This window comes from Shewanella sp. AS1 (genome assembly GCF_021412565.1).
GTDB lineage: Bacteria > Pseudomonadota > Gammaproteobacteria > Enterobacterales > Shewanellaceae > Shewanella.
Map to the genome: position 1 here is coordinate 1 of NZ_JAKCLJ010000003.1, position 115,343 is coordinate 115,343.

Consider the following 115,343-nt stretch of genomic DNA (forward strand, 5'->3'; position numbering starts at 1 on the left):
GATATGTGACGGGGTATTACAGTCAGCTGAGACCACATCAATATAACGGTGGGCTGACACCCAATGAGTCAGAGCGAAGATATTGGCTTGAATACAAAACCGTGGCCAATTTTAGTTGACCACTACACGTATAAGACTCTTCTCATAAGACAGTCTTCATCTTCACTTTTTATTAGCCTGTTTTGTATTGGCCAGAATGTATCTGCCACTTAATTTCTCATTCCTGTGAGCTATCTATATTAAGTGGGAATTTCCACTTAAATTGAGATTCTTGTTCACGGCTTGATTCGAGTCACTTGATTGCCAATGATTAGCTCACAGAGAGATTAGCAAGCAGATAACTCTGCTCGTAAAAAGTCTATCTTTGTTTTCATGAGCACAATAGCGTTTCCCCAGCACATACAAGTTTTCTCTTATACAACACTGGCATTGCGACATTAAAAACGGTTTACTAGTACGTGATTGAACTATGTGACTTATTAGCTATAACTTATTCGAAAGCTATGGAGATATAGATGACTAACAGCCATAACTTAGGAAATCCCCTTAAGCTGTTTTTACTGATATTTACCACATTATTAATAAGTTGCAGCAATAATGACTGGCGCACTGCAAGCCGTGCTCCCGCCGGTCTTGCACCCGATCCCCAAGATAACAAACAGGCTGTAATAGAGTTTTATGCGGCAGATGCCTATAGCTGGCGTGGCTGGTTTGCTGTGCATACCTGGGTGGCCGTTAAACCGCAGGATGCCGAGGAGTATACGGTTTATGAGGTCCTTGGCTGGCGAGTCGATCGCGGCGAACCCGCACTGTATCAATATAAAACCCGCACACCGGATCGCTACTGGTATGGCGCTAAGCCTGAGAAACTCCTTTCGATACAAGGTGAGCAAGCACAACAACTTATCCCAAAAATAGAAACTCTTGTCGCTCAATATCCTTGGGCCAATGAATACACCCTGTTTCCGGGGCCAAACAGTAACACCTTCCCTGCTTGGCTTGGAAAACAACTGCCTGAACTAAACCTAGAACTGCCCTTCAGTGCTATTGGTAGTGGTTATGCCGATTAAATAGTATTAAAGATGTGATAAATTGAGCAATTGAGTCCTTGCTAAGTACAAAGTCTATCGAAATAATTATTCAGGCTCCTGCTTACGCAATTGACACATCTTGGTTTCCATCTCAGGAAATAAAGTGTCACGCATCTCTATAATACGTCGTACATAAGCCTCATTTTCATGGACTGGCACACCTATCCGATAGGCATCTGCCACAGCAACCATGGAGTTTCTGTCATATTCATTAAACAGATCTTTCATCTGCTCGGCTTTTTCTCTCGGAATGCCTAATGCCTCAAAGGCTGAGCGGCCGATCCGCAGGCTGCTGTCAAAGGTTTCACGTATGATATCGCGGCACCCATAAGCATATAAATCATATACATGGTGGCGATCCACCGCTCTGGCAATCACATGAACATGGGAGTGATTTTGATTAACGTATTGCACTATCTTTGAGATTTGCTCGGCATCATCAATTGCAATCACCAGTAACTTGGCATCATCAATCCCTGCCGCATGTAACATGTCGGGACGGGTGGCATCGCCAAAATAGGTGGTGACTCGAAAACGCTCCAGCGCCTCAAGGCGTTCGACACTAAAATCGATCACTGTTGTTGCAAAGCCTGCACTGCGCAGCATTCTGTCGACTATCCCACCTACTCTTCCTGAGCCGGCAATAATGACCTTGGCATCACTGGGCGGGATAGTCGATGGCTGAGTCGTTTCCTGCTGCTGTGTATACCGCTTAGCGATAACGCGTTCATAGACAATAAATATCGCCGGCGAAACTAGCATAGAGAGCGCAACGACCAGCATTAAGGTATCGGTTAACGACGAGGGTAAAACATGATTGGCAAGGGTAAAGGACAAGAGCACGAAGGCAAACTCCCCAGCCTGAGAAGCCCCCAGCGCTAAGAGCCATCTATCGCCATCTTTGACACCGAAGAGTGCGGCCATCAGCCATAGCACAGCTATCTTGATAATGTACAAACCGAGTGTCAGCGCGACTATGTTTACAAACTGCTCCCTAAGCAGGCTGAAATCGATGCTGGCACCGACTGTGATAAAAAACAGACCTAATAACAAACCTTTAACTGGCTCTAAATTGGATTCTAATTCATGTTTATAGGAGGAATTCGCCAGCACTACACCAGCCAGAAAAGTGCCGAGTGCCGGCGATAACCCAACTAACGACATGAGCAAACCGATACCGACAACAAACATCAACGCTGTGGCAGTGAATAGCTCTCTTAGCCTCGCGATGGATACGAAACGAAATATCGGCGCAGTTAAATAGCTGCCGCCAAATATCACCAGCAAAATGGCGACAACAGTGACGGCCGCCGTTTGCCAACTATTTAACTCTGCCACCAGACTAAATCCATGGGTTTGAGTGATTGCACTGCTCGATTGCACCAATTCGGGCGATGCTAGGAGCGGCAACAGAACTAACATGGGAATGACGGCAATATCTTGTGTTAGCAGTACAGCAAAGGATGCCTTACCACCGTCACACTTCATCAGCCCTTTTTCTCCCAGGGTCTGTAATACAATCGCGGTGGAAGATAATGAAAACAGCAAACCTATCGCCACAGCCGCAGACCAGGAAAGTCCAAACAGATGCCCTGCCAGGGCGATTAATGTGGCTGAGAATATGATCTGACCCCCACCAAGTCCCATCAGCCGAAATTTCATCTCCCATAGCTGCTTTGGCTGCAGCTCCATCCCTACCAGAAATAACATCATCACCACGCCAAACTCGGCCACGTGCTGAACCGCGTTCACATCCACATTTAAGAGTGAGAGCAGTGGACCGATAACAATTCCCGCCAGCAGATAGCCCAGCACAGAACCCAAAGCGAATCGTGAAGCGATAGGAACGGCAATCACGCCAGCGACTAGAAATACAAAGGTGATCAGCAAAATATCAGTCATTTCATTTCCTTATGGCAAGGGAGATACGCCTTATTTCTAAGATGAAAGAATAGCCAATTTATTTGAGGTTAGGAACTTACCGCCGCCCTTTCACGTTAAGCCAATCTCGTTATTAAAAGTTAGTTATTAAAAATTCAGGTATTAAAAAGCCCCGCGATTACGAGGCTCTGAATTAAAGCTTATGGAAATGTATTAAAACTTATGACCGTGTAAAGCTTAAAGACATATGATTCAATCAATAAAGCTCGAACATGGGTTTGCCATCGGCATCGAATTTCACTTCTAACATACGCGCATGACGATTTGGGTCGTACAGTGGATCTTTAACTATCTCCGCTAAAGGTCGGGTATCAGTCTTAGGAACCACAGCTGGATCCCCTACCGCCGCTTCATAGTCACGGGCATGGTAGATACACATAGGTGTGATCCCATCATCAGCCAGGGTAAAACTATTATGGCCTGGGCCGTAGATCTTCTTATCAAAGTCAGTTTCGAGTACGGGATAACGGGTTTTCTTCCATGAATTGCGATCCAGCAGATCCGCATTCTCATCGGCTTCCATGTAGCCCATACAATAACAGGCGCCGGTTGCACTGGCTGAAAAAGTGATAAAAATTTTACCCTCATGTTTCAGTACAGCCGGTCCTTCATTGACCCAAAAATCGACCCGCTCCCAATCATAATCAGGCGTAGTTAACATAAACTGAGGCGTTTTCAGCTTAATGGGTGATGCCATTTCCGCCAGATACAGGTTGGATGCGGCAAATTGACCACCGGTTTTCTCTGCCCAACAGAAATAACGCTTACCCTGAGATTCAAAAATTGTCGCATCAAGAGAAAAGTCGATAAAGGATTTGTTATCGCCATCGGCGGCCTGCATCATGCCCAGCTCAATCCACTCATCGTTAAGTGGGTCCTGCCCCTGGCACTCAAGCACGTATGGCCGAAGCGCCCAAATATCTTCCTCTTCGCTAGCCGCAAAATAGATATACCACTTGCCGTCGAGATAATGGATTTCTGGAGCCCAAATATGACGACTCATGGGGCCGCTTTCATGTTTAAACCAAATATCAACGGTTTCGGCATCTTTTAAGCCTGCCAAACTTGTTGATTTTCGAAGTTCGATACGATCATAGGTAGGTACAGAGCCGGTGAAATAGTAGTAGCCATCGCTGTGTTTGTAGGCGAAAGGATCGGCGCGCTGCTCTACTAACGGCTTATTTGTTGCTATTGTCATGGTTCAACCTGCATTTTGATATTATTGTATGATTATATTGTGTTTGAAATGTAACTCAAAGCAAAAGGTCCTGCATTTGATTAAATTTAATGCTAATAACTTATCCATATAAAGAGATTCGATACACGCTGAGATCTTACTCACTCAGTCCTCGTATCTGTATTTGAAAGCATTGACTCCTATAGCTTCCCTTCATTCAGGTTTACCAATTGATACTCAGCATTTGTTACTCACGGTTCAGGGTGTTAACCCGCTCAAAATCAATCACATTAAAACTCTTGAAGAAGGTTAAGGGTGAACCTATTATTCCTAAAAATCGATTCTTATATAGGCCATGATCGGGCCTGATACTCAGTAAGGTCCCCAGATAAACAAGCTGTGAACGCGGGTTGTCTATCCCAGCCTCTGAAAGATCGCCTCTGAGTAAACATGCACCGCCACTGGAACCCGAAAATGAAACAGTGCGAATACTAAAATCATGGCCGTTAATGGTTTCATCAGTAAAACTGCTGCTGGTTATCCGGTTATCATAGGCCAGTATGTGTTTGTCATCCATTCTATCGATATATGTGCTAAACCCAGCGGCTATAACGGTATTATTGGAGTTTGCGTTAATCATGTAAATCACCTGATCTCTACCACTACCCGGGCGATTGAGATTAACCAATATTGCAGGTTTAACGATCCTAAATGGAATTTTTTCTTTAAATGACAATAGCGCGAGATCTTCCTCTAAGACTAAGTATTCCAGGGTTAGGTGTTTTAGGATGCGCACCCCAGGCTTAGTCGTTACTTCCCATTTTATTTTGCGAATTTGATATCGTTTGCCGGTAACAGTACTACCAAAACAGTGCCCTGCCGATTTAACTACCCTACTCGCCTGCCCTGGCATGGCAGAAATAAGCGTGCCAGAGCAGTGTAAAACCTCATTGTTGTTGGTAAGGTAAACAGTGATCTTACCGACTGAATCTAGGTAGGCGGGAGATTTCTTCGTCTTAGGTTTTCTTCTATCTAGGTCTTTAATGTCAGAGAGTGTGAGACTGGTTTGATTGCTAGATTGGCTTTGCTCCAGATCTGACGCCAGCGCCATCTCCAGACCCATTGACGCTGAGACTGGCGCGGGCATAGCCAAGCTTACGAATTGAAAGCTTGCAATCATCAATCCCAGTGTGATGACGATTCGTTTAAGTTGGCTAATCTTCATATGGAGATCTCCACATGCGCTTAGCTGATACCGTCTTTCATTGGTTAAAGCAGCGGCTAAACCATTTGCTAATCTGTGCCTAATCTAGGGCCTAAACCAGTGAGCTTATGATTCAGATAGCGTAACTGTTTAGCACTCTCGCTGTGAGTCTTAACATCGATTCTTACAGGTAGAAGACTCGAAACTGGTACTTAAGTATCGGCTAAAGCATATAAGCTTTAATTATAGTGCAGGGAGCATTTTCAAGCTGTTTAAGCCTGGTTGAAATGAGCATCTTGAAAGAATAGATTTGTGGTCAAATTTGCGGTTAAGAGATTAAATTTAAAGTTGAGCAGGCAATTCACCGATCCTGATGTATCGAGAAAATGGAGTTAGCTGGGGACGAAGTTGTGATAGCTGGGTTAGTTGGATAGCGAGAGCAGAAATCGTCTAAAACAACAAAGGGGAGCAGCATTCACTGATCCCCTTCATATAAATGTGGCGGTGAGAGAGGGAGTCGAACCCTCGATACGTTTCCGTATACACACTTTCCAGGCGTGCTCCTTCGGCCACTCGGACATCTCACCGAATCGTCAACGCGAATAATCTCGCGGTAACGGGGCGCTACTTTACGCAAATCACTAAACTGGGTCAAGCGAAAAAACCTAAGAGTCAGGCATTTGCATAATAGATAGACAACTCTCTTCGCCAGCGGAATCAATGAGAAAAAAAACGACACAAAAAAGCGTCCAGAGGACGCTTTTAGATTAACTTTGTTATCAAGCTATTTATCGAGATGCTTATCCGGCTTTTTTCCCGCAGACTAAATATTAGAAACTAAGCATTACCCTTCACTTGCATGTTAAGCGTCTTAGCGAAGTTAAGCATTCTATCCAATGGTACAAGCGCATCTTCTCTTAGGGTATCATCAACGAAAATTTCATGCTGCTGCTCACCATTATTAAGCAGCGCCTGCTCAATGGCTTTAAGGCCATTCATTGCCATCCAAGGACAGTGAGCACAGCTGCGACATGTGGCGCCATTCCCTCCTGTTGGGGCTTCAATCAGCTCTTTTTCAGGCACTAGCTGCTGCATCTTAAAGAAGATCCCCTTATCGGTCGCCACTATGAGTTGCTTATTAGGCAGCTCTTTAGCCGCTTTAATCAGCTGACTGGTGGAGCCCACCGCATCGGCCAGTTCAACGACACTGGCGGGTGATTCAGGGTGAACCAAAATGGCCGCATCAGGATACACAGCCTTCATATCTTTGAGCGCTTTGGCCGAGAACTCATCGTGCACAATACACTCGCCCTGCCACATCAGCATATCGGCGCCAGTCTGTTTCGCAATATAGCTGCCAAGGTGACGATCGGGACCCCAGATGATCTTCTTCCCTTCGCTATCTAGATGCTCAACGATTTCCAGTGCAATACTTGAAGTCACCACCCAGTCGGCACGGGCTTTTACTGCCGCCGAGGTATTAGCATAAACCACGACTGTATGATCCGGATGAGCATCGCAAAATGCGCTGAAGGTCTCGATAGGACAACCGACATCCAAGGAGCAGGTCGCTTCCAGCGTTGGCATCAATACGGTTTTTTCCGGGCTTAAAATTTTTGAAGTTTCCCCCATAAATTTCACCCCAGCTACAATCAAGGTTTTAGCAGGATGATCCCGTCCAAAACGCGCCATCTCCAATGAGTCAGATACGCAGCCGCCAGTTTCCTCGGCCAAGGCCTGAATCTCAGGATCGGTATAATAATGCGCCACCAACACGGCTTCTTTCTCGATAAGCAGTTGTTTAATGCGCGCCTTATAGGCTTGTTTTTCTACATCACTTAACGGGATAGGTTTGGCTGGAAATGGATATTGAATATTTTCGATGCTGGGGGCAACTTGACTCATGCTAAAACCATTAAATACGACTGATACAGCGCATTATACTTAAATCCGGCAACAAGGTTAACCACTGATAAAAAAAAGAGCGCTAAGCGCTCTTTTTTATTATCTTCATTCACGCATTAGCAATTAATGCATTGCCAGCAACATCTCTTGTGGCTGCTCAAGGTACTGTTTCCACAGGTTACAGAACTTGGCAATTGTGCCGCCGTCTATCACTCTGTGATCGCCAGACCAGCTCACCTGCATTATCTTACGCGCTTCAACCTCACCCTGAGCATTGAATCTTGGTAAGACTTGCAGCTTACCCAAGGCAACAATGGCCACTTCAGGCTTGTTGATAATAGGTGTAGCAACTGTGCCACCCAAGGCGCCGATATTGGAGATGGAGATAGAACCACCCTTAAGATCCTGCGGGCTGACACGACCACTACGGGCATCTTTGGTCAGACGGGTGATCTCGGCTGCAACTTCAAGAATAGATTTCGCCTGTACATCCTTAACATTCGGCACCAGTAGACCCACTTTAGAGTCTACCGCCATGCCTATGTTATGGGATGCGAGGAAAGTCTGTTCAGTGCAGTCGTCATTAACCCGGCTGTTTAGATCCGGGAACTTAGTCAGGGCCAGAGACATCGCCTTCATGAAAAACGGCATCATGGTCAGCTTGAGATCGTCGCTCGAATAACGCTGCTTCATCGATTCACGCAGCGCCACCAACTCGGTCAGATCCAGCTCTTCACAGTAAGTGAAGTGTGGAATGCTAGAGACAGATTCGGTCATCATCTTGGCCATCACAGCACGCACACCGCGAATTGGCTCGACGCGATCGCCTGCAGTCACAACCGCTGGAGCCTGAGTCGCCTTAACAGGTTCAGAGGCTGCAGTCGCCGCGCTGCTCACGCTAGCACCACTGCGGAATTTCTCCACATCCTCTTTATACACCCTACCGTTTTTACCTGAACCAGGCACTAAGGCAAGGTTAATGTCATAGCTGCGCGCAAGACGACGTACTGCAGGGCTGGCTAGAGCCTTGCCATTTTTAGCCACTTGTGGCTCAGATGCACTAACCTGGGCAGGCGTATCAACCGCGGCAGCTGCTTGCACTGGGGCTGCAGTTACTGGGGTATCAGAATCCACTTCGATGGCAAACAGTGGGCTGTGCACCTGAGCCAGCTGGCCCTTACGGTAGTGCAGTTTTACAACTCTGCCGTTTTTAATGGCTGGGATCTGAACCAGCGCCTTATCTGTCATCACATCGGCGATAGGTTGATCTTCAACCACCATATCGCCCTCTTCGATAAGCCATTCAACCAGTTCACACTCGACGATACCTTCACCGATATCGGGCAGTAAGAACTCTTCAATCACTTTACCGCTAGCAGCAGGAGTGGCTTGACTCGCAGCCTGTGAATTATTTTCACTCACACTAGCCTGAGCTGCTGATTGATTAGATGAGCCATCATCGTCACCATCAATTTCAACACTATAAAGCGGTGCATGCACCTTGGCTATCTCACCTTTTTTATAGTGAAGTTTTTTGATGACACCTGGGTGTGGCGCCGGGATCTGCACTAGGGCTTTATCTGTCATTACATCGGCGATAGGCTGATCTTCAACGACAGTATCCCCTTCACTCACCAGCCATTCGACCAGCTCACACTCAATGACACCTTCACCGATATCCGGCAAAATAAACTCTTTAATCATGCCGTAAACTCCTAATAATTCATCGATGCTTTAATGGCTTCAAAGGTCTTAAGCGCATCAGGCATATATTCTTTTTCATGTACCAGTGGATAAGGTGTATCCAAGCCACACACTCGGCTAATGGGTGATTCAAGGTAGAGGAAACACTCTTCCTGAACGGTTGCGGCGATCTCGCCAGCAAAGCCGCCAGTTAATGGTGCTTCATGGTTGATCAGTAAACGACCGGTTTTCTTCACAGAGGCAACCACGGTTTCCACATCCCAGGGGGCTAAGGTACGCAGGTCGATCACCTCACAAGAGATCCCCTCTTTCTCGGCGCGATTGGCCGCATCTTCGATGATCTCCATCTGAGCGCCCCAAGCCAGCAGAGTAATATCCGTGCCCTCTTTCACTACTTCCGCCTTGCCAAGTTCAATCTCATAGGCCTCTTCAGGCACTTCGCCAACACTGGCACGGTAAAGACGCTTAGGCTCGAAGAAGACCACTGGGTTTTCATCACGGATAGAGGCTAACAGTAAACCTTTTGCCTGATAGGCGTTACGTGGCACAACCACTTTAAGACCCGCAGTCTGAGTAAAGTATGCTTCTGGAGACTGAGAATGGTAATGGCCACCAGCAATGCCGCCGCCATAAGGGGTACGGTAAGTAATGCCACCAACATTAAATTCGTTACCACTGCGGTATCTGAATTTGGCTGACTCGTTCACTATCTGGTCAATTGCCGGGAAAATATAATCGGCAAACTGAATTTCGGCGATAGCCGTCATGCCATTTGAGGCTAAACCATTGGCAAAACCGGCAATGCCTTGTTCGGTCAGGGGGGTGTTAAAACAACGCTCACGACCAAACTTTTGTTGTAATCCTGATGTCGCGCGGAATACACCACCAAAATGTCCCACATCTTCGCCAAATACCACAGCCTTTTCGTCGGTTTCCATTGCGATAGTCAAGGCATCATTAATGGCTTGTAACATATTGATCTTGGCCACGTTTATATTCTCCCTGCGCTTTTTGGATAGGACTCTGGATACTTTTTGATGTGCTGTTTTAGTTCTGCCAGCTGTTTTTGCAGGCGAGGCGTTGGTTGATCATAAACATCGCTGATGATCTCATCGACATGACAAACATCCAGCTTCTCTGCCACTTTTACCGCCGCTAACACTTCCTGACGGTACTTCTCATACAGGGCCTGATCGTCACTCTCAGACAACCAGCCTTTGTTGATCATCCACAGTTTGAAGCGTTGAACTGGATCGTGCTGCTTCCACTTGGCCTCTTCCTCTTTTGAGCGGTAGCCAGATGGATCGTCCGATGAAGAGTGAGCGCCCAGACGGTAGGTCATAGCTTCAATCAAGACGGGTGCATTGTGCTCTAGCGCATAGGCGCGAGCCTGCTGAGTTGCGGCCAGTACAGCCAACATATCGTTGCCGTCGACACGGATAGTGTGCATACCATAACCCACACCACGGCTAGCAATACCGTTACCGGCAAACTGCTCTGTAGTCGGGGTTGAGATAGCATAACCGTTGTTGCGGCAGAAGAAGATGGTGGGTGATTTGAGCACGGCAGCCATATTCATACCGGCATGGAAATCCCCTTCCGAGGCGGCGCCTTCACCAAAGTAACACACAGCTATGTTGCGTTTACCTTGCATCTTCAGGCTGTAACCTACACCAGCGGCTTGAGGGATCTGAGTGGCCAACGGCGATGAGATGGTTTGATAGTGCAATGCGCTAGAACCGTAGTGGATTGGCATCTGGCGACCTTTGCCTAAATCCTTTTCATTACTGAACATCTGGTTCATAAACTGTTCGGTGGTAAAACCACGGTAACGCAGTGCCGCATGTTCACGGTATTGCGCAAGGATAACGTCTTCGTCATCAAATGCAGCAACACTGCCCACAACGGCCGCTTCTTCACCGATACAGGTCATGTAAAAGCTGATGCGTCCTTGACGCTGCGCGCCTAGCATCCGCTCATCGAGCACTCGCGTAAATACGCAAGCATCATAAATTTTTTCGGCTAACGCCTTATCGATCGCAGGTAACACCGCCTTGTCGTAAGTGGTGCCATCGGCTTGTAACACTTTCAAGATTGGGATCGATAATGAATCTTTATCGAGAAAACTGACACGATGGACAGTCTCTGTCGTACTTGTTGCGTTGCTCATACTATTCTCTTATCAGCTGAGTTTTCTTGTTATCTATGATAATCGAACAAAATCGATCATCTCTTTTCACTAAGCGCCATAAAATTACGTTAAGGTAAACTCAGTCGCAACCTTAAGGTGCCTTAGCCCCATAAGTAGCCTGATTGCTTGATGTATATTTTGCTTTACAAACTGACGCATAAGTCAGCTTATGCTGTATCCTTTTGCAGGCACTAAACATAGCACAGTCCGCTGTCCCACGGGCACATTCGCGTTGGGAAAGACGATCGCCTCCACACTTGTGTCGACCTTTATCTCCTCCCCCCCATCTATGGCCAACACGTGGCCGTGGGAAAACTCGGTAAAATTCTCGACATCCTTGCTAAAGGTAAAGGCAAAATCATCGCTGCGTTTATTAATTGAGCGATGTACTTGAAACAGCTCCAACTCCTCAGCATCAAAATCAGGCAATTCTATAGTGGGATGGCTAATAAGTGCTGTTAGCGTCTGCTTTAAGGCGGTAAAACGTGTCATGTCGTTCTCTCCCATCGGCATCACCTTACCTAATTCGATGGTGAAAGCGTCTGCCTGATAATAATGGGATGAAAAATAACTGAAGGTGGTTGTCGGCTCATGATGGAACAGCACCGTATTGATGCCGCAAGCGGCTAAAAACATCAATTGCTCACCGCTGTATGCCTTCCCTTCACGATAGGGGTAGATAGCGAATTTCTCATGTTTAGAGCCACGTATCGCTGTATGCAGATCGTAATGCAATCTCGGTGAGCCAGGATAGGCTTGCTCAAAAAAGCGCGCCACATGCCTCTCCAGCGATTTTGCCCGGCGCCGCTCATAGTTAACCAGCCCCTCGCCTTTTGAATGCGCACCGCTAAACAGTCGATTTAAATTTTCTTCCACGAAGCGGGTGTTTTCGATAATTGCCATGGGATTACCAAACAGAAACAGTAGCCTGTGCTGAGTGACTAACTTACCGGCCAATAAGTCACTGATAAAGGTATTACACAGCTCAATGGGCGCGGTTTCATTGCCATGGACAGCCGATGACAGTATGAGGTTTTTCACCGCCTGGCTTGGGGGCATTGTTCGCGGCTCGAACATTATCACCCCGGTATCCCAAACCTCGACATGAGTATGATGGCCAATAGAAAAAGAGAAAGGCTCGGGGATAAACTGCGGATTAGCCAGTGTATATTGTAAAAAATCCTTCAATGGATTTGACTTCGATGACACGAAAGTACTCCCTATACTCAACAAATGATGGCTGGCAATGACGCCACACAAATTAAGCGCTCATTCCTTAACACCATTAAAGACTTAATAAGCTAGCTTATTGCTCTATTTAAACTGCTGGGGATACTAACACTTCTGCTTAAAGACATCTATTGAGTCCCGAATCTGAGGCATTTTTTCCCCTTGCATTCACATCAACGAAAGGACACAATACGGACATCTAGCCGTCTACTTGAAAAATATTGAAACCAAGAGACTGGCGAGCAACTATCACTTATCTTGAGTCATGGAGAGGTAAAAATGGCTTTAGCGACCTTTGGTGCGGGATGTTTTTGGGGCGTTGAATATTTCTTTAAACAAATCGAGGGAGTCACCAAAGCCACCTCGGGTTATATGGGTGGCGATGCCAAAACCGCCGTCTATGAGCAGGTCAAGAAAGGCGCTACCGGCCATGCCGAGGTAGTACAGGTTGAATATGATGAAACCAGAGTCGATTATGAGCAGTTACTTGCGGTTTTCTGGACTAATCACAATCCCACTATGCTTAATATGCAAGGGGGCGATATTGGCCATCAATACCGTAGTTGCATCTTCTTTCACGATAAAGATCAGAAAGCCATTGCCGAACAATCTAAACTCAAGCTTGCCCGCAGTGGTCGCTGGGGAATACGTCAGATAGTCACAGAGGTGGTGCCTGCCATGCCCTTTTATCCAGCCGAAGAGTATCACCAGAACTATCTGGAGAAGAATAACCTGCCCAGCTGTCATCTGACCTATTAGGGATCACTATCGCATTGCGCCAAGAAAAGAGCCGGTTATTTGCCGGCTCTTTGCTTTTGTGGATCCCTTTTTAGCATTCGCGTTTTTGTATCCGTTCCCGTTTGTTAAGCTTTGGCCTACGACTCAATCACTATCTCTGTCTTGACTGAATTGGCGATAAAGCAGTTTTCGTGAGCTATGTGATGCATCTTCTCAAGCTGAGCCTCTGTCGGTGCTCTGTCATCGGCAAAGCGGATTTGCGGACGCAGCGTCACCTTGCTGACCCAGAAACGCCCCTGCTCATCCTGAGACATGACACCAAGGGCCTCATCAATATAACCGTCGATCACATACTGTTTCTTGGCCGCGATAGAGAGAAAGGTCAACATATGACAGCTCGAAAGTGCGGCAACCAGAGCCTCTTCTGGATCGACATTTTCCGCGACCGAATAAGGCAGCGCCACCACCTGAGGCGATGCCGATGCAGGCACCTCGACACCACCATCAAATTGCCACACATGAGCGCGGCTATAACGGTTGTCGCTAAATGGCTCATCGGCCTGACGCTGCCATTTCACCACAGCTTGATAGTCAGACATGGTTTCTCCTAATCTCATTAGCTAAAACATACACAAATACAAAAATCAAAATGCCCAAAAACAGCTAGATGGCACGTGGCGAATATTATAACAATGCCTCACATTCTGGCTCATTGATAAAAGACTCGACCAGCTGTGAAATCTTGCTCCTAAGCCAAGCAGGCCCGAGATCCGACATATCATTATGTCTGGCATCATTGAGTGTTACCACGCAGATAGGAAAGTCTTCCCGCTCTTTCTGTGTGGGCAGCACACCATTATCCGCAGGAAAATCTCCGGCGCGGATCGACAACACCTTTATCTGACTGTCTCGAGGCAATGGCACACGGCGATTGTCCAGAGTGATGATCTGCTTAACATAATCTACGCCCTCAGCAGCAAGCCAGACAGAAATATCACCACCATTGGAATGCCCTACAAGCAGCAGATGATTAAAATCGAAATTTGGGTAAGTTGATGACAAATTCTGCTGCACAAATGCCAAGGTCTGTGCACCGCGCTGCCAATTTTCGCTGCGATTAACAAAGAGATCGCCGCTTACTGCCAATGGCGGATCCTGCGGCAGTTCATGGCCGATGGCAATAACCAGATACCCCAGGCGACTGAGGGTCGCTGTCATAAATCCATATTGAGTATGAGCCATGCCATAACCTGCACTGACAAATGCCACAGGACAGGGCTTGGCTGCGCTGCAGTTATGCCCGCTAGGCTGAGTTATCTCGATGGGAATAGATCTGTCCCTGGCCTCGTCAAACAATGTCTCGGCCTGTAGCTTGGTGCAAACAGCCAAAAGGATAAACAGTCCATGTAAAAGCTTCATTGTGCTCCTGCTTATGCTGAAATTAACCACGATAGAAATAAGAATATGGGTTTAAGGCCCAAAACGAGGTCATCATCAAAGGCCTTAAAAAATCAGAATACAGCGTAAAAATGGAAGTATGAAGACGAGTCTAAAACTTACCAATCTGACTAAGCGAGCAGATTCTCTATCATGGTTTGCGCATCATTTAACACCTGCTCAAGATGCTGCTCGCTGACAAAACTTTCGCCATAGAGTTTGAACAGCGCCTCAGTGCCCGATGGCCGCGCCGCAAACCAGGCGTTAGCCGTACTGACCTTAATACCCCCAATAGCGGCTAGATTGCCGGGCGCCTGGGTTAGCACAGCATCGACCGCATCACCGGCCAGTTGCGTTAGCCCAAGCTGTGAGAGATTTATCTCATTGGCTACTAGCTGATTGAATTTAGCCTTACGCTTAGGTTTGACCGGACTGTCGATACGGCGATAAAAACTCTCACCATGGCGCTCAACCATCTCCTGATAAAGCACAGCAGGGCTTTTGCCTGTCACGGCCAAGATCTCGGCGGCGAGCAGTGCCAAAATAAAGCCATCCTTATCTGTACACCAGGTTTGGCCGTCACGCTGCAGGAAAGCCGCACCTGCGCTCTCTTCACCGCCAAAGGCAAAGCTAGCATCTGCCAACCCATCAACAAACCACTTAAAGCCGACGGGTACTTCGCACATCGTACGCCCCTGCTCCTGACAGACTCTGTCTATCATGGCGCTGGAGACCAAGGTTTTACCTATGATGAGATCCTTTGACCATAGGGGTCTGTGACTAAGCAGATATTCGATGGCCACCGCCAGATAATGATTGGGGTTCATCAAACCAAAACCTGGGCAGACGATGCCATGGCGATCGTAATCGGGATCGTTACCCACACAGAGGTCAAAGTCATCCTGGCGCTCAAGCAGGCCAGCCATGGCATAGGGCGATGAACAATCCATACGGATCTTGCCGTCTTTATCTAAGGTCATAAAACTGAAGGTAGGATCGACCCTGTCATTAACCAGTTCAATATTGAGATTATATCGACTGGCTATCTTCTCCCAGTAATGGATCCCCGAGCCGCCTAGAGGATCGACACCGATACGTATGTCAGCCTTGCTGATCGCCTGCATATCAATGACATCGCCGAGGGAATCAATATAAGTCGACATCAGATCCGTTGGCACTATCAAGCTGGTATTTTGCGCAACGCCGAAATTGAGGCGCTTTACCCCTTCTAACTGCCTGGCAAGGTAGTCGTTAGCGCGGTTCTCGATCCACTTGGTGATCTCCCCTTCGGCAGGTCCGCCGTGGGGTGGATTATATTTTATGCCGCCATCCTGAGGGGGATTGTGAGAAGGAGTGATGATCAACCCATCGGTCAGTCCTGAAACTTGACTTACATTCGCTGGACGATTAGCACGTACGATCGCCTGAGATACCACAGGCGTTGGAGTGAACTCATCATTATCGGCGACTAAAACAGTGATCCCATTGGCTGTCAGCACCTCTAAAGCCGTTACATAAGCAGCCTGAGACAGCGCATGGGTATCCAAGCCCACTATCATGGGGCCCGTAATAGCGGCGCCCTGACGATAGTCGACCACAGCCTGAACGATCGCCAGTATGTGTTTCTCATTAAAACTTTTATTATAGGCGCAGCCACGGTGACCCGAAGTACCGAAACTCACCCTTTGATCTTCTTGAGTGACATCCGGCGAGAGCCTGTAATAGTGACTCATGAGTTTGGGAATATTGGTCAAATCCTTTTGTTGGGCCACTTGCCCTGCTCGTTTATCAAGCGCCAAAGCTAACTCCTTTTATTGTTTTCTCTTATTTTTTCTATTTGTGTTTTTCTATTAGCGTTTTCTATTCATTTAGCCCTTAACAATAGGGATTAGATGCTTGCAACCACTTTTTCAATCTGCTCGGCATCGACGCCAAACTGGCTTAACACCTCGCCGAAAATGGTGCGTTTCTTAGCCGTGTTATTGTTGGTGGTGACCCAGAAACCGCTGTTTCCTATTTCTTTTGGATTGGCCGACTGGCTCGCCTTTAACAAGGACTCTTTCGAAGTGGCGAAATAAAGTCTGTCGCGCCCCTGTACCTGTAGCACCTGGTCGAACTGATGAGGCAAGGCCTGATAAACCGCTTCTAAACAGTAGAGGAAACGGCCAACCGCCCCTTTTTGTTGTGCCAGTAATTCAGGATTGATCAGCGTCTCGATAGATGAAGCCAATGAGACCTTTACTGCGCTAGCACTTACTCTGGCATTCGCCTGATCAACACTGACATTTTCACTGCCTGGCTGGCTGATATGGGATGGTGTTGCGACTGGTTGAGTTTCAACATCTAAGCCAAGTAAACGACGCAAAATATCTGAAGCACTCTCTCCGATGTGCTCGGTTTTACTTGCAATATGGCGGTATAGTTCTTCATCGACCTCAATATATTTCATGGCGAGATGCTTCCTTAGGCAGTGAAAATCAACTTGTTATTATTCGATCCCTCAATGGTAAAGCTAATCTTAAGGATCAGTTGCAATCTTGCCAGTGTATGCCAATTTACAGCCATGAATAAAGAGCGATCGCTCGATATTTGTGTCAGATCGCCACAAGATCAACAAATTAATTACCGTTTGGACAAAATCCGCTCAGACAGGAAAAGACTCCGGCTTTTACCTGTTATTTTTCGCCACTTACAGGCACAATTTAACCAAACTCATTATTTGCAAATCTCATGTCACTCCTCAATTATCAGCTCTCAACGCCCAACTGCGAAGCAAAAACCTGTGTGGTGCTGATCCACGGTCTGTTTGGCGATCTGGATAATCTAAAGGCATTAGCTAACACCTTAGAAGAGCATCAGGTATTGCGTCTCGATGTGCCCAATCACGGCAATAGTCCCCACTGGGCAGAGATGGATTATCCCAGTCTGGCCAAGGCTGTGGTTGACCTGCTAGGGCGCCTGAAGATAGCGCAGGCGCATTTTGTCGGTCACTCCATGGGCGGTAAAATTGCCATGGCAACGGCCCTGCTCTATCCCCAATATGTCAAGAGTCTGGTGGTGGCCGATATCGCCCCGGTTGCCTATCCTCCCAGGCATCACATTGTATTTGCAGCATTAAACCAGTTAGACCCCGCGCAATTAAGCAATCGAGCGCAGGCCCTATCCCAGCTGCTCGATGCCGGCATAGATGAAGGAACGGCGCAGTTTCTGCTCAAAAACCTCAAAAGAGAGCAAACCGGCTTTAGCTGGCGCATGAATATAAAGGCGCTTGAGGCCAGTTACGACAAATTAATTGGCTGGGAATTGGGGGGATCGGGAAAATCCTATGGGGGTCCGAGTCTCTGCATTCGCGGCGCAGACTCAGACTATGTTCAGGCTGCCCACACCCAGGCGTTTGTCAGTCAGTTTCCCGCGATTCAGGCCAAGAGTCTCGCGGGTGCCGGACACTGGCTGCACGCGCAGAAACCCGCCGTCTTTAATCGTCTGGTCGGCGAATTTATCGCAAATCACCAATAAGCATTTATGCTATTAAAGATAAAGATTAAATCGACGACGATAGAATAAAATTTGTGCCAATTCGCCTGGGGAATTTTGTCGCATTCTGGGTGTAAATCGTATAGCAGGCAAAGGGTAACTGTGATATATTCGCGCCTCATTTTTTACCTGAGGAAACGCGGGAATGTTATCTCAGCATATAGAGCTGATAGAATCGATCGGTCTGGATCTCTTCTATGCATCGCTCTTTTTCTTTATTGGTATGGCGATACATGATGTACTAAAACAGGGAAATGTGCCTAAGTTTGGTCGTTATATTGTATGGTTAGTACTGTTTCTAGGCTGCGCTGGGTTTGTCGCCAAGGGATTGATACAGATCTCCTGGGAAGGTTCAGGCATAGGTTAAAATAGTATTTCAATGGCAAAAGAATCATCAGATAGAACAACAATAGACCTGTTTGCTACTGAAAAACGTCGAGGTCGCCCTCGCAGCAATCCGCTACCCAGAGAGCAACAACTTAAGGTCAACAAACGTAATCAGATCCAACGCGACAGAGCCAACGGTTTGAGACGAATTGAGTTAAAGGTGTCACAAGATTTATATGACGCCTTGAATGAAAAGGCTTTGGCCAGTAACATCAGCCGCAGCCAATTAATCGAATCGATTTTGCAACAAGAAGTCACCAGCTGAAAACCTTGTAAAATTGAGCAATAGTGAATGAATTAAATAAAGGAAAGACAATGGCAACTGTAGGTCTTTTTTTCGGTAGTGATACGGGTAACACTGAAGCTGTCGCCAAGATGATCCAGAAAAAACTGGGTAAAAAGATGGTCGATGTGAAAGATATCGCCAAAAGCACCAAAGAGGAGATCGCAGAATACGATCTACTGCTATTTGGGATCCCGACCTGGTATTACGGCGAAGCCCAGTGTGACTGGGATGACTTCTTCCCTGAGCTAGAACAGATCGACTTTGACGGCAAACTCGTTGCCATTTTCGGTTGTGGTGATCAGGAAGACTATGCTGAGTACTTCCTCGATGCCATGGGCATGGTCAATGAAATTGTCGAAGCGCGCGGCGCGGTCGTCATTGGTCACTGGCCAACAGAAGGCTACGATTTCGAAGCCTCCAAAGGCATGGCCGGTGACAAACACTTCGTTGGCTTAGGTATTGATGAAGATCGTCAACCAGAACTGACCGAAGAGCGCGTCGATGCTTGGGTAAAGCAGATCTATGAAGAGATGTGTTTAGCCGAGCTTGAAGACTAATCCCAGCCTAACAAGAGGCAGGGAGAATAAAAAAGCGGCAATCAGCCGCTTTTTTTAGGCAAGTATCTAGATGATAAAATCACGCAGCACACAGCAGCACTGGGATATTTTTTGCACCGTCGTCGATAACTACGGCGATATAGGCGTGACCTGGCGTTTAGCCAAACAGCTGGCGATTGAATACCAGATTCAGGTGAATCTTTGGGTCGATGATCTGCACAGCTTCTCCCATATTCTGCCTGAGCTTAATCCTAAGCAAACAATCCAGTGTTTCTATGATGTCACTATCAAACAGTGGAACACCCCTTTAGATCTTGATTATCTCCCCGGTGCAGTGCTGATCGAAGCCTTTGCATGCCAGTTGCCCGATATAGTGCTTGAAACCATCAACAGTATGCACAGACAAAATCGCAGCGTGCCTGTGTGGCTCAATCTTGAATACTTAAGCGCTGAGGATTGGGTCGATGGCTGTCATGGTTTGCTCTCAATGCAACCCAGCGGGATCAAGAAATATTTTTATTTTCCTGGCTTTACCGCTAAAACCGGCGGAGTTATCTGTGAAAAAGCACTGTTCAAGCAGCGCGATGCCTGGCAAAAAAATCCTGACAACCGCAGGCAACTGTTTGACCGCTTAGGCTTACAGGGGATTGATGATGAAGACACAGTGATCAGCATCTTCAGTTATGAATCACCCGCTTTGGATGCACTGTGCCGGCACTGGCAAGACTCAGGCTCACACATAGATACAAACTCAAAGTCAGGCAATAAAATCCATGCCCTTCTCCCCATGGGACGAAGCTTGAACAGCCTTAAGGCTTGGCTGCCAGAGCTCGACAGTGTTAAGCCAGGCGATAGCTATCGCCATAACAAACTTACCCTGCACATACTGCCCATGACAGATCAACAAGGGTTCGATCGGCTGTTATGGAGCTGTGATTTCAATATTGTTCGTGGTGAAGACTCGTTTTTGCGCGCTCAATGGGCGGCAAAACCCTTCATCTGGCATATTTATCCTCAGGAAGATGACTACCACCTGATAAAATTACGAGCCTTTATCGCACTTTATTGTCATAATCTAGCCCCTGACGTTGCAGCTAGTTGGGCAACACTGAATTTCGCGTTCAACCAGGATGGAACTGACACAATCATCCCTGCTTGGAAGCAAGTTGGCATTGCCAACAAATCACTGCTGGAACATGCAAAGCAGTGGTCAATTTTTGCATTAAATGACGCAGATCTTGCATCTCGACTAGTCCAATTCGTCGAAAATAGCTAAGATACTGCGTTGATATAAAAACCTCATATAGGAATAGTAAAATGAAAACTGCTCATGAAATCCGTCCAGGAAACGTGATCATGTTAGATGGCAGCCCATGGGTTGTTCAAAAAACTGAAACAACTCGCTCTGGCCGTAATGCGGCTATCGTTAAGATGAAACTGAAAAACCTACTTCAAGAATCTTCTACTGAAACCACCTTCAAGGGTGATGACAAGATGGAAGATATCATTCTTGATCGCTTGGATTGTACCTATTCTTACTTTGCCGATCCTATGTATGTTTTCATGGATGCTGATTACAACCAATATGATGTTGAAGCGGACAACCTAGGTGATGCAGCAGCTTATATCGTTGACGGTATGGAAGAGCAGTGCCAAGTGACTTTCTACGAAGGTAAGGCTATCTCTGTTGAATTACCAACGACTGTAGTACGTGAAGTGACCTACACCGAGCCTTCTGCTCGTGGCGATACTTCAGGCAAAGTGATGAAGCCAGCCACTATCGCTGGTGGCGCGACCTTAAGCGTTGCCGACTTCGTTAAAACTGGCGATCTGATTGAGATCGATACCCGTACTCACGAATTCAAAAAACGCGCTTAATCCCTCATTTCGCGATAAAAAAAGCCAGCCGTGTTGCTGGCTTTTTTATTTGCTCCACACAAAATAAAAAGAGTAAAACCCTAAAACTAACATAAAAAGCAAACAAACACGCCAAGCAAGGCTATCCTCAAGTTATATAATCAGTATTTTATTCTGTTTTTACACCTTTTTTATCATGATAGTGCTTTTAAAACCCCTGAATTTTCGATATTGTTCCCTCTCTTAAGCACCCCTGCATTGATGAGGTAAAGATGCGCCCTATTATCAAGTCCAATAAACTCGATACCGTTTGTTATGACATTCGAGGCCCTGTACACAAAGAAGCCAGACGCCTCGAAGATGAAGGCCATCGCATCCTCAAGCTCAATATCGGCAATCCAGCCCCCTTTGGTTTTGAGGCGCCGGAAGAGATAGTCAGAGACGTGATCTTAAACCTTCCCAGTGCCCAGGGTTATTGCGAATCCAAGGGCTTGTTCTCTGCCCGTAAGGCGATCGTGCAGCATTATCAGAGCCAGGGATTATTTGGGGTGGATATTGAAGATATCTACATAGGTAACGGTGTGTCTGAACTCATCGTCATGGCGATGCAGGGGCTGCTCAACAGCGATGATGAAGTACTTGTGCCCTCACCCGATTACCCCCTCTGGACCGCAGCCGTGCACCTCTCTGGTGGCAAGGCGCAGCATTATCGCTGTGATGAAGAGTCGGACTGGTTTCCAGATATTGATGATATCAAATCAAAAATTACTAGTCGTACCCGAGGTATTGTGCTGATCAACCCCAATAACCCAACGGGGGCTGTGTATTCAAAAGAGCTCCTGCTGGAGATCATCGAACTGTGCCGTCAGCACGATCTCATCCTGTTTAGCGACGAGATCTACGATAAAATTCTCTACGATGATGCCGTGCATATCCCCTCTGCGACCCTGTCCGATGATATTCTCACTGTGACCTTCAATGGCCTGTCGAAGTCCTATCGCGCCGCAGGGTTTCGTGTCGGCTGGATGATGCTCTCGGGTAATCTCAAAGCCGCTAAGAGTTACATCGAGGGATTGGACATGCTGGCTTCCATGCGTCTGTGTGCCAACGTGCCTAATCAACACGCCATTCAGACAGCCCTGGGTGGATACCAGAGCATTAAGACACTGGTTGCCTCTGAAGGACGATTAAAGATCCAGCGTGATACCTGTTATGAGCTATTAAATCAGATCCCTGGGGTTTCCTGTAAGAAACCTAAAGGCGCCCTGTACGCCTTCCCTAAACTGGATATGAAGAAATTCAATCTGCGTGACGATGAGCGTCTTGTGCTGGACTTGCTCAAGGAGAAGAAGATCCTCTTAGTTCAGGGCACAGCCTTTAACTGGCCAGAGCCGGATCATCTACGAGTGGTTTTCTTACCTTATAAGGAAGATTTAGAGAAGGCGTTACACGAATTTGGCGACTTTTTATCGACATACAGCCAGTAGCATCCCCAATAAAATCTGAATTCACCACAATTTAGCCCAATAAAAGAGCGATCATCAGGATCGCTTTTTTATTTTCATCAGCCTATTTCATCGCTTCGAGGCTATGTTAATCTAATCTCACCACTTGCCATTACTGATGAGATCATGAGCCATTTATTTGCCCATCTAGCCCGTATGAAACTGATCCAACGCTGGCCGCTAATGTATAATGTGCGCCGCGAAAACGTGCAGGAACACTCACTGCAGGTCGCCATGGTAGCCCATGTGTTAGTGGTGATCGGGAACCGAAAGTTTGCTGGCCAACTCAATGCCGAGCGCGCTGCTACAATCGCCATTTTTCACGATGCCAGCGAAGTCCTCACAGGCGATCTCCCTACCCCGGTCAAATATTTCAATAAAGAGATAGAGGCTGAGTACAAAAAAATTGAATCCATAGCGGAAAATCGTTTACTCGAAATGGTGCCCGATGAGTTTAAACACGATTATCAGAGCCTTTTGATCAGCGACCATATAGATAATGATTATAAACAGGTAGTTAAGTCGGCTGATACCATAGCCGCCTATCTCAAGTGTTTAGAGGAAGAGAGTGCTGGCAATCTGGAGTTTAAGACGGCTAAGAAACGACTCCTCGATTCTCTCCATAAAAACCCCGATCCTGCTGTGAAATATTTTATGGACAATTTTGTTCCCAGTTTCGAACTCAACCTAGACGATATCAATCGGCTGCTCTAGCCAATGATACAGCTGAGGCTTAAGAGGGTATCTAAGCGTTATAAGGAGTGTAAATGACGGATAATCCATGGCATGAAAGGCAGCTGAGCGAACAGGATAAACAGCGCCGTAACGATCACCGCAGCCCCTATCAGAGAGACAGGGCAAGAATTCTGCACTCGGCAGCCTTCAGACGCTTACAGGCCAAGACTCAGGTGCTGGGGGTCGGTATGAACGATTTCTACCGCACCCGTTTAACTCACTCCCTCGAGGTGTCGCAAATTGGTACCGGGATCTGCGCTCAACTAAAACAGAAATACCCAGCGCAGCAGCCACTGCTAGACTCGATGAGCCTGATAGAATCCCTCTGTCTGGCACACGATATTGGTCACCCCCCCTTCGGCCACGGCGGCGAAGTCGCACTCAACTATATGATGCGAAGTGATGGCGGATTTGAAGGCAATGGCCAAACCTTCAGAATCTTAACCGCGCTGGAACCTTATACCCAGAATCACGGCATGAACCTTTGTCGGCGCACCCTACTTGGGATCTTAAAATACCCAGCATGCCACTCTCGGCTGTATCAATCCCCGCCACGGCCAGAGGTGGACAGTTACCGCCAGCTAAAACCGGCCCAATGGCAACCGGTAAAAGGGATCTATGATGAAGACAATGCCATCTTAGATTGGGTGCTTGCCCCACTCCAGGCTGCGGACAAAACCCGTTTTATCTCGGCCCACAGCCTAGAGTCCAATCAACATAAGCGTACCCAGCACAAGTCATTAGACTGCTCCATTATGGAGCTTGCCGATGATATCGCCTACGCGATACACGATCTCGAAGATGCAATTGTGATGGGTATAGTCACTGAGAGTATGTGGCAGCAAGATGTGGCCCATCTGCTTAAGGACAATAGCGATCCCTGGATAGCGGCGGAATGCGCCACTATCGGCACTAAACTGTTTTCCTGTGAGCATCACCAGCGCAAAGATGCCATAGGCACCTTAGTCAATGGCTTTGTCACCGCCATCATTATTGAAGAAGACAGTGAATTTAATGAGCCACTTCTGCGTTATAACGCCGTCTTAGAACCTGGCTTTAAAGATGCGCTCAACACACTGAAGCAATTTGTCTATAAGCGGGTGATCCGTAAACCTGAGATCCAGATGCTCGAATATAAGGGGCAACAGATAGTGATGGAGCTGTTTGAGGCCTTTGCCTCCGATCCACAGCGTTTGTTACCACTCAACACCCAGGAGCGTTGGCTGGCAGCACAGCAAAACGGCTGCAATGAACTCAGAGTCATAGCCGATTATATTTCCGGGATGACAGATGAATTTGCCGCCAGGTTACATCAACATCTTTTTAGTGCCCGCACCAATTCACTTATCGAGTTGCAATAAGGCACAACTACAAAATGCTGTAAATAAGCTAACTGAACAACACAAAAAGCAAAAAACGCGCCTAAGCGCGTTTTTTTATGACTGTTAATCAAGACATTATCCGAATGTGCCTGGAAATAATCCCTTAAATCCAGCGGCCATCACCTCTATGCCAATCGATAACATCAAGAGACCCATCAGACGGGTGATCACGTTAATCCCGGTTTTACCGAGCCATTTATATAACATGGGCGCCATCTTAAACAGGGCAAAGCTGGTTAGGCCGAAGATCACCACAGTCAAAGACATTCCGATAAGATCGCTCATAGAGTTGTGCTGGGCACCAAAAACAATCACAGAGCTGATGGCTCCCGGTCCCGCCATGATAGGCAGAGCCAGTGGCACAACTGCAACAGATTCCATGGCTGAAGCTTCCCTGTCCTCCTCCTGGTTGCGTTTTACTTCACCGAGTTTACCCTGCAACATCGACATGGCGATGATAGCGATCAAAGACCCGCCGGCTATCCTGAATGCCGACAGCGAGATGCTGAACATGTTTAAGATATGCTGTCCGGCAATTATGGTTACAAGCAGGATGATCACAACGGCAATATTGGCGTGCTTAGCCGTTAAATTGCGCTCAACATCCGTCTGATGACTGGTCAAACTGACAAATACCGGAAGCAAGCCGATTGGGTTGATGATCGCAATTAAACCAAGAAAAAATTTAACATAGAGTGTTAAATCCAATATCGTGTCCTCGGTAACTTATCGGGCTATCGGCCCTTAATAAGTAGCTGTTAAAAGTAATTACTAAAAATAGCTGGATTAAAAAAACGCTACTGTACATTATTGCCTCAATTTCAGAAAATGAGATTTTATCGCCCAACTCACAATTTTGACTAAAATACCGATTTTAACGATTTTTTCTGCCTGTAATCGCACTTCTCTCCCCCTATAGCCCATCAATCATTTGAATAAACTGAGATCGAATTAGCGGCCTGTTAGGACAAATCCTAAAACAAAAAATTATTTGTCTTGAGCATAAAAATTTTTAGCTATCTGACAAGGTCAAACTTAGCTATAAAGCGGCACCTTTACTTGCAGATCTGTTGCCAATTGAACAGCCTATCCATTCTTGAAACGCATCATGATCCAATCGAGCTCATCTGTGATGAGCTCGCCGAAAAAGGCTATAGCATACTCTCTGGCCTATTTCCCACAGACGTGCTCAATAGCTTAGTGGACAACCTAAGCCAGATTGATGATTCGGCCTTTAAAACCGCCGCTATCGGCCGCCAGCAAGATCAACAGGTGATTGAAACCATACGCAGCGATAAGATCTGCTGGTTAGACAACAACATGTCCTTTGCACAACCCTACTTTGATTGGGCCGAACAGTTGAGGCTAGCCGTTAATCGCTATTTCTACTTAGGCCTGTTCGATTATGAAACCATGTTTGCCTACTATGGTCCGGGGGCGTTTTATAAAAAACATCTTGATGCCTTTAAGGGACGATCGAACCGCAAACTCACGGCCATTTTGTATCTTAACAAAGAGTGGCAAAAGGGCGATGGCGGCGAGCTGCTGATGTACCAACACCAAGAAATCGACCCCTTTGCCAGGGTCGAACCCAGGTTTGGCACCATGGTGATCTTTTTTAGCGAGCAGTTTCCCCATGAAGTGCTGCAATCATATAAAGACAGATACAGCCTGACCGGCTGGTTTCGCATTAATGAAGGTGTGCCACTTGTATGAAGGTATGGAACTTAAAAGAAAACGTACTTAAATGAAAGCGTGAAATTTAAATAAAAGAGTGTATTAGCTAAAGCATGATTCACTTAGGGCAGAGACAAAAAAGCCAGAACGACGGTTCTGGCTTTTTCAGTTAAGGCTCATATTGGACCTGTACTTACTTCTCAGTCCAGCGATCCATCCAACGGAAGACATTGTCGTACCACTGTTTGAGGTTATCCTGATTAAGGATCCAGTGGTTCTCATCTGGGTAGATCAGCAGTTCAGAGGGGATCCCTTTGCGCTGCAGTGCGCTAAAGGCCGCTAAGCCCTGACCATAAGGCACACGGAAATCTTTCTCACCGTGGATCACCAGCATAGGCGTCTTCCAGTTTTCAACATAGTTAGCTGGATTGAACTTCTCGTAAAGCGCCTTGTTTTGCTCATAAGTGCCGCCAAACTCATGCTCTGGGAACCAAAGCTCTTCGGTGACATAGTACATGGAGCGCATATCAAACAGACCAGCGTGGTTAACCAGACATTTGAAACCATCGTTCCAGTTACCCTGGATCCAGTTCATCATGAAGCCGCCGTATGAACCGCCAAGGGCACAGGTACGGCTGCTGTCGAGCCACTTTTGCTGCGCCGAAACGGCGGCTAAACCTTTCTGTAAGTCTTCCAGAGGCTTACCGCCCCAGTCTTGAGAGATGGAATCGGTAAATGCCTGACCATAACCGGTTGAGCCGTGGAAATCGATCATCACCACGCCATAACCCGCACCCGCCCAAAGCTGAGCGTTCCAACGACCACTGAAGCTGTTACCGAATGAACCTTGAGGGCCACCGTGAACCAGGAATGCTACAGGGTATTTGTTACCCTCTTTATAGTTTGCCGGCTTGATCCAGTAACCGTAAACTTCTTCGTTATTCCAGCCCTTAAAGCTGAACTGCTGGAACTCACCAAACTTAATCTTGGCCAGCTTCTCTTTATTCACCTCAGTCAGACGCTGCTTGTTCTGACCATCGAGTGACACGCTATAGAGATCGCCCGGCTCAACCAGGCTCTTATGGTTGAATACCACTTTATCCTGACTGACGCCGACAACACTGTTGCTACCTTCGTTAAAGAGGGGTTTCACATCACCAAACTGAGTATTGACCTCAAAGATACTAACCTGCCCCAGATCCTGCGCGGTGACATACAGGGTGCGGTTATCTTTGCCGAAGGTGAGTGAGCTTGCACTGCGATCCCAAAGTGGCGCCACCTCTTTCTCTTGGCCTGTGACTGTGTCACGCAGCATGATGCGGTAACGGTCGGCCTCAAATCCAGGCTTGCTCATAGCAAGATATGCCATATAACGCCCATCGCTGGAGAAAGTCGGCTGTGCATCCCACGCCTTGTTGCCTTCGGTCAGATTCTTAGCCTTACCGCCCGTTACAGCAACCTGCCATAGATCGTAGTTAGTTTCCCAGGCTTGAGACTTACTGGGCGCCTTGGCACTGTAAACCACATACTTTCCATCCGGTGTAAAGGTCACCTCTTCCATGCCAGAGAATGGCTTAGGTGGGGTTTCTGTGTCCAGGCCTTGAGTCACATCGACTGGCGCTGTGATCATATCGCCATTGAGCTGAGCAACAAACAGGTGACTGCGGGTATGGTTTTCCCAGGTATCCCAATGACGCACCATCAGCTGCTTATATTCACGCCCAGTCGATTTGCGCTCAGCTTCGGCGGCAAACTTATCTACACTACAAGCAAGATCCTTACAGTCTGGGAAGACGCGCAGATTAAACACCACCTGCTGACTGTCCTGAGACAGTTTAAAGCCTTCGATGCTCAGTGGTAGATCTGTCACCTGCTTGGCTTCACCGCCAGAGAGAGGCAGTTCAAACAACTGCGAGCTACCGTTACGGGCCGCAAGAAAATAGATACGCTTATCATCGTGACTAAAGGCAACGCTGTGCTCAGTGCCTTTGGCAAAGGTCAGCTGCTGAGCGGCAGAACCATCGACTGACTGAATATAGAGATTCGATTCCCCATCACCATTGCCATCAATATTTTTCACTGCATAGACAATTTTAGTGCCGTCATTAGACAATACAGCGGAATGTAATTTGTTAAGATTAGAGAGATCTTGCACCTTAAAAGGCGCTGGTGCGGCATGGGCAACGAAAGTCGCACCAGCGGCAGCCAAGGAAAGTATGATTGCAGTTTTTTTCATTGTTATTGTCATCTTTTAGATTGAGGATCAGGCAAACCTGATGCAAGAAAATGTATGCCAAAGCACACTAAACAAAAACGGGGGATTAGGCAAGCGCCCATCCCCCAGAGGTAAAGTCAATGTGTAACACTATGTTTAAACATCATGTTCAAAGTTTAAACATCGAGAAAGCACTCAAAACAACGGTTAGCTTAGTTTGACTTTCCAGGTCGCGGGCCCGGTTTCGTGGGCATTAACCCCTTCGCTGTCAACCGCAACCGTGACAGGCATATCCTGCACATCAAACTCGTAGATGGCTTCCATTCCTAGGTCTTCAAACGCGACCACGCGAGATTGTTTAATGGCTTTAGACACCAGATAGGCTGCGCCGCCCACCGCCATCAGATAAACCGCTTTATGCTTCTTAATGGACTCAACCGTTGCCGGGCCGCGCTCAGCCTTGCCTATCATGCCCATCAGACCAGTCTTATCTAGCATGAGATCGGTGAATTTATCCATGCGGGTCGCGGTCGTTGGACCTGCAGGGCCAACCACTTCATCGCCAACAGGATCGACCGGACCGACGTAATAGATAAACTTACCGGTGAAATCCACCCCATCAGGCAGGCCTTCACCACTTTCTATTAGGGTCTGAATACGCTTATGGGCCGCATCACGGCCGGTGAGCATCTTACCATTGAGCAGCAGCACATCGCCGCTCTTCCACTGTTCAATCTCTGCCTGAGTAACAGTATTAAGATCCACTCGGCGCACATCGCTGCCCGCTTCACGGGTGATTTCGGGCCAGTCACTTAAGGATGGAGGCGTCAGCTCTGCAGGACCCGAACCATCGAGGTGGAAATGTACGTGGCGAGTTGCCGCGCAGTTCGGGATCATCACCACAGGCTTAGAGGCCGCATGGGTCGGCGCCGATTTGATCTTGATATCCAATACTGTGGTTAAACCGCCGAGTCCTTGAGCGCCTATGCCCAGTTTATTAGCGCGCTCAAATATATCCAGACGCAGCTTCTCATCGGCGGTCTCGGCGCCGCGAGCCTGAAGTTCATGAATGTCGACGGGATCCATCAGGGCTTCTTTGGCCATCACAGCCGCTTTCTCAGCCGTGCCGCCTATGCCTATGCCCAGCATGCCTGGCGGACACCAGCCGGCGCCCATGGTAGGCAGCGTCTTCTCGACCCACTGAGCGATATCATCTGAGGGGTTGAGCATCACCATCTTGGATTTGTTTTCCGAACCACCCCCCTTGGCCGCGATCGCCACTTCCACATGGTTGCCAGGTACCATCTCGATATGCACAACTGACGGGGTATTGTCGCGGGTATTTTTGCGAGCGCCCGCAGGATCATCAACGATAGAGGCACGCAGCGGGTTGTCCGGATTTGTATAGGCGCGGCGGACCCCTTCATCGACCATCTGCTGCACTGTCATGTCATGCTTATCCCACTGAACGCCCATACCCACCTTAACGAAACAAGTGACGATCCCGGTATCCTGACACAGAGGACGCTTACCTTCAGCAGACATACGTGAGTTAATCAAAATCTGCGCGATCGCATCTTTTGCCGCCGGGCTCTGCTCCTTGTCATAGGCTTCGCTCATGGCATCAACAAAATCTTTGGGATGATAGTAAGAGATGTATTGCAGTGCGTCAGCAACGCTCTCGATGAGATCCGCTTGCTTAATGATGGGCTGTTCTATACTCACAGACGTTTCCTTATCTCACAGTTTAGTTATTCTTCGCCCTATTTTTTAGGGTCGGTATTATTTGAATCTGTTCACGGTATGATACTCTTTCGTGACTTTCAGGGGAACATCACTTTTTAGATAAGGTTAATAGATGATTTATTCGTCAACTCAAGGCATTGCCGTTAAAACCTTGGACTGGAACCACACGACGACTGAGCTATTTAGCCATTTTGCCCATCTGCCCTGGGCCATGCTGCTCGACAGCGCCGATGCTGAGCACATAGATGCTAAGTACGACATCATAGTGGCAATGCCTGTGGCGACCCTAGTCACTCAAGGTGAGCAAACCACACTCTGTCATGTTAAACCTGACGGATACAATGAGGTCGAGCATAGCCTAGATGAGCCCTTTATTCTGTTAAAACAGGCCATTAATCAGTATTTCCCTAAGCCTATCCACTGTGACTTACCCTTTAGTGGCGGCGCGCTTGGCGCCTTTAGTTATGATCTTGGCAGGCGCTTGGAATCCTTGCCTTCGAGTGCCGCACAGGATATCGGCCTTCCAGAGATGAATATCGGCTTGTATCTGTGGGCGCTGGTTTTCGATAACACCCTAAAACAGTGGTCACTGGTGCACTATTGCGGCGATTCGGCGCTCAAGACACAGCTTGACGCGATTGAGCAGATCCTTGCTACTTCAAAAAGCCTGTCAAATCAGAGCCCGTTTAGCCTGACTCGCCCCTGGCAAGCGCAGATAGATAAGCAGCAGTACACAGAGAAATTCAATGCGGTGCAGGCGTACCTTAACAGCGGCGATTGCTATCAGATCAATCTGACCCAGAGATTTGAGGCCGAATATTCAGGTGATGAGTGGCAAGCCTATCTTAAGCTTCGCGCCAGCAATAAAGCGCCTTTTTCTGCCTTCATCCGCCTAAATGAACATGCGCTGCTCTCCATCTCGCCCGAGCGATTTATTCAGTTAAGGGGCGATGAAATACAGACCAAGCCTATTAAGGGCACTATGGCACGCTCTCTGGATCCGATACAAGATGGACAAGCCAAGCAGCAATTGGCAGATTCTGAAAAGGATCGCGCCGAGAACCTGATGATAGTAGATCTGCTGCGTAACGACATAGGTAAAGTCGCCCAAAGCGGCAGCGTGGCCGTGCCTAAGCTGTTCGATATTGAGAGCTTCCCTGCTGTGCATCATCTGGTCAGCACAGTCACCGCCAGACTCGATAAGCAGTATCACGGCTGCGATCTGCTGCGAGCCGCCTTCCCCGGCGGCTCCATCACGGGTGCACCTAAGATCCGCGCCATGGAGATCATCGAAGAGCTAGAACCCTCAAGGCGCAGTCTCTACTGCGGCTCTATCGGCTATCTGAGCCAAGATGGCCAGATGGATACCAGCATCACAATACGCACCTTAGTGGCCGAGTCGCCTCGCCTCTACTGCTGGGCCGGTGGCGGCATAGTCGCCGACAGTCAGCTCGATGCCGAATATCAGGAAAGCTATGATAAGGTAAGTAAAATATTGCCTATCTTGGCCGAGTCCCATGACGCTTGATGAGTTTAAACACAGATTTGCCCTGCAGCCCTTGCCCGAAGAGATCAAGCAGCCCATGACGCGCAGTCTGCGTCAGGCGGCTGTGCTGCTGGCCTTGATTGAGCAACAGCAAGAGCTGCATCTGATCCTCACTCGGCGACCGACGCACCTGCGGGCACATCCAGGCCAGATCAGTTTTCCCGGCGGTAAGGTCGAAGAGCAGGACGTGGACTTCACCGCCACCGCGCTGCGCGAAGCCTTCGAAGAGATCGCCCTGCCCAAGCACAATGTCGATATTTTAGGTCAGTATCCGATATTTAATACTTTCACTGGCTTTGCTATCGCCCCCGTGATCGGCATAGTCAAACAGGAGTTTACCCCCATACTGGATCCCGGCGAGGTTGAGGAGCTGTTTACTGTGCCGCTCTCTTTTCTGCTCAAACCACAAAACCGTATCACTCGCTATTATTCCCGCCGTGGCAGCAAGCATCTTGTGCATTTTATCCCCTATAAGCATTACATGATCTGGGGCGCAACGGCGGCGATTATCGACCATTTTTGTCGCCAGCTGGCCGATTAAGCCTGAGGTGAACGCCCTTCAACTGGCATACAAACGCCCCCATTTAGTCAGCCGTTAACTGCACGCGAGTTTCATCAATCAAGATAAATCGCAAATATTTGTTTCTAACTGCGGTTATCTGCGGTTTTTTCCTTGAGAAAAGCCTGTATCAAGGTAATATAAACGTCCAAAATTTTTCATAAAACGATTCGTTGGAGAACTAAGCAACAATGAGCATTGCATCTGTCGCTTCTGTATTTAAAGGTGATTTTGCGGTTGGTTCGCAAGTGACCGTACGTGGTTGGGTCAGAACCCGCCGCGATTCTAAGGCTGGCATCTCTTTCCTTGCCGTCTATGATGGTTCCTGTTTTGACCCTATTCAGGGTGTTGTGCCAAATAGCTTAAGTAATTACAACGATGAAGTATTACGTTTAACCGCCGGCTGCTCTGTGATCATGACAGGCGAAGTGGTTGAATCGCCAGGACAAGGCCAGGCTTTCGAGCTGCAAGTGAGCGCCGTTGAAGTCACAGGTTGGGTCGATGACCCAGACACCTACCCTATGGCGGCAAAACGTCACTCTATTGAGCATCTTCGCGAGCTGGCGCACTTGCGTCCCCGCACCAACATCATCGGTGCCGTGGCCCGTGTGCGTAACTGTCTGTCTCAGGCAATTCACCGCTTCTACAACGAAGAGGGGTTCATCTGGGTATCGACGCCACTTATCACAGCCTCTGACTGTGAAGGTGCCGGTGAGATGTTCCGCGTCTCTACTTTAGATATGGAAAACCTGCCACGCACAGAAGATGGCAAAGTGGACTTTAAAGAAGATTTCTTCGGAAAAGAGTCCTTCCTGACGGTATCGGGTCAGCTAAATGCCGAAACCTATGCCAGCGCCCTGTCTAAAGTCTACACCTTCGGCCCGACTTTCCGCGCCGAAAACTCCAACACCAGCCGTCACTTAGCCGAGTTCTGGATGGTTGAGCCCGAAGTGGCCTTCGCTAACTTAGACGATGTTGCGGGTCTTGCTGAGCGTATGCTCAAATACTGCTTCAACGCCGTACTACAGGAACGTCCTGACGATTTAGCCTTCTTTGCGCAACGCGTCGATAAAACCGTTATCGAGCGTCTAGAAAACTTCGTCAGCAGCGACTTTGCCCAGGTGGATTACACCGATGCGGTAGAGATCCTCAAAAACTGTGGTAAAAAGTTTGAATTTGACGTTGAGTGGGGTATCGACCTGCAATCTGAGCATGAGCGTTACCTTGCCGAAGAACACTTCAAGGCGCCAGTGGTGGTGAAAAACTATCCAAAAGATATCAAGGCCTTCTACATGCGCCTCAACGATGACGGTAAAACCGTTGCCGCTATGGACGTTCTGGCGCCAGGCATTGGTGAGATCATAGGTGGTGCCCAGCGCGAAGAGCGTCTGGACGTATTAGATACCCGCTTAGAAGAGATGAACCTGAGCAAAGAAGATTACTGGTGGTACCGCGATCTGCGCCGTTACGGCACTGTGCCCCACGCAGGTTTCGGTCTGGGCTTCGAGCGCCTGGTGTCTTATGTGACTGGCGTGTCTAACATCCGCGATGTGATCCCCTTCCCGCGCGCGCCAAAATCTGCCAACTTCTAACTTGTTATTCGGTTAGATGAAAGAGTTAAATCGCCCTCAGATGAGGGCGATTTTAGCAATGACTTGAGCCATTATTTGAGTCATTACTTAAGCAATATTGTCGGGAGTCATACCATGTGGCAGCAGAAACAGATCACCTTGAGTGCAAAACGCCGTGGCTTTCATCTGATCACAGATGAGATAGTCGCTGCCCTGCCAGAATTAAAACAATACAAGCTCGGCCTGGCGCATATTCTGCTGCAACACACCTCGGCCGCTCTCACCCTCAATGAAAATGCCGATCCCACTGTGCGGGAGGATTTTGAATCTTTTATCAATCGCCTAGCGCCAGAAAATGCCCCCTATTATCGCCATACCTATGAAGGCAGTGATGATATGCCGGCGCATCTAAAATCTTCCCTTTTGGGCGCCGAGCTGATGCTGCCTATCACCAATGGCCGTTTTAATTTAGGAACCTGGCAAGGCATTTACCTGTGTGAAGCCCGTAATCATGGCGGCGCGCGCAGGCTTATCATCACATTGCAGGGAGAATAGTCCTGCCATCTTGGAAAATCGCTAGCTGGCTTCATCGCCGATAGGTTGCAGCAGTGCCAGCCAGTCGTCACGGTTCATCTCGGCCAGTGAAAGACTTCTGGTCTGATACATGCTTTGAGCCAAGGCTTTTTTACTCTGTTGTAGCTGCTGTATTCGCTCTTCAACCGTATTTTTACACAGCAGTTTATAGACAAATACCGGCTTTTGTTGCCCTATGCGATAGGCGCGATCACTGGCTTGCTCTTCGGCGGCGGGATTCCACCAGGGATCGACATGGATCACCACATCCGCCTCGGTCAAATTCAGTCCGGCGCCCCCTGCCTTGAGGCTGATCAGGAACACCTTGACATCACCGCGGCGGAATCTGTCTATGATCTTATCCCGGTGGCGACTCTTACCTGTCAACATCTCATAGCTTATCTGCTGTTCATCCAGCTGCTGGGCTATCAGATCCAACATGGAGGTAAATGAGGAGAAGATTAAGATACTGCGGCCATCCTCTATCATGCTCGGCAGTTTGTTTTCTAACCACACCAGCTTAGATGAGCTACCTTCCTGTTCATCATTTTCTAGCTCACTGTTAACCTTAACTAGACTCTGCTGGGTCGCACTCTCAGACCTTGCATATTTCAGCATGGCAGGATGACAGCACACCTGGCGCAGTTTCAGTAATGCATTACTGATCGCCAGTCGGTTCGCCTTGGCTCCTGTCTGTAACAGGGCTAGCTTAAGTTCTTCGGCCACAGTCAAGCGGATGGTCTCATAGAGATCGGCCTGGGCCTGGGTGAGATCGATCAGGGTATTGATCACCGTCTTTTCTGGCAGTTCACGAGCGACCTGTGATTTGGTTCTGCGCAGCATAAAAGGCGCTATTCGCTGGGCCAGCTTTTGTCTGGCACTCTGGGATCCCTCCTTCTCTATCGGCTGTTTAAACTGACGTTGAAACTGGTTGGCTGTCCCCAGAAACCCAGGCATTAAGAAATGAAACAGCGACCAGAGTTCCCCCAGATGATTTTCCATTGGCGTGCCTGTCAGACACAATCTGTGGCTGGCTTGCAATCGATTAGCCAGTTTGCTTATTCGACTACGGCTGTTCTTGATGGTTTGTGCTTCATCTAAGATCACCTGATACCAATGGATCTTGCTCAAACGGCGCTCATCTTGTGCTAACAGCCCATAGCTGGTGATCACCAGATCTACCTGTTGTAGCTTAGCATGTTGCTCATGGCGTTCTCTGCCACTCCAGATAAGCGTGGTTAGACTTGGGCTAAAGGTCTGGCATTCCCGCTGCCAGTTGGTCAATAAACTGGTGGGAGCCAAGATAAGCACTGGCCCCTTGAGCCGATTTTGTTCTTTGTCGATAAGGATAGAGCAAAGTGTCTGGATCGTTTTGCCAAGCCCCATATCATCGGCGAGGATCCCGGCAAAGTGATGCTGTTTCAAGAACTGCAACCAACTCACCCCCTGACGTTGATAAGGCCTTAAATGGGCATTAAAACTGTCGGGGATAACTAATTCCGACTTACGTGTCTCACTATCTGAGTGGCTCAAATAGTGATTGAGATCCTGCGCCTGTTTCTTAAGCCAGGTAGCCCCACTCCATTTCAGAGGAGAAGTGCGCTTATCGACCAGATCTTGCTTTAATACGTCATCCAGTTGTGGTAGTCGGCTAAGTTGATGCCGGGGTAACACTAACTCTTGCTTGACATTTAACGGGTTCTTATCGAACAGCTCCGACAAAACGCTCAATATGCGGCCGATCCGCTCACCCGGCAGGGTTAAGATCTCACCTGAATCGAGCTCGAATGCAACCGGCTCCTTATGGTGCTCCCGCTTTAAACGCCCCTGGCGGATCATATTGGTCAGCAGAGGCAGCAAATTAACTCGCTCGCCCTCCACTTCAACGCCAAGACTGAGCTCAAACCAATCCTGCTCATCGGCCGCTATCTCACCATACCAATGATTCGCCGCCACTTTAACGAAACGTTTCTTCGCCTCGAAATCCAGTTGCCAACCGGCCAAGGATAACTGACGAAAAAAGACCACATACTCGCTGATATCATCAGGAATAATGCGATCCCCTACGCTCATCGCATCTGTAATGGGACGTTCAAACTGCTGACTCACGAGCGGCAATGGGGCTAAACGTAGCTGGCATTTAGCCAGTTGCGTCATTAACCCCAGGTGATCGGCGGCAATATAGAGAAGTTGTTGCAGAGTATATGCCACGCCTCTATGTACCATAGTGAATCGAGTCAGATCCAGGGGCAACATGGCAGGAGAAAGCCAGGGGAAATCGACTTCCCTGCGTACTACCTCTATACGAGGTAGCCACTCACCATCGAGATCAACTTGGCTCAGTAAAGATTCATTGATCTCGCCGTCCTGCTCATCAATCACTAAGGTGTTACTGGCGAGATCGATAAAAACCCGATCATCCAAGGGCAAAAGAAAATCGGCATCAAAATAATCGTCATCATAATGAATCGCCAGCTTCAAAGGTCCTTTACTCACCTTTTGATAGAATAAACGGCCGCTGTCTACCAACAATCGATAGCAATCAGCATCTACTCCTCTAGGCAGATTCAGGGTGATTTCATCAGACTGCTGCGCGATCTCCTCTATAGAACAGCTCATTTTGAGCAGAGATAAGAGCTGCAGATCTGTCTGGCTAACATACTTAGGTAAACTGGCGCTTGAAAATAGCTCAAATCCCAAACGGCTTCGGATCTGATAGGTGCCATTTTTACTCAGGTAACCTTTATAGAGGCTCAGAGTTAAAGTATCTTTTTGCTCTTCAAGCAGATAGAGCACTCGATGACGTACCATCGCAGGGAAAGGATCAAACTGCTGGTTAAACTCGCTTCGAAACAAGCGAATTGCGGTATCATCGCGGCGACTGCGCTTGGGACTGGCCAGCCCCTGCTGCGCGAGCGCCTCGATTAAGAGTGCGGCGCCATGAGCACAATCATCCTGCAAGCAATCACAGGCGACCTTAACGGCCTCTTTTAGGTCGACAGAGGTACTAATTGCCACGCCTGCACAGGAGAAGCGCCCAGACAGCAGGCTAGCCACATGGGAAAAATCCACGAGCTCACCTTGCAATAGTATTTGTAACCCCGCAAACCGCTGCCGGTGGGAAAAATGTTCAATCGCCGCTAACAAATCAACCATCCGAGATAAAACCCTGAGCACCTTAATCAATGGCTCAAAGGGAAAATCATATCATCATTAATGGCTATTTATACAGACCTGAAAACAGATATTACTCTGTCTGTGCTAAGGCGCACGTTAATCATTCACAATCGGATGCGCCTATGGCCTGACTAAGAGAAGATTAATCGGCCAAGCGCTGCATTCTGGCTAAATAGAAACCATCGAAGCCGGAACTCGCCACACTGATAGTTTCGTCGTCTATAAAACTAAATTGAGGATTATTGGCTAGGAAATTATCTACCTGCTGACGGTTCTCCTCGGGCATGATTGAACAGGTGGCATAGATCAATATGCCGCCCTCTTTGACCATGCGGCTATAACTTTGCAGGATCTCTTTTTGCAGTAAAATCAGGGCAGGCAACCGCTCTGGGGTGTCACGCCACTTGGTATCTGGATTGCGTTTAAGCACCCCAAGGCCAGAACAAGGCACATCCAACAAAACGCGATCGGCGCTGAGTTTTAAGCGTTTAATGGTCTTGCTACTGGCGATAATCCGGGTCTCGATATTATGGGCTGCGGCGCGGCGTGCGCGTTGCTTTAGGTTATCCAACTTCCACTGCTCAACATCCATGGCCAATAAGCGCCCCTTGCCCTGCATCTGGGCGGCAATCGACAAGGTTTTACCACCGGCGCCAGCGCAGGCGTCGATCACCCGCATACCCGGCTTGGCATCCACAGCCGCCGCCACTAATTGCGAGCCAGCATCTTGCTGTTCAAATAAGCCTTGTTTAAATGCCTCGGTGCGAAACAGCGCCGCATCGGACAGCACTTCTAAGGCGCTGTCCACGCCTTCTACCTCTAACGTTTCAACCCCCTCGGCCGCAAGTTTTTGCATTAGCTCGCCACGGCTTACCTTGAGCAGATTCGTCCGCAGGTAGCGTTTGGGTGCCATGGCTAATGCGGCGCGCTCGGCAACCCAGGCATCACCTAGCTGGGCTTGGCCCAATTGATCCAGCCACTCGGGACAGCCATCAAACAAAGCGAGCTGACCTTTGGCTTCTGCCAAACGCTCTTCAAACTCTTCAGGGGCTATTTGCAGTGAATATTGTAGCTTAGGCGTCGGTAACTGGTGAAACATATGCCAGCCATTAAGCAGACGCGAACCCAGTCGCTCTATCTCTTGAGGTTGCATTTGTGCCAGATGGCAATAAAAGTTAAGGCGGCGTAACAGATCCCCAGTGACCATAGTGATCCTGGCCTGTTCTGAGGGGGCCAATTTTAACCCAGAAAAATGGTGTGAATAGGCGCGATCGAGCGGCTTGCCCTCTTTGAGAACCATAATTAAGACATTGATAACTAATTCAGTTGAGCTTGGGGAGAGCGACGCATTTAGCATGATAAGGCCTACTTAAGAAAAATCCGGGCGATCATAGGAGTTATCCCCTGCAGACGCAAGTCCAGCAGCGGATAACGCGATATAACCTCTTGTCCATTCGGCTCATCCAATTGTTCTGATGTAAAGGAGGAGCAAAATTAAAACAACTTTATTGATGGCAAATGGTATAAAAAAATAAAACAAATAATAAATGTCTGAATTATTTAATTTTTAATAATTAATATTTTTCAACCAAAACTTACCTAATCTGACTTGTCAGTCCAGGGATTAAAACTGGGCGCCGCACTTTGCTTGTCACCTGCCCGCTGGCTATCGCGCTGCTTGTGCTGTGTATTTCTCCCTTGGGCTGCAGCACTTCTTTCTGGCTTAGCCTTGCGCTCAAACTTAGCGGAATGGTCGGTTAAACTCAGTGTCCCCTTGGTTAATTTTTTACCCGATGCTTTAGAGGCAGCGTCAGTGCCTTTCGCTTTTACCATTCGCTTACCATCAGCATCACGGGCCGCCTTGGGTACATAATTTAAAATGGATACAGGCACAGGTTTTTTGGGTGCAAAACCTTCGACCTCACGGCGTTCGAGCAGATGACCTAAGCGGCTCTCAATCATACACAGATTTTTAAAATCATCTTTTGATACCAAGGAGATAGCCTCACCGCTCGCCCCGGCTCGAGCCGTACGCCCGATCCGATGCACATATTCATCGGCAGGATAAGGCAGATCATAGTTGATCACTAATGGCAGTTGTTGGATATCGATTCCGCGCGCCGAGATCCCAGTAGAAATTAAATACTTAATTTTCCCCGATTTAAAATCGGCCAACACTTGCTCGCGCACCGCTTGGGCACGCCCACTATGGATAGACTCAGCCTCTATGCCCCGCTTCTCAAGCTGACTGACCAACTTGGCCGCTCCATGTTTGGTCTCGATAAAGATCAGTGCCTGAGGCCAGTTATGTTCATGGATCAGCTGGCTAAGCAGCGCCGATTTCTTATCCTTATCGACTGTGATGATCCACTGAGCTATGTCAGGCTTGCCCTGCTGCTCATTGTTCACCGACAGGTGAATCGCCTTAGGAATGGCCGCTTTGACTAAGTCTCTTACCGGCCGTGATAGGGTTGCAGAAAACAACAGGTTTTGACGCTCTGGTGGCAATTGCTCGATGATTTTATTGATATCCTCGATAAACCCCATATCCAGCATACGGTCGGCCTCATCGAGCACTAAGATCTCCACCTCATCGAAATGTATGGCTCTTTGGCTATAGAGATCCCGCAGACGGCCAGGCGTGGCGACTACGATATCGACCCCTTCTATCAATGCCTGTTTCTGCGGCGCTAGATCCACGCCGCCATATATGGCCATTGACTTGAGTTCAAGATACTTTCCATAGAGGCCTATCTGTTTATCTACCTGAATCGCCAGCTCGCGGGTCGGCGTCAAAATAAGGGCGCGGGTGCGTTTCTTTCTTTGGGTTTTCCCCATGGACAATTTTTGCAGTATGGGCAAAACAAAACTGGCGGTTTTACCACTGCCTGTCTGCGCCGCCGCAATCACATCTTTGCCCTTTAACACAAGGGGAATTGCTTTTGCCTGAATGGGCGTCGGCTGGGTGTAACCAAGCTCGTCGATGGCGTGAATAATGGAAGGATCTAGACCGAGTGTGGTAAATGACATGGGGATCTCGACAAAGGGCAACAGAAAACCGGCATCGCTATCCGGTCGTTTTCATCTAAAAAGTGGGTAACACTATAATCGTGAATTATAACAGTTTTACTGGCCCAGGATAGCAATCAATTTCCAGATAATGCTTCACCCAGTTTAATAACGCTTTTCAGGCAACTAACTCTTACATACTCTTACATAGAAAAAGTAACAAACTGTATCTATGACCCCAATCACGCTGGGAAAGTCTGGACACATGTCCGGCAGATGATATAAATATTCAATTTATAACAATAGCTAAGATCAAATAACTAACTCCCCAATAAATAAGATCGATTAACTAATATCCAATAACTAATGATCGAATCACACTAAACGAGGTTATGATGCACTGCCGACGATTTCTTCCTAACACCTTTTACCGCACTTTAGGCGCTTTGCGCTGTTTCCACCGCTCTCCCTTGCTGATTTCAGGCCTGCTGGCCTCAAACATCGCTTTTTCTGTTCAGGCACAAACAGAGACACAAACGGCGCCATCGAGCGAAGATCTGCGTCTTTATGATATCGCCACAGCGCCTCAGGGCGATCGCATCATTGGTGATGTGCAAACCCTAGTGAATTTTGGCACCCGTCATAGCCTGTCAGACACTCAGTCTTCAGCTCGAGGCATAGGTGCGGCGCGGCGCTGGATAAAAGCGGAGTTTGAGCGGATATCTGCTGCATGCGGCAACTGTCTAGAAGTGGTTGAGGTTAGCTCGACCGATACAGGCAAGCGTATCCCCAACCCCACCCAAATCGTCAATATCATCGCAATTCAGAAAGGACAAAGCGATCCCAACCGAGTCGTGATGATGAGCGGTGACATAGACTCTCGAGTCAGTGATGTGATGGACGCCACATCAGATGCACCTGGCGCCAATGACAATGCCTCCGGCGTCGCAGGCGCATTGGAAGCGGCCAGAGTGCTGAGCCAGTACCAATTTAATGGCACAATCGTTTACGCTGCTTTGTCCGGCGAGGAGCAAGGTCTCTATGGCGGCGCAGCGCTAGCAAACTACGCCAAGGCACAAGGATGGCGGGTTGAAGCTGTGCTTAACAACGACATGATAGGCAATATCGAAGGGATAAACGGTGTCGTGAGTAACCATACTGTGCGGGTATTTTCTGAAGGGGTGCGCATTGCCGAAACCCCAGAGGAAGCCAAGGAGCGCTATTTCAGTGGCGGCGAAAACGATTCAGCTTCACGCAACCTTGCACGCCACATTAAGACCCTTGCCGATCAGTATATGATCAACCTGGATGTTAAGCTGATTTATCGTCTGGATAGATTCGGCCGCGGCGGCCATCACCTGCCCTTCAATAAGGCTGGCATGCCTGCGGTTCGAGTGATGGAGACCAATGAAAACTACAACCGTCAGCATCAAGATATTCGGGTCGAAAACGGCATCGAATATGGTGATGTGATCTCGGGTGTAGATAAGGAGTTTAACGCCAAATTAACGGCTCTCAATGCCATCAGCTTGGCGGCCATGGCCTGGGCGCCAGCGCCACCACAACAAGTGAACATCAGCGGCCAGGTGACAGCCGACACCCACCTTAAGTGGCAGCTGTCAGACAGTGAGGAGCTGGCTGGATATCGTGTCTATTGGCGCGAAACCACAGATAGCGAATGGCGCTATAGCCGCTATGTAGGCAGAGTCGATGGTTTTACCTTGAAGAATCTGGTGATAGACAACTACCTGTTCGGCGTCGCTGCCGTAGGTAAAAACGGTAATACCAGCCCAGTTGTGTTTCCCGGCGCTACAGGTGCGTTTTAATCAATTTTAGATTAATGCGGCGCACTGTGATTTTCGCCCAGCATGTGCGCCGTAAATCTGAGTTTTACTATTGAACATAAGGCTCGAAAATTGGCAAGTTCGGCCGACAGAATTTTCTGTCATTAACCTGTAGGTCTATGGCAAAAAATAATATAAGCAAAAAAGACTTAAGTCCCTAGCGAACAAAAATCAGCCAAATCCAGCTGGTGTAAGGCTTTTATCAAAAAACGTCTTGAACTTTGATTACAAAAAACCTGCTTTATTAAGCAAATTTAAATGATTTTAATAAAAATCTATAAAACTATTCTAAAAGTATTGATATACTTCCCCCCGAATTTTTGAACGTAACTCCAATAGAGTAGAAAAATGACTGATTTATCAAAGTACAGAAACATTGGTATCTTTGCTCACGTTGATGCGGGTAAAACCACCACAACTGAGCGTATCCTAAAGCTGACCGGTAAAATCCATAAAGCTGGTGAAACTCATGACGGTGAATCTACAACCGACTTCATGGAACAGGAAGCTGAGCGTGGTATTACCATTCAGTCTGCTGCTGTAAGTTGCTTCTGGAACGATCACCGTTTCAACGTCATCGACACCCCTGGCCACGTTGACTTCACAGTTGAAGTTTATCGTTCTCTAAAAGTACTAGACGGTGGTATCGGTGTATTCTGTGGTTCTGGTGGTGTTGAACCACAATCAGAAACCAACTGGCGTTATGCGAACGAATCTGAAGTATCTCGTATCATCTTCGTAAACAAGTTGGACCGTATGGGTGCTGACTTCCTACGCGTTGTTAAGCAAACTAAAGACGTTCTTGCTGCTAATGCTCTCGTAATGGTACTGCCTATCGGTATCGAAGATGAGTTCAAAGGCGTTGTCGATCTACTAACCCGTAAAGCATGGGTTTGGGACGAAACTGGTGAGGCTGAAAACTACAGCATCGAAGATATTCCTGCTGACATGGTTGACATGGTTGAAGAATACCGTGAGCAACTGATCGAGTCTGCCGTTGAGATGGACGACGATCTGATGGAAGCTTACATGGAAGGTGAAGAGCCTTCTATTGAAGACATCAAGCGTTGTATCCGTAAAGGTACCCGTGACCTAGCCTTCTTCCCAACATACTGTGGTTCTGCTTTCAAGAACAAAGGTATGCAGCTTCTACTAGACGCAGTTGTTGATTACTTACCATCTCCAACTGAAGTTGATCCACAAGATCTAACTGACGAAGAAGGTAATCCAACTGGCGAACACGCTATCGTTGACGCCAATGCACCATTAAAAGCACTTGCGTTTAAGATCATGGATGACCGTTTCGGCGCCCTGACCTTCGTACGTATCTACGCTGGCCGTATCAGCAAGGGTGACACCATCCTTAACTCTGCAACAGGTAAGACAGAACGTATCGGCCGTATGTGTGAAATGCATGCCGACCAACGTAACGAACTTGAAACTGCGCAAGCCGGTGACATCATCGCTATCGTGGGTATGAAGAACGTGCAAACCGGTCACACTCTGTGTGATGTTAAGCACCCATGTACGCTAGAAGCCATGGTGTTCCCAGAGCCTGTTATCTCTATCGCTGTTGCCCCTAAAGATAAAGGTGGCTCAGAGAAGATGGGTATCGCTATCGGTAAGATGATCGCTGAAGATCCATCATTCCGCGTTGAAACTGACGAAGATTCAGGTGAAACCATCCTTAAAGGTATGGGTGAACTTCACCTTGATATTAAGGTAGATATCCTTAAGCGTACCTATGGTGTTGAGCTAATCGTCGGTGAGCCACAAGTGGCCTACCGTGAGACTATCACTCAACCAGTTGAAGATAGCTACACCCACAAGAAGCAATCAGGTGGTTCTGGTCAATTCGGTAAGATTGACTATATTATCCGTCCTGGTGAGCCAAACTCTGGCTTCACATTCAAGTCTTCTGTTGTGGGTGGTAACGTACCTAAAGAATTCTGGCCAGCAGTTGAAAAAGGCTTCGAGTCTATGATGAAAACCGGTACTGTTGCTGGCTTCCCAGTACTAGACGTTGAACTAGAACTGACTGACGGTGCTTTCCACGCAGTTGACTCATCAGCTATCGCGTTCGAAATCGCGGCTAAAGGTGCATTCCGTCAATCTATGCCAAAAGCTGGCGCGCAACTACTTGAGCCTATCATGAAAGTTGACGTATTCAGCCCAGAAGACAACGTAGGTGACGTGATTGGTGACCTTAACCGTCGTCGCGGCATGATCTCAGGTCAAGAAGCGGGTGTGACTGGTGTTCGTGTTAAGGGTGACGTACCGTTATCTGAAATGTTCGGTTACATCGGTTCACTACGTACTATGACTTCTGGTCGTGGTCAGTTCTCTATGGAGTTCTCACACTACTCACCATGTCCAAACAGCGTATCTGAGAAAGTTATCGCCCAAGTTAAAGAGCGTAAAGCAGCTGAAGCTAAGAAGTAATTTTACTTTCTAAGAGACTGTTTTAATAAAACCCTAACAATGCAAATTGTTAGGGTTTTTTATTACCCTATTCTTAACCTCACTCTTAACCCCTAACTTCACCCGTGTACACCATGGCTTATAGCCCTAGCTCCCTTTTATTCTTTTTATTCTTTTTATAGATTACTTTAATAATTGATAGAAAATTCAATAAATACAGACTATTACCCGTTAATAATCATTAGTCAAAATAAACCACAAATAAATTGTGTGAACATACTCAACTAATTGATAATAAGTCACTATTAACCCTCAACCTATTTCAATTGATGCCGATAAGGGGTTATCGGTTACTTAACCTGAAGTTGTAAAGGAAGATCATGCTCACCATCCTTAGAAAATTCACCATACTGCAACGCCTTATTATGATGCTGGTCATTGCCGCCATAGGCACCATGGTTTTTGCCAGTTTCTCTATCAATGAACAACGAAATAACCTGATAGATCAGAAATGGCTCCAAAATGATGCTCAGCTGTCCACCATTATCAGTGTGCTCAGTGCCCATGAGCAGCAGGTTAAGCAAGGGGAAATTGGCCTTTTGCAAGTCCAAAAAGAAGCACAGGATCTGGTGCACAACATTAAATATGGTGGCCATGGCTACTTTATTTTACTGGATGATAAGCAAATCATCATAGCCGATGGGGCTAATCCGGAAGATCTTGGCCACAAAGTTGGTACCCTGTCACACAAGGATCGTAATGAGTTATTAACCAAACTTGTCACTCAATCCAGACTTAATGGCGTAGCCAAGCTGACAGCAGATATCCTTAATCCCGTTAGTAATCAACAGGAAACTGCGTTAATAGAAGCTAGACAGTTTACGCCTTGGGGCTGGACTCTCATCACCGCATCCTACATGAGTGACGTCAACACAACCACTATGGCGGTGATCTCTAACTACCTCATTATTATGGTGTTGATCTCCGCACCCATTTTTGCTTTCTTCCTGGTACTTAATCACTCCATCAGTACCCCACTCTCCCAAGCAATTGAGGCGATGAAAGATATTGCCCAGGGCGAAGGCGATCTCACCAAGCGTTTGTCTACCGAAGGTAAAGATGAGATAGGCGAACTGGCCAAAGCATTCAATCTATTTGTTGGTAAAATCAATTATATGGTGGCCGAGCTGCAGCCTGTTGGCCATAACCTGCATCAGGATGCCGACAGATTGCTCAATGCCGTTAATGAATCCAACGCCAGCGTCGATCATCTGCACCAGGAAACCAGTAGTGTTGCCACGGCGATCAATCAGATGCTATCCACCACCCATGAGATGGCTAACAATACACAGCAAGCGGCCGATGCCGCCAGTAGTGTTAAACAGCAGGCGCTGGACAGTAAGACACAGATGGACAGCACTGTGCTCAATACCCAGAAACTAGTGAGTGAACTGCGCAGCGCCGAATCGATCACCCAAGATCTTGGCGTCTCTTCCGAGAAAATTGGCAATATTCTCGAGGTGATCCGTGGCATTGCCGATCAAACGAACTTGCTGGCGCTTAATGCCGCGATTGAAGCCGCCCGTGCCGGTGCCCATGGCCGGGGCTTTGCTGTGGTAGCCGACGAGGTGCGAGCCCTGGCTAACCGCACTCAGGACTCAACCAATGAGATCCAGAAGATCATCACAGATATTCAAACCGGCGTTGCCAGTGTGATGCAGAGTAACAGTCAGACCCAAGGCCAGTCAGAGCAGTTGCAGACACAGGCTCAGGCCGTAGGCGAATCCCTCACGACAATTTTGGAGTTGATCGCCCATATCAGCGACATGAATACTCAGCTCGCAAGTGCCACGGAGGAGCAATCTCTGGTCACTGAGGAGATAAATCGTAATGTATGCAGCATTACCGAACTCTCAGAAGTCTCGGTTAAGGCAAATGAAAGCAATAAATTGGCCGCCAGTTCTCTGATGGAGATCAGTCAGAGCAGTACCCAGATCCTAAGCCAGTTTAAAGTGTAACCGAATCGATTTTTCTTACATCAGGAGCCGCTAAATGCTGCTCCTTTTTTTTGCACAAACTATGATAAGCTAATGCCGATACCGAAACTAAGAGACCACAGGCCATGGTTCGTATGACATTAGCTGTTCACCCACAGCTCTATAGCATTCACAGCTTCAACCCTGACAGCCCTATCGATGCCAGCGTCCTCGACCAACCTATGTTTTTTATCGGTAAAACCAAAGATGAATTATCTGTCGTCGTCCCAGCCAGTCTGACTTTAGATAGCCTGGAACAGGAAAACGACTGGCGTTGTCTTGAAGTGGTCGGCCCCTTAGGTTTCTCGATGACAGGCATCTTAGCCAGTATATCTGGAATCCTGGCCAAGGCGAAAGTGAGTATCTTTGCCCTTTCCACATTCGACACCGACTATATTTTAGTGAAAAAAGAGCGGCTCGATAGCGCAATATTGGCACTTAAAAAAAACAACTACCATATAATTCATTATTAGTTTCAATTATTTATTATGTTAAGAGAGCAGTATGACATTTGAGAAGACCGTCACTATCATGGCAGAGCATGGGATCCACACTCGACCCGCAGCCCTCTTGGTAAAAGAAGCAAAACAATATGATTGTGATATTTTAGTGGCATGTCAGGGAAAACAAGCCAGCGCCAAGAGTTTATTTAAACTACAAACCTTAGGTTTGAATAAGGGTGCCACTGTAACCATCAGCGCCAATGGCGAACAGGCACAAGAAGCCGTTGAACGCGTATCAGAGCTGCTGATCACACTCAGTTAATAGGATGGATAGATGATAATTAAAGGAATTGCGGTTTCTGCGGGTATCGCATTAGGTCAGGCCAAAGTTCTCAAGGTGCTGGACAATAAACTTGATTATCATCTACTCCCCTTATCACAAATTAAAGATGAGCAAGCGCGACTCGACCAGGCCATCACCAAATTAGCCTCACAGATAAGACTCAGCGGCCAACATCTTGACCCGCACAGTGAGCACTACCAGCTTATCGAAGCGGATCTTATTTTGCTCGAAGATGAGGAGCTTGTATCCGAGCTCCATGAGGCGATAGCCAAACAGCAGTTTTCTGCCGCATTGGCGGTCGAACGTACCTTTGCCAAACACGCCCAGGCGATGCGGGAAATCAATACCTCTTACTTAAGCAGTCGCGCCCAAGATGTGCTCTCTTTAAGTCAACGCCTGATAAACCTGTTACTGACCGGTGAATGTGTCGAGTTCTCCCACCTACACGACCATGCTATTGTCATCGCCAAAGATATAACTCCTGCCGAGTTTGCCAGCTTACCGCTCGATAAAATAAAAGGATTAGTATTGCAAACTGGCGGGATCACTAGCCATACCGCCATCTTAGCGCGCAGCGCCGCCATCCCTACCTTAATGAGTTGCCCTTGCGATCTTAATCGTCTTCTCGATGGTACAAAAGTCGGTCTCAACGCCCTTACCGGCGAGCTGTTTATTGAGCCCACAGAGGATCAAGTCGCCGAGTTAACCTCAGCACGTCAGCGGATAGAGGCGCAAAAGTCGCTCTTAGCCCAGTTCAAAGATAAGGCGACACAAACAGCCGATGGCCATAGAATTACTCTTCTTGCCAACGTTGGCTCCCTGAGTGAAATCAATCTGCTCAATGAGGTTGGCGCCGAGGGTGTAGGGTTGTTTCGTACAGAGTTTATGTTTATGAATGGCCAGCCCCTGCCCGATGAAGAGCAGCAATATCAGATCTACAGCGATGCCGTGCAACTGCTCGATGGAAAAGTGCTAACCATACGCACCTTAGATCTCGGTGCCGATAAGGATCTGCCTGAACTTGGTATGACGAAAGAGGAAAACCCCGCATTAGGTGTACGCGGTGTGCGCTATACCCTGACGCATCTGGCTCTTTTCTCGGCGCAACTGCGAGCTATCCTCAGGGCGGCTAATCACGGCCATATCCGCTTGATGTTCCCTATGGTCAACCAGGTAGAAGATCTCGAGGCGGTTCTCGCTCAGATAGAGCTCTGTAAACAGGCGCTCAATGAAGAGGAACAAGGTTATGGAGAGTTAGAACTAGGCATAGTGGTGGAAACGCCCGCTGCTGTGCTCAACCTACCCTCCATGCTGCCTTTGCTCAATTTTATCAGCATAGGTACCAACGACCTGACCCAATATGCCATGGCTGCCGATCGCACTAACCCCTATTTTATTGATAAATACCCAGTGCTCTCGCCTGCGATAATCAAGCTGCTGGCACAATCTATTCGCTGTGCACAAGAGCATAAGATTCCAGTTTCTATCTGTGGTGAGCTGGGCAGTAATCCACTGGCAACTGCGCTGTTAGTCGGTCTGGGTGTCGATGAATTAAGTGTCAATATCAATGCGCCTCTAGAGATAAAACAAGCCCTGAGTCACTGGCAATACGAAGACTGTGTTACACTCGCGAACCAAGCACTTGCAGTGACTCGAATCGATGAACTGAATGCGCTATTAAGGCGCTGTTCCTCTTGAGCATTATTGAGTATGCTAACGAAAAATGATAAATAACAAGCAATGTTACAGGGGTGATTAATGGGATTTTTAAGTCGCATCCGCCGGTTAATATCAGGACAACCTCCTATCACGGGTGGCATAGATATCTATGCCCCTGTCTCTGGTGAAATCAGCTCCATCGAAAAAGTACCCGATGTGGTTTTTGCCGAAAAAATTGTCGGTGATGGGATAGCTATATCTCCAAAAGGATCGCAGATCTTGGCCCCGATCGATGGCACGATTGGTAAGATTTTCGAGACAAACCATGCTTTTAGTATCGAGTCTCCCCATGGTCTTGAGCTATTTGTACACTTTGGTGTCGGTACGGTCGAGTTAAGAGGCAATGGTTTCAAGCGCTTAGCCGAAGAGGGACAAGAAGTAAAAGTGGGCGATCCCATACTGGAGTTTGATCTCACCTATTTAAAAAACCATGTGGAAAGCCTGCTGACGCCTGTCGTATTGGCCAATATGGAAGATGTACAAAGCTTAGAGAAAAAAGCAGGCTCGGTTGAAGCAGGCAAGGATGTAATTTTCTCAGTGCAACTCTAAATCCTGTTTTTGCCTAGCCCAAGTTAACCCCGCTCTATGAATGACAGTACAAGTCAGCGTGCTGTCATAATGGGCAAGCCCCTTGAGCCAGTCCCCGCTCGATGACACAATGGGGCCAAACGAATGACTCTCATGAGAAGGAAACCATTTTGACCCTCTATGGTATTAAAAATTGCGACACGGTAAAAAAAGCGCGCAAGTGGCTGGAGACTAACCAGCAGTCAATCACATTTCATGACTTTCGCGAAGATGGACTAGACCGCGCATCTCTTGAGTCCTGGGCCGAAACACTCGGCTGGGAAGCCCTGTTTAACAAGCGCAGCACAAGTTTTCGCAACCTTAGCGAGGATGAAAAAGCCGATCTGAATCAAGATAAAGCGATTGAGCTTATGTGCTCCTATCCCACCCTGATAAAGCGCCCGATTTTAGTACATGGCGATCAGGTGTTAGTTGGCTTTAACGCAGGCAAATATCAGGAGCTGTTTACATCATGACCCAGGATGTGTTGTTACTGGCGCAAGATCTCATCGCCCGTCCCTCTGTGACTCCCTTGGATGAAGGCTGCCAACCGCTGATGGCCGAGCGCTTAGCCGCCAAAGGCTTTGCTATCGAGTCTATGGTGTTTGAAGATACCACCAATATGTGGGCCAGACGCGGCACTGAAGGTCCCCTGTTCTGCTTTGCCGGCCATACGGATGTGGTACCTGTAGGCGATCTCAATCGCTGGCATACAGCACCTTTCGACCCTGTGGTAATAGATGGTTATCTGCACGGCCGCGGCGCCGCCGATATGAAAGGCTCATTGGCCGCCATGGTGGTGGCGACTGAGCGATTTATCGATAAGCATCCTGATCATCAAGGCTCTATCGCCTTTCTGATCACCAGTGATGAGGAAGGCCCCTTTATCAATGGCACGACCCGGGTTATCGACACCCTAGAGGCCCGTAACGAAAAGATCACTTGGTCTTTGGTCGGTGAGCCGTCATCGACCCACAAGCTTGGGGATGTTGTTAAAAATGGCCGCCGCGGCAGCCTGACGGGCAACCTCATAGTCAAAGGGATCCAGGGCCATGTCGCCTATCCGCACCTGGCGGATAATCCAATTCACAAGGCGGCGCCTGCATTGGATGAGCTGGCACGCATGGTGTGGGATAAAGGCAATGAGTTTTTCCCACCCACCAGTTTCCAAATCGCCAACATCAATGGCGGCACAGGCGCATCGAATGTTATCCCTGGCATCCTTGAGGTGATGTTTAACTTCCGTTATTCCACCGAAGTCACCGCAGAACTGTTGATCCAGCGGGTATTAAATATTCTAGATGCTCACGGGCTGGACTATGATATCGACTGGGTCTTTAACGGCTTACCATTTCTGACTGGCGAAGGCGCTCTGCTCGATGCCACGAAAGAGGCTGTGAAAGCGATAACGGGACAGGATACCGATCCCCAGACCTCAGGCGGCACATCCGATGGTCGATTTATCGCGCCGACTGGTGCCCAGGTAATTGAACTGGGGCCAGTTAACGCGACCATTCATAAGGTGAATGAGTGTGTCAGTGTCGAAGATCTTGAGCAGTTAGCCCTGATCTATGAACGCATTTTGGAAAACCTGCTGTGTTAATCAATCAGCCTGCCGCATTAGTGTCTCAAGTCTATGGGCTTGAAACGCCGCCTTTAGTGGAGTATCAGGGTCATCTGTTAGAGCCCGAAACCGCTGGGCAACTCAAAAAGATGCAGCACAAGGCTGAGCAGGATGGGATCTCGATTCAAATCTGCTCGGCATATCGCAGCTTTGCAAAACAGCTTGCAATCTGGAATGCCAAGGCAGAAGGGCAGCGCACCTTGCTGGATAAAAATTCCCAGTCCATAAATCACCATGGTTTAAGTCAGGATGAGCTGATCGATACTATCTTACTCTGGTCTGCGCTTCCGGGGATCTCCCGACATCACTGGGGAACCGACATAGATCTGTTCGATGCCAATCAAATTAATCAATCTCAGCTGCGTTTGGTGGCACAGGAATATGCCCCTGGCGGCCCCTGCCATGCCATGTACCTTTGGCTACAACACCATGGCAAGGAGTTTGGCTTCTATTTCCCCTATCAGGCGGGTTTGAGCGCCGTCAGCCCTGAACCTTGGCACCTTAGCTATTACCCTAAAGCAAAAGATTACCTTGATGCTTTCGAACTGGAAACGCTAAGGCAGATCTTAACCGGGCAACAGATGGCACTGAAAACTGCCGTGCTTAACCGGCTGCCCTCTCTGGTCAAGGCATTTGCCTATCGCATCGCCCCCTGGCCAGCCATTTAACTTTTATCGGCTTTACCATGAATCTAGCGCAACACCGTCATACCTATTTTATCGATAACCAAGCATTAAATTACCTGGATATCGGCCAAGGCCCTGTCCTGCTGCTCGGTCACAACTACCTGTTTGACAGCAACCTCTGGGCGGCTCAACTGCAGTCTCTCAGCCAACATTACCGCTGCATCGTGCCCGATCTTTGGGGACATGGCAGATCAGCCAATCTGCCTGGTTCATGCTATGCACTCAAGCACCTGGCCGAGCATTACTTACAACTTATGGACAGCCTTGAGATCCATCAGTTTTCCATCATAGGCCAAGGCATAGGCGGCATGTGGGGCACAGAGCTGACCTTAATGGCACCGCAGCGGGTGCAAGCTTTGGTCATGCTAGGAAGTTTTATTGGCTTCGAACCTGAAGTCACTCGGGCAAAATATCAGAAACTGCTGGACGGCGTTCATCTGGAAAAAGCAGTATCTAATGAGGTGATCGACACTCTGGCCTCGCTGATTTTTGCCCCAAAAACACACAAGCAACAACCTGAGCTTATCGATAATTTTAAAGCATCGTTTGCCAGTCTCTCAGAGCAACAGCTGGAAACCCTGATCCGTATTGGGCACATGATCATTCATCGCCGGGATATGATGGAGCAAGTGGAGCAGCTCACCTTACCCACCCTAATCATGACAGGCACTGAAGATAAAATTTGTCCCATCATAGAAGGTTACCTTATGCACGATGCCATCAGCGGCAGTCAATATATCCATCTTCAGGATGCCGGTCATATCGCCAACCTTGAGCTGACAGAGGAAGTCGCGCAGCGGTTACTTATATTTTTTAGTCATGCCCTTAAATAAAAATCGAATACTAAACTTCACTGAATAGACCACCAAGTGATATTTTCGGTGATAGAATGCCTGACAGTAAAAATCTTCTTAATAGACATGATTTTATAAAAATGAAACTACTGAAACCCTTATTTGATAATAACCGCCGCTGGGCGGGCCGGATTCTCGAAGAGAACCCAAACTTTTTTCAACAGCTGGCAAAACAGCAAAACCCCGAATACCTCTGGATAGGTTGTTCTGACAGCCGAGTGCCCTCAAACCAGATCATCGACCTAATGCCAGGTGAAGTCTTCGTTCATCGCAATATTGCCAATATGGTGATCCACACAGATCTAAACTGTCTGTCTGTGCTGCAATATGCGGTCGAAGTACTCAAAGTGAAACACATCATGGTTGTGGGCCATTACGGCTGTGGCGGCGTTAAGGCGTCAATGGGCAATGATCGTCTGGGCCTTATCGATAACTGGCTTGGTCACATTCGCGATATTCGCCGCTTACACCAGGATGAATTGAACCAACTGGATGAAAAAGCCCGTTTCGACCGTCTATGTGAATTGAACGTCATCGAACAGGTAGGTAACGTGATCAATACCAGCATAGTGCAAGATGCCTGGGAAAGTGGTCATAACGTTGCGGTTCACGGTTGGATCTACAGTGTCGAAAATGGCTTGCTGTCGGATCTGGATGTCACAGTGGACAATGAGACACTAAAGCAGCGCTAACATAAGCCCTTTCCAAGTCTCCAGATTGCAAATACAGCATCGACTGAACCTTTAAAAGCGCAGCCCACTTTTTGACCTGCGCTTTTTTATATCGCTGTCACTAATAAAGAGTGATTAACAAAGAGTCACTAAAAAAAGAGAGATGAACAAAGAGTGGCTAACATACAGTCATACCTCACTGCATACTGAAAATAAAACGCCTTTTATCGTAAAATAATCCTTAATAAACATCGCAGTTCTCCCCTTATCCCAGTTATAATTCATCTAATTTTTTCGCGCACCGCGCCCTTCGAATACTAAGGAATTGTAATGCCAGGTTTTGAGTTATTTGGCCCAGAAGAGAAGCAAGAAGTTGCCGACGTTATGGAAAACGGGTTCACCTTCCGTTATAACTTCGATCACATGCGTAACGATCGCTGGAAGACCCGTGAGATGGAAGCCCTGCTTTGTGAAAAGATGAATGTTAAGCATGCCCATCTGTTATCCAGTGGTACAGCTGCACTGCAAACCGCCCTTGCCGCCGCAGGTATTGGTGCCGGCGATGAAGTCATAGTACCTCCTTTTACCTTCGTGGCTTCAGTCGAAGCGGTTATCATGGCCGGTGCAGTGCCAGTATTTGCTGAGATTGATGAGACATTATGCCTCTCTCCTGAAGGAATAGAAGCGGCCATCACCCCCCGTACCAAAGCAGTTAATTTGGTTCACATGTGTGGTTCTATGGCCAAGATGGATGAAATCAAAGCCATCTGTGACAAACATAATCTGGTGCTACTGGAAGATGCCTGTCAGGCCATAGGTGGTAGCTACAAAGGTCAGGCATTAGGCACTATCGGCCATGTGGGTTGCTACTCATTCGACTCGGTAAAAACCATCACCTGTGGTGAAGGTGGCGCTGTCATCACTAACAACGAGGCTATCTACAATCACGCCCACATGTTTTCCGATCATGGCCACGACCATGTTGGCAGCGATCGCGGCGCCGAGGGTCATCCCATTATGGGGCTAAATTTCCGTATTTCCGAAATGAACTCGGCCCTTGGGCTAGCGCAGTTACGTAAGCTAGATACCATTATCGATATTCAGCGTAAAAATAAGGCTTTCATAAAAGAAGCTATGGCGACGCTTCCAGAAGTGAGTTTTCGCGAGATCCCTGATCCCGATGGCGATTCAGCCGGTTTCTTGAGCTTTATGCTGCCAACCGAAGAACGCGCTCAGGTGATCAATAAAAAACTGGCCGAAAACGGTGTCGATGGCTGTTTCTACTGGTATGTTAATAACTGGCACTACCTGAAGAACTGGCAGCATATTCAAGAACTCAAATCCTCCGCACCACTGCCAATCAATTTGATTCAAGACAAGCCTGACTATACCCAGGTTTCTCTGCCAAAATCAGATGCGATTATGAGCCGGACCATCTCTATGTTGATCAAGCTCTCATGGACGGAAGAGCAAATTTGCCAGCGCATTGAAAATATCAAACGCGCATTTGCTTAAGAGAATGGAAAAGACGCTACTATCGCACCTGCAAACAAGCGATAGCACTTTTTACAGTAATAATCTCAATGGAAACTATTGTAATGAGTTTTAAAAATTTCAAATGCGTGCCCAAAATGATCTTCGGTCGAGGTTCATTTGCCCAGCTGGATAAAGTGCTTGCAGCAGAGCGTAAAGCCGACAAGGATTTTGTCGTCTTTCTGATCGATGATATTCATCAAAATAACGCCATTACTGCCCGCGTACCGGCTAAGGCTCAGGATCTGGTTATCTATGTGAACGTAGACGATGAGCCAACAACAAAACAAGTTGATGACTTAACAGCAAAAGTACAACAATTTACCAGTAATAATCCCGTCAGTGTTGTCGGGCTGGGCGGCGGTTCAACCATGGATTTGGCAAAAGCCGTCTCTTTGATGCTTACCAATCCAGGTGGCTCAGCCATGTACCAGGGCTGGGATCTGATAAAAAACCCCGCGATTCACCACGTCGGGATCCCGACTATCTCAGGTACGGGCGCCGAGGCCTCACGTACTGCGGTTCTTTCCGGTCCGGTAAGAAAGCTAGGGCTAAATTCTGACTACACAGTATTCGATCAAATCATCATGGATTCTGAACTGATCGCCGGCGTGCCAACCGAGCAGTGGTTCTATACTGGCATGGATTGTTATATTCACTGTGTCGAATCCCTCCAAGGCACTTATCTCAACGAGTTTGCCAAAGCCTTCGCCGAGAAGTCGATGGATCTTTGCCGGGAGGTCTTTATCGACGACCATCCGGAGAAAGATGACAAGCTGATGATGGCTTCCTATATGGGCGGTATGAGTATCGCCTACAGCCAGGTGGGTGCCTGCCATGCTGTTTCTTATGGTCTAAGCTATGTGTTGGGTTATCACCACGGTTTGGGCAACTGTTTAGCCTTTGATGTGCTTGAGGATTTTTACCCTGAAAACGTAGCCGAATTCCGCGCCATGATGGAGAAGCACAATATCAGCTTACCCAAGAATATCTGTAAAGATCTGCCCGATGACACCATAGCCCAAATGGTTGCAGTGACCAAAAGCATGGGCCCATTATGGGAAAACGTATACGGCAACAACTGGCAGGACAAAGTCACCGACGAAATGCTCACAGGCCTATTCCGCCGCATTTAAAGACTCGTAAGAATGGGGTCAATAGGATCCTGTTCCTAATTAATATATTAGTAACCAAATAGGTATCACTATGAATGTCACTCTGTTAATCCCTGCCCGCTATGGCTCTAGCCGCTTTCCCGGTAAGCCCTTAGCCCCGATTAACGGTAAACCCATGATCCAACATGTCTATGAGCGTGCCGCTCTGGCAAAGGGATTAACGGCTATCTATGTCGCCACCGATGACGAGCGGATTAAAAACACTGTCGAAGGCTTTGGTGGCAAGGTCGTGATGACGGATGAAAATGCAGCGTCAGGAACGGATCGTATTAATGATGCCATCACTCAGTTAGGCCTCAAGGATGATGACTTAGTGATCAATGTCCAGGGCGATCAACCCTTGATCGATCCTATCTCGATTGAACAACTTATTAAGCTATTCGAGCTTCATCCTGGTGAATTCAGTATGGCAACCTTAGGTTATCAGATCACTAAAATGAATGAGCTTGATGATCCTAATCACGTTAAGGTGGTGTTTGACAACAATCATAACGCCCTCTATTTCTCCCGTGCACGTATCCCCTTCGGCCGTGATACGGCTGAGTACCCAGTTTATAAACATATTGGGATTTATGCCTATACCCGCGCCTTTATCTCGACATTTGCCAAGTTACCTTTGGGTCGTTTAGAAGAGCTAGAAAAGCTAGAACAGTTACGAGCTTTGGAACATGGTCATAAGATTAAAGTCGCTATCACTACCTTTAACTCACCGGAAGTGGATACCCCAGAAGATATCCGCATCTGTGAACAGCTTCTTGCAGTAGAGTGATCATCAATTATTGATAGTTGAGGTATGTGGTTTTAGTGCAGTGACTGGCTAAAACCACAAGTTGAGAAGCAGAACACTAAGGAAGTCTATGTCGAATCTAGAAGTTTGGTTAATCATTATTCTTGTGATTGGGGTAATTGCCAGTAATATCGCGGTACTGAAATACAGTGCCAAATTTAAGCTCCCCCAATTTGGCAAGGACGGTAAACCCAAGCAAGCTCAAGGCAGTCAAAAAGCGGCTAATGAGCAAGCTTCTAAAGCCAGTGCTGCGCAGCAGGAAGATAAAACTGCAGAAACTAAGCAAGATAATAGCTAACGCTTGAGAATAACTAACTCTAGTGGTTGTTGCCTTACAGTTTTATCTGCTGTGTATTTTTAATCTGAGCAAGTCTAACTTAGCAGCTTAGTCCATCAGGCCTTGATTAAGGCATCTCTTAGCTGAGCCACCCTATCACGCAGCGCGGCCGCCTGTTCAAATTCAAGATCCCGCGCATGCTGATGCATACGTTTTTCCAGCTCATCGATTTCATGGCTTAAGCTGGCCGCATCACGGGCCTTGTAATCAGACTTGGCTTCGGCAACCTGTTGATATTTAGGCAGCACTTTGGCGGTATGCTTGTTTTGCTCACCCACATCCATCACATCCGTTATCTTCTTCGATAAGCCCTTGGGCGTGATCTTGTTGTCCAGATTGAACTGATGCTGCTTCGCCCTGCGCCTCTCTGTCTCCCCTATCGCCTTTGCCATAGATGGCGTGATCTTGTCACCGTATAAGATCACCTTACCGTTTATGTTTCGCGCCGCCCGGCCTATGGTCTGAATGAGCGATCGTTCGGATCGCAAGAAGCCCTCTTTATCGGCATCGAGAATACAGACCAAGGAGACTTCCGGCATATCAAGCCCCTCTCGCAGCAAGTTGATCCCAATCAGCACATCGAACACACCTAAACGAAGATCGCGGATGATCTCAACCCGCTCGACCGTATCGATATCCGAATGCAGGTAACGCACTTTTACGCCATGTTCATCGAGATATTCGGTGAGGTCTTCCGCCATCCTCTTGGTGAGCGTAGTCACTAACACCCGCTCATTGACCGCAACCCGTTTGCCCACTTCTGAGAGCAAGTCATCCACCTGTATCGCAACGGGACGCACTTCAATTTCTGGATCCAGCAAGCCTGTCGGCCGCACCACCTGCTCTGCCACCTCGCCATCACTCTTGTCGAGTTCATATTGCGCTGGCGTCGCCGAGACGAATACTGTCTGAGGCATTAATGACTCAAACTCTTCAAATTTCAGTGGCCGGTTGTCCAGCGCCGAGGGCAAACGAAAGCCGTATTCAACCAGGTTAGTTTTACGGGAGCGGTCACCTTTGTACATGGCGCCGATTTGCGGCACAGTCACATGGGATTCATCTATGATCAGCAGTCCGTCGGCCGGCAGGTAATCAAGCAAAGTCGGCGGCCCTTCGCCAGGGCGGCGACCAGACAGGTAGCGAGAGTAGTTTTCGATGCCAGAGCAGTAACCCAGCTCTGTCATCATCTCGATATCGTACTGCACCCGCTCGCCGATCCGCTGAGCTTCAATTAGCTTGTTGTTATCCAGCAGATACTGTTTACGCTCGCGCAGTTCGGCCTTAATCTCTTCGGTGGCCGCGAGGATCTTCTCTCTGGGCGTCACATAGTGGGTCTTAGGGTAAACCGTGGTTCGTGCAATACGCTGCAATATATGGCCGCTTAAGGGATCAAACAGGCTCAGTCTGTCTATCTCATCATCAAACAACTCGACCCGAATCGCCTCTTTATCTGAATCGGCGGGGAAGATATCGATCACCTCACCACGCACCCTGAAAGTGCCGCGCTGCAGCTCTATGTCATTACGTGTGTATTGCAGCTCGCTCAGGCGCTGCAAAATTTCCCGCTGCCCCATAAAATCTCCCTGCCTGAGATGCAGTAACATCTTCATATAGGAGTCAGGATCGCCCAAACCATAGATGGCCGAAACTGAGGCGATAAGCACCACATCTTTACGCTCTAATAGCGCCTTAGTGGCCGAAAGACGCATCTGCTCGATATGGGCGTTAACCGAAGCGTCTTTCTCAATAAAGGTATTGGTCGAAGGCACATAGGCTTCGGGCTGATAATAGTCGTAATAGGAGACAAAATATTCAACCGCATTATGGGGAAAGAACTCCTTCATCTCGCCATAAAGCTGAGCAGCTAAGGTTTTGTTGGGCGCCATAATGATAGTGGGCCGCCCGAGCTGAGCGATCAGGTTGGCCACAGTAAAGGTCTTGCCAGATCCTGTCACCCCAAGCAGGGTCTGACAGGCAAGCCCAGCATCGATCCCATCGACTAACTTGGCGATCGCAGTGGGCTGATCGCCTGCAGCTTGGTACTGTGACACTAATTTAAACAGAGATTCACTCAATTGCAGCTCCTCATTTAAGCAAGCCGTTAATCATAATCTACCTTTATGCTGAATCCAATCGCAACGAGGGATCGAGTCTCGAACATAAGCCTAGCTAAATTAAATAATTCATAAAATTTTCATCGGAGTGCAATGAAACTTTAGTACGCCCCAGAATCAGGCAATATTGATGGCAACACCGCTTAAAACCCGTACAATTGGGCACTTTAATGCACAAGGACAGCAGTGAATTTCATTACATATTTGTAACGAAATCTATTAAGCACAAAAAATAGAGTTGAAATTTTTAACTTATTGATTTTGCTGCCTTAAAAAAGCAGCGCTAAATTCAACTCAATTTAAGTCCAACGCCCGATACATCAGGCTTTGGCTAATCATTTTGCTTATAACCCACAGGTTTATCCACAGATTTAGTGGATAACTCATCCAACCTCAGAGAATTCGCGGCTTTAGGCCAAGTCCCTGTCAAAAGCCCCTTGAAACTTGCTTATGTAATTTTACTACATTTGAAATAATCACGGCCCTATTCTGTCTCTTGCCATAAAAAACACAGGCACCTTTTTAACGATTAATATTTGACAAAACAGCTCTTAACAACTGAAACGTACAATAAGTGTGCAGCGTGAACATTAGATGTGCACTTAACATCATAATTAGATTTTTTTTACACGCCTGAGTTGACTCATGTGTAAGAGCACTTTAATATGCGCTCCGTCTTCAACGATGAGTTGTGTACGATTCCCCAGTAGTTCAGTCGGTAGAACGGCGGACTGTTAATCCGTATGTCACTGGTTCAAGTCCAGTCTGGGGAGCCAATTTTTACTGATATTCTCTGTAAGAGTGCAAACAACAGGTTGTGAAGATAGCCGTTCATAACGAAGTGTATGGACGGCAAGAATAAAATCGATTCCCCAGTAGTTCAGTCGGTAGAACGGCGGACTGTTAATCCGTATGTCACTGGTTCAAGTCCAGTCTGGGGAGCCAATTTTGTTCGAAGTTATAAGTTTATTCCCCAGTAGTTCAGTCGGTAGAACGGCGGACTGTTAATCCGTATGTCACTGGTTCAAGTCCAGTCTGGGGAGCCACTTATACTTATAACTGCAATAGGATAAGTATCGTTTCCCCAGTAGTTCAGTCGGTAGAACGGCGGACTGTTAATCCGTATGTCACTGGTTCAAGTCCAGTCTGGGGAGCCACTTACCTGCATCACAATACCCAAGTTTATTATTCCCCAGTAGTTCAGTCGGTAGAACGGCGGACTGTTAATCCGTATGTCACTGGTTCAAGTCCAGTCTGGGGAGCCATCTCCTATACATTTCTGTTACAAATATAATTTCGCTTTAGTTGATAATCCGTTAGACTAGCCAGCAAACAATAATTCTAAAATTAGCTGGGCGCTTGGGGAGCCTCTTCTTATGGGCATTGCGAAAACATTCCATCTTATTTTACTGATCATTTTTATCAGCCTCTCATTGATTAATTTCAATCAAGAGCAAGTGAGCGCCATCAAACAATCCAGTGACTATTTAGCAGAATACAAGCAAAACCCAATCTGGAGCGAATCGCTACCGACAGATGGTCAGGCACTCTTTACCGAGTTAACCAGCCTCTACCCATTTTATTTTTTCCAATATGTTCATAGCCAGGATGGCAGCCATAACTATACCCATGGACAATTAAAGCCTGAGATCGATGATCCCATCACGGCACTGTTTGTACAAAACCTTGAAGATATCCGCTCCTTAAATGAGGGGCGCTTACAGATAAAGCTGGATGACTCCGCCATCGCGCAGCAGACAGCCAGGGATTTTGTCGACTATCTTGTTAATATCTGGTCTATCTATCTGCTTATTGCCATTCTCTTTAGCTTACTGGTACTGCGTTTAAAGCGAGCGCTCGGCTATGCCAGCCATTATCTTGCGAATCTGTCTGAACTGAATTTTGAAGCACTCAGCCGCTCCAAGTTTACTGGCGAACTTAAACCATTGGGTATCGCACTAGAAAAGTGCCGTAGTCGGTTACACGATAAGTTCAACCAGATGCAGCTGCATAATGAAAAGCTCAATAAAGAAGCCTTTCAGGATCCCATTACCCTTTTCAGCACCAGGGCTAAATTTACCGAGAAGCTAGACCAACTGGCCAAACCGGGTAAAAGTAATTTTGGTGTATTAGCCAGCATCAAAGCCACTGAGCTTGCCCATATCAATCAATCCCAGGGCCGACTCGCCGGTGATAACTACCTTGCGGGAATCGCCAAGTGTATAAGAGAAGCATTAGGCGATCTTAAGCAGATTGAATGTTTTCGGATCTCAAGCGTCGATTTTGCCATATTCATCCCCAACCTGCTCCTTAAAGATGCCCAGCCTGAGCTAAAGGCACTCAAGACACAGTTCGATGAGTTTCAAAAAACCTTGGATGTGGGATCCGTTGCTCACATAGGTTTGGTGCCCTATCAACAGGAAGATGAGCCGCTCTCCCTACTCTATCAGGCCGATTCGGCAGTCAGCATAGCCCAGACCAAGGGGCCAAACAGCTATCATATTCAAGAGCAGCTCGGCGTGGAGCAAAGCTTCGGCGATGATCATTGGCGACGAGCCATCGAAGATATCATCAATCGACGAGCGGTGAACTTCCAGATGCAAGATATACATCCCTGCCGCGGCGCCGAAAAAGTCTACCGTGAACTCTTTGCCTGTTTTTATAGCAATGATGGCAAATTTTTACCCACGGCAACCGTCATAGCTATGGCCGAACGCCACAGCCTGAGTCTCGAATTAGATAAAGTTATTATTCTTCGCTGTTTTAAATTATTGCTCGATAATCCAGGATTGGAAGGATCATTTGGCATCAATATCAGCTCCCATTCGATGACCCAGGCCCATTTTGTTGCCTGGATAAAAGCCCTTTTCCTAAAACATAGAAATATCGCATCCAAGGTAGTGCTTGAGGTCAACGAGGCCGGTATGCAAGCCAATATTCAACAGGCTCATCAATTTGTGCGTGAGATGCACAGCGTAGGCGCACGCGTCTGTGTGGAGCGTTTTGGCTTAGGCTTTACCTCATTTAAATTCTTTAAAGAGGTGCGTCCAGACTTTATCAAGCTCGATGGCAGTTACACCCAGCACATAGATATTAATGATAACAACCTATTTTTTGTTAAAATGGTAGTGGATGTTGCTCGAAAACAGTCGGTTAAAGTCATTGCCACCTGTGTCGAGCAACAGACAGAAAAGCTTGCCCTCGAGCAACTTTTGGTGGATGGATTACAGGGTTACTATATAGGGAAACCTAAACCCATTGTTATGGGCAATGAACAATCTGCAGTCAAACAGATGTAAATTGAAATAATCCTTGCATTCTATGTGTTGTTTATCGTTGCACAAACGCCGATAATAGCCGTTAAATTAGATACAGATACCATTTGAGATGAGTGAATATCTCCTACTCTTGATCGGCACAGTTCTGGTCAACAACTTTGTATTAGTCAAATTTCTTGGCTTGTGCCCTTTCATGGGTGTATCGAGCAAACTCGAATCGGCGATAGGCATGTCAATGGCGACAACCTTCGTGTTGACCCTTGCATCGATTTTAAGTTATATCGTCGACAACTACTTGCTTTTACCATTCGACCTCAGTTATTTACGCACCATGGCTTTCATTTTAGTGATTGCCGTCGTAGTACAATTTACTGAGATGTTAGTGCAGAAAACCAGCGCATCATTACATCGCGCCTTAGGTATCTACCTGCCGCTTATCACCACCAACTGTGCCGTGCTTGGGGTCGCCCTGCTTAACGTCAATGAGAAGCACAACTTTATCGAGTCCGCCATTTATGGCTTTGGCGCCGCGGTGGGCTTTTCTCTGGTGCTTATCCTGTTTTCTGCCATGCGCGAGCGCCTTGCCGCCGCCGATGTGCCCGCTCCTTTTAAAGGAGGCGCTATCGCCATGATCACCGCTGGCCTGATGTCCCTTGCCTTTATGGGCTTTACCGGTTTGGTTAATTAACCATGTTTGAAATCTTTATCGCAATTGCACTGCTTGGTGCCCTGGCTCTCACCTTTGGCGCCTTACTGGGTTATGCCGCCGAAAAGTTTAAGGTCGAGGGCGATCCCATCATAGATCAGGCCGAAGCGCTTTTACCCCAGACTCAATGTGGGCAATGCGGCTATCCCGGCTGTCGTCCCTATGCCGAGGCGATCGCGAGTGGTGAGAAGATCAATAAATGCCCTCCCGGTGGCACCGCTACCATGGAGAAACTGGCCGAGCTGATGGGGGTCGAGCCAGAGCCCCTTACTGCCACGGCCCAGAGTCAGGTGAAGAAAGTCGCTTTTATTCGTGAGGCGGAATGTATCGGCTGCACTAAATGTATCCAGGCCTGTCCTGTCGATGCCATCTTGGGCACAGGCAAACAGATGCACACTGTGATAACGGATTACTGTACCGGCTGCGATCTCTGTGTCGAGCCATGCCCCGTTGACTGTATCGACATGCTTCCCGTAGAACAAACAGTACAAAACTGGAACTGGAAGCTCAACGCCATTCCTGTTGTCACTATCAGTGAGGAGTCCAAGTGTTAACTTTATTTGAACGTATTGATAAAGGAACACTTTGGCCTATTCCAGGTGGCATCCATCCGGCTGAATGTAAATCGAGCTCAGCGCATGCTGCAATCAAGCATTTGCCACTCGCCGACCGCTATCTAGTGCCGGTTCCCCATGTAGGCGATAACTGCACCCTTGCCGTACAAGTTGGCAGCAAGGTCGATAAAGGACAGAGACTGACAGAGGGGGATAACTTCAGGCACCTTCCTGTGCATGCGCCCGTATCGGGTACTGTGATAGCCATCGAGTCCCATGCCAGTAACCACGCTTCTGGTTTGCCGGTACTGAGCTGCGTTATCGAAAATGATCATCAGGAGCGCTGGATAGACACGCTCCATGAGCCCTTAAGCCGAGAAGCGGTCCAGGCTTTATCCACGCAGACAGTATTGGACAAAATCCAAGACGCCGGCATTGCCGGGCTCGGCGGCGCAGCCTTCCCGACCCATATAAAACTCAATCCTGTGAGTGAAATAGAACTGCTGGTCATCAACGGCGTTGAGTGTGAACCCTATATCACCTCAGACGATCGCCTGATGCAGGAGCACAGTGACGAGATCTTCCGCGGCATCGAAATTATTCAGCAACTGCTGTCGCCTAAACGTATCATCATCGCCATTGAGGATAATAAGCCTCAGGCCTTAGAGCGGATGCGCCATGCCCTCAATCGCAGTGCCCTGCCCGCTGACACAGTAAGAGTCACCAGCATACCGACTCTCTATCCCTCTGGCGGAGAGAAGCAGCTTATCCAGATCTTGACCGGACAGGAAGTGCCCTCAGGGGCGATTCCCGCAAACTTAGGTATCTTGGTACAGAACGTCGCTACCGCCTTTAGCATAGAGCAAGCCGTGTACTGCAACCGCCCACTGATTGAGCGAGTCGTCACCCTAACGGGCAATCATATCGCTAAGCCAGGAAACTACTGGCTGCCCATCGGCACACCAGTCGAGCATCTGCTTGCACAGGCAGGCTTTAGTGGTAATGAAAAATCGCCTGTGATCATAGGCGGGCCTATGATGGGCTACATGTTACCCGACAGAGCGGCGCCTCTGCTTAAAGGCACCAACTGTATCCTCGCGCCCAATAGCGAAGAGATGGCGCCTGAGAGTGTCGAGAAACCCTGCATTCGCTGCGCCGAATGTGCCCAGGTCTGCCCCGCCCAGCTCCTGCCACAGCAACTCTTCTGGCATGCCAAGGCAGAAGAGTATGACAAGGCGGCCAGCTATAATCTGCGTGACTGTATCGAATGTGGCTGCTGTAGTTATGTCTGTCCGAGCGACATTCCGCTGGTCGAATATTATCGCATCGCCAAATCGGCACTGCGTGAAGAAGCGCTGGAGAAGAAACAGGCGGAGCTGGCCAAGCAACGCTTCGACTCCCGAACCTTGCGTCTTGAAGAGGAGAAGCGCGCTCGGGAAGAGAAAGCAAAACAGGCAGCCCAGAAGCGTCAGGCCGCCATGTCCGGTAATGATAAAGACGCAGTTGCCGCCGCCATGGCTCGCATTAAAGCTAAAAAAGCCTTGCAGGCAGAAACGCCTGTTGATAATGCGACTGAGCAAGCAGTGAAAGCGCCGGCTGGTGTAGCTAATCAGCAAGATAAGGTCGCCGCAGCCATAGCCCGCGCTAAGGCAAAGAAAGCGGCAGCTCAACAAGCTGAGCCTTCGACACAAGAAGCAACGCAAGAAACAACACCAGCAGCACCACAAGCTGCAGAACCGACCGAACAAGCCAAGCCACTGACTCAGGCCGATAAGGTCGCAGCAGCGATTGCCAGAGCAAAGGCTAAGAAGGCTGCCAAACAGAATAATGCCCAAACGCCAGACGAAGATGAAGCGGCAAACATAGCAGCATCACCAGGGACCGAAAGCAAACAGGATAAAATTGCTGCCGCCATCGCCCGCGCTAAGGCGAAGAAAGCCGCCCAGCAAGGTAAAACCCTTGATGCGACAGAGGAGCACAAGATAGAAAAGGAAGCCGAATCTCAGAGGATGGCTTCTCAAGATCAGTCCTCACTCAATGCGGCGCAAGAGAAGCAAGCCAAAATTGCCGCCGCTATCGCCAAGGCAAAGGCCAAGAAAGCCGCCAAGCAGCAAGATGCTGGTGACTTATCGGCCACCACTCGCGATAACGAGCAGGCTGGTGATAAAAAGAAGGCTGGTGAAGCTGAAAGCAGTGTAGAAGCAGCATCTGATACGCCAGTAACAGTGCAAGCGCCAGATAACACTAAAAGTCTTTCCGCTGAAGAACTGAAGAAACAGCGCATCGCCGCAGCAGTGGCCAAAGCCAAGGCAAAGAAACAGGCTAAGGCCGCCGAGCAAACCGAGCAAAAGGATCACTAATGGCATTTAAATTGGCCTCATCGCCCCACTTAAGCAGCAAGTCTCGCACTTCGAGTGTCATGTTGAAGGTGATGCTCTGCGCCGTGCCGGGTGTGCTGGCGCAGATCTATTTCTTTGGCACAGGTGCTCTGATCCAGATCTTGCTGGCTATCACTACCGCAGTGGTCATAGAAGCCGCCATTCTCAAACTGCGAAAGCGCCCCATCGCCGCCACATTAAGTGATAACAGCGCCGCCTTAACCGGATTACTGCTCGGGGTGTCTGTCCCTGCTTTGGCGCCCTGGTGGATTGTAGTTATCGGCGCGCTATTTGCTGTGTTAGTGGTAAAACAACTCTATGGCGGTTTAGGCAATAATATCTTTAACCCAGCTATGGCCGCCTATGTGATGCTGCTGATCTCTTTTCCGCTGCAGATGACCACTTGGGTTGCACCTGCTGGCTATGCCCTGCACAGTGTGGATCTTCTCAGCACTCTTGCCATCATCTTTAAAGGCGCATCCCCCGAAGCCATTTTGGCTTACCGCGCCGGTATCGATGGTGTCACCATGGCAACGCCGCTCGATACCATACGCACAGGTTTATCCACTGGGCTGACCATAAATGAGATCTTGACTAAGACCAGCTTTAGCAGTGGTTTTGGTGCAGGCTGGGTGTGGATTAACCTCGCTTATCTTCTTGGCGGTATTATGCTGCTTAAGATGAGACTGATCCGCTGGCATATCAGTGTAGCCCTGCTTTCTACCCTATTTATCTGTGCCAGCCTGGGTTATCTGCTCAGTCCCGATACCCATACAGGTCCACTGCTGCACCTGTTTTCCGGCGCGACCATGTTGGCGGCATTTTTCATCGCCACCGACCCTGTCACAGCCGCAACCAGCAATAAAGGCAGGCTCATCTTCGGTGCCCTTATCGGCCTGCTGGTTTACCTTATTCGCAGTTTTGGCGGTTATCCCGATGCCTTTGCCTTCGCCGTGCTATTAGCCAACCTGTGCGCCCCCTTTATCGATTACTATGTTAAACCCCGCGCCTATGGCCATAGAACGAGCCATTAGGGTTGGCAGGAGTAAAAAGTGAAACGATCTATCATTAAAAACGGCAGTCTACTCGCCCTATTCGCCTTAGCCTGCACCGCCCTGGTCGCCTTGGTGAACCTGTTCACAGCCGATAAGATCAAGGAACAGCAAAATAGGGAGTTGATGCGTATACTGCATCAGATCATCCCAGATGAGCTGCACGATAATGCCTTAATCGAGCATTGTATTTTGATCCATAACAGCGAAGCACTGGGGATAGATGAACCCCTGCCCGCCTATATCGCCACCCAAACAGGGGAAGCAGTTGCGATTGCCATCGAATCTGTTGCGCCCAACGGTTATAACGGTCAGATAAAGCTTATCACCGCCATCACAGTGGATGGCACAGTGCTGGGCGTGCGAACCTTAGGCCACAATGAAACCCCTGGGCTTGGCGATAAAATCGATCTTAGAAAATCCGGTTGGGTTGAAAGTTTTGCCCAGCAGCAGATAGATGATGAGAATGACAAACGCTGGGCGGTCAAAAAAGATGGCGGTCAGTTCGATCAATTTACTGGGGCGACCATCACCCCAAGGGCCTATGTGGGCGCGGTTAAACGCACCCTGCTCTATTTCAAGGCCAATCAGGCCGAGCTGTTAAATCGACCCGCTAACTGCGAGGTGTCCTATGAGTAATTATCGCGAAATCGCTTGGCAGGGATTATGGAAAAATAACCCTGGCCTAGTTCAGCTACTCGGGCTATGTCCGCTACTAGCAGTCACTGGCACCCTGACAAACGCCATCGGTCTCGGACTTGCCACCCTGATTGTGCTCGTCTGTTCCAATATTCTGGTTTCCCTGGTCAGAGACTTTGTGCCCAAAGAGATCCGTATCCCAGTGTTTGTGATGATCATCGCCGCGCTGGTGACCTGTGTGCAGCTGCTGGTCAACGCCTATGCCTATGGCCTCTATCTCTCTTTGGGGATCTTCCTGCCATTGATTGTGACCAACTGCGTCATCATAGGTCGCGCCGAAGCTTTTGCGTCTCGCAACTCTGTGGCCAGCTCCGCCTTCGATGGCTTAATGATGGGTCTGGGATTTACCGCAGTATTAATGGTGCTGGGCGCCTGCCGCGAAATCTTGAGTCAGGGCACGCTATTTGATGGCGCAGAGCAGTTACTGGGTGATTGGGCCAAAGGCTTAACCCTGCATCTCTGGCAGGTAGACACCAACTTCCTGCTGGCCATGCTGCCACCGGGCGCCTTCATCGCCATGGGCTTTTTAATTGCAGCAAAGAACAGTCTTGATAAGAAAATTGCCGCGCTCAATCCTGAGCCTGCCCCCGAGCAGAGCGTTACCCGGGTTAGGATCACCAAAGTCAGTTAAGACTGCAATTAAGTCTTCAGCTACGAAAAAATAAGTTCAGTTAGATCAGTTGAATCGATAAGGAAATAAGATGAATAAGGATAAACGCCGTCAGATCCTTGAAATTTTAAGAGAAAACAATCCTAAGCCAGAAACTGAACTCAACTTTTCCTCTCCTTTTGAGCTGTTAGTGGCAGTCACCCTGTCGGCTCAGGCCACAGATGTCAGTGTGAATAAGGCCACCGACAAGCTGTTTCCCGTCGCCAATACCGCCCAGGCCATTTACGATCTCGGTGTCGATGGCTTGAAAGAGTATATAAAAACTATCGGCTTATATAACAATAAGGCGATAAATGTTATCAAGGCCTGTCAGATCTTACTGGAAAAATATGACGGTGAAGTGCCGGAAAACCGCGAGGCACTCGAAGCCCTTCCCGGTGTAGGCAGAAAAACCGCCAACGTAGTGCTCAACACCGCCTTTGGCTGGCCCACTATCGCCGTGGATACCCATATTTTTCGTGTTGCAAACCGCACAAGATTCGCCGAAGGGAAAAATGTGGATCAGGTGGAGCAGAAGATGCTAAAGGTCGTGCCCAGTGAATTTAAGGTGGATGTACACCACTGGTTTATTCTTCATGGCCGCTACACCTGTATCGCGAGAAAACCTCGTTGTGGCAGCTGCCTGATTGAAGAACTGTGTGAATTTAAGGATAAGACAGAAGAATAAACAGTCTTATCCTATTGATTTCAATACTTGGTTCATTGCCCCCATCACTTGTTGGCAGTGCGAAACATATTGCGCCCTATTTCACAATACGCCCTATGAAGAAACCTACATATCCGATTACGAGTAAATCGGGCGAGCTCATACGCCAAGACCTTCCCGATTTAACATGCCGAGTTTTAAATCAATTCCATTAAAAAAGCCGCAATGCTGCGGCTTTCTTACATCAAAATTTTCTAAGCATTAAATCTTTCTATGCATTAAAACTTTTTTCTTTAAAACTTTCTATGTATTAAAACATGGACACGAAAAAAATGGAAAGTACTAAGGCTACCGCTACAGTGATCCCTAACGCCATTTTTAGTTCAGACGACATACCCAACTCCTTTATAACCAACAGCTTCAATTAATTTAAATCATTATCCTATGCCGCACAGACTGTACCAAGCGACCAATCTGACTCTGTGAGTTTTGTCACATTCACAGCAAATGTAAAGTTTATGCAGACAAAACCCATCGTTTGACAAAACAGGTTATAATGACCTTCATTTTTAATCGATTAGAGGTTTTCATGGCACAGCTTTTACACACCATGCTGAGGGTTGGCAATCTGGAGCGTAGCATCGAATTTTACACCCAGATCTTAGGCATGAAACTACTTAGAACCTCAGAAAACCCTGAGTATCGTTACTCCCTCGCCTTCGTTGGCTTCGATGAAGAGAGCGCTGGCGCTGCAGTGATCGAGCTGACCTATAACTGGGATACGGATAGTTACGATCTCGGCACTGGCTTTGGCCATATTGCAATTGGTGAAGCCGATATTTATAGCCGCTGCGCGGCCATCGAAGTCGCGGGAGGTAAAGTGACTCGCCAGCCAGGACCGGTTGCCGGTGGCACCACAGAAATTGCCTTTGTTGAAGATCCTGATGGTTACAAGATTGAGTTTATCCAGATGAGATCGGCTCAAGCGGGATTAGGTTAATTGGCCATAAAAGCAGTCATAAACTAACTATATTAAGACCAAAAAGCGCCGAAAGGCGCTTTTTGGGACTAAATTAATCTGGCTGAATAATATTAAAGTGCTGATAGGCTCTTGGAGTCGCTATCCGGCCCCTGGGTGTACGCTGAATAAAGCCTTGCTGAATAAGGAAAGGCTCGAGCACATCTTCAATGGTTTCACGCTCTTCACCTATGGCCGCCGCCAGGTTATCCAGTCCGACCGGGCCGCCCATAAACTTGTCAATAATCGCCAGCAGCAGCTTACGATCCATATAATCGAAGCCCTCCACATCTACATCCAGCAGATCCAGGGCGCTTTCGGCCACGGCTTTAGTGATCTCACCGTCGTGTTTTACCTCGGCATAATCCCGTACTCGGCGCAGCAAGCGGTTGGCGATACGGGGCGTACCGCGCGAGCGTCTTGCCACCTCGATGGCGCCCGGATCATCTATGGGAAGACCCAGTACCTTGGCCGAGCGACTCACAATCGTGCTTAAATCCGCCACATTGTAAAACTCAAGACGAAGCGGAATGCCAAAACGGGCTCGCAGTGGTGATGTTAAGGCACCTGCTCGAGTCGTGGCGCCAATCAGGGTAAAAGGTGGCAATTCGAGTTTAATGGATCGCGCAGCCGGACCTTCGCCTATCATGATATCCAACTGATAATCTTCCATCGCCGGGTAGAGGATCTCCTCGACCACAGGACTCAATCTGTGGATCTCATCGATAAAAAGCACATCGCCCGCTTCGAGATTGGTCAGCAGCGCCGCAAGATCCCCTGCCTTTTCCAAAACGGGCCCAGAGGTAGACTTGATATTCACTCCCATCTCATTGGCGACTATCATGGCTAAGGTGGTTTTACCTAAGCCTGGGGGGCCGTAGATCAACATATGATCCAAGGCTTCACCGCGCTTCTGCGCCGCTTCGATAAAGACCTTCAGCTGGGCACGGGTATCATCTTGCCCCGTGTACTCATCGAGCAACTTAGGACGCATGGCTCTGTCAATCTGCTCATCGCGCTCTTCTGTACCCTGAGGCTGCGCATGAATTAGTCGATCGGCTTCTATCATCTTTTTCTCACTTAACGATTAAAGCATGGACTTAAGCGATGCTTTAATTAAGGACTCTGAGTCCATCCCTTCCTGGTAGGCACTTGAGACCGCCTTACTTGCCTGGGCCGGTTTGTAGCCTAAGGATAACAGTGCGGCGATGGCGTCTTCTTCGGCGCTGTTTACTTGCACTGCTGGGGTATAGTTGGACTGCAACACAAACTCCCGCTCCGAGCCATGGGAAGTTTCCATCAGGCTCTTGAGTTTGTCGCGCATCTCTACCAGCAAACGCTCGGCGGTTTTCTTACCGACACCCGGGAGTTTAACTAAGGTGGCAATATCATCGTGCTCGACGCATTTAACAAATTCGGCGGCAGTTAAGCCAGACAGGATCGTCAGTGCCAGTTTAGGCCCGACACCATTGGCCTTGATCAGCAGACGAAACAGGGCTCGTTCCTGCTTATTGATAAAGCCATAGAGCAGCTGGGCATCTTCACGCACCACAAAGTGGGTGTAGATCAATGTTTCCTGGTTTAGCTCGGGTAGCTCATAAAAACTGGTCAGGGGCATCTGCACTTCATAGCCGACACCGCTCACTTCGATGACGACTTCTGGTGCCTGTTTCTCCACAAGCAATCCGCGTAAACGACCTATCATCTATATCTTCCGTATGTTCTTGAACTGGCCTTACCGCCCAGGGCGATAAGACTTTGATAAGTGTGATAATGACACAAGGCCACCCCCAATGCATCGGCGGCGTCAGCCTGAGGTGCGGCGCTGAGATTTAACATCTGCTGCACCATATGTTGTACCTGGGATTTTTGCGCCCGACCAGTGCCAACCACGGCATTTTTAATCTGAGTCGCCGAATATTCTGCCACGGGCAATCCGGCATTGGTGGCCGCCACTATGGCGGCGCCCCTCGCCTGACCCAATTTCAGTGCCGAGTCGGCGTTCTTAGCCATAAATACCCGCTCGATAGCAAACTCATCGGGCTGGTATTGGCGGATGATCTCACTGATCCCATCGAAAATGATTTTCAGCCTAGATGCCAGATCATCGCCTTGAGTGCGGATACAGCCGCTGCCAAGATAGATTTGTTGCCGTCCATGACACTTGATCACCCCATAACCTGTGATCCTTGAACCGGGATCAATCCCTAAAATGATCGGCATAAGCCTCCTATCATCTTGTTTTACTCGCAGCTTATTCTAAAGTTTGCATGATCTCATCAGAGATCTCGGCGTTATGGTAAACCTCTTGCACATCATCATGATCTTCGAGGGTGTCGATAAGGCGCATAAACTTAGGCGCAGTATCGGCATCGAGTTCCGCCTTCGTTGAAGGCACCATGGTTACCTCAGCGTTGGCCGCCTCAAAACCGGCCGCATCCAGGGCATCTTTGACTGCGCCGAAGGCTTCTGGCGTGGTATAGACATCGATAGAGGTGTCATCATGGGTCACAACATCTTCTGCTCCTGCATCGAGTGCTGCATCCATAATGGCATCTTCATCCATGCCTTCTTCAAAAGAGATCACGCCGCGCTTGGTAAACAGATAGGCTACCGAGCCATCTGTGCCTAAGTTGCCGCCGGATTTACTAAAGGCATTACGCACGCCCGAAACGGTGCGGTTACGGTTATCTGTCATGGTTTCCACCATTACCGCGGTGCCGCCTGGGCCATAGCCTTCATACATTATGGTTTCTAACACCTGACCATCGAGTTCACCAGCGCCGCGCTTGATGGCGCGCTCGACCGTGTCACGGGTCATATTATTTGACAGGGATTTATCGATGGCTGCGCGTAATCTTGGATTGGAGTCAGGATCTGAGCCCCCCTCCCTTGCTGCCACAGTTAACTCGCGGATGAATTTAGTAAACAGCTTGCCGCGCTTGGCGTCCTGGGCTGCTTTGCGGTGTTTGATATTGGCCCACTTACTGTGACCTGCCATAACAACTCCTTATTCGAGTCTCTCTCGAAAAAGCCGAGCTTTCGCTCGGCTTAGATTCAACTTTTATTCTGCTTTTTTGGCCGCCTCAACGACGGCAATTCCTAACTCATCTAACTGAACTGGATTGGCAAATCCCGGCGCATTGGTCAGCGGACAAGCTGCTGTGGTGGTCTTAGGGAAGGCCATCACATCGCGGATAGAGCTCGCACCTGTCATCAACATGATGATGCGATCTAAACCAAAGGCCAGGCCCGCGTGTGGCGGCGTACCATATTTGAGGGCTTCGAGCAGGAAGCCAAATTTTTCTTGGGCTTCTTCAGCGTTAATCCCCAGAATACGGAACACGGCAGACTGCATCTCACTGTTATGAATACGCACAGAGCCACCGCCCAATTCACAGCCGTTAAGCACCATATCGTAGGCGTCTGACAGGGCAGCCGTTGGATCGGCTTCAAGCTGCTCTGGCGTGATGCCACTGGGCGCAGTAAAGGGATGATGCATCGCGTGTAAACCACCATCTGAGGTGCGCTCGAACATGGGGAAATCCACCACCCAGAGCGGCTTCCACTCGCCCTGTAGCAGATTGAAATCTTCACCCACTTTCAGACGCAGTGCGCCCATCGCCTCGCAGACGATGTTGGCTTTGTCGGCACCAAAAAGAATAAGATCGCCATCTTTCGCGCCGGTACGTTCAACGATGCCGTTCACGACTGTCTCATTGAGGAACTTAAGCACAGGCGACTGAATGCCCTCTAATCCCTTGGCCAGCTCGTTGACTTTCATCCAGGCCAGCCCCTTGGCACCATAGATGTTGACAAACTTGCCATATTCATCGAGCTGCTTACGTGACAGTGCTGCGCCGCCTGGCACACAAAGCACGGCTACACGGCCTTCGCTGTCGTTAGCAGGCTCCTGGAACACTTTAAAATCAACGTCTTTAACAAGATCGGCCACATCGATAAGTTCCAGCGGGTTACGCAGGTCTGGCTTATCTGAACCGAAACGGCGCATAGCTTCACTAAATGGCATCTTAGGAAACTCGCCTAAATCGACATTAAGTAGTTCGAGGAACAAGCCGCGGATCATCTCTTCTGTCTTAGCCATAACCTGCTCGGACGTCATGAAAGAGGTTTCGATATCTATTTGAGTAAACTCAGGCTGACGGTCGGCGCGCAGATCTTCATCACGGAAACATTTTACAATCTGATAGTAACGGTCGAAACCTGACATCATCAGCAGCTGTTTAAACAACTGGGGCGATTGTGGCAGCGCAAAGAACTGACCCTTATAGGTACGGCTAGGCACGAGATAGTCACGGGCACCTTCAGGTGTCGCTTTGGTCAGGATAGGCGTTTCGATGTCGAGGAAATCGTTACCATCGAGGAAACGGCGCACTGCGCTAGTCACTTTAGAGCGGAAAATAATGCGCTCAGCCATCTCTGGGCGACGCAGGTCTAAGTAACGGTACTTGAGGCGCTGCTCTTCTGTGTTGTGCTGATTTTTGTCCATGTTGATTGGCAAAGGCGCGGCGCTGTTGAGGATAAGCAGCTCTTTGCCCAGTACCTCAATCTCACCCGTGCGCATCTGGTCGTTCACTTGACTGTCGGGACGAGCACGCACCAGACCTTTCACCTGAACACAAAATTCGCTGCGCAGCGTGCTAGCGACTTCAAATACTTCTGGAAGATCAGGGTCATAAACAACCTGGACAATCCCTTCACGATCGCGCAGATCCAGAAACACTACTCCACCTAAGTCTCGGCTACGATTAACCCAACCGACTAGCGTGACCTCTTCACCAACATGAGACCCGTTGACGTCTCCACAATAATGACTGCGCATCTAACACTTTCCTTTCATCCACCAGACAAGGCTGGGGAATATTCAATACATGACAAAAGCGGCATTATAGTGAAATATTGCCGATTTCAAAACAACTTCATCGTCTTAACATGAAGTAAATACACGCGCTGGGTAATTATCCAGCGCTATTCAATCCGTACTTGCTCTGTACTTGCTCTGCACTTGCTAAAATGAGCCTATCCCAGTTAAAGATAGCGAGCCAAACCTCAGCCCAGCAAAGCCCATCAGGCACAGCGGTAGCAGAGTCCACCTTGCTTAATCGCTCTGGACATCAATTGATCCGCTGTCTTTAAAATCTCGACCACATTATCACCGTCATTGGGATACATGGCGATGCCTATGCTGACAGAGAGTGACACATCAACCCCATCGATGACAAATGGCGCACCAAAGCCTGCGATTATGCTGTCAGCCACCTGACAGACCTGATCTAAATTCTTACAGCGGTTCAGTACCAGCACAAACTCATTTTCACCAAAACGCGCTAGGGTGTCAGATTTTCGCACTGAGTTTTTCAGCTTATCCGCGCCAAGGCGCAGCGCCTCAAGTCCGGCACCATGCCCTAGGCTCTGATTGACTTCACGCAGATTATCGAAACAAATAAACAGCACGGCAAAGGGACTCATTTCCCGGCGATGCATCAAGACAGTCTGCTCCAGTCTATCATCGAGTAGGCTACGATTAGGCAGTCCAGTATGCGGGTCAAACTTGCCAAGCAAAGCCAGTTGCTGCTCCAGTTGCTGTCGCTTTTTATCCCGCTTTTTCAATATCAAATAAGGCAATAGAATCAGCGTCAGCAGAAAGCAAAAAGCTAAAGTAAAAAAGCTCTGTTTCCAAGTGATAAACGCCCATTTTGCCGGTTCATTCTTCGTTATCCAGTGCTGGTAAATCTGCCTTTGATCCTCCATGGAGATCTGAGCTATCACCTTATCCAGGATAGGCACCAGCCGCGTGAGTGCTGGGTTAAGCGCAAAATGACTCTGCTCACTGGAAAAATCTGCCAACACAGACATCTTAAGATCCCTGTAGTGGGGCTCACTCAGCTCTACACTCAGGTTAACCACTTTTTCGAGAAATCCATCAGCATTCCCCTGAGAAACCGCATCGATCCCCGCCCTGAAATTGGGTACCAATACCAGCTCTATACCCTGAATATGATCCATCAGACGCGTATTAAGATGATAACCCGCCACAACCGCTAGACGTTTACCGCGCAGTTGCGACAAGTTAAAAATCGACAGCTCACTGCGATCCGTCACTAATCCCCAGGGTGATGGCCAGTAAAATTGAGTAAACAACAGCTCTTTTTCGCGACTTGCCGTCTGTGCCACACTGCCCACTATATCGACACGTCCTTTTTTCAAGGCATCGAGCAACTCATTCCACTCATCGAAGGCGACTGGCTCGAATTTGAGTCCAAGTTCCTTCGCAAAGCGCGAAATCATTTCGCTGTTTATTCCCTGAAACTGCCCCTCAGCGCCCTGATACTCCATTGGCCGCCAATCCTTTAAATAGCCTATTTTTAACGGCTTGAGCTGACTGAGATAGTCAGTTTGCTCCGCCGTCAACATAAGCGGAGCGCGCTCGACATTCACCGTCCTGTCTTCGCTATTTAATATCCATTTGCGTTCAATATTCGCCAGCTCGTCCTGGGAGATAAGATTAAAACCACTTGCTATGCGCTTGGCTAGGCCTGTGTCCTGATTGCGAGTTAATCCATAGATATCGGTAACAAACGTCAGATCCAAAAAGGGGTAAAAATCTGACCAGTTGCCACTGGTGAGCAGATGATGCTGCGTCCAGGCAGATGAAGCCACAAAAGCGGAGATATAACCGGCCTTGGCCGCGGCGATCATCTCAGTCACATCGGTATAGAATTTTAATTCACTCTCGGGCAGCGCCGCCTTTAACTTACTTAAATAGGGCGCGGTTGGCATCACACCAATACGCTCACCGGCAAAGTCATCTTTCTGCTTGACTGGAGCTTTATAGCTAAAAATACGACTGGTGACCTGAGCGATTCGCCAGGCCCTGTGATAGCCGGTTTTGATTGTGTTACTTTCTGGATAACCGACCTGAATGTCGGCTCTACCATATTTAAGATCTTCGAGCGTCTCCGCCATGGCATTGGGCTTAAATTCCACATTGATACCGGTTTTTTTAGACCACAACTTCCAGATATCGATATACATGCCTTGAGGCTCACCGTCCCCGCCGATATCGACAAAAGGCTGGATCCCCGTGGTCGTCGTAATAATTAAGGTATTGGTGTCTTTACTGTAACCTAGCCAATGTTTCTCTATCTTCTGTTTCACGTCGTCAGACACCAGGGAAAATCCCTGGTTAATTTTGGCTAACAGCGCCCTATCACCTTTAATCACAGCCGGCTGCATGTTGACTTTATGGATCAACAGGCGGTTCGCCACAGGAAAAGCATCGAGAACCGCGCGACTGACGGCATTGTCACGCAGATACCCTTCCATACCCGCGAAAATATCCACATCGCCCCGATTTACCCCTTCAAGTAATGCCATACGGCTGGGATAATAACGAAAGCTCAGACCGGTATTTTGCTCACTCAAGATAGATTCATGGGATGAGCCCGTCACCACCCCAATTCGATAAGGTTGTAGCTCTTTAATGCTGGACTTATTGCCAAGGGACTGTCTGAGATACAGATAGGTACTGACCGAGCTGATTGGCTCGGCAAAGTCGAAGATTTGTCGCCGCTCCTCTGTGGGCGCCATCCCTAGGTGGATATCGGCCTCTCCTTGGCTAAGCAGGGTCAGGGAATCTTGCCAGTATCTTGGCACAAATCGGATTGGGGTATCAGTCTGCAGCGACCATTCGCGCCACAGATCCACCAAAACCCCCTGCACTTCGCCAGTGTCATCGACAAATTGATAAGGGTAGCTATCCTCCCCCATGACTAAGGTCAATGGCGGTTTAGTGGTCTCAGCAAATGCCGAAATTGATACAAATAGCAATAAGTTAGCTAAAAAGTGAATGACACGTATCACTGAATCACCCTAGAAAGTAAACGCGCAGTAACGTAATTGTTATAATGCCTTTATTAGACAGAATTTTACTCATAATTACCAGCACTAGACTTGCTGCAAACTGTTATCATTCGCTAGAATGAGAAATCGAACGCATCTTATAAACTCTAATGAATTCATCTCAAGATACTATTTACGCTCAGGAATATAAGCAGATCAGCGACTTTAAATTCGATGACAGGGTCGCTGGGGTATTCAACGACATGATCAGGCGCTCCGTGCCTGGGTATGCTCAGATCATTAATACCTTAGGTGATTTTGCCGAAAAATATGTGTCGCCTCGCAGCCGTGTCTATGACTTGGGTTGCTCTTTAGGCGCAGCCACCTTGAGTGTTCGTCGCAGGCTAGATGGGCGCGATTGCACCATTATCGCCGTCGATAACAGCCAATCCATGATAGAGCGCTGTCAGCAGAACTTAAGTGCCTATGTGAGCGAAACCCCTGTGGATCTTGTCTGCGGCGATATCCGCGACATAGAGATCCACCAGGCTTCCATGGTGATCCTCAATTTCACCATGCAGTTTCTCGCCCCCAAAGATAGAGACAAACTGATAGGTAAAATCTACCAGGGGTTATTGCCCGGCGGCATACTGGTTCTATCGGAGAAACTCACCTTCGAAGATGGTGAGGTCCACAGTCTGCTCGATGCGCTACACCTGGATTTTAAACGGGCCAACGGCTATAGCGAGCTGGAAATAAGCCAAAAGCGCAGTTCCCTTGAGCACGTAATGAAACCCGACTCGCTGAACCAACATAAACAGCGTTTACAACAACAGGGATTCAAACATTTTGATCTGTGGTTCCAATGTTTTAATTTTGCTTCTATGGTGGCAATCAAGTGATCAGTTTCAGCTCTTTTTATAAACAAATTGCCGACTCAAGCCTGCAACACTGGCTAGAAACCCTGCCCACTGTTCTTGGAGAGTGGCAGCGCAGTAACAAACATGGCGATCTCCCTAAGTGGGAGAAGGTGCTCAATAAGCTGCATTATCCTGCGCCGGATCATATCGACTTTAAAACCAGTGTAACCATTGGCAGTGGCGAGCAACTCAGTGTCGGTGAAAAAGAGAAGCTGGAAAATCTACTTAAGCTGTTTAAGCCCTGGCGCAAGGGGCCATTTCATCTTCATGGCATTCATATCGATACCGAATGGCGCTCAGACTGGAAATGGCAAAGAGTGCTGCCCCATATCGCCCCTTTAGCCAATCGTACCGTGCTCGATGTGGGCTGTGGCAGTGGTTATCATATGTGGCGCATGTTGGGTGAAGGCGCTAAGCACGTGGTGGGTATTGATCCATCGCCGCTGTTTTTATGTCAGTTTGAAGCGGTAAAACGCCTGGCAGGCGTGCATCACCCCATACATCTGTTACCCATTGGCATTGAAGCTCTGCCGCCCTTGGATGCCTTCGATACCGTGTTTTCTATGGGTGTTTTCTATCATAGACGCTCACCGATAGACCATCTATTGCAGCTTAAAGATCAACTACGCGCCAGCGGCGAGCTGGTATTGGAAACCTTAGTGGTCGATGGCGATGAAAATACCGTATTAGTGCCGGGCGAGCGTTACGGCAAGATGAACAATGTATGGTTTCTACCCTCAATCAAGGCACTAGAAGCCTGGCTGATAAAAGCAGATTTTGTGGATGTGCGCTGTGTGGATGTGGATGTCACCTCGCTTGCCGAGCAGCGTAGTACCCCCTGGATGCCAAACGAGTCTCTGGTGGATTATCTTGACCCAAATGATATTAGTTTGACTGTCGAAGGTTACCCAGCGCCAAAGCGTGCTACCTTTATCGCCACCAAGAATCAACCCAATAAAGATCTGATCTAACAACAATAGTATATGGGATGCACTATGTTAAAACGGACAACAACTCTGCTTATCGCAACTGGATTAGTGGGCTGCGCAGCAAATAAGGCGAATCAAATCGAGCCTGTCGATGCGCAGACCCTCAACGCCAGCCTAGCCCAGCAACAAGATCAGTTAGTCACGCTGATCAACACCAACCAGGAGACTCAAGCCCAGGCTCTAACTGCGCTAAACCAAAAGGTGGAGCAACTCTCGGCGGATATGACCAAGATGGCGGCCAGAAAAGCGCAACCGGCAGAAAAAATGGTTGTACAAGTGCCGGTTGAATGCGACCCCTCGCCCATAGGCGACAAGTTTGTCTTAGGCGCAGTAGAAAACGTCTATATCGATGAATATAAAACCAGTTTTGAGACCCGCATAGACACAGGCGCAGAGTCCTCTTCTCTCGATGCACAAAACATCATTCTTTTTGAACGCGATGGCAAACAGTGGGTGCGCTTTGACGTCTTTACCAATGGCGCCGATCAACCCGCACAAACCTTTGAGTCTAAGGTTGAGCGCTTTGTGCGTATCAAGCAGGAGGCCGATGAGAACAGTGATCGCCGCCCAGTGATCCACGCCCACCTGCAGATAGGCAAATATAAGGCAGAAACCGATCTGAACCTCACCGACCGCAGCCACCTGGATTATCAGCTGCTCTTAGGACGCAAATTTATGCAGGATATTGCCGTGGTGGATGTCGGCCAAAGCTTTATTCATGGCAAAGTTAACCCAAGCGTCGCCAAATAGGATTTGTTGCAAATGCATTCTAAAAAACCTTTCTATATCTTAGTTGCACTGCTTTTTATTGCCGGTATTTCGGCCAGCATTTATCGCGGTATCGAACACAATGTGCCCTTCCTTCCTGGCCAGCAGGTGCAAAGCTGGGCTGTCGATGCCAAGGTGAGTTTTCAGGCCATTGGTGAAGCGGCAGAGGTAACTTTCTCGCTGCCCAGCGATCCTGCCTTCGAAATTTTAGTGGAAAACGCCACCTCCCCCGGCTATGGCTTAACCATTGCCGATGATGAAACCGGTCGCCATGCGACCTGGTCGACGCGCAGTGCGCTCGGTCAGCAGGATCTCTACTATAAAGTCACCCTAGTACCGACCGGCAGAAACAAGTTAACCGCCGAGCAAACGCCACAAGCCCCCTTGCCTTACAGCTGGCCTGCAACCGAAAGAGCGGCTGCAGAGCAAGTAATGGAGGATATTTGGGCTCGCAGCGCCAGCAATCTTTCGTTCGCGCAGCAACTCAACAAGGCCTTTAACGGCAGTGAACGCAGTCAAAATATCGAACTATTACTGTCAGCTAGCTCGCCTGCCAATCTGTTTGTTAATATGCTCAACAGCAAAGGGATCCCGGCGCGAAAAGTCAGTGGCCTATTTTTGGAGGATCAGCGCCGACGCCAACAGCTAATCACCTTCGTTGAAGTGTTTCATAACGGTAATTGGGTGCTGTTTAATCCCGCCGATGGCACTCAGGGTCGCCCTGATAACCTACTCATTTGGGACAGAACGGGTAAATCGACACTGGATGTTGTGGGCGGGGTTAACTCACAGGTTAACTTCTCTATGTTACAAGATACCCGCTCGGCACTGGCGACCTCACTGGATTTGATGAAGAACCAAAATGCCCTGGATTTCTCTCTCTATCAACTGCCGCTTGAGGAGCAAAGCCTGTTCAAAGGGATCTTGCTCATCCCCATTGGTGTCTTGATGGTGGTATTTTTACGGGTCATTATTGGTATCAAGACCTCGGGTACCTTTATGCCTGTACTTATCGCTCTGGCCTTTATTCAGACCACGCTGTTAACTGGGCTTGTCGGCTTTTTGCTTATTGTCTCTTTCGGTCTGATGATCCGCTCCTACCTGTCTGATCTCAACCTGCTACTCATCTCCCGTATCTCTGCGGTGATAATAGTCGTTATTGGGATCATAGGCCTGTTTACCCTGCTCTCCTACAAGTTTGGCTTAAGCGAAGGCTTAACCATCACCTTCTTCCCTATGATTATTCTGGCCTGGACTATCGAGCGTATGTCCATCCTCTGGGAGGAGGAAGGCGCCAAGGAGGTGATTGTTCAAGGTGGCGGCAGCCTGTTTGTGGCCACCCTTGCCTACCTCGCCATGAGTGCCAGCTGGGTACAACACTGGGTATTTAACTTCCTCGGTATCCACTTAGTGATCCTGGCAATGGTGCTGCTTTTAGGCCAGTACACAGGCTACAAACTGCTGGAACTCAGACGTTTTAGACCCTTGGCGGGAGAATAGTCATGTTATTTGCACGTCCTAAAACCCTGAAAAATAATGGTGTGCTGGGCATGAACAAGCGTAACATCGACTTTATTGCCCGCTATAATCCACGTAAATTCTATAAACGCGTCGATGACAAGCTCACAACCAAACAGCTTGCCCTGGCCAATGATATTGCCGTGCCAGCCTTAATTGGCACGGTAACCCAGCAGCACGATATCGCCCATATCCCAGAGATGGTCAACAACCGCACAGGCTTTGTTATCAAGCCCTCTCAGGGCGCGGGAGGAAAAGGGATCTTAGTGATCACTAAGGTGGAAAATGGCCGTTATTTTAAGACCAATGGTAATGAGGTCACCCCGAGTGAAATCGACCGCCATGTGTCTAATATTCTCAGCGGCCTCTTCTCCCTCGGTGGCAAACCCGATGTAGCCATTATCGAAGGTCTTATCCAGTTCGATCCCGTGTTCGATGGCTACTCCTTCGAAGGGGTACCGGATATTCGCCTGATCGTCTTTAAAGGCTTTCCTGTCATGGGGATGCTGCGCCTTTCAACCGCCGCATCGGACGGTAAGGCAAACCTCCACCAGGGCGCTGTCGGTGTGGGGCTGGATATTGCTACAGGCAAAGGCTTGCATGCAGTGCAGTTTGACCGTCCCATCGAGCGCCATCCAGATACAAATCGTCTGCTGACCGATATTCAGGTTCCCCATTGGGACACACTGTTACATACGGCCTCTCAAGCCTATGAGATGTGTGAACTAGGCTATCTTGGAACTGATATGGTGCTCGATAAAGAGTTAGGCCCACTGCTGCTGGAGCTCAACGCCCGTCCAGGGCTGGCAATCCAGATAGCCAACGGCCAGGGTATTCTGCCAAGACTGCTGCATGTGGAGCAGATGAAGAATAAGAAGATGTCAGTAGAAGAGCGAGTCGCCTATGCTAAGGTTCATTTTAGCAACCACTCTGCTTAGTCTCTTCACTCAGCTTAGTCTCGTCATGGCGGCCCAGGCCGCCTCTCCCCTCGAACTCTTATCTCAGCAATGTCTGGAATATGAGCTGCAGCCTTTAGCCGGTGTTAGCGATTTTGTAAGTCAGGCTAGTGAAAATCAAAGTATTGAGCCTCTGGCGCTTACCCAACACGCAAGGCAACTTGAGCGCCAACTTATTGGTCTTTACAACCTCAAAGACAGTGTGGATTATTACCGCCAATATGCGATGAGCAGCAACAGTCGCGAGGCCCTGCTGCAATGTCAGCTACATCTGGGCGACCAATTTCACCAGCTAACGCAAAGGCCGGATCTCATTCAGCTTAGCCAGGCATTACTTGGCGCCCAAAAGAGCGGTGCACAAAAGAGTGGGAGTAGTAGTGGGAATAGCAGCGAAGAGCAATTATTAGGCAAACGCTTAGGTGGACTGCTCTCCCAGCAAGAGGATTTAGCGCAAAAAGCCAGATTTCACAGCCTTGAAGCCAGCGTAAAGCACGCCTTAACCACACAAGCACTCTCTTTAATTATGCCAGAGCCCTGTCAGTTGCCCGATGCAGATAAACCCGCAGCGTCCTCATCTGAGCCATTTCAGGAGTCCATCGCCGCCTATCTGCTTAAACAACAAGATGGAGCATGTCGCCGGCAGGTGTGGCAGGCCTATCAGATCCGAGCCAAGCAGAGAAACCAGCTCAGGCTACAAAGCTTTATTGATGACAAACAAAAGCTTGCTTCATTAAATAGGTATGCAGATTTCGCAAGCTACCAGCTCAGCGAACAGTATCTCAACACACCCGAGCTGGTAGCACAGTTTCTCGATGCTATCACGGCGCCGACCGTGGCCCCCTGGGATCTCGCCCTCACCTTGAGTCAGAGTGCAAAAACCGACAGCCAAGCCATTGACACCAATACTTTTATCGATTCAATGTTTGAGCAGCTAAAACCCTTTGGTATCAAAGCCGAAATGGCAAATCCCACTCTGGTTAGGCTCTGGCACCAGGGGCGGCTGTTAGGGGATATCTATTTACAGATCACAGCGCAGAGCGCGACGCAAAGCGATCTAGTAGAAGACAATTCACAGACAGAGACTCAAACGAAGCCGGAAAGGCGTTCATCAAAAACTAAAATTGTATCGAACACAATTCGCCAGGGTGTCATTGGCCTTCAGTTTGGCCAAGGTTCATTCAGCGCGCCCGCCACCTTAGACGACTACCGCGCCCAGCTGCAAGCGATAGAAGCAATGTCACAGCAAGTCGCCCGGCTTCTCAAGGGCGGACACTATTATCTACTCAACACCTTAGGTGAAAGCCAGGACAGCGCACAGGTGGGCGAGTATTGGTTAAGCGAGTATCTGAGTCGCAAGTTACTGCCAGCAGTGCCAAACGCTAGCAGGGAAGCTTATCTTGCTCAATATGACACTCAGCTGAAAGTTTTTCGTAGCAAACTTGCCCTCGCCTTCTATAAGAACAGGCTGGATGCGGCGCAATTAAGTCGCGCCTTTAAGCAAAGTTTTGCTCAGGATTGGCCACAGGCGGTGGATGCCATCTACAGCTTCAGTGGCATACTCGATCAAGGCCCACTCTATTACCAGAGCCTATGGCAAAAACAGCTGGCACAACTTATTTACCACAACGGAAAAGAGTGGCAAAAACAGCAGCAAACTTTTACTATTTTATTGATTAATGAGGCGCAACTGCCTTTTTCAGCCCAGCTAAAACTTATCTTGGGTGAAGATGTATCGCCTAGTGCTTTAATAAAAAGGATCCAACATGAGCCTATCCCGTCTGAGCTATAAACTGGCTGTTAGCTTCACCTTTTCCCTATTACTCTTTACCCAGGCATGCTCTGCTAAAACAGTACAAGATAATGACGCCGTTAAGGTTCGCCAGGCCATTCAAGCCAATTTAGAGACTCAACTCTACCAGCTACCGCCCCGAGTGCAGGGACATTATGGTATTCGCCTCTATCGCATGACAGGTGATGATAAATATGCCAACGCCGCGCTCGTGGATCTCTATGCCGTCACCGAATCTCAGGCTTTTTATGCCTGCCAGCTCGACAAACCCGGCTTTGTCGAACAAGAGGCGAAAGCCGCCATCTCTCTATTAGGTAATGGCCCAAGAGCCAAGGCGCGTAAGAAGGCACTGCAGCCTTTTCCTGAGTTTATCTTCTATACCGATGTGCTACTGCGTTTTTCCAGCCGTATCGATGAATTTGGCCTAGAAGGTCCCTGCCATGACAAATTGATCAAAGCCCTTAAAGCAACGGATTTACAACATGGCCTGACCGATAAGGCCATGATTGAGTCCTGGGCGGCGCAGCTGATTAATTACGCCTACTGGGCTAAACAGATGGGGGTCGGCGACTATATTAACGACTATAAGCAAGCCTTTAACCAAGTTTACCCAGCCAGCCGTGATAAGTCGTTGAAAAAGAGTCAATATCGCAACAAGATTTATGGTATGACCCACTTTATCTTTGCCGCCAGCGAATATTATCAGCACCAGGTTGATCCCAAAGAGTTTGCCTGGATATTAGACTATTTCGAAGCCAATATTGACCGTATTCTCAAGGATGCAACCGATGACATCATAGCCGAGGTGGGGATCAGTTTTCACCTCGCCGGGCTGTCTGATAACCCAGTCGTAAAAAAGACTCAGGCGCACATCATTAACGCATTCGACAAACGTGAAAACATCATCCCCTCGCCTAAAGGCAATCCGGACTTAGCCTTAGGCGAACACCGTAATGTCCTGGCTATGATGCTGCTCAATTGGCCCGATAAACTCTATCAGGGCCCCTATCTTCATCGGCTGAAAGCCACCAAAGAGTATCTGCCCAAACAGGTCACGCAAAAACCCTAACCTCGTCATAGACTAAAACAGGAGCTATCCAGCATGGGCCAGGCTAAATCAACACTTGAGCAGTGGCGAATCTTACAAGCCGTTGTCGATCATGGTGGCTATGCCCAGGCGGCGCAAAAACTCAATAAGAGTCAATCTTCACTCAATCATGCGGTGGCCAAGTTACAGTCGCAATTGGGGGTCTCGCTGCTGGAAATTAAGGGACGCAAAGCCTACCTCACAGAGACTGGCGAAGTGCTGCTGCGCCGTTCGCGCCACATTACCCGCTCGGTACAAGATCTCGAGTTGCTGGCAAAGAGCCTGGAAAAAGGGTGGGAGCCGACTCTCATCATCGCCCGGGAGATAATCTACCCCATGGAAAAGCTCATCGATGCCTTGGCATTATTTGAGCCTCAAGGGCGCGGCACCCGCATTATCATTATCGACTCGGTGATCAGCGGCACCCAGGAGTTGATCGAGTCTGAACAGGTGGATATTGCCATCGCGGGAACCCCACCTCAAAGGTATCTGGCAGAACCTCTCGATCATGTGGAGTTCTTACTCGTATGCCATCCAAGTCACCCACTGGCCAGCCGCCTAGAGCCATTGGATGATCAGACCTTGGCAGAGCATCTGCAATTGGTGATCAAAGATACAGGCCAGATGGTTCGCACCGATTTTGGCTGGCTCAAGGCAGAGCAGCGCTGGACTGTATCCAACTTCCATGAAGCTATCGCCATCTTAGATAAAGGCTTAGGTTTTTGCTGGATCCCGGCGCATCTGGTCACAGAAAAGCTCAATCGAGGTGAGCTGCATCAGCTAAACCTTCAGGGCAGTAGCCATAGACGTGCCGCGCTTAACCTGATCATTCCCAACCGGGATCAACAGGGCCCAGCCTCACAGCTATTAGAGCAGTTGATTTTAGCTCAGCATAAATGAGGCTAAAAGTCGTCTAGTGAAGTAGTGGCGATTGACATCTCGAAATTTAATCTAGTCTGTTTAGCTATATTGATATGCTGTTTTGATTTTCCATTATTAAAAAATGCGATAAAAAGTACAAGCAGCCCAATAGATTAAGCTTATTTTGTATGCTTTATCCCTTACCCAAACCAATACAGCTTACACGTGTAAGCTGGTTGGTTTTGGGTAGATTAGCTGTTACACTGCCTAATCTGAGGTCAAACCAGACGGATCTAACAAACATGACAAAAGAGGCAATCGGCTTAACCGTGGCCACAGTCCAAGCAAGCATAGGCTACAGTAAGAAAGAAGAGCTGGCTAATGCCCTTAGCCATGGTCTTGGCGTTCTCGCCGGTATTCTCGCGCTGCTATTTTCCGTCAATAAAGGGCTGGGGGTACTCACAGGCATTCAGCTAACAGGCGTTATCCTCTATTGTTTTACTATTATCCTGCTGTTTCTCTGTTCCACCCTGTATCACAGCGTCAGTGAGCCTAAGCTAAAGCATAAACTGAAAATTGCCGATCACTGCGCCATCTATCTGCTGATCGCCGGCACTTATACCCCCTTGATGCAAAACATTCTTGATGCCCAGCAGGCCAAATGGATCTTAATCGCCATCTGGACACTGGCCGTGGCTGGGATCCTATTCAAAACCATCTTTATCCATCGCTTTAAAGTGTTCAGCCTGATCCTCTATCTGATCATGGGCTGGTTATGCAGTGTGGTGATGAGCGATCTGAGCAAGGCGATGAGCCCATTAGGTTTTACTCTCTTACTTGCCGGAGGTATTTTTTACAGCGTGGGCGTGATCTTCTATGTGAATAAACGCATTCCCTATAACCATGCTATCTGGCATCTGTTCGTACTCTTTGGCGCCCTCAGTCACTTCCTCTGTATCTATCTGACCGTGATTTAAACTGTCGGTGATTTTAATCTGGCCGTTATTTAAATAAGCTCCTTAAACAAGAGTGAAGGAATTAAACCTGATTGAACTGGCTAAATACTTTGGCTAACAGCGAGGCCTGTTGGTCCATGCCTGCATCAAGCAACACCTGCTCTACACACTCTAAGGTACAGAGTCCGCCCTCAATTTGATTACGGCGTTTTTGATAACTGGAGTGAAATTCACCCGATAACGAGAGTCGCTGCGCCTGCTGCAGATAGGGACTTTGGCGCATCATCTTACGGGCCTCCTGCCAAGTGGCATCCAGTATGATAAGTAAAATATCAGCAGTCGCAGATGAACAGTGAGCAGGCTTTGGCTCTGTATTTGGCTCTGGTTGTGCCGCTTGCTCATCACTGTTTTGAGGAAACAACAGCAATGCTTCGCCATCGAGACACGCCTGCTGTAGCTGGATTAACTCAGAGCAAGGCTCGACTCTGCGCCATATCACCTGCCTGCACAGTTCGGGCAGACACTCGTTAACCAATCGCCCCGTGTTACTTGGCCGGCTCAATTCGCGTTCATGAGTCAGTAGGACTATTTTCATGGCTCTAGGCTTAATGACTTAATGGCTTCATGGCTTTAGCTACAGCGAAAAAAGCTGAGTAGACGAACTTACTTATATTTTTTGACCTTCTTCAAGGCGATCTGCTGCTTAAGCTTCGACAGATGCTCGATAAATACCTTACCTTCGAGGTGATCCATCTCATGCTGCAACACTATGGCCAAAAAATCGTCTGTCTCTATAGTAAAAGGCTTGCCTTCTCGATCGAGTGCATTGACACTGACCTTGCTGTAACGAGCAACTTTTGCACGATAACCAGGAATAGAGAGGCAGCCCTCCTCCCCCAGATATTCTCCCGAACACTCAACGAACTCAGGGTTAATTAACACGAGAGGCTCGTCGCGATTCTCTGAAAGATCGATCACGATAATGGCATGCTCGCTGCCCACCTGGGTTGCCGCCAATCCGATACCATCTTCGGTTTGATACATGGTTTCGGTCAAATCATCAATAAAAGTTTGTACTGCCGCGATGTCACTGACCGGTTTTGCTTTACGCTTGAGTCGTTCATCCGGGATAGTAAGAATATTCAGTATGGCCATAATTCAATTAACTTAAGTAGGTTGCTTAATGAAAGTTGCTTATTAAAAGTGGCGTCATTATGACCTAAATGACTTCAATGGCAACACTCTTAACCCCAAGCACAGATTAATCTTCAGGCTGGCTGGGCAATGTTTAAACACTCTTAAAAGAGAGCCCATTCAGGCTGAAACACAATAACCACTACTCGGCTAACTCATTTTCATTCCAACTTTATTTTTTATGCCAGCACCACTTTTTATTCCTGCATCTGTGGTTTACCATCAAAATTACCTATTTGGTTATTCAAGGTTTATCGTGACGCAAAAGCCCGTTTTACCCATGGCGCGTATCTGGCATGTGGTCGCACTCATTCCCAAGGGAAAGGTGATCTCCTACGGTAAAATTGCCGATTTAGCCGGACTACCAGGCCGTGCAAGGTATGTTTCCCGAGCGCTGAAACTGGCTCCGGCCAATATGCCCCTTCCTTGGCACAGGGTGATCAACAGCCAGGGCAAAATTTCTTTCGCGAAAAATACGCCGGCTTTTATTGAACAACTCCAGTTATTGAGGAGTGAAGATATTCAAGTCAATCATGGCAGGGTCAAGCTTTGCGAGCATGAATGGCGACCCGACTTGGCAACTTTGGTATTTGAATTACCTTTTTAATATGATGGGAGACGCGCCTTGTATGTGATCAAATCTCAACTCATCCTCTCAGGCCTGCTGCTAACCAGTAGCTTGCCGGCCTATGCCGTTGTCGATCCACTCACTCCGCAATCGGCCGAATATCAGGTAAATTACGGCAGCATTGAACTGGGTCGGGCCCGTTATCAATTGCCCGCACCCGAGGGAAATATTTACCATTACCGCTTCGATAGTGACTTAAGCCTGCTGATGCTGACTGATAAACGTACCATCAAGAGTACTTTCAGCTTCGATGGCAAGAAACTCACTCCTATGCGCTATATTCAGCAGCGCACCGGCACAGGATCAGATTTTAGCGATCAGACAGCCTATGTGCTGGATCAGAAGCTGGTTCACAGCAGTTATAAAGATAAAAGAGACAAATTTCCATACACTGACGATCTTTATGACCCCCTGAGCGCCCAGCTGCAGTTTCGTCTGGACATCACAGCCGGGGCTAAGACCATGCACTACGATCTGCTAAAAAGCGGCAAAGTAGACGACTATGACTTCAAGGTATTAGGCCAAGAGCGCATCACCCTAGAGAGCGGTAGCTATGACACGGTAAAGATTGAGGTCGTGAGGGAAAGCACTAAGCGTCAGACCTTCTTCTGGATGGCACCTCAACTGGCTTATCTTCCAGTGCAACTGACCCATTATGAGAAAGGTAGCAAACAGCTGGACATCAAACTACTCAACTACCAGTTTGAACAAAACGCTATCGGACAAACCCGAATTAAAGGAAGCATTTCTGAACATCTTGATGCAGAAAATGGTGATACTGGAAATAGCGATACAGGAAAAGAGAATAAGACGCAGCAACCCACACTCGAGTCCAAAGTTACTTCGCCCGAAGGGACAACTGACGCTAAGGCTGAAACTAAACCAGAGACTGAACCAGAGCCTGGCTTTAAACCTTGAGCCGACTTTAACAAACAATTATAAACAGCCAACAAGCAAAAATTTGTGCAACAGATAAAAAAGGACGAGCCTGACCTCGTCCTTTTCTGTTATTTGGTGACACAAGATGCCCTGCGAGCCGCTAACCCACAACACGCCAACAGCGAAGCGCTACTATACCTAAAGCATTGCTCTAGCCAAAGAGCTACTCTAAAGTACTACCCGCAAGCACTACTTCCCCTTTACGAAACAGTTTCCATTCTCCCGGCGTGAGCACCTGCCACTGCTCATTATCGGTTAAGGGCCGGGTGGCAATCACTGTAACGATATCATTTGGGGTCGTCTCTTTATCAAAATCGATCACCACATCGGTATCGATTAATTTAGCCTTACCAAAGGGGGCTCTGCGAGTGATATGGCACAAGTTGTTGGAACAAAAGCTCATCAGATATTCGCCATCGCTGAGGATCATATTAAATACCCCAAGCGCGCGGATCTCATCGGCCAAGGTGGCGATATAGCTAAACACCTCATACAGATCGTCCGGTTTGCGTTCGCCGAAACGCTTAACAACTTTCTCTAAAATCCAGCAGAACGCCAGTTCACTATCTGTATCCCCCACAGCCTGAAAGCGTGAAACAGAAAATTTGCTTTCATAATCACTTAACTGGCCGTTATGAGCATAAGTCCAATAACGACCCCAAAGCTCCCTGGTAAAGGGATGGGTATTTTCTAGGGATACACAGCCCCGGTTCGCCTGACGAATATGGCTAACGACCACCTCACTCTTGATAGGATAGGATTTTATCAGCTTAGCCACATGGGACTCGCTGCTGGGACAGGCATCTTTAAATGTCCGGTTACCCTTACCCTCATAGAAGGTGATCCCCCAGCCATCCACATGGGGGCCAGTTACGCCGCCACGCTCAGCCAAGCCGGTAAAACTGAACACTATGTCCGTTGGCACGTTAGCACTCATGGCCAGCAGCTCACACATAAGTAAAGCAACCTCACAAAAATCTCGATTCTATCATTCTAACCAGTTGAGACAGAGAGTGGAATCGACACACAAATAAAAAATTTAAACAATTGTTTGAAAACTGCTTGTGCAAATTAAATCGAAGAGGTAGATTTTATAAGACACAGGTCTGACCACCGCCTATAATTGTGATAGGCGTCATGAAAAGTGGGTTCAGAGCCTTACCCATAGTTGCACTTACAAGGAGAAAACCGTGACTACCTTACTTTGGATTTTAGTGATGCTCTTCACACTAGGCGCCTTAGCCTATTTGAGAGTATCCCTGTTCACCTCAAGCATTATCACCGCCATAGTCATGGCTCTTGGTAGCGTCACTGCCGTCATTTCTCCGCTTGCCTGGATCCTCTTCCTTGCTATCGCACTGCCACTCAATATCAGTGGGATCAGAAAAACCCTGATCACCCGACCTCTGCTAAAGCTGTACCGTGGCCTGATGCCAGAGATGTCATCGACAGAGAAGGAAGCGATCGAAGCCGGTACCACCTGGTGGGAAGCCGATCTCTTTGCGGGTAAGCCGAATTGGAAAAAACTGCATAACTACCCACAAGCCCGACTCACAGCCGAGGAGCAAGCTTTTCTCGACGGCCCGGTTGAGCAAGTGTGTAAGATGCTCAATCAACATCAAGTCTCTCATCAGCTGGCCGATCTGCCGCCCGAGATCTGGCAATACCTGAAAGATCATGGTTTCTTCGCCATGATCATCAAAAAGAAATATGGTGGCCTTGAGTTTTCGGCCTACGCTCAGTCCCGCGTATTACAAAAACTGGCCGGACTCTCGAGTGAATTGGCTTCCACTGTTGGCGTCCCCAACTCCCTAGGCCCTGGCGAACTGTTACAGCACTATGGTACACAGGAACAGCAAGATTATTACCTGCCTCGTCTGGCCAAAGGCCTTGAAGTTCCCTGTTTCGCGCTGACAAGCCCAGAAGCGGGCAGCGATGCGGGCGCCATACCCGACTTCGGTATCGTGTGTAAGGGCCAGTGGCAAGGGGAAGAAACCCTTGGTATGAAACTGACATGGAACAAACGCTATATCACTCTCGCCCCTATCGCGACCGTCCTGGGTTTGGCCTTCAAGTTAAAAGATCCTGACAAACTGCTGGGAGATCAGGAGGAGCTTGGGATCACCTGCGCCCTAATCCCAACCGATCTTGCTGGCGTTGAAACAGGCCGTCGTCACTTCCCGCTAAACTGTATGTTCCAGAATGGTCCTACTCGCGGTAAGGAAGTGTTTGTCCCTCTGAGCTTTATCATTGGTGGCCCAGAAATGGCTGGCCAAGGCTGGCGTATGCTGGTCGAATGTTTATCCGTGGGCCGTGGCATCACGCTCCCTTCCAACTCGGCTGGCGGTGTTAAAATCGCCGCTATCGCAACCGGTGCCTATGCCCGTATCCGTCGCCAGTTTAAACTGCCTATCGGGAAATTAGAGGGCATTGAAGAGCCGATGGCACGCATCGGAGGTAATGCCTATCTGATGGATGCGGTGACCAGCCTGACCACCACAGGTATCGACATGGGCGAAAAGCCTTCGGTTATCTCAGCCATAGTGAAATACCACCTAACTGACAGAATGCAGAAATGTGTTATCGACGCCATGGATATTCATGGCGGTAAAGGGGTGTGTCTGGGTGAGAACAATTACCTTGGCCGAGGTTATCAAGCTGCGCCTATCGCCATTACGGTAGAAGGTGCTAACATCTTAACCCGCTCTATGATCATCTACGGACAGGGAGCCATCCGCTGTCATCCCTATGTGCTAGCAGAGATGGAGTCGGCATTCGATCCCGATCACCACAAGGGGCTCAATGATTTTGACTCGGCCCTCTTTGGACACATTGGCTTTAGTATCAGCAACTTCATCCGCAGTTTCTGGCTGGGACTGACATCGAGTCATTTCTCCAGCAGCCCCTATCAGGATAAGACTAAACGTTACTATCAGCAGATGAACCGCTTCAGCGCTAACCTGGCTTTATTATCGGATCTTGCCATGGCGACCCTGGGCGGCGAGCTAAAACGCAAAGAGCGTATCTCAGCCCGTCTTGGGGATCTGCTCAGTCAGCTTTATCTTGCTTCGGCTACCTTGAAACGCTATCAGGATGAGGGACGTCAGAGCGAAGATCTGCCGCTAGTTCAGTGGGCCGTTGAAGATGCCCTGTATAAATTACAGGACTCACTCGATGACCTACTCGATAACTTCCCTATGGGACTGGGTAAACCCCTGCGCTTAGTGCTCTTCCCCTTCGGTCGTCCGATTAAACGCCCGAGCGATCTGTTAGATCACAAGGTGGCTAAGATAATGCAGACGCCCTGTGCCAGCCGTGATCGCTTAGGTAAAGGCCAATACCTGACCCCAAGCCAGTTCAACCCTGTTGGCATTCAGGAGCAAACCTTTAAGGATATCCTCGCCTGTGAGCCGCTAGTCGATAAGATAAGCAGGGCATCGGGCAAGCGTCTACCCTTCATGTGGCTGGATAAACTGGCGGCAGAAGGTAAGGCTCTGGGGATCTTGAGTGAAGAGGAAATCGCCTTGCTGGAGCGAGCCGAAATTGGCCGGATGAAGTCCATTAATGTCGATGATTTCGATCCGCAAGAGCTTAAAGCCCAAGCGATAAAACCCGAGGCCCAGCATCAAGCCGCCTGAGAGTAATAAGCTGGTATGACTCAATAAAAAACCACCCTAGGGTGGTTTTTTATTAGCAGTTAACTTGTATTATTTGCATTAATTCAGGCTGGAGTGCTCTGCTTCTCGCCATCGTTAGTCTCCTCAATCGGAGCCTCTTTAATCGCCTCTTTGGGCAGCAGGCTGATAAGCTCAATCCCCACAGGTAGATCGCTCACAGAGCTGGTGATCAACTTTACCTTGCCCTCCTGCAGATAGATAAGCGGTAGCGCGCCTTCACCATAACGCTGCTTAAAATCCTCAAAGGTAAAATTCTTTGTCAGGCTGGTGCTCTTAATCATCCCACCTTTAGCCATAGTGCTGGCCAGGCGACCATAGGAAACTGACTCACCAAAAAGGCATAACCCCTTCTGATAAGCTTCGGATAACTGATGGCGGGCACTGTTGCCTTCGCTATGATTTAAACCAAAGACTTTGTGCCTGCCAAACAGCTCCTGATAATGGAAGGTGACCAAAGGATTAAGTTGCCTGTAGGGAGAGAGCACCAATAGCCGACCTATTCCATTCATATTAATGGCATTATCCGCATGCTCCGATGCCGGATTGCCAAAATAAACAGGAATGTTATCCATTCGAGCCAGACGAATGTTATCCCAGTTATTATCGGCCAGCAGGACTGGCACATTCTTACTCAGCAAGACTTTAGCCAAGGCCCTGGCAAAGTTGGAGGCACCGAAAATCAAAAATCCCTGAGATGCGCCCCCTTTTACTCCAAGGAAACGTGCCCAGGCACCCGCGGTCAAACTCTGGCTTACTACCGTACCTATGATGATTAAAAACACCAAAGGCACTATCTGCTCTGCCCCGTTGACGCCCTCTTTTTCCAGCTTGATAGCAAAGAGTGACGATACCGCAGCCGCAACTATTCCGCGAGGGGCAACCCAACTCAAAAACCACCTATCGGCTCTGGGCAGAGACGTGCCAAAGGCACACAACCAAACACTTAAAGGCCGGGCAATAAACATCACTATCAGCAATGTGGCGATACCGTGCCATCCAAGATTAAGCAGCGCCTGAGAATCGAGTCTGGCCGCCAGCAATATAAATAGACCCGAGATGAAGAGCACAGTCAATGTCTCCTTAAACTCGATAATATCGTCAATATCCACCCTGGGCATGTTCGCCAACCAGATCCCCATGACAGTCACAGTCAGCAGACCCGACTCCTCCTGCAACAAATTCGAGCCGACAAAACTGCCCAGCATGATAGTTAATACTGCGGTATTTTTAAGGTAATGGGGCACCAAAGCATGACGTATGATGAGCCCGATAAGATAACCAAACAGGGCTCCCAGGCCTATGCCTATCCCCAGCATTTTGACTAATGAGTGCAATACATGGCTAGCGGGCTCCGAGGCCACAGCGATATATTCAAACACTAATACCGCAAGCAGAGCGCCTATAGGATCGATGACGATCCCTTCCCAGCGCAAAATACTGGCGATCTGCACCTTAGGCCTGATACTGCGCAGCATAGGCACTATCACAGTCGGACCAGTAACCACCACTAAGGCGCCAAACAGCATAGCCAAAGGCCAATCAAACCCCATGGTAAAATGTGTCGCTACCCCGATAACGGCCCAGGTGACTAAGGTGCCTAAGGTGACTAAGTGCGTCACCATTCGGCCATGATCGCGAATTTCAGAAATGTTAAGTGTCAGGGCGCCCTCAAACAAGATCACAGCCACGCCCAAAGAGATCACAGGAAAGAGAAGGTCGCCAAAGATAGCATCGGGATCCATCACGCCAAAGACGGGCCCAACCAATAATCCGCATAACAGGAGAGGTAAAATGGCTGGCAGGCGAAGTCTCCAACCTAGCCATTGGCACACAATAGAGAGAACACCTAGGAGCCCTAACATAGCTGTGATCTGCTCGACCATATATTTATCCTCAAATATCAATAGCGAACCTTGCTCTACAGCATGCGCGACACCGTCCTAGTTGTCGATAGTGATACACAGATAATTCAGGAAATCATTTTGGGTAATTTTGGCATAACGAAAAAGCCCCGTCATTACTGACAAGGCTTTCATCTTATTTTGGCGGAGCGGACCTGCTTTTATAAAGAATGAACCCACGATCCTAGCGTGACAGGCCGATTTTTAATAAAGCGCCTAATCAACTCAACTACCGTTTCTTTAGCTATGCCGCAGAACACTTCATCAAGCTAATTAATCCCGCTGGTCGTCATAACGAAAAAAGCCCCATCATTGCTGACGAGGCTTTTATCTTGTGTTGGCGGAGCGGACGGGACTCGAACCCGCGACCCCCGGCGTGACAGGCCGGTATTCTAACCAACTGAACTACCGCTCCTAAACTTGCAATTACCTTGCTTAAACTCTTGCAAAATAATTTTAAAATTAGGTACTTGATTGGCGGAGCGGACGGGACTCGAACCCGCGACCCCCGGCGTGACAGGCCGGTATTCTAACCAACTGAACTACCGCTCCACATCAAGTTGCGATGGATAATACTGAGGCACTTCCCCCTCGTCAATCATTTTTTAAATCAAACGAACCAATCAGTTAAAAAACCATCAATTTGCTCTCACCACATTGCATCGCAACAACATAATGGCCTTGATGAAACGCTTGCTCAACTAGTCCCGTCTGGCTGATTGAGTGAAATCTTTGGGCATAATCAAATCAATCTCATCCAAACTGGCACTGACTTCCTGCATTCTTTTCTGGCCTAACTGACTGGCATTTTGCACCTTGGCACTTCTGCTTTGGATCCATTTTTGTCGCTTACGCCACAAAAAGAGTCCAAGTCCCCCCAATAACAAGAGCGCACCGTTGATGACCATGATTAACAGTAGAGCCTTGTCCTTTGCCTGCGCTTCATCTTGCGCCGCTTTCTTTGCCGCCAACTCAGCAAGCTGTTTCTTCGTCGGTGGCGGTGGTGGAGGCGGAGAAAGACTGAAGAACTGCTCTGGCAGTGTTAACACCACTTCTCGGCCAGACGTCGTCGTAGAAACCGCCGAGCCTTTGATGCGATAGCTGCCTAGTTCGCTGACATTAGGCAAATTTATCAAGGATTCGCCCGCGGACAACGCGCCTAGAGGAAGGGCTTGCTGGACACCGGCAGGCCCGAGCAATTCAAAATCAAAATGGGTGTCGGCCAAATTGAGTTCTGACTCATCCACCTTCAGTCTCAATTGCCAGACGCCCGACTGTGGATTGTCAGGCTCCAGCAATTCCACCTCAATCGGCAGAGGCTTAAGCTCAAAATCCAGATCGATTTCTCGGCTGAAAATCAGATTATCCGCAATCACCTGCAGTCGATAATGTCCCCAAGGCTGGTGAAGATTAATATCGGCGGTAAAAATGCCATCATCGGGACGCTCATCCAATCCCTGCCCGTTGTCTTTATAACTGCCGACATTAAAACTGCCTGCGGCAAAATTCTCTTCGTCTGCTCTGTGCTGGCTGATAAATTTAACCGACCAATCAATAAGATAATCAAGCCCAGGCATGCGGACTCTCTGCTCGTCTCCCATTAAACGTGCGGTAATTTTTAACCTTTCGCTCTGGTACAAAGGTTGCGGCAAAGGATCAAGGTCGATGGCGAGTTTAGAGACTTTACTAATCTTAGAACCCGGCACGATTTGGCCTAACAGCTGCCAAGGGCCAGGCATGGGTGATGAGATGGTGACCATATCACCGCTGAGGCCATCGACCCACTTAACACTCTCTGGGTGGCGAGACTGATACCACTTACTGCCATCGGGCAGCACTAGGATCACAGGGGCGCTGCCATATTCACGCTGAATAAACAGAGTAAGCTCATCGACCATATGATCGATACGAAAACGGTTTTTGAGTTCACTCGCCTGAGATAAAGGCACCACTTTCCCATAGGCAATCACGCTTGCCGACAACAAGGTCAGCAGCACGCCAGCCTGTAACAGCCAACACTTAACTAATCTCAATTTATCCTCGCCAGAGACATTGACCCGATTTTGCCACTAAATCTAATCTTTCTTCATGCTTAATTAGTTCATCGGCCGATGCGGCGATCACTTTAAGTTTTGCGCGATTTTGAGGTAAACGTTGTATACCGCCCCCCTCCTGACCCGGCTTATCGTTAGACAGTTCAAACTTGGTCTGACCGCCAGTCATGATGAGATAAACGTCGGCCAAGATCTCAGCATCGAGCAATGCCCCGTGCAGTTCACGGCGGGAGTTATCTATGCCATAGCGTTTACACAGGGCATCGAGGTTATTTTTTTGTCCTGGATGGAGAAACTTGGCGATCTCAAGAGAATCGAGCACCTGACAGATTTCATCTGTCTTAGGCCCTTTGGGATTGAGCAGCGAAAACTCATGATCCATAAAGCTGACGTCGAAGTTCGCGTTATGGGCCACTATCTCTGCGCCGTCGATAAACTCAATAAAATCCTTAGCGATTTGGGCAAATACCGGCTTATCGGCCACGGCTTCATTGGTGATACCGTGCACCGCGATCGCTTCTTCATCGATAAGCTGCATCGGATTGATATATTCATGAAAATGGCGGCCGGTCAGCTTCCTGTCAATCACCTCTACGCAGCCAATTTCTATGATGCGATGACCCATAAACACAGGGCCTGCACCTTGGTTCATCCCCGTGGTTTCGGTATCGAGAATAATTTGACGTCGCGCGTTGGAGATAATATTCATGTTTATCCACTTTTATCGAAAAATTTTGGGTATACTGCCGATTTTTACCGGCTATGGTAGCAACTTGATGAACGGACTGAAACAACTCTTGATATTTACAGATGGATCTTGCCTTGGCAATCCGGGTCCCGGCGGCTATGGCGTGGTGATGAAATATAAACACCATCTCAAGGAGCTCTCTGGCGGTTTCGCCCTGACCACAAATAACCGTATGGAGCTGCTTGCCCCTATCATAGCGCTGGAAGCCTTAAAAGAGCCCTGTAATATCATTCTCACCAGCGACAGCCAATATATGCGCCAAGGGATCACCCAATGGATCCATGGTTGGAAGCAGCGTAACTGGCAGACATCCAGCAAACAGCCAGTTAAAAATATCGACCTTTGGCAACGTTTGGACAAAGCGGTACAAGCGCATCATATCGACTGGCGCTGGGTAAAGGGTCACGCCGGTCACCTTGAGAACGAACGCTGCGATCAACTGGCCAGAGCGGCAGCCGAAGCGCATCCCACGGCTGAAGACACTGGCTACCTTGCCAGTCTAACGCAGTAAATCTAAAACGATAGCCTAGCCTGGTCAGCCTCTACCTGATGAAAAAAGCCTCACTTATTGATTTTTCGACCCAGTTGTCCAGCACGGCCAACGGTTGGGGCGGTGGACCATTTAGGTTTGGGCACCAACTGCTTATCGGCTATCGGCGTCAGCGGACTCTCCAGCTTGCGGGCCACCAGAAGATAAACTGAGCCACTGCCAGGCAGCCAGGCTTGCAGCGCATGTTGCCAGATACTCTCATTTTCGATGTCACAGAGCAGATGATGGTAGACAAGTCTTTCATCCCCTATCACCTGATAACCCAGTAACCCCAGCCAGTCTTTGACCCGAAACGGCATAAAAAACCGCCCGCACCAGGGAAGATGTTCCTGATATTTTGGCAGCAACTTACCTAAGAATGCCGGGCTTAAGGGGTTAAAGCCAATAATGAAAACATGCCCACCGGAAATCAGCACTCGGTCAATTTCCCGCAGTACCCGGTATGGGTCAGGCTCAAAATCGAGCAGCAAATTACAGACCACAGCGTCAATCACCCCATTTTGCAGTGGCAGAGCTCGGTAACTACCATTGAGTGACTGACCCCCTTGAGGGCTGATGGAAAACTCACGTCCCACCGGCAGATTAGGTTTATCCAGCGTGGCGCTCAGCGGCCCCATATTCAACAAATGATAGCCAAACACTTTCGGCCACCAAGGCGCGAGCTTCTCTTCTATCGCCTCCTGTAGCCATTGACCATTGGGCAGATCATCCCATTGACTGGGATGCCTGTTTGTTGCTTCACTGGCTCTGCTTTTACCGGCATGTTTTTTACCTAAGGTCACGCAGCCTCCAATCCTTAGTCTGCTTACTCTCTTATTAAATCCGTAAAGGGCTATACAAGCAATAGTGCAAATATTTAAACTAAGATGATTAATAAGATGAATGCATAAATTATTATGAAGCTATTGATCTATAGCGATTGCTCGATGGCAATTGATCGATAGCAATTGAACCGCCGCAGTCTTTGCACTTATATAGGTTCGAGTCATATTAACTAAGTAAACTCACTCACAGAATTTCAGGTCTTGATATTATGCTTAAGGTCACGCCCATACCCGCCTTTAATGATAACTATATTTGGCTAGTCAGCGACAACCAATCCCATCATTTTGTGGTCGATCCGGGTGATGCCGATGCCGTTATCGCACACCTGAAGCAGCAACAAATAGCGTTAACCGGCATCTTGATCACTCACCATCATTTCGATCATACCGGCGGGATCGAAAAGCTGCAGAAACACTTTAACCAGGCCTTGCTAGTCTATGGTCCGGATAATGAAAATATCACAGGCCTGACGCACCCCATAAGCAGTAAGATAAAACAGATTGAACTGCCCTTAACCCGAAAGCCTGTTGAGATCTTACACCTGCCCGGCCATACCCTGGGGCATATTGCCTACCAGATAGAGTCGCACCTCTTTTGTGGCGATACCCTGTTCAATGCCGGCTGTGGCCGACTCTTTGAAGGCACGCCGGAGCAGATGCTGGCCTCCCTTAATCGTATTGCCGCCCTCGATGATAATACCTTGCTCTATCCCGCCCATGAGTACACCTTAGCCAACCTAAAGTTTGCCCTGACTGTCGAGCCTGACAACCAAAACTTGCACAAATACCATCAGGATGCACTGCAATTAAGGGCGCAAAATAGGCCGACTCTGCCAACTATGCTTGGGCAACAAAAAGCGATTAACCCCTTTCTACGCAGCGATAGCCCCTCAATTTGGCAGCACACGGCCTCACATTTTCAACAACCTATCCAAGATGGGCAAACTTGTTTCACGCTTCTAAGGCAATGGAAAGACAACTTCTGATAAATCATTTACAATGCCGGGCTAATTTAGTCTCCATTCTCATCTGAGGTCGTGTAAGAGGGACACTATTAAAGGAAAATTAGATGCGTTTAACATCTTTTTTAATAGCTGGGGGACTTTCTCTGCTTGTCGGTTGTCAGTCTTTTAATGAACAGCCCCCAGTCGAAGCTCAACCCCTTGAGGTGCCTGTTAGCACACCTGTGATAATAGAACCCGTGCAAGTTGAGGTTGAAGCCCCAGTCGCCATCACGGACGTATGGCAGCGTATTCGACTCGGGCTCACCTTCCCCATACCCGACAAGAAACTGGTCAATCAATACCGTGACTGGTATATCAAGCACCCGAAACACCTTGCCCGCGTGTCCAAGCGTGCGCAGCCTTTTATGTACCTTATCGTCGACGAAATTGAGCAGCGTGGCTTACCCATGGAGCTGGCGCTGCTGCCAATAGTTGAAAGCTCTTTCGATCCTTTCGCCTATTCCCATGGCGCCGCCTCTGGTCTTTGGCAGTTTACCTCCCCAATGGCAAAACATTTTGGCCTGGAGATGAACTGGTGGTACGACGGCAGACGCGATGTGCCCGCCGCTACAACGGCCGCACTGGACATGATGGAGTACCTTCACGGGAAAACGAAGCAAAACTGGCTCTACGCGATCGCCGCCTATAACACAGGCGAAGGCCGAGTGTTAAATGCGGTCAAACGCAACCAAAACAGCGGCAAAGATACTGACTTCTGGTCACTGGATCTGCCCAGTGAAACCGAGCGTTACGTGCCACAACTATTGGCTCTGGCAGACGTGATACAACATGCCCAGGAGTATGGCATAGCGCTTTACCCCATTGAGAACCAGCCTGTGTTAAAAGTGGTCGATACTGGGAGTCAAATCGATCTTGCCCTCGCCGCCGAAATGGCTGGCATGACACTGACAGATCTACATGCCCTCAACCCAGGATTTAATCAGTGGGCAACATCTCCTCAAGGGCCCCATAAGCTGGTGTTGCCTTTAGATAAGGCCGAGCTGTTTGAGTCGGCGCTTGCCGAAAGTGATGAGCAAGACCGCCTAAAATGGCAACGTTATCAGATAAAACCCGGTGATAACCTGGGATTAATCGCCAAACGATTTCATACCACTGTCGGGGCGCTACAGGCGGTAAATGGTATCAGCAGCAATCAGATCATTGCCGGCAAATACCTGTTAATCCCAATTTCGGCCAAAGATCCATCCAAATACCTGCTTTCTGCCGATCAACGTCTGCTAAAACGCCAAAACAGCGGGCGTGGCAATAAAATGCATCACACAGTGAAATCCGGTGATTCTTTATGGATATTGGCAAAAACATACAAGGTTTCAGTCGCTAACTTAGCCAAGTGGAACAACATGGCGCCGAAAGACACGCTGCGCTTAGGCCAAAAACTCGTGATTTGGCAAAAAGGTAGCAGTAAAAGCATCACCCGCACCATTAACTACACAGTGAAAGCCGGTGACTCTTTAGCGAAAATTGCCAGTAAATTCAGTGTCACAGTTCAGCAGTTACTGCAATGGAACGACCTGTCTGAGAATAAATACCTGCAGCCGGGTCAGAAGCTCACCCTCTATGTGGATGTGACTAAATCCAGCGCATAAGGCGGTTGAGTGTCAAAGGTCATGGAAAAGACCGTTGAAAAGACCATTGAATAAAAAAGCGATGCCAGGCATCGCTTTTTTAATGAAATGAAACCGCGATTAGCTCACATCATTAGTGGCAACTCAACATCGGCCATCGCCTGCATGGAGGAGTCTTGTACCCTGCCCGCATATTTTGCCACCAGCATACTTCCTCTTGGGGCTTTAGCTAACACCTTGGCGGGTACCAGAAACTTCACAGTTACGCTCTTATTGGCACCAATCACCACATCCCTTAATGCTTGGGTGAACATCATCTCACTCGACCAGGCCCATAAACGCTTGCCGTTGGGGTCCACCAGCCATAAATCTGCCGTCATGCCAGAGCGATACTGAATCGCGACGCCGACCGAGCGAGGATTGGTAATGGTCAATGTCACAGCCAAGCCTTTGACATCGCTCTGACTCGTCAGTACCCCATTTAAGATCCCTTCAGCCTTATTCATAGCGCTTTCTCGCTTTTTGTCTTGACCATATTGCGTCTGCCCCACCAGCATAGGCTGATATCCTTGGGTGTTCTCTGTTTGCCTCTTCTGCAAGCCACTCTCTGCATGCAAGCCAGTTTCTACATGCAAGCCAGTCTCGCCATGTAAATCACTCGGGCCAGTTCCCATACCTGGGGCGCTTTGCTGGCTAGTAACAGGTACTGAGGCAGATTCAGATGACAGATCGCTTTGCGCCTCGTTGGAACAGGCCTGCATTAACATAATGGCTGTGATAAGCCCCACTTTTACTATCCAAGGGGTCATTAAAATCCTCCCAGTTTCTTAAACAGTTTATCTTTCAGCTTGTCTTTGGCTTTTTCGGTTTCCTGTTTGAGCTTGTTATCGAACAGTGCCTTGGTATCCAGGGCAAACTTGGGCTCGGCCATGCTGCCTGAAATCGCAAAGGGGATCTCTACGCCATAGAGAGAATCACGCTCGCTACCGCCTTGTCCTTCCAATGACCCAACAACAGAGGTGCTGAGCTTATAATCTATCGCCTCAGAAATCAGGTTCACCTGCCCCTTACCAGCAAGACGGATTAAAGGCGAAGCCATAGACAGGTCAGGGTTGCTGACCACCCCTTTCGCCATGGAGAAGCTGCCGGTCAGACTGGTGAAATCGGTTTTCTTCTCCGCCGAGGTGGGCGCATTGAGATTGCCACTCAGTTTCGCCTTAGCATCGCGCAGCATCTGTGGAATATTCACCCCATAAAGCGCGCCATCGGCCACTTCAAAGTTACCATTAGCAAGCAGGTTTGATTTGATATTGTCAGGGATCAGACTCTTACCTGAGCCTGTGACGTTAAATTGCGTTTTCCCTGCAAGCAGGTCAACCTCAGCAGCATCAGTCAGAAGCGGGCGGATCTGAATACCCTCGACCTTAGTGACAAACTTATAACTGGCCACTTTATTGCGGCCATCCAGGGTTGCGCGAGTCAGCATCTTACCCTGATAAAGATCTGATGAGAGCCGCTTCAGATCCAGCACGCCATTTTTCAGCACCATAGCCAAGACCCAGTTCTGGGTCTTAATATTTTGGGTGCTGATAGACTTCACCTTAATATCCAGGGTCGCATTGACCAACTTTAATCCGGAAAGATCGGGCTCCTGCTGCGCAGCTTGCTGCTTGTCTGTTGCCTGTTTTGAGGTATCAGCGCTCTTTGAATCTTCCCCCTTAGGTAACCAGTTATCAAGATTAATATCACCAAAATCCAGGTCGGCAACTATTTCAGGGACGCTGCTGCCGTAGTCAACATCCAGCTTACCCGTTCCCTGAATCTCATTGGCCGTTAACTTGGCTATCATGACGGAAAGCTGTTTGGCCTTGCTGTCGATCTGCACGCCTAATTCAAGATGATTACTCAGAGACTGATTCGGTATACCGGCTCCCTCCACCCTATTTTTGATAATGAAGTCTTTGATTGTGATAAGATCCAAGGACTTGGCGACCTTCAGCAGCCCCTCACCTTCACTACTTAGCTGCATATCCGGCATAGAGGCACTGAATTGATAGGAGAAGGAAGCAAACTCATCGAGAGAAAACGCACCTAATTTAAGCTCATCCAGATTAAAGGTTTGGGTCTGGTTGCTGGCCTCATCAAACAGATTTATCTGGGTATTGGTTATCGCAACCCCGCCTATGGTTAACTTACCCAGCTCTATTTGGCTTGGCGCCTGGGGAGCTGTCGTCGCAGGTGATTTCTCATCCGTTTTTGTATCCTTAGCGGCCACGGCCTTGTCACCACTTAAGCCATCGAAACTGCTACGCCCATCTTTGTAACTGTCTAGATTTAGCGTCAAACCATCGAGATTCAGCTGGGCTATCTCTATCTCACGGCTCAGCAACGGCATAAGTGCCACTTCGGCAACAATGCCTTTAACACTCAGCATCTCAGGATGCTTAAAGCCTTGTGGGTTTGTCAGTGATATATCACCAAGCTTGATCCCTATTGCGGGGAAGAAAGTCCAGCTTAAGTCCTGCTCAATCGCCAGCTCCCGTCCTGTTTGCTGTTTTACCAGATCGACAATCTGAGGTTTAAAATCGTTGAGATCGAAAATTAACGTCAAATAGGCAAATAAAAGAACGAATAAAGAGACGACGACTATCGACAACCATTTGATAAATTTCATAACAGCTTCCATCTGATGAGATTAATAACGACTGGGGTGACTAACATATCTTGGACAGATCCAATTTCGATGCAGATACCGCCACGCCATTATCGTCAGCATATAAGACCATACCTGGGTTAATTATAACGCCCTCCAGCACCAATTGGATGTTTACCTCACCCTGATCCTTTTTTTCCGTTTTGATTGGATTTGCGCCCAGAGCCTGGATCCCTATGTTCATGGATCTCAGTTTGCCGACATCACGCACATTACCCGCGATAACGATGCCGCTCCAGCCATTATCTACCGCGGTTTGCGTTATCATATCGCCAAGTAACGCACGGCGCGAACCGCTGCCATCGACCACAAGGACTTTTCCTCGACCATCCTGAGCGAGCGTAGATTTCACTTTCGAGTTATCTTCAAAACACTTAATGGTGACAACCTCTCCCCAAAAGATAGGATGCTTGCCATATTGGCGAAAATGGGAGCCAATAAAAGATAAGTGTTCATGGTAGCAATCAAACAGATCGGGCAATAGATCTCGCATATCAAGCCTCCGAGCAAGAATGGTATATTGAACTACTATAACAAGGACGGTCAAAAATGAAAATTTGCCAAAATTTACCGTCAACTGGTTTTAGAACTCCTGACATCACTATATAATAGAAGCTGTTTCATACTCATGAACACTGCTTTCATAAAGCTCCTTTATGAAAGCTGTATTTAAACGCTAAATACAAAGCAAGCTCCAAGAAAAAGCCAAGTTGTTTTAATCGACAATCAACAATCAAACGACAAGATAAGATGAAAGAAAACCTCAGTTTGCAAGAAGCGATTAATGCGCTTGACCAATATGACTATGATAAGAAGCAAACAAGTGGCCTGGAAAACGCTCGTAATACCAGCCAGATGAAAAGCTATATCAGCAGTTTAGATTACAGTTATAAGCGACTAGTTTGCTTGCAAGAGGCGATAAATGAATTGGTGGATGAAACAAAAGAGCAGCTTGTAAAGCAAGAAAAGATTCAGACTTTTAAAACCAAGATAATTAACCTGTCACGTACCTATAATATCTCGTTCGACGATGTCGTTGATATTATGCGGCAGCAAAACAGTAAATAAATAATAGTAAATAGATAGAAGCCTTATCAAAGACTCCATCTGACTATTCTTTATTGATAGAGATTGCTTGACAGAGATTTCTTGCCGCTAATTTTTTACAAGTAGCATACCGCTAGCAGCTTCTTACGATTAGCTTACTGCTCTGAATAACAGAACCAAATACTGAGCCAAATAACACCTCTTTATTCAGAGCATATAAAGTATTCAGAGCATAAAGTTGAAATCAATAACCTGTCGATTTTATTATCCCTGCGCCCGCTCTTTTATCATGGCTTTGTCTTGAAAAACCCTCTTCTTAATCTTCCCCCAATTCAGTCGAATTAATAACAGGCAAACAAAAAGCACTAGGTAGAGACTGGGTTCGATAATCTCAGATTTCACCGACCAGTAAAAATGGATCGGCGCCAAAATAGCAATGAGATAGATGCTGTTATGCACTCGCTGCCAGTTGCGCCCCATGGCCATTCTGACTCGATTAATCGATGTGATACTCAAAATAAGTAACAAAAGATAGGCGCTTGCGCCCACGAGAATATAAGGCCGCTTCACCACCTCACTAAGTAGTAAACGCCACTCAAACAGCAGATCCAGACTCAAAAATGCCATGATATGCAAGCAGGCATAGGCAAACACCCAGAGACCGACCAGGCGGCGCGTCTGCATCAGAAAAGGTAACTTAAAGCGTTTGGCCACTGGCGAGATTAAGAGTACCGCCACCAGCGTATTGAGTGTCCCCATGCCGGTATAATGAATAATATGCTGCACAGGATCGCCGCCTGCGTTACCACTCATCACATTCAATACCAGATAGAGTATGGGTAACAGGGCGAGCAGATGAAACAGACACTTGATTGCCACCAACTGGCGCGGGCTAACTTTTAACACATGCAGACTCCAATACAGCTCCCTTTATGAATAACATCGCAATTGCTAAGAAGCAGGCTAATAATAACGTTTCAGATCCATGCCTTGGTAGAGATGTGCGACCTGCTCACCGTAACCATTAAACGGCTGTGTATCGATCCGCTTAGCCGAGAAAATACCCCCTTCGCCAATACGCCGCTCCGTTGCCTGAGACCACCTTGGGTGATCCACCTTAGGATTCACATTAGCGTAAAAACCATACTCATGGGGAGCCAGCTGATTCCAACTGGTCGGCGGCTGTTTATCCATCACGCGAATACCCACAATGGACTTGATGCTCTTAAAGCCATATTTCCAGGGCACCACTAATCGAATGGGTGCGCCGTTTTGGGGTCTTAAGGTGCTGCCATAGAGACCTACAGCAAGCAGTGCTAGCTCATTGGTGGCCTCATCGAGTCTAAGTCCTTCAACATAGGGATAGTGGATCCCGCCGCCCATCAGACGGTTCTTCTGCCCTGGCATCTGCTCAGGATCGAACAGGGTCTCAAACGCCACATGGGTCGCACCGGCTCTGACCCCGGCTTTTCTCAGTAAGTCCGCCAGTGGAAACCCTACCCAAGGGATCACCATAGACCAGGCTTCGACACACCTGAGGCGATAGATACGCTCCTCTAATGCAAATAGCTTGGTGAGATCATCCAGATCTAAGGTCAGCGGCCTGTCGACTAGCCCTTCCACCTTGAGCACCCAGGGATCAACCTTAAACCCTTGGGCATTTTCGAAGGGGTCTGTCTTATCTGTGCCGAATTCATAGAAATTGTTATGGGTGATCACCTTGGCCTCAGGGGTTAATACCTCATGCTGACCAAACTGGTTGTCGGCGGAAAAACTGAGGGGCTGAGTGACAAAAGGCTGCTTAGATTTTGGCTCGCCAAAAAGATCGAATAACCCGGCCTGAACATAACCCGGAATGCTGGCACCAATAGCGCCAAGTCCCAGGGCTTTCACTATGCTGCGCCTGTCATTAAACACCGCTTGTGGCGTCACATTGGCTTCACGCTCATTCCAGACCTTGCCACCCCAAGTACGCGCATTCCTTACTCTTAAGATTTTGCTTCGACCATTTGTCTGCTTCACCATTGGCACCTCAACTCTTGTTCATGGCTACTCTTGTTATAACAGGGAACATATTGCAGGTTTTGCATAAAAGCTAGCCAGCTAACTCTCGACCCTCGACCTCGACTCTCTCTATTAGATAGACTAAAGGCAAAAAAAATTTCAACCTCACAAATGATTTACGTCTTAGCGCCAAGATTGCACTTGAACACACCCCTTCACCGTGAGAGGCTTATCCCATTCTTCATTTTTGGTTGATCATTTATGCCAGTAGCCATACCACTCTCCTTACCCGAAATTCTCGCGCTTTGTGCCACCGCTTTCCTCTCATTATTAATCGGCGCCCTACTCAATCAACGCCTGACTCGCCGGCGCTGGGAGGAGATCAAACAGCAACTGCTTGATGAGCAGCAAACCCTCAGTCAGCAACAGGCTCAAGCATTAGCATTAGCCCAGGCGCAAGTGGAAGATAAACAAACTGAAAACGGCCAATTACAGCAAAAACTGGAGCATCAAATCGCCCTGCTGGGTATGAGCCGTGCCCAGGCAGAAAGGGCAAACGAACTCGAAGATCAGCTGCAACAGGCGCAGCGTAAACAGATGGAAACCCAGCTGGCGCTGTCCAAATCCAACGCCATGCAGCAAACCCTGACGGTGAAGTTTGAAACCGAGCAGCAAGCCCTCGAAGATAAGATTGCCCATCTCAACGCCGCCGAGTCGCGCCTGAGCCAGCAATTTGAGAATTTAGCCAACAAAATTTTTGATAGCAAATCCCAAGTTTTGCAGCAGCAGAATGAACAACAGCTGACAAACGTGCTATCTCCCTTTAAACAGCAGCTTGAAGGTTTTAGAAAGCAGGTACAGGAATCCTACACAGTCGAGCAGGCCGAACGCAGCGCCTTTAAGCATCAGCTGGAATCACTAAAGGCATTAAACCTGCAAATGAGTCAGGATGCGGTCAACCTAACCAAAGCATTAAAAGGCGACAATAAGCAGCAAGGCAACTGGGGCGAAGTGATCCTTGAGCGGGTTCTGCAAGAAAGTGGCCTACGTGAGGGACATGAATACCATACCCAGCAAGATCTTAAAGATGACAAAGGCAAACGCTTCAAACCCGATGTGATAGTCCATCTGCCGGAAGACAAAGATGTGGTGATCGATGCCAAGATGTCTCTGGTCGCCTATGAACGTTATTTTAACAGCGAAGATGAATTAACCCGAACTGGCGCAATCAAGGAGCATTGCAACTCCATACGTGCGCACATTAAAGGCCTGAGTCAGAAGGATTATCAAAAGCTTCATGGCCTCACCAGTCTCGATTATGTACTGATGTTTATTCCGCTTGAACCCGCATTTCTGCTGGCACTTGAACATGAGCCAAGCCTGATCAACTATGCGCTAGAGAATAATATCATGCTGGTCAGCCCCACTAACTTACTGGTAGCACTGCGTACCATCAACAATATCTGGCGCTATGAATACCAGAATCAAAATGCCCAGCAGATCGCCAAACAGGCGGGTAAAATTTACGACAAACTCTGTGGTTATGTTGAGGATATGGAGAAGGTGGGCAAGGCCATTGAGTCGGTGGATAAGCACTACCAAAGTGCCATGGGCAAACTCTCCACGGGCAAAGGCAACCTCATTCGTCAAGCTCACCAGATGCAGCAACTCGGGGTTGCCACCTCAAAGCAGCTCGACCCTCAGCTGCTGGATAACTCGCTCAATGAATCGCATCCCGAGCGAGAACCGCATTATGAAATAAACGGTGAATCCAAACTCAATTAATCGTTAAGAATCAAGGAAGACCGACTGCAGAATCTGATGTAACGAGGAGCAGCACTATGCTAAGCCTTTATATAAAAAGTTGTTTTAGGCAAAGCCTACCCGTGCTTGCCCTGCTTTCCTGTGTGTTTTCTCCTCTCATCACATCCATGCCCGTTCAAGCGAGTCATAGCCAGGCGAGTAAGCTCACAGCTCAGCAGCAAAACTATCTGGATGCCAAAGCCAGCCTAGATAATAACGACCTCATTGAATACCAGAAACTGAGAAAGCAGCTTGAGGGTTATCCTCTCACCCCCTATCTGGACTTTCATGCCAACATGGATGACATACTGGCCAGCAAAGGCAAACAGGCTAGTCGCGCGATCGCCAAATTTAAGGGCACGGCCCTGCACTCGAGCCTACGTTATCGCTATCTTGTGCACACAGGTAACAATGAGCGCTGGCATGATTTTCTCACTATCAGCCCCAAGGCACCCAAGAATATCGTGCTGCAGTGCTATTACTATCGAGCCCTGTTCAACAATGAGCAGCGTAAACAGGCCTTTAAAGGGGCACAACAACTTTGGCTTTACGGCCACTCCCGGCCAAAAGAGTGCGATCCCCTGTTTGCCGCCTGGGAAAAGGCCGGCCATCCCAGTCAGGAGCTGATTTGGCAGCGTATGTTACTGGCCTTTAATGCCAACGAACTGGGATTATTAACTTATCTCTCTAAAAAGCTTACCCAGCACAAAGAGGAAGCCCAGCTGCTTATCGGCCTCTATAAAAAACCCCACACCCTGGAGCAGAAAAATCGTTTAAGCAAGAACGAGAAGCGCAATGAAGCGATGCTCGAAGCCGTCCTTAAACGCCTTGCCCGCCAAGATCTAGGCAAGGCTATCTCGCTCTATTCCCGCTACGAACAGTCAAAACGCTTTAGCCCGTTCGAGCAGAAAAAACTCAGCCGTTATCTGCTGCGCCGCGCACTCATCGCCCAGGAAAACGCGCTCAAACCCTTCGTCGATAGCCATCTCGGGCAAATCGACAGTGACGATCTCAAGGTGCTGCGCCTTCGCTGGGCGATACGGGAAAACGATCAGCAGGCCATAGCGCACTATCTAGCGCTCCTGAGTCAGGAGAAACGCAGCAAGGAGCGCTGGCAGTATTGGCTCGCCCGCACCAATGCCCAGGATGATGACAAGGCTGAGCGCCTAAAGAGTCTTGCCCAAGCGCGAAATTTTTACGGCTTCAGCGCCGCCAGCACACTAAAACAGGCTGTGCAGCTACAAGATGAAGCGACCCCGGCCAATCCAAACCTAAATGCCAAGCTCAAGCAAGATCCCGGTCTTGCAAGGGTCAGCGAGCTGCTGGCACTGGATAAACTCATAGATGCCAGAGCCGAATGGCTGCTCCTGCTCTCTCGTTATGATAATGCCACCCAAGCACAATATGCGCTGCTGGCTCAAGGGCGCGGCTGGGATTATCTTGGGGTACAGGCCAGTATTGAAGCCAGCCTTTGGAACGACATGGCGCTGCGTTTCCCCTTAGCAGCGACCCCCGCCTTCGAACAGGCGAGCCAACAAGCCAAGGTGGATATCGATGAGCTTCGCGCCATCGCAAGACGCGAATCGGCTTTCTATCCCTATGCCACATCCAGCGTTGGTGCCCGCGGTCTGATGCAGCTGATGCCAGCGACGGCCAAGGCCACAGCCAAGAAACTCAGACTGCCCTATCGCGGCCATAAGAGCCTGTACCAAATAGACACTAATACCCTGCTCGGCAGTGCCTACTATGCCCAGCTGCTAAAGGAGTTTGACAACAATCGTGTGCTGGCCACTGCCGCCTATAACGCTGGGCCACGCCGGGTAAAACTCTGGCTGGAGAAGAGTAAGGGCAAATTAGATGTGTTGAGCTTTATCGAGTCTATCCCTTTCACCGAGACCCGAGAGTATGTGCAGGCGGTATTGAGTTACCGGGTGATCTACCAGATGCAACAGCATAAACCCGTGTCCCTCTTCTCGGAGCAGGAGCTGAACTATCGCTACTAGCATTCACTACTAGCGACTTTCGCAACTGGCTATCAATACCGACTTTCACGATTAAACTGGATTAAGGGGGTTTCTCCAGCTAGCTTTAGTTGAGTGACGACTGACACCTTATCTTTGGGTCGTCCGATAAAAATCAACAAGATAAAAATAACACTAGAGGGAGTTGCATGTCGCAGAGCAGCATCTTGGCACTGTCGAGCCAACTAGAACAGGTACTACTGGGCAAGCCCCAACAGATCAAACTCGCCATCACTTGTATTCTTGCCAAAGGCCACCTACTTATCGAAGATTTGCCTGGCATGGGGAAAACCAGCCTCTCTCAGGGACTGGCACAGAGTCTAGGACTCAGCCACCAGCGGATCCAGTTTACCAGCGATATGCTGCCGGCCGACATCCTGGGGGTCTCTATTTTCAATAAAGAGCAATCGCAATTTGTGTTTCATCCCGGCCCCATCTTCAGGCAGATGGTACTGGCCGATGAGATCAACCGCGCCAGCCCCAAGACCCAGAGCGCCCTGCTCGAAGCCATGGCCGAGCATCAGATCACTGTCGATGGCGTCACTCATCCGCTGCCCAGCCCCTTCTTTGTGATTGCCACCCAAAACCCCAGTGAGCAGTCGGGGACTTTTCCCTTGCCGGAATCCCAGCTCGATCGATTTATGATGCGGATCTCCATCGGCTATCCAGATAAGGTCGCCGAACTTGCCATGTTAAAGGGGATGGATTTGTCGCCTCAAATCAATACACTTCCCCAGAGGCTAGACCCGCTTGCACTGCGCGAGGCGCAAAATGAGATACTGGATGTCAAAGCCTCCGATGCACTTCTGCACTATATTCTGGCGCTGATAGAGAGTTCACGTCAGCTACAAGAGGGCTTTGGCCTGTCGCCGCGGGCCAGCAAGGCGCTGCTCCATGCCGCCAAGGCTTGGGCCTATATTCAGGGGCGCAACTATGTGGTGCCTGAAGATGTGCAGGCGGTTTTCCCCTCTGTGGCTGAGCACAGGCTCCGCAGCACCAGCCAGCAACAGGGGGAAGCGCTGTCCTTGAAGCTGCTTAGCAGTGTGAACCCCATCTTGTAGGGGGCCATGATCAGAATGAAAGCCTTAAGCGCCTCTTCCCTCAATCGATACTGGCATAACTGGTTGTCCAGGCGGCTGCCGGCGAATTCAGAAATCACCCTGGCGCACAAGAGTATTTTCATTCTCCCCACTGGGTTTGGTCTTTTCTGGCTGCTATTGGTGGTGGTGCTCTTCCTGTTTGGCACTAACTATCAGAATAATTTGGTGATCGGACTTAGCTTATTGCTGCTTAGCGTGTTTAATACCTGCATTATCTACAGTTATCGTAACCTTGCCGGGATGACACTGCAGGCGAAAAACGCGCCTAATGTCTACGCCGGTGAGACAGTCCTGTTTCCCATCGAGATCAGCGCCCCACAAGTGCAGTGTCAGGTGCGACTCAGCTACAAACACAATCCAATCCGCTCCATCGAGCGGGTTGATGAGCACAAGCAGCTCACCCTTATCGCCTTCGATAACGCCAGGCGCGGTTGGCTAGATCCTGGACGGCTTAAGGTCGAGTCCCGCTTTCCCCTGGGTCTGTGCCGTGCCTGGTCCCATATCGATCTTGATAATCGCCAGATAGTGTTTGCAGCCCCAAAGCTCAGCCACACCGCCCTTAAACGCGACCAGAAGAACAAGCCAGCCGATAGCCTGCAAGGCAGCGCAACCATAGGTGTCGAGGAGTTTAAGCACCTTAGACCCTATGTGATAGGTGAGCCACTCAATCAGATAGCCTGGAAGCAACTGGCTCAAGGACGCGGCATGTTAACCAAGGAGTTTGACCAACCCACAGGTGAGCCCCAGTGGTTGG

At 48.5% G+C, this 115,343-nt stretch carries 98 protein-coding genes and 8 tRNA genes (1 of these 106 running past the window's edge); 66 read left to right on the forward strand and 40 right to left on the reverse strand.

Annotation, left to right across the window (positions count from 1 at the left end; genetic code table 11):
• Nucleotides 1–515: 515 nt before the first annotated feature.
• Nucleotides 516–1,070 carry a DUF3750 domain-containing protein gene (locus LZP69_RS05905; RefSeq protein ID WP_234199276.1) on the forward strand — a complete coding sequence of 185 codons (555 nt, stop codon included), beginning with the start codon at nucleotides 516–518 and terminating at the stop codon, nucleotides 1,068–1,070.
• A gap of 66 nt (nucleotides 1,071–1,136) precedes the next feature.
• Here the strand turns inward: LZP69_RS05905 and LZP69_RS05910 are convergent, their stop codons facing one another.
• The 9 genes from LZP69_RS05910 to astE form a co-directional block, all read right to left on the reverse strand.
• Nucleotides 1,137–2,993, reverse strand: coding sequence for a cation:proton antiporter domain-containing protein (locus tag LZP69_RS05910; RefSeq protein ID WP_234199277.1), 1,857 nt, complete (start codon nucleotides 2,991–2,993; stop codon nucleotides 1,137–1,139).
• Nucleotides 2,994–3,228: 235 nt separating this feature from the next.
• Nucleotides 3,229–4,230 (reverse strand): family 43 glycosylhydrolase, encoded by a 1,002-nt coding sequence (locus LZP69_RS05915; protein WP_234199278.1) that lies wholly within the window; start codon nucleotides 4,228–4,230, stop codon nucleotides 3,229–3,231.
• 226 nt (nucleotides 4,231–4,456) lie between these two features.
• Complete coding sequence (locus tag LZP69_RS05920; protein ID WP_234199279.1) at nucleotides 4,457–5,434, reverse strand: hypothetical protein; 978 nt, start codon at nucleotides 5,432–5,434, stop codon at nucleotides 4,457–4,459.
• 478 nt (nucleotides 5,435–5,912) lie between these two features.
• A tRNA-Ser gene (locus LZP69_RS05925) sits at nucleotides 5,913–6,000 on the reverse strand.
• A 250-nt stretch (nucleotides 6,001–6,250) separates the two neighbouring features.
• Nucleotides 6,251–7,318 (reverse strand): quinolinate synthase NadA, encoded by a 1,068-nt coding sequence (gene nadA / locus LZP69_RS05930; RefSeq protein ID WP_234199280.1) that lies wholly within the window; start codon nucleotides 7,316–7,318, stop codon nucleotides 6,251–6,253.
• A 123-nt stretch (nucleotides 7,319–7,441) separates the two neighbouring features.
• On the reverse strand, nucleotides 7,442–9,022 hold the full coding sequence (locus tag LZP69_RS05935; protein ID WP_234199281.1) for a dihydrolipoyllysine-residue acetyltransferase: 1,581 nt from the start codon (nucleotides 9,020–9,022) through the stop codon (nucleotides 7,442–7,444).
• 11 nt (nucleotides 9,023–9,033) lie between these two features.
• Complete coding sequence (locus LZP69_RS05940; RefSeq protein WP_234199282.1) at nucleotides 9,034–10,011, reverse strand: alpha-ketoacid dehydrogenase subunit beta; 978 nt, start codon at nucleotides 10,009–10,011, stop codon at nucleotides 9,034–9,036.
• A 2-nt stretch (nucleotides 10,012–10,013) separates the two neighbouring features.
• Nucleotides 10,014–11,192: a thiamine pyrophosphate-dependent dehydrogenase E1 component subunit alpha gene (locus LZP69_RS05945; protein WP_234199283.1), complete on the reverse strand. Its 1,179-nt coding sequence runs from the start codon at nucleotides 11,190–11,192 to the stop codon at nucleotides 10,014–10,016.
• A gap of 183 nt (nucleotides 11,193–11,375) precedes the next feature.
• Entirely contained in the window at nucleotides 11,376–12,422 is a 1,047-nt protein-coding gene (gene astE / locus LZP69_RS05950; RefSeq protein ID WP_234199284.1) for a succinylglutamate desuccinylase, read from the reverse strand.
• A 300-nt stretch (nucleotides 12,423–12,722) separates the two neighbouring features.
• Between astE and msrA the strand changes: the two genes are divergently transcribed.
• Nucleotides 12,723–13,202, forward strand: a complete 480-nt coding sequence (gene msrA, locus LZP69_RS05955) for a peptide-methionine (S)-S-oxide reductase MsrA (protein WP_234199285.1) — start codon at nucleotides 12,723–12,725, stop codon at nucleotides 13,200–13,202.
• A 116-nt stretch (nucleotides 13,203–13,318) separates the two neighbouring features.
• On the opposite strand, the gene LZP69_RS05960 is transcribed toward msrA, so the two are convergent.
• The 4 genes from LZP69_RS05960 to seqA all read right to left on the reverse strand — a co-directional run bounded on the left by LZP69_RS05960 (nucleotide 13,319) and on the right by seqA (nucleotide 17,067).
• Nucleotides 13,319–13,780, reverse strand: a complete 462-nt coding sequence (locus LZP69_RS05960) for an OsmC family protein (protein WP_234199286.1) — start codon at nucleotides 13,778–13,780, stop codon at nucleotides 13,319–13,321.
• Between the two features lie 85 nt (nucleotides 13,781–13,865).
• Entirely contained in the window at nucleotides 13,866–14,600 is a 735-nt protein-coding gene (locus LZP69_RS05965) for an alpha/beta hydrolase (protein ID WP_234199287.1), read from the reverse strand.
• Between the two features lie 149 nt (nucleotides 14,601–14,749).
• Entirely contained in the window at nucleotides 14,750–16,417 is a 1,668-nt protein-coding gene (gene pgm, locus LZP69_RS05970; protein ID WP_234199288.1) for a phosphoglucomutase (alpha-D-glucose-1,6-bisphosphate-dependent), read from the reverse strand.
• Between the two features lie 89 nt (nucleotides 16,418–16,506).
• Entirely contained in the window at nucleotides 16,507–17,067 is a 561-nt protein-coding gene (gene seqA, locus LZP69_RS05975) for a replication initiation negative regulator SeqA (protein WP_234199289.1), read from the reverse strand.
• Between the two features lie 281 nt (nucleotides 17,068–17,348).
• Here seqA and LZP69_RS05980 point away from each other — a divergent pair, with 281 nt between their 5' ends.
• The 9 genes from LZP69_RS05980 (at nucleotide 17,349) to LZP69_RS06020 (ending at nucleotide 24,840) form a co-directional block, all read left to right on the forward strand.
• On the forward strand, nucleotides 17,349–18,134 hold the full coding sequence (locus tag LZP69_RS05980) for an alpha/beta fold hydrolase (RefSeq protein WP_234199290.1): 786 nt from the start codon (nucleotides 17,349–17,351) through the stop codon (nucleotides 18,132–18,134).
• Between the two features lie 163 nt (nucleotides 18,135–18,297).
• A complete protein-coding gene (locus LZP69_RS05985) occupies nucleotides 18,298–18,519 on the forward strand; it encodes a DUF2788 domain-containing protein (protein WP_234199291.1) in 222 nt (73 codons plus the stop codon).
• Between the two features lie 12 nt (nucleotides 18,520–18,531).
• Nucleotides 18,532–18,804: a LexA regulated protein gene (gene ybfE, locus LZP69_RS05990; protein WP_234199292.1), complete on the forward strand. Its 273-nt coding sequence runs from the start codon at nucleotides 18,532–18,534 to the stop codon at nucleotides 18,802–18,804.
• 50 nt (nucleotides 18,805–18,854) lie between these two features.
• Nucleotides 18,855–19,382 carry a flavodoxin FldA gene (gene fldA, locus LZP69_RS05995; RefSeq protein WP_234199293.1) on the forward strand — a complete coding sequence of 176 codons (528 nt, stop codon included), beginning with the start codon at nucleotides 18,855–18,857 and terminating at the stop codon, nucleotides 19,380–19,382.
• Between the two features lie 73 nt (nucleotides 19,383–19,455).
• Nucleotides 19,456–20,658, forward strand: coding sequence for an elongation factor P maturation arginine rhamnosyltransferase EarP (gene earP, locus LZP69_RS06000; protein ID WP_442800669.1), 1,203 nt, complete (start codon nucleotides 19,456–19,458; stop codon nucleotides 20,656–20,658).
• Nucleotides 20,659–20,699: 41 nt separating this feature from the next.
• On the forward strand, nucleotides 20,700–21,260 hold the full coding sequence (efp, locus tag LZP69_RS06005; RefSeq protein WP_234199295.1) for an elongation factor P: 561 nt from the start codon (nucleotides 20,700–20,702) through the stop codon (nucleotides 21,258–21,260).
• 251 nt (nucleotides 21,261–21,511) lie between these two features.
• Nucleotides 21,512–22,726 carry a pyridoxal phosphate-dependent aminotransferase gene (locus LZP69_RS06010; RefSeq protein ID WP_234199296.1) on the forward strand — a complete coding sequence of 405 codons (1,215 nt, stop codon included), beginning with the start codon at nucleotides 21,512–21,514 and terminating at the stop codon, nucleotides 22,724–22,726.
• A gap of 144 nt (nucleotides 22,727–22,870) precedes the next feature.
• Complete coding sequence (gene yfbR / locus LZP69_RS06015; protein WP_234199297.1) at nucleotides 22,871–23,458, forward strand: 5'-deoxynucleotidase; 588 nt, start codon at nucleotides 22,871–22,873, stop codon at nucleotides 23,456–23,458.
• A 53-nt stretch (nucleotides 23,459–23,511) separates the two neighbouring features.
• Nucleotides 23,512–24,840, forward strand: a complete 1,329-nt coding sequence (locus LZP69_RS06020; protein WP_234199298.1) for an anti-phage deoxyguanosine triphosphatase — start codon at nucleotides 23,512–23,514, stop codon at nucleotides 24,838–24,840.
• Between the two features lie 96 nt (nucleotides 24,841–24,936).
• Here the strand turns inward: LZP69_RS06020 and LZP69_RS06025 are convergent, their stop codons facing one another.
• Nucleotides 24,937–25,569 carry a YchE family NAAT transporter gene (locus LZP69_RS06025; protein ID WP_234199299.1) on the reverse strand — a complete coding sequence of 211 codons (633 nt, stop codon included), beginning with the start codon at nucleotides 25,567–25,569 and terminating at the stop codon, nucleotides 24,937–24,939.
• Nucleotides 25,570–25,938: 369 nt separating this feature from the next.
• Between LZP69_RS06025 and LZP69_RS06030 the strand changes: the two genes are divergently transcribed.
• On the forward strand, nucleotides 25,939–26,577 hold the full coding sequence (locus tag LZP69_RS06030) for a 2OG-Fe(II) oxygenase (protein WP_234199300.1): 639 nt from the start codon (nucleotides 25,939–25,941) through the stop codon (nucleotides 26,575–26,577).
• A gap of 154 nt (nucleotides 26,578–26,731) precedes the next feature.
• Here the strand turns inward: LZP69_RS06030 and LZP69_RS06035 are convergent, their stop codons facing one another.
• Together LZP69_RS06035 and LZP69_RS06040 are read right to left on the reverse strand one after the other, a co-directional pair.
• A complete protein-coding gene (locus LZP69_RS06035) occupies nucleotides 26,732–28,774 on the reverse strand; it encodes a dipeptidyl-peptidase 5 (RefSeq protein ID WP_234199301.1) in 2,043 nt (680 codons plus the stop codon).
• 186 nt (nucleotides 28,775–28,960) lie between these two features.
• On the reverse strand, nucleotides 28,961–30,478 hold the full coding sequence (locus tag LZP69_RS06040) for a fumarate hydratase (RefSeq protein WP_234199302.1): 1,518 nt from the start codon (nucleotides 30,476–30,478) through the stop codon (nucleotides 28,961–28,963).
• Nucleotides 30,479–30,611: 133 nt separating this feature from the next.
• Here LZP69_RS06040 and pabB point away from each other — a divergent pair, with 133 nt between their 5' ends.
• The 4 genes from pabB to LZP69_RS06060 all read left to right on the forward strand — a co-directional run bounded on the left by pabB (nucleotide 30,612) and on the right by LZP69_RS06060 (nucleotide 34,730).
• Nucleotides 30,612–32,027: an aminodeoxychorismate synthase component I gene (gene pabB / locus LZP69_RS06045; protein ID WP_234199303.1), complete on the forward strand. Its 1,416-nt coding sequence runs from the start codon at nucleotides 30,612–30,614 to the stop codon at nucleotides 32,025–32,027.
• A complete protein-coding gene (locus tag LZP69_RS06050; protein ID WP_234199304.1) occupies nucleotides 32,017–32,586 on the forward strand; it encodes a CoA pyrophosphatase in 570 nt (189 codons plus the stop codon). The genes pabB and LZP69_RS06050 overlap by 11 nt, the downstream gene beginning before the upstream one ends.
• Before the next feature lie 209 nt (nucleotides 32,587–32,795).
• Complete coding sequence (gene asnS / locus LZP69_RS06055) at nucleotides 32,796–34,196, forward strand: asparagine--tRNA ligase (protein ID WP_234199305.1); 1,401 nt, start codon at nucleotides 32,796–32,798, stop codon at nucleotides 34,194–34,196.
• Nucleotides 34,197–34,310: 114 nt separating this feature from the next.
• On the forward strand, nucleotides 34,311–34,730 hold the full coding sequence (locus tag LZP69_RS06060; RefSeq protein ID WP_234199306.1) for a secondary thiamine-phosphate synthase enzyme YjbQ: 420 nt from the start codon (nucleotides 34,311–34,313) through the stop codon (nucleotides 34,728–34,730).
• A gap of 21 nt (nucleotides 34,731–34,751) precedes the next feature.
• On the opposite strand, the gene LZP69_RS06065 is transcribed toward LZP69_RS06060, so the two are convergent.
• From LZP69_RS06065 to LZP69_RS06075, 3 genes are all read right to left on the reverse strand, one after another.
• Nucleotides 34,752–37,820, reverse strand: coding sequence for a DEAD/DEAH box helicase (locus LZP69_RS06065; protein ID WP_234199307.1), 3,069 nt, complete (start codon nucleotides 37,818–37,820; stop codon nucleotides 34,752–34,754).
• A 247-nt stretch (nucleotides 37,821–38,067) separates the two neighbouring features.
• The gene (locus LZP69_RS06070) at nucleotides 38,068–39,282 is read right to left on the reverse strand and encodes an RsmB/NOP family class I SAM-dependent RNA methyltransferase (RefSeq protein WP_234199308.1); all 1,215 of its coding nucleotides are present in this window, start codon (nucleotides 39,280–39,282) and stop codon (nucleotides 38,068–38,070) included.
• 242 nt (nucleotides 39,283–39,524) lie between these two features.
• Nucleotides 39,525–40,955 (reverse strand): DEAD/DEAH box helicase, encoded by a 1,431-nt coding sequence (locus LZP69_RS06075; RefSeq protein WP_234199309.1) that lies wholly within the window; start codon nucleotides 40,953–40,955, stop codon nucleotides 39,525–39,527.
• 374 nt (nucleotides 40,956–41,329) lie between these two features.
• Here LZP69_RS06075 and LZP69_RS06080 point away from each other — a divergent pair, with 374 nt between their 5' ends.
• The 16 genes from LZP69_RS06080 to LZP69_RS06155 all read left to right on the forward strand — a co-directional run bounded on the left by LZP69_RS06080 (nucleotide 41,330) and on the right by LZP69_RS06155 (nucleotide 57,935).
• Complete coding sequence (locus LZP69_RS06080) at nucleotides 41,330–42,760, forward strand: M28 family metallopeptidase (protein WP_234199310.1); 1,431 nt, start codon at nucleotides 41,330–41,332, stop codon at nucleotides 42,758–42,760.
• A 366-nt stretch (nucleotides 42,761–43,126) separates the two neighbouring features.
• Nucleotides 43,127–45,220 carry an elongation factor G gene (gene fusA / locus LZP69_RS06085; protein ID WP_234199311.1) on the forward strand — a complete coding sequence of 698 codons (2,094 nt, stop codon included), beginning with the start codon at nucleotides 43,127–43,129 and terminating at the stop codon, nucleotides 45,218–45,220.
• A 359-nt stretch (nucleotides 45,221–45,579) separates the two neighbouring features.
• Entirely contained in the window at nucleotides 45,580–47,217 is a 1,638-nt protein-coding gene (locus LZP69_RS06090) for a methyl-accepting chemotaxis protein (RefSeq protein ID WP_234199312.1), read from the forward strand.
• A 104-nt stretch (nucleotides 47,218–47,321) separates the two neighbouring features.
• Nucleotides 47,322–47,708 carry an ACT domain-containing protein gene (locus LZP69_RS06095; protein WP_234199313.1) on the forward strand — a complete coding sequence of 129 codons (387 nt, stop codon included), beginning with the start codon at nucleotides 47,322–47,324 and terminating at the stop codon, nucleotides 47,706–47,708.
• 31 nt (nucleotides 47,709–47,739) lie between these two features.
• Nucleotides 47,740–48,000 (forward strand): HPr family phosphocarrier protein, encoded by a 261-nt coding sequence (locus tag LZP69_RS06100; RefSeq protein ID WP_234199314.1) that lies wholly within the window; start codon nucleotides 47,740–47,742, stop codon nucleotides 47,998–48,000.
• Between the two features lie 12 nt (nucleotides 48,001–48,012).
• A complete protein-coding gene (gene ptsP, locus LZP69_RS06105; RefSeq protein ID WP_234199315.1) occupies nucleotides 48,013–49,719 on the forward strand; it encodes a phosphoenolpyruvate--protein phosphotransferase in 1,707 nt (568 codons plus the stop codon).
• A gap of 60 nt (nucleotides 49,720–49,779) precedes the next feature.
• Nucleotides 49,780–50,289, forward strand: a complete 510-nt coding sequence (gene crr / locus LZP69_RS06110) for a PTS glucose transporter subunit IIA (protein WP_234199316.1) — start codon at nucleotides 49,780–49,782, stop codon at nucleotides 50,287–50,289.
• Nucleotides 50,290–50,438: 149 nt separating this feature from the next.
• Complete coding sequence (locus LZP69_RS06115) at nucleotides 50,439–50,783, forward strand: ArsC family reductase (RefSeq protein WP_234199317.1); 345 nt, start codon at nucleotides 50,439–50,441, stop codon at nucleotides 50,781–50,783.
• Nucleotides 50,780–51,910, forward strand: a complete 1,131-nt coding sequence (dapE, locus tag LZP69_RS06120; RefSeq protein WP_234199318.1) for a succinyl-diaminopimelate desuccinylase — start codon at nucleotides 50,780–50,782, stop codon at nucleotides 51,908–51,910. The genes LZP69_RS06115 and dapE overlap by 4 nt, the downstream gene beginning before the upstream one ends.
• Nucleotides 51,904–52,599, forward strand: a complete 696-nt coding sequence (locus tag LZP69_RS06125; RefSeq protein WP_234199319.1) for a M15 family metallopeptidase — start codon at nucleotides 51,904–51,906, stop codon at nucleotides 52,597–52,599. Before dapE ends, LZP69_RS06125 begins: the two co-directional genes overlap by 7 nt.
• A 17-nt stretch (nucleotides 52,600–52,616) precedes the next feature.
• Nucleotides 52,617–53,450 carry an alpha/beta fold hydrolase gene (locus tag LZP69_RS06130; protein WP_234199320.1) on the forward strand — a complete coding sequence of 278 codons (834 nt, stop codon included), beginning with the start codon at nucleotides 52,617–52,619 and terminating at the stop codon, nucleotides 53,448–53,450.
• Nucleotides 53,451–53,551: 101 nt separating this feature from the next.
• Entirely contained in the window at nucleotides 53,552–54,163 is a 612-nt protein-coding gene (gene can / locus LZP69_RS06135) for a carbonate dehydratase (RefSeq protein WP_234199321.1), read from the forward strand.
• A 309-nt stretch (nucleotides 54,164–54,472) separates the two neighbouring features.
• Nucleotides 54,473–55,657 (forward strand): 8-amino-3,8-dideoxy-alpha-D-manno-octulosonate transaminase KdnA, encoded by a 1,185-nt coding sequence (kdnA, locus tag LZP69_RS06140; RefSeq protein ID WP_234199322.1) that lies wholly within the window; start codon nucleotides 54,473–54,475, stop codon nucleotides 55,655–55,657.
• An 83-nt stretch (nucleotides 55,658–55,740) separates the two neighbouring features.
• Entirely contained in the window at nucleotides 55,741–56,811 is a 1,071-nt protein-coding gene (gene kdnB / locus LZP69_RS06145; protein WP_234199323.1) for a 3-deoxy-alpha-D-manno-octulosonate 8-oxidase KdnB, read from the forward strand.
• Nucleotides 56,812–56,881: 70 nt separating this feature from the next.
• Nucleotides 56,882–57,619, forward strand: coding sequence for a 3-deoxy-manno-octulosonate cytidylyltransferase (gene kdsB, locus LZP69_RS06150; RefSeq protein WP_234199324.1), 738 nt, complete (start codon nucleotides 56,882–56,884; stop codon nucleotides 57,617–57,619).
• Between the two features lie 88 nt (nucleotides 57,620–57,707).
• Complete coding sequence (locus LZP69_RS06155; protein ID WP_234199325.1) at nucleotides 57,708–57,935, forward strand: DUF2897 family protein; 228 nt, start codon at nucleotides 57,708–57,710, stop codon at nucleotides 57,933–57,935.
• A 95-nt stretch (nucleotides 57,936–58,030) separates the two neighbouring features.
• Here the strand turns inward: LZP69_RS06155 and uvrB are convergent, their stop codons facing one another.
• Entirely contained in the window at nucleotides 58,031–60,049 is a 2,019-nt protein-coding gene (uvrB, locus tag LZP69_RS06160) for an excinuclease ABC subunit UvrB (RefSeq protein WP_234199326.1), read from the reverse strand.
• A 739-nt stretch (nucleotides 60,050–60,788) separates the two neighbouring features.
• Between uvrB and LZP69_RS06165 the strand changes: the two genes are divergently transcribed.
• From LZP69_RS06165 to gloA, 14 genes are all read left to right on the forward strand, one after another.
• Nucleotides 60,789–60,864 (forward strand) — tRNA-Asn (locus LZP69_RS06165).
• A gap of 93 nt (nucleotides 60,865–60,957) precedes the next feature.
• A tRNA-Asn gene (locus LZP69_RS06170) sits at nucleotides 60,958–61,033 on the forward strand.
• A gap of 25 nt (nucleotides 61,034–61,058) precedes the next feature.
• Nucleotides 61,059–61,134 (forward strand) — tRNA-Asn (locus LZP69_RS06175).
• A 35-nt stretch (nucleotides 61,135–61,169) separates the two neighbouring features.
• Nucleotides 61,170–61,245, forward strand: a tRNA-Asn gene (locus LZP69_RS06180).
• A gap of 32 nt (nucleotides 61,246–61,277) precedes the next feature.
• Nucleotides 61,278–61,353 (forward strand) — tRNA-Asn (locus tag LZP69_RS06185).
• Nucleotides 61,354–61,464: 111 nt separating this feature from the next.
• Nucleotides 61,465–63,387, forward strand: coding sequence for an EAL domain-containing protein (locus LZP69_RS06190; RefSeq protein ID WP_234199327.1), 1,923 nt, complete (start codon nucleotides 61,465–61,467; stop codon nucleotides 63,385–63,387).
• 88 nt (nucleotides 63,388–63,475) lie between these two features.
• The gene (gene rsxA, locus LZP69_RS06195) at nucleotides 63,476–64,054 is read left to right on the forward strand and encodes an electron transport complex subunit RsxA (protein ID WP_234199328.1); all 579 of its coding nucleotides are present in this window, start codon (nucleotides 63,476–63,478) and stop codon (nucleotides 64,052–64,054) included.
• A 2-nt stretch (nucleotides 64,055–64,056) separates the two neighbouring features.
• Nucleotides 64,057–64,626, forward strand: a complete 570-nt coding sequence (gene rsxB, locus LZP69_RS06200; RefSeq protein WP_234199329.1) for an electron transport complex subunit RsxB — start codon at nucleotides 64,057–64,059, stop codon at nucleotides 64,624–64,626.
• Nucleotides 64,620–66,986 (forward strand): electron transport complex subunit RsxC, encoded by a 2,367-nt coding sequence (gene rsxC, locus LZP69_RS06205; protein WP_234199330.1) that lies wholly within the window; start codon nucleotides 64,620–64,622, stop codon nucleotides 66,984–66,986. Before rsxB ends, rsxC begins: the two co-directional genes overlap by 7 nt.
• Nucleotides 66,986–68,038, forward strand: coding sequence for an electron transport complex subunit RsxD (gene rsxD, locus LZP69_RS06210; protein ID WP_234199331.1), 1,053 nt, complete (start codon nucleotides 66,986–66,988; stop codon nucleotides 68,036–68,038). The genes rsxC and rsxD overlap by 1 nt, the downstream gene beginning before the upstream one ends.
• Before the next feature lie 18 nt (nucleotides 68,039–68,056).
• Complete coding sequence (rsxG, locus tag LZP69_RS06215) at nucleotides 68,057–68,695, forward strand: electron transport complex subunit RsxG (protein ID WP_234199332.1); 639 nt, start codon at nucleotides 68,057–68,059, stop codon at nucleotides 68,693–68,695.
• A complete protein-coding gene (locus LZP69_RS06220) occupies nucleotides 68,688–69,386 on the forward strand; it encodes an electron transport complex subunit E (RefSeq protein WP_234199333.1) in 699 nt (232 codons plus the stop codon). The genes rsxG and LZP69_RS06220 overlap by 8 nt, the downstream gene beginning before the upstream one ends.
• A gap of 70 nt (nucleotides 69,387–69,456) precedes the next feature.
• Nucleotides 69,457–70,092: an endonuclease III gene (gene nth, locus LZP69_RS06225; RefSeq protein WP_234199334.1), complete on the forward strand. Its 636-nt coding sequence runs from the start codon at nucleotides 69,457–69,459 to the stop codon at nucleotides 70,090–70,092.
• Nucleotides 70,093–70,660: 568 nt separating this feature from the next.
• On the forward strand, nucleotides 70,661–71,071 hold the full coding sequence (gloA, locus tag LZP69_RS06230; protein ID WP_234199335.1) for a lactoylglutathione lyase: 411 nt from the start codon (nucleotides 70,661–70,663) through the stop codon (nucleotides 71,069–71,071).
• Between the two features lie 73 nt (nucleotides 71,072–71,144).
• On the opposite strand, the gene ruvB is transcribed toward gloA, so the two are convergent.
• The 6 genes from ruvB to LZP69_RS06260 form a co-directional block, all read right to left on the reverse strand.
• A complete protein-coding gene (ruvB, locus tag LZP69_RS06235) occupies nucleotides 71,145–72,158 on the reverse strand; it encodes a Holliday junction branch migration DNA helicase RuvB (protein ID WP_234199336.1) in 1,014 nt (337 codons plus the stop codon).
• 18 nt (nucleotides 72,159–72,176) lie between these two features.
• Complete coding sequence (ruvA, locus tag LZP69_RS06240; protein ID WP_234199337.1) at nucleotides 72,177–72,794, reverse strand: Holliday junction branch migration protein RuvA; 618 nt, start codon at nucleotides 72,792–72,794, stop codon at nucleotides 72,177–72,179.
• Nucleotides 72,791–73,312, reverse strand: a complete 522-nt coding sequence (ruvC, locus tag LZP69_RS06245) for a crossover junction endodeoxyribonuclease RuvC (protein WP_234199338.1) — start codon at nucleotides 73,310–73,312, stop codon at nucleotides 72,791–72,793. Before ruvC ends, ruvA begins: the two co-directional genes overlap by 4 nt.
• Before the next feature lie 31 nt (nucleotides 73,313–73,343).
• Complete coding sequence (locus LZP69_RS06250; protein ID WP_234199339.1) at nucleotides 73,344–74,090, reverse strand: YebC/PmpR family DNA-binding transcriptional regulator; 747 nt, start codon at nucleotides 74,088–74,090, stop codon at nucleotides 73,344–73,346.
• Nucleotides 74,091–74,153: 63 nt separating this feature from the next.
• Nucleotides 74,154–75,932, reverse strand: coding sequence for an aspartate--tRNA ligase (aspS, locus tag LZP69_RS06255; protein WP_234199340.1), 1,779 nt, complete (start codon nucleotides 75,930–75,932; stop codon nucleotides 74,154–74,156).
• Between the two features lie 245 nt (nucleotides 75,933–76,177).
• Entirely contained in the window at nucleotides 76,178–78,973 is a 2,796-nt protein-coding gene (locus tag LZP69_RS06260; RefSeq protein WP_234199341.1) for a transporter substrate-binding domain-containing protein, read from the reverse strand.
• Between the two features lie 149 nt (nucleotides 78,974–79,122).
• On the opposite strand from LZP69_RS06260, the gene cmoA reads away from it, so the two are divergent.
• From cmoA to trhA, 9 genes are all read left to right on the forward strand, one after another.
• Nucleotides 79,123–79,854, forward strand: coding sequence for a carboxy-S-adenosyl-L-methionine synthase CmoA (cmoA, locus tag LZP69_RS06265; RefSeq protein WP_234199342.1), 732 nt, complete (start codon nucleotides 79,123–79,125; stop codon nucleotides 79,852–79,854).
• Nucleotides 79,851–80,843: a tRNA 5-methoxyuridine(34)/uridine 5-oxyacetic acid(34) synthase CmoB gene (cmoB, locus tag LZP69_RS06270; RefSeq protein ID WP_234199343.1), complete on the forward strand. Its 993-nt coding sequence runs from the start codon at nucleotides 79,851–79,853 to the stop codon at nucleotides 80,841–80,843. The genes cmoA and cmoB overlap by 4 nt, the downstream gene beginning before the upstream one ends.
• A 24-nt stretch (nucleotides 80,844–80,867) precedes the next feature.
• Nucleotides 80,868–81,611, forward strand: coding sequence for an ATP-dependent zinc protease family protein (locus tag LZP69_RS06275; RefSeq protein ID WP_234199344.1), 744 nt, complete (start codon nucleotides 80,868–80,870; stop codon nucleotides 81,609–81,611).
• Between the two features lie 12 nt (nucleotides 81,612–81,623).
• Nucleotides 81,624–83,129 (forward strand): UUP1 family membrane protein, encoded by a 1,506-nt coding sequence (locus LZP69_RS06280; protein ID WP_234199345.1) that lies wholly within the window; start codon nucleotides 81,624–81,626, stop codon nucleotides 83,127–83,129.
• 2 nt (nucleotides 83,130–83,131) lie between these two features.
• Complete coding sequence (locus LZP69_RS06285) at nucleotides 83,132–84,085, forward strand: alpha-L-glutamate ligase-like protein (RefSeq protein ID WP_234199346.1); 954 nt, start codon at nucleotides 83,132–83,134, stop codon at nucleotides 84,083–84,085.
• Nucleotides 84,051–85,892: a M3 family metallopeptidase gene (locus tag LZP69_RS06290; protein ID WP_234199347.1), complete on the forward strand. Its 1,842-nt coding sequence runs from the start codon at nucleotides 84,051–84,053 to the stop codon at nucleotides 85,890–85,892. Before LZP69_RS06285 ends, LZP69_RS06290 begins: the two co-directional genes overlap by 35 nt.
• On the forward strand, nucleotides 85,867–86,961 hold the full coding sequence (locus tag LZP69_RS06295; protein ID WP_234199348.1) for a DUF3541 domain-containing protein: 1,095 nt from the start codon (nucleotides 85,867–85,869) through the stop codon (nucleotides 86,959–86,961). The genes LZP69_RS06290 and LZP69_RS06295 overlap by 26 nt, the downstream gene beginning before the upstream one ends.
• A gap of 33 nt (nucleotides 86,962–86,994) precedes the next feature.
• Entirely contained in the window at nucleotides 86,995–87,879 is an 885-nt protein-coding gene (locus LZP69_RS06300; RefSeq protein ID WP_234199349.1) for a LysR family transcriptional regulator, read from the forward strand.
• A gap of 263 nt (nucleotides 87,880–88,142) precedes the next feature.
• A complete protein-coding gene (trhA, locus tag LZP69_RS06305) occupies nucleotides 88,143–88,817 on the forward strand; it encodes a PAQR family membrane homeostasis protein TrhA (RefSeq protein ID WP_234199350.1) in 675 nt (224 codons plus the stop codon).
• Between the two features lie 61 nt (nucleotides 88,818–88,878).
• On the opposite strand, the gene LZP69_RS06310 is transcribed toward trhA, so the two are convergent.
• Both LZP69_RS06310 and def read right to left on the reverse strand, forming a co-directional pair.
• Nucleotides 88,879–89,391 (reverse strand): DTW domain-containing protein, encoded by a 513-nt coding sequence (locus LZP69_RS06310; RefSeq protein ID WP_234199351.1) that lies wholly within the window; start codon nucleotides 89,389–89,391, stop codon nucleotides 88,879–88,881.
• A 68-nt stretch (nucleotides 89,392–89,459) separates the two neighbouring features.
• The gene (gene def, locus LZP69_RS06315) at nucleotides 89,460–89,951 is read right to left on the reverse strand and encodes a peptide deformylase (RefSeq protein WP_234199352.1); all 492 of its coding nucleotides are present in this window, start codon (nucleotides 89,949–89,951) and stop codon (nucleotides 89,460–89,462) included.
• Between the two features lie 319 nt (nucleotides 89,952–90,270).
• On the opposite strand from def, the gene LZP69_RS06320 reads away from it, so the two are divergent.
• Both LZP69_RS06320 and LZP69_RS06325 read left to right on the forward strand, forming a co-directional pair.
• Nucleotides 90,271–90,597: an MGMT family protein gene (locus LZP69_RS06320; RefSeq protein ID WP_234199570.1), complete on the forward strand. Its 327-nt coding sequence runs from the start codon at nucleotides 90,271–90,273 to the stop codon at nucleotides 90,595–90,597.
• Nucleotides 90,598–90,621: 24 nt separating this feature from the next.
• A complete protein-coding gene (locus tag LZP69_RS06325) occupies nucleotides 90,622–91,536 on the forward strand; it encodes a DUF3108 domain-containing protein (protein WP_326490250.1) in 915 nt (304 codons plus the stop codon).
• Nucleotides 91,537–91,720: 184 nt separating this feature from the next.
• Here LZP69_RS06325 and LZP69_RS06330 read toward each other — a convergent pair whose 3' ends face one another.
• Nucleotides 91,721–92,512 (reverse strand): class II glutamine amidotransferase, encoded by a 792-nt coding sequence (locus LZP69_RS06330; protein ID WP_234199354.1) that lies wholly within the window; start codon nucleotides 92,510–92,512, stop codon nucleotides 91,721–91,723.
• Nucleotides 92,513–92,747: 235 nt separating this feature from the next.
• Here LZP69_RS06330 and fadE point away from each other — a divergent pair, with 235 nt between their 5' ends.
• Nucleotides 92,748–95,195, forward strand: a complete 2,448-nt coding sequence (gene fadE, locus LZP69_RS06335) for an acyl-CoA dehydrogenase FadE (protein ID WP_234199355.1) — start codon at nucleotides 92,748–92,750, stop codon at nucleotides 95,193–95,195.
• 83 nt (nucleotides 95,196–95,278) lie between these two features.
• On the opposite strand, the gene LZP69_RS06340 is transcribed toward fadE, so the two are convergent.
• The 5 genes from LZP69_RS06340 to dnaQ form a co-directional block, all read right to left on the reverse strand.
• Nucleotides 95,279–97,117, reverse strand: a complete 1,839-nt coding sequence (locus tag LZP69_RS06340) for a cation:proton antiporter (RefSeq protein ID WP_234199571.1) — start codon at nucleotides 97,115–97,117, stop codon at nucleotides 95,279–95,281.
• A gap of 356 nt (nucleotides 97,118–97,473) precedes the next feature.
• Nucleotides 97,474–97,550, reverse strand: a tRNA-Asp gene (locus LZP69_RS06345).
• A 60-nt stretch (nucleotides 97,551–97,610) separates the two neighbouring features.
• Nucleotides 97,611–97,687, reverse strand: a tRNA-Asp gene (locus tag LZP69_RS06350).
• Between the two features lie 149 nt (nucleotides 97,688–97,836).
• Complete coding sequence (locus tag LZP69_RS06355) at nucleotides 97,837–99,168, reverse strand: TIGR03503 family protein (RefSeq protein WP_234199356.1); 1,332 nt, start codon at nucleotides 99,166–99,168, stop codon at nucleotides 97,837–97,839.
• Nucleotide 99,169: 1 nt separating this feature from the next.
• Nucleotides 99,170–99,898 carry a DNA polymerase III subunit epsilon gene (dnaQ, locus tag LZP69_RS06360; protein ID WP_234199357.1) on the reverse strand — a complete coding sequence of 243 codons (729 nt, stop codon included), beginning with the start codon at nucleotides 99,896–99,898 and terminating at the stop codon, nucleotides 99,170–99,172.
• 67 nt (nucleotides 99,899–99,965) lie between these two features.
• Between dnaQ and rnhA the strand changes: the two genes are divergently transcribed.
• A complete protein-coding gene (gene rnhA, locus LZP69_RS06365) occupies nucleotides 99,966–100,448 on the forward strand; it encodes a ribonuclease HI (protein WP_234199572.1) in 483 nt (160 codons plus the stop codon).
• A gap of 50 nt (nucleotides 100,449–100,498) precedes the next feature.
• Here rnhA and LZP69_RS06370 read toward each other — a convergent pair whose 3' ends face one another.
• On the reverse strand, nucleotides 100,499–101,269 hold the full coding sequence (locus LZP69_RS06370; RefSeq protein WP_234199358.1) for a class I SAM-dependent methyltransferase: 771 nt from the start codon (nucleotides 101,267–101,269) through the stop codon (nucleotides 100,499–100,501).
• Between the two features lie 251 nt (nucleotides 101,270–101,520).
• Between LZP69_RS06370 and gloB the strand changes: the two genes are divergently transcribed.
• Nucleotides 101,521–102,297: a hydroxyacylglutathione hydrolase gene (gloB, locus tag LZP69_RS06375; RefSeq protein WP_234199359.1), complete on the forward strand. Its 777-nt coding sequence runs from the start codon at nucleotides 101,521–101,523 to the stop codon at nucleotides 102,295–102,297.
• Between the two features lie 83 nt (nucleotides 102,298–102,380).
• Entirely contained in the window at nucleotides 102,381–103,922 is a 1,542-nt protein-coding gene (locus tag LZP69_RS06380) for a lytic transglycosylase (protein ID WP_234199360.1), read from the forward strand.
• Nucleotides 103,923–104,026: 104 nt separating this feature from the next.
• Here the strand turns inward: LZP69_RS06380 and LZP69_RS06385 are convergent, their stop codons facing one another.
• From LZP69_RS06385 to LZP69_RS06395, 3 genes are read right to left on the reverse strand one after another with little or no spacing between them, the layout of a single operon-like run.
• A complete protein-coding gene (locus LZP69_RS06385; protein WP_234199361.1) occupies nucleotides 104,027–104,710 on the reverse strand; it encodes a BsuPI-related putative proteinase inhibitor in 684 nt (227 codons plus the stop codon).
• Nucleotides 104,710–106,575: an AsmA family protein gene (locus LZP69_RS06390; RefSeq protein WP_234199362.1), complete on the reverse strand. Its 1,866-nt coding sequence runs from the start codon at nucleotides 106,573–106,575 to the stop codon at nucleotides 104,710–104,712. Before LZP69_RS06390 ends, LZP69_RS06385 begins: the two co-directional genes overlap by 1 nt.
• 40 nt (nucleotides 106,576–106,615) lie before the next feature.
• Nucleotides 106,616–107,107: a putative 4-hydroxy-4-methyl-2-oxoglutarate aldolase gene (locus tag LZP69_RS06395; RefSeq protein WP_234199363.1), complete on the reverse strand. Its 492-nt coding sequence runs from the start codon at nucleotides 107,105–107,107 to the stop codon at nucleotides 106,616–106,618.
• A gap of 257 nt (nucleotides 107,108–107,364) precedes the next feature.
• On the opposite strand from LZP69_RS06395, the gene LZP69_RS06400 reads away from it, so the two are divergent.
• The gene (locus LZP69_RS06400) at nucleotides 107,365–107,682 is read left to right on the forward strand and encodes a hypothetical protein (protein ID WP_234199364.1); all 318 of its coding nucleotides are present in this window, start codon (nucleotides 107,365–107,367) and stop codon (nucleotides 107,680–107,682) included.
• 243 nt (nucleotides 107,683–107,925) lie between these two features.
• Here LZP69_RS06400 and msrQ read toward each other — a convergent pair whose 3' ends face one another.
• Nucleotides 107,926–108,567 (reverse strand): protein-methionine-sulfoxide reductase heme-binding subunit MsrQ, encoded by a 642-nt coding sequence (gene msrQ / locus LZP69_RS06405; protein ID WP_234199365.1) that lies wholly within the window; start codon nucleotides 108,565–108,567, stop codon nucleotides 107,926–107,928.
• A gap of 57 nt (nucleotides 108,568–108,624) precedes the next feature.
• Nucleotides 108,625–109,656, reverse strand: coding sequence for a protein-methionine-sulfoxide reductase catalytic subunit MsrP (msrP, locus tag LZP69_RS06410; protein ID WP_234199574.1), 1,032 nt, complete (start codon nucleotides 109,654–109,656; stop codon nucleotides 108,625–108,627).
• A 270-nt stretch (nucleotides 109,657–109,926) separates the two neighbouring features.
• On the opposite strand from msrP, the gene rmuC reads away from it, so the two are divergent.
• The 4 genes from rmuC to LZP69_RS06430 all read left to right on the forward strand — a co-directional run.
• On the forward strand, nucleotides 109,927–111,450 hold the full coding sequence (rmuC, locus tag LZP69_RS06415; protein ID WP_234199366.1) for a DNA recombination protein RmuC: 1,524 nt from the start codon (nucleotides 109,927–109,929) through the stop codon (nucleotides 111,448–111,450).
• A 56-nt stretch (nucleotides 111,451–111,506) separates the two neighbouring features.
• Nucleotides 111,507–113,471 carry a transglycosylase SLT domain-containing protein gene (locus LZP69_RS06420; RefSeq protein ID WP_234199367.1) on the forward strand — a complete coding sequence of 655 codons (1,965 nt, stop codon included), beginning with the start codon at nucleotides 111,507–111,509 and terminating at the stop codon, nucleotides 113,469–113,471.
• A 167-nt stretch (nucleotides 113,472–113,638) separates the two neighbouring features.
• A complete protein-coding gene (locus tag LZP69_RS06425) occupies nucleotides 113,639–114,550 on the forward strand; it encodes an AAA family ATPase (RefSeq protein WP_234199368.1) in 912 nt (303 codons plus the stop codon).
• A 6-nt stretch (nucleotides 114,551–114,556) separates the two neighbouring features.
• Nucleotides 114,557–115,343 carry the 5' portion of a DUF58 domain-containing protein gene (locus tag LZP69_RS06430; protein WP_234199369.1) on the forward strand. Its footprint extends 290 nt past the window's final position, so 787 of the gene's 1,077 nt are visible here — the first part of the coding sequence; it begins with the start codon at nucleotides 114,557–114,559; its stop codon lies beyond the right edge, outside the window.

Coding starts and splice junctions, on each gene's coding strand:
- LZP69_RS05905 (WP_234199276.1), top strand. CDS start 516: ATGACTAACAGCCATAACTTAGGAAATCCCCTTAAGCTGTTTTTACTG.
- LZP69_RS05910 (WP_234199277.1), bottom strand. CDS start 2,993: ATGACTGATATTTTGCTGATCACCTTTGTATTTCTAGTCGCTGGCGTG.
- LZP69_RS05915 (WP_234199278.1), bottom strand. CDS start 4,230: ATGACAATAGCAACAAATAAGCCGTTAGTAGAGCAGCGCGCCGATCCT.
- LZP69_RS05920 (WP_234199279.1), bottom strand. CDS start 5,434: ATGAAGATTAGCCAACTTAAACGAATCGTCATCACACTGGGATTGATG.
- nadA (WP_234199280.1), bottom strand. CDS start 7,318: ATGAGTCAAGTTGCCCCCAGCATCGAAAATATTCAATATCCATTTCCA.
- LZP69_RS05935 (WP_234199281.1), bottom strand. CDS start 9,022: ATGATTAAAGAGTTTATTTTGCCGGATATCGGTGAAGGTGTCATTGAG.
- LZP69_RS05945 (WP_234199283.1), bottom strand. CDS start 11,192: ATGAGCAACGCAACAAGTACGACAGAGACTGTCCATCGTGTCAGTTTT.
- msrA (WP_234199285.1), top strand. CDS start 12,723: ATGGCTTTAGCGACCTTTGGTGCGGGATGTTTTTGGGGCGTTGAATAT.
- LZP69_RS05960 (WP_234199286.1), bottom strand. CDS start 13,780: ATGTCTGACTATCAAGCTGTGGTGAAATGGCAGCGTCAGGCCGATGAG.
- LZP69_RS05965 (WP_234199287.1), bottom strand. CDS start 14,600: ATGAAGCTTTTACATGGACTGTTTATCCTTTTGGCTGTTTGCACCAAG.
- seqA (WP_234199289.1), bottom strand. CDS start 17,067: ATGAAATATATTGAGGTCGATGAAGAACTATACCGCCATATTGCAAGT.
- LZP69_RS05980 (WP_234199290.1), top strand. CDS start 17,349: ATGTCACTCCTCAATTATCAGCTCTCAACGCCCAACTGCGAAGCAAAA.
- LZP69_RS05985 (WP_234199291.1), top strand. CDS start 18,298: ATGTTATCTCAGCATATAGAGCTGATAGAATCGATCGGTCTGGATCTC.
- ybfE (WP_234199292.1), top strand. CDS start 18,532: ATGGCAAAAGAATCATCAGATAGAACAACAATAGACCTGTTTGCTACT.
- fldA (WP_234199293.1), top strand. CDS start 18,855: ATGGCAACTGTAGGTCTTTTTTTCGGTAGTGATACGGGTAACACTGAA.
- efp (WP_234199295.1), top strand. CDS start 20,700: ATGAAAACTGCTCATGAAATCCGTCCAGGAAACGTGATCATGTTAGAT.
- LZP69_RS06010 (WP_234199296.1), top strand. CDS start 21,512: ATGCGCCCTATTATCAAGTCCAATAAACTCGATACCGTTTGTTATGAC.
- yfbR (WP_234199297.1), top strand. CDS start 22,871: ATGAGCCATTTATTTGCCCATCTAGCCCGTATGAAACTGATCCAACGC.
- LZP69_RS06020 (WP_234199298.1), top strand. CDS start 23,512: ATGACGGATAATCCATGGCATGAAAGGCAGCTGAGCGAACAGGATAAA.
- LZP69_RS06035 (WP_234199301.1), bottom strand. CDS start 28,774: ATGAAAAAAACTGCAATCATACTTTCCTTGGCTGCCGCTGGTGCGACT.
- pabB (WP_234199303.1), top strand. CDS start 30,612: ATGATTTATTCGTCAACTCAAGGCATTGCCGTTAAAACCTTGGACTGG.
- LZP69_RS06050 (WP_234199304.1), top strand. CDS start 32,017: ATGACGCTTGATGAGTTTAAACACAGATTTGCCCTGCAGCCCTTGCCC.
- asnS (WP_234199305.1), top strand. CDS start 32,796: ATGAGCATTGCATCTGTCGCTTCTGTATTTAAAGGTGATTTTGCGGTT.
- LZP69_RS06060 (WP_234199306.1), top strand. CDS start 34,311: ATGTGGCAGCAGAAACAGATCACCTTGAGTGCAAAACGCCGTGGCTTT.
- LZP69_RS06070 (WP_234199308.1), bottom strand. CDS start 39,282: ATGCTAAATGCGTCGCTCTCCCCAAGCTCAACTGAATTAGTTATCAAT.
- LZP69_RS06075 (WP_234199309.1), bottom strand. CDS start 40,955: ATGTCATTTACCACACTCGGTCTAGATCCTTCCATTATTCACGCCATC.
- LZP69_RS06080 (WP_234199310.1), top strand. CDS start 41,330: ATGCACTGCCGACGATTTCTTCCTAACACCTTTTACCGCACTTTAGGC.
- fusA (WP_234199311.1), top strand. CDS start 43,127: ATGACTGATTTATCAAAGTACAGAAACATTGGTATCTTTGCTCACGTT.
- LZP69_RS06090 (WP_234199312.1), top strand. CDS start 45,580: ATGCTCACCATCCTTAGAAAATTCACCATACTGCAACGCCTTATTATG.
- LZP69_RS06095 (WP_234199313.1), top strand. CDS start 47,322: ATGGTTCGTATGACATTAGCTGTTCACCCACAGCTCTATAGCATTCAC.
- LZP69_RS06100 (WP_234199314.1), top strand. CDS start 47,740: ATGACATTTGAGAAGACCGTCACTATCATGGCAGAGCATGGGATCCAC.
- ptsP (WP_234199315.1), top strand. CDS start 48,013: ATGATAATTAAAGGAATTGCGGTTTCTGCGGGTATCGCATTAGGTCAG.
- crr (WP_234199316.1), top strand. CDS start 49,780: ATGGGATTTTTAAGTCGCATCCGCCGGTTAATATCAGGACAACCTCCT.
- dapE (WP_234199318.1), top strand. CDS start 50,780: ATGACCCAGGATGTGTTGTTACTGGCGCAAGATCTCATCGCCCGTCCC.
- LZP69_RS06130 (WP_234199320.1), top strand. CDS start 52,617: ATGAATCTAGCGCAACACCGTCATACCTATTTTATCGATAACCAAGCA.
- can (WP_234199321.1), top strand. CDS start 53,552: ATGAAACTACTGAAACCCTTATTTGATAATAACCGCCGCTGGGCGGGC.
- kdnA (WP_234199322.1), top strand. CDS start 54,473: ATGCCAGGTTTTGAGTTATTTGGCCCAGAAGAGAAGCAAGAAGTTGCC.
- kdnB (WP_234199323.1), top strand. CDS start 55,741: ATGAGTTTTAAAAATTTCAAATGCGTGCCCAAAATGATCTTCGGTCGA.
- kdsB (WP_234199324.1), top strand. CDS start 56,882: ATGAATGTCACTCTGTTAATCCCTGCCCGCTATGGCTCTAGCCGCTTT.
- LZP69_RS06155 (WP_234199325.1), top strand. CDS start 57,708: ATGTCGAATCTAGAAGTTTGGTTAATCATTATTCTTGTGATTGGGGTA.
- LZP69_RS06190 (WP_234199327.1), top strand. CDS start 61,465: ATGGGCATTGCGAAAACATTCCATCTTATTTTACTGATCATTTTTATC.
- rsxA (WP_234199328.1), top strand. CDS start 63,476: ATGAGTGAATATCTCCTACTCTTGATCGGCACAGTTCTGGTCAACAAC.
- rsxB (WP_234199329.1), top strand. CDS start 64,057: ATGTTTGAAATCTTTATCGCAATTGCACTGCTTGGTGCCCTGGCTCTC.
- rsxD (WP_234199331.1), top strand. CDS start 66,986: ATGGCATTTAAATTGGCCTCATCGCCCCACTTAAGCAGCAAGTCTCGC.
- LZP69_RS06220 (WP_234199333.1), top strand. CDS start 68,688: ATGAGTAATTATCGCGAAATCGCTTGGCAGGGATTATGGAAAAATAAC.
- nth (WP_234199334.1), top strand. CDS start 69,457: ATGAATAAGGATAAACGCCGTCAGATCCTTGAAATTTTAAGAGAAAAC.
- gloA (WP_234199335.1), top strand. CDS start 70,661: ATGGCACAGCTTTTACACACCATGCTGAGGGTTGGCAATCTGGAGCGT.
- ruvB (WP_234199336.1), bottom strand. CDS start 72,158: ATGATAGAAGCCGATCGACTAATTCATGCGCAGCCTCAGGGTACAGAA.
- ruvA (WP_234199337.1), bottom strand. CDS start 72,794: ATGATAGGTCGTTTACGCGGATTGCTTGTGGAGAAACAGGCACCAGAA.
- ruvC (WP_234199338.1), bottom strand. CDS start 73,312: ATGCCGATCATTTTAGGGATTGATCCCGGTTCAAGGATCACAGGTTAT.
- LZP69_RS06250 (WP_234199339.1), bottom strand. CDS start 74,090: ATGGCAGGTCACAGTAAGTGGGCCAATATCAAACACCGCAAAGCAGCC.
- aspS (WP_234199340.1), bottom strand. CDS start 75,932: ATGCGCAGTCATTATTGTGGAGACGTCAACGGGTCTCATGTTGGTGAA.
- cmoA (WP_234199342.1), top strand. CDS start 79,123: ATGAATTCATCTCAAGATACTATTTACGCTCAGGAATATAAGCAGATC.
- LZP69_RS06275 (WP_234199344.1), top strand. CDS start 80,868: ATGTTAAAACGGACAACAACTCTGCTTATCGCAACTGGATTAGTGGGC.
- LZP69_RS06280 (WP_234199345.1), top strand. CDS start 81,624: ATGCATTCTAAAAAACCTTTCTATATCTTAGTTGCACTGCTTTTTATT.
- LZP69_RS06285 (WP_234199346.1), top strand. CDS start 83,132: ATGTTATTTGCACGTCCTAAAACCCTGAAAAATAATGGTGTGCTGGGC.
- LZP69_RS06290 (WP_234199347.1), top strand. CDS start 84,051: ATGCTAAGGTTCATTTTAGCAACCACTCTGCTTAGTCTCTTCACTCAG.
- LZP69_RS06295 (WP_234199348.1), top strand. CDS start 85,867: ATGAGCCTATCCCGTCTGAGCTATAAACTGGCTGTTAGCTTCACCTTT.
- LZP69_RS06300 (WP_234199349.1), top strand. CDS start 86,995: ATGGGCCAGGCTAAATCAACACTTGAGCAGTGGCGAATCTTACAAGCC.
- trhA (WP_234199350.1), top strand. CDS start 88,143: ATGACAAAAGAGGCAATCGGCTTAACCGTGGCCACAGTCCAAGCAAGC.
- LZP69_RS06310 (WP_234199351.1), bottom strand. CDS start 89,391: ATGAAAATAGTCCTACTGACTCATGAACGCGAATTGAGCCGGCCAAGT.
- def (WP_234199352.1), bottom strand. CDS start 89,951: ATGGCCATACTGAATATTCTTACTATCCCGGATGAACGACTCAAGCGT.
- LZP69_RS06320 (WP_234199570.1), top strand. CDS start 90,271: ATGGCGCGTATCTGGCATGTGGTCGCACTCATTCCCAAGGGAAAGGTG.
- LZP69_RS06330 (WP_234199354.1), bottom strand. CDS start 92,512: ATGTGTGAGCTGCTGGCCATGAGTGCTAACGTGCCAACGGACATAGTG.
- LZP69_RS06340 (WP_234199571.1), bottom strand. CDS start 97,117: ATGGTCGAGCAGATCACAGCTATGTTAGGGCTCCTAGGTGTTCTCTCT.
- dnaQ (WP_234199357.1), bottom strand. CDS start 99,898: ATGAATATTATCTCCAACGCGCGACGTCAAATTATTCTCGATACCGAA.
- rnhA (WP_234199572.1), top strand. CDS start 99,966: ATGAACGGACTGAAACAACTCTTGATATTTACAGATGGATCTTGCCTT.
- gloB (WP_234199359.1), top strand. CDS start 101,521: ATGCTTAAGGTCACGCCCATACCCGCCTTTAATGATAACTATATTTGG.
- LZP69_RS06380 (WP_234199360.1), top strand. CDS start 102,381: ATGCGTTTAACATCTTTTTTAATAGCTGGGGGACTTTCTCTGCTTGTC.
- LZP69_RS06385 (WP_234199361.1), bottom strand. CDS start 104,710: ATGACCCCTTGGATAGTAAAAGTGGGGCTTATCACAGCCATTATGTTA.
- LZP69_RS06390 (WP_234199362.1), bottom strand. CDS start 106,575: ATGAAATTTATCAAATGGTTGTCGATAGTCGTCGTCTCTTTATTCGTT.
- LZP69_RS06395 (WP_234199363.1), bottom strand. CDS start 107,107: ATGCGAGATCTATTGCCCGATCTGTTTGATTGCTACCATGAACACTTA.
- LZP69_RS06400 (WP_234199364.1), top strand. CDS start 107,365: ATGAAAGAAAACCTCAGTTTGCAAGAAGCGATTAATGCGCTTGACCAA.
- rmuC (WP_234199366.1), top strand. CDS start 109,927: ATGCCAGTAGCCATACCACTCTCCTTACCCGAAATTCTCGCGCTTTGT.
- LZP69_RS06420 (WP_234199367.1), top strand. CDS start 111,507: ATGCTAAGCCTTTATATAAAAAGTTGTTTTAGGCAAAGCCTACCCGTG.
- LZP69_RS06425 (WP_234199368.1), top strand. CDS start 113,639: ATGTCGCAGAGCAGCATCTTGGCACTGTCGAGCCAACTAGAACAGGTA.